Source organism: Flavobacterium endophyticum (assembly GCF_003634455.1).
Lineage (GTDB): Bacteria > Bacteroidota > Bacteroidia > Flavobacteriales > Flavobacteriaceae > Flavobacterium > Flavobacterium endophyticum.
Genome location: NZ_RBLC01000006.1, coordinates 1 through 88218, shown reverse-complemented (window position 1 = coordinate 88218; position 88218 = coordinate 1). Strand labels below are relative to the sequence as shown.

Genomic DNA, 88218 nt, shown 5'->3' with positions numbered 1-88218 from the left:
ACCCGCTTCCTTCGACCGACTACTGGTTCAAGGTCCTGTACCAGGAGAACGGGACGGGCAAGGAGTTCAAGGCGCACTTCTCGCTCAAGAGATAAAAGATAATTTTTGTTTAGGTTTTATTTTGATTGATAAAAGAAGCTTCTGTAATAACGGAAGCTCCTTTTTGATTTTGATGAAGAATGGATGGGCAGATTAAGAATCAGCTCTTATAAATTCTCCTTGGGCGTTAAATACCAAATCTAAGCCACTGGAAAGCTCTATATCGTAGCCGGTTACTTCAATTTCGATAGTGTTTATAGTCTGCCCTGCATAATTTGCAGTAACATACGAAGTGATAGATGCTGGAATAATGGCGGCAGGAACAGCTTGAGTATTTCCGTCAACATCTGTCCAATTTCCATTCGCGTTGAAGTCAATTTCGAAACCATTGGAAAGATAAACGTCATAGATGGAGCCATCATCATCGGCAACAGAATTTTGTTTTACCAAAGTATACGTTGCTTCAGGAAAATGCGTCGTTATAAAGTTTCGAGCATTTTCAGGAAGAGCACTAGATTCAATAACATTCGAGTTGTTATTTTCATTATCATCGCTGGAACAAGAAGCTAGTATCAGCATGAATGATGCAAAAAATCCGGCTAGCAATACATTTTTAATAGTTTTCATATCTCTAATAATTTAAATGAATTAATTGTCTATTCTTAAAAATTTTCCATTGGAATCAAATTCTAATTCTATTCCGTTACTAAGATCGACTTCATAGCCCCAATGACCTTTGTCAATTTTAGTGATTGAAACCTCCTTATAATTTGACTTTACATAAGAAGCTATTTTTGCTGGAATAGTAGTAGTTGGAATTGGAGTATGGTTTCCGTCAATTTCTTCCCAGTTGCCTTTGCTGTCAAATTCAACTTCGGTATTATTCGAAAATCGGACCTTATAGTCTGTTGAAAATGTCTCTTTGTCTTTTACGATAGAGGCAGGATTTTCATTTGCGAAATGTTCCTTTAGAAAGGCTTGTGCTTTTGCAGGAAGTTCGGCTGTTGTGATTGTAGTTTTTTGTGCATGAGCCGAAAAACTGAATAGTAGACCTGCAATTAGGCTTAAACTCATTTGTGTTTTCATAACTAGTTGTTTTAAATTCTATACAAGATTACATGCAGAATTTGGAAACAATTAGGAATAAATGCCCAATAGGTTATTTTTTTGGAAAAATTATTTTAAACTGGTGATTTCCATTAAAAGTATATGCGATGGAAATAGAGTAGGTATTGGTAATCGATTTTACGATTGCCAAGCCCAAACCAGTAGATTCATTGGTATTTGTAAGCCTGTAAAATCGGTTGAAAATGATTTCAGGATTTAAGGAAGAAGCCGTGCCAGAGTTCGAGATTATGAAATCATGTTCGTTTATTATAAATTCGACTGAACCGCCTTGATAGTTATGGATTAAAGCATTTTTAAGGAGATTGCTTGCCAATGCCGTAGCCAGTCCTTTGTTCATGTTGAATTGAAGCGACGCGGTTTCTTCAATAGTAATAGTAACTTTTTTGAAATCGGCTAAATCTGAAAAATCATCTGCTAATTGACGAATGAGTTCGTTAAAATTGATAGGCTCTTCATCTGAAAATTGTTGGTTTTCAATCTTAGACAGCATTAATAGCGATTTGTTCAAACGTACCAATCGATTTAGTGTATCTGTGATTTTTCCTATCTCGATCATCTGTTCGTCAGGAAGTGTATTGTTTTCTGCAAACAGCTCTAATTTGTTGATGCTGATCGCTAATGGCGTCTGCAATTCGTGCGAGGCATTTTCGATAAATTGTTTTTGGCTGGAATAGATCATTTCGTTTCGTTGCAGCATTTCTTCTACTTCTTTCGCCAAAGTCTTAAACTCGTCAATTGGAGAACTTACGGATTTTACACGAGCGCCCGTTCCTAATTTAAAGTTTTTCAGATTAGCCAAAATAGCGTGAAACGATTTCCAGATTCGCTTCAAGAGAAAATGATTTACGACCAAAATGCTTATGACCAGCATGACGTATAGGCCCAAAAGTGCTAAAAGCAAGTCTTCTAAAAGTTCGTCTTCTTCAACGATAGAAGCTTTGATGATGAGCTCGTGCGGCTTTCCATTTTTGTCGTTGAATACTGTTTTCAGGGTTCGGATGGGCTCATCGTCATCGTCATATTCCATAAATTCTGCCGCTGTGAAGAATTCGTCTTTATAAGAGTAATTTCCTCTTGGAAGCGGCTTTATCGTGAATTTATTAATTCCAAATTCAGGGGTGTTGAGCAGTTTTTCATCAGCAAAAGCCTGTCTGATGATAATGATCTTTGAGTTTTTGAGATCGTCGTCAATATTGTCATAGACTTCATCCAAAATCAGTACATAAAACAAGCCCGCCCAAATTGGGATTACGGCAAGAAGCGTAATGGCCAGATAGCGTAGCGTGTAATTTTGTAGTTTCATCAGCTCATTTTATAACCAATGCCGTAAACTGCCTGAATGTCGATTTCGGCATCGGCATCTTTCAATTTTTTGCGAAGGTTTTTTATTTGCGAATATACGAAATCTAGATTGTCGGCTTGGTCGGTATGGTCACCCCAAACGTATTCAGCCAAGGCCGTTTTGTTAATCAGCCGATTCGGATTGATGACAAAATAATACAGCAGGTCAAACTCTTTTCGGTTCAAGACCAGATTTTCATCGTTGACAGAAACGCTTCGTTGTTCTGGAGATAGTGTCAGATTTCTCCAAATAATAAGATTGTCACCATTGTGGCTTTTCCTGCGGATAGCGGATTTAATTCGGGCATGCAATTCTGCGAGATGAAATGGTTTGCTCAAATAATCGTCGGCACCCAAATCCAAACCTTTTACTTTGTCATCTACTGCATCTTTTGCAGAAATGATAATCACGGCTTCCTGTTTCCGCTGTTTTTTTATTTCGGCTAACAAATCCAGACCGCTACCGTTGGGAAGCATGATATCGATCAAGACACAATCATAATCATAAGAACCGAGTTTGTCCAAGCCGGAAATAAAATCGTGTGCTGTTTCAACGATGTATTTTTCCTTTTCGAGCGATTGTTGGATCACTTCCCTAAGTCCGGCTTCGTCTTCAATGATTAAGATTTTCATGCTTTTGAAATTTTTGGATTTGCAGCCAAAATAAAATCAGATTTTGGAAACAATTGGGAATACTAGTGAATAGCTTGGTTTTTTGAATTATACTTTGCTCTTTTTTACGCGTCGCAAATCCAGCATATTTAGCGGATTTATTCCCAACCCAGAAACATCTTTTCTAGTAAAACGAGCAACTTTATCGTAGAATAACAGAATCACAGGGGATTCTTTCATGATCAAGGCATCCATTTTTTGATAAGTAGCAAAGCGCTTTGCATTGTCCGTTTCTAAAAAAGCCTGCTCGTATAATCGGTCAAATTCATCATTTTTAAAATGAGTATAATTAGGACCGTTTGGTGCAAAATTTTTACTATAAAATAAGGAAAGATAATTTTCGGCATCAGGATAATCGGCAATCCAGCTGGCTCTGAAAAAAGAAACTTTCCCTGTGGAAATAGCTTGTCTCAATGTGGCAGGCGGGTTCACGTCTATAGCAACATCTAGCCCGATTTTTTTCCATTCGCGCTGTAAATATTCTGAAATGTCCAGATAAGTAGCATTTGTACTCAATGCAATTTTTGGATTGAGATCCCCAGTTGTTTTTTTATAATCAGCTACCAAAGCTTTTGCTTTTTGGATGTCATAATCATATCCGATTTTTGTAGCATCAAAACTTGGCAATCCGGCCGGAATCATTCCATTGATGGCGGGAGTTCCCATGCCATTTCTTAAATAAGTTACTAATTTCTGTCTGTCAAAACCATAATTCATGGCTTGTCGAATTCTCTTGTCAAGCACGGCCTTTTCCTTTGAGTCCATGCGAAAGCCTAAATATTCGGTATTCAGATAAGGCCCGGTAATCATGTTCACGTCTTTCTTGTATTTTTCCTGAAGCTGTCCGCTTTGCGTCAGGATTTCATCTTTATAAGAAGGATGAAGGCCTGAAACAAAATCAATCTTTCCTTGTGCAAATTGAAGGAAACCGCTTTGTTTGTCTGGTAAAAAGGTAACAGCTACGGCTTCTAAATAAGGCAACTGATTTCCCTTTTCATCTTTTTCAAAATACAAAGGATTTTTTCTCAGAACTAACTTTACGTTTTCTTCCCAAAGCTTGAATTGAAAAGGACCAGTTCCTATCGGGTTTGTCCTAAAATCATAACCAGACATGGCAAAGGCTTCTTTCGGAACCACAGAAGCATATTTCATAGAAAGCAATCCTAAAAAGGCAGGAAATGGTTTCTTTAAATTGATTTCAAAAACAGAATCATTTTTCGCTTTAAAATTTTCAACATTCTGCATGATCCATCCGCCAGGAGAAGCTACTTTTTCATCTAAAAGACGATGGAAACTGTATTCAAAATCATTTGCATTTATAGTTCGAGTGGAATCTTTTCTGTTGACAAATACTTTGTTTTTGTGAAAAAAGACATCCTTTCTCAGCGTAAACGTATAGGTTTTTCCGTCTTCAGAAATCGCCCAAGATTTGGCTAGGTCTGGTTTTATGTTCAAGCTATCATCCAATTGAACAAGCCCGTTGTAGAGCTGATTGCACATCCAGATATTCTCTTGTGATTTTGCAAAAGCCGGATCAAGGGAACTTACATTGGCATCTTGATTGAATCGAAAAACTTCATGGTCGCGATTTTCTTTCGCATCTTTTCCACAGGAAAATAAAGTTAACGATATCCAAAATATTGATATATAGTAAATTATTGATTTCATTTTGAAAAATATTGTATGTAAATTTGCAGGCTATTTGCAAAATGTAAATATAGCTAAAGATACCAATTTCCCAATTTCTCGGAGGATTTATAATGATAGAGAACAGAAAAAAAGTTGCCTTTTATACCTTGGGATGTAAGCTGAATTTTTCAGAAACATCTACAATTGCCCGTAATTTTCAAGACGAAGGTTTTGATCGTGTCGAATTTGAAGAAGTGGCTGATATTTACGTTATCAATACGTGTTCCGTAACTGAAAACGCAGACAAGCAGTTCAAGCAAGTCGTAAAAAAGGCAATGAAACTAAATGATAAGGCGTTCGTAGCGGCCGTTGGTTGTTATGCACAATTGAAGCCAGAAGAACTCGCGGCGGTTGACGGTGTGGATTTGGTTTTAGGAGCAACAGAGAAATTCAAGATTACCGATTATATAAACGATCTGTCGAAAAATGATTTCGGCGAAGTGCATTCTTGCGAGATTTCAGAAGCTGACTTTTATGTAGGCAGTTATTCTATCGGCGATAGGACGAGGGCCTTTTTGAAAGTACAAGACGGATGTGATTATAAATGTACCTATTGTACGATTCCTTTGGCAAGAGGAATTTCAAGAAGCGATACTTTGGAAAACGTATTGAAAAATGCCAAAGAAATTTCACAGCAAAATATCAAAGAAATTGTCTTGACCGGAGTGAATATTGGCGATTACGGAAAAGGAGAGTTCGGCAATAAAAGACACGAACATACTTTTTACGAATTGGTTCAGGAGTTAGACAAAGTTGAAGGTATTGAACGCTTAAGGATTTCTTCAATCGAGCCGAATCTGCTTCGCAATGAAACGATAGAATTCGTTTCAAAATCAAGAACTTTCGTGCCACATTTCCATATTCCGTTGCAATCAGGAAGCAACGATATCTTGAAAAAAATGAAACGCCGTTACTTAAGAGAAGTGTATATGGAGCGTGTGAATAAAATCCGCGAAGTCATGCCGCATGCATGTATCGGTGTTGACGTGATTGTGGGATTTCCAGGTGAAACGGATGAGCATTTCTTAGAAACGTACCACTTCTTAAACAATTTGGATATTTCCTACTTGCATGTTTTTACGTATTCTGAAAGAGATAATACTGAAGCGGCTCAAATGCCAAATCCTGTTCCGGCTAATGTTCGTGCGAAAAGAAGCAAGATGTTGCGCGGACTTTCTGTAAAGAAAAGGAGAGCTTTTTATGAAAGCCAGCTAGGAACGAACAGAACTGTTTTGTTTGAAGGAGAAAACAAAGAAGGCTACATTCACGGTTTTACAGAAAATTATGTAAAAGTAAAAACGCCTTGGAATCCAGAATTGGTCAATACATTGCACGAAATCAATCTGACAAAAATTGACGAAGATGGTTCAGTGCGTATGGAATTCTTGAATGTCGAAGCTTAATTAAGCGCTAATATTTATAGTGAAACTTAATCTTGGTCACTCTAAAAACTGACTGTCCGTATTTTTCGATAAATTCAAAAGAGTTTCTGCCAGTCTGTTCAAAGCTTACGATGAGGGCGGCAGAGATTTCAAAATACATCTTTTCGCCTTCCATCATCATTCTGTCGCCGGTTTTTCTATAGCCAGAACGAATGAGCGTGAATTCCGATAAATTCCATGTTGTAGAATGGTTGTCAAAACTTTCCGTAAGGCTATAAAGTCCTTCCGTAATTTCTGTCTTGCAGCCGTAATATTTTTCGATATTTTCGAAGAAGCTGAGGATTTTGAGATTATTTTCTTCCGTCATTGGATAAAAATAATAAAAAATAATATTTCAAACATCAGAATAAAAATTTAACCTTCTGACTTTCGACTTTAAGACCTTCGACTTAAATTCGGATTCCAGGTGGAAGCAATTCCCTGTAAATAGGATTCTTTTTGAAAAATGCCGCAATTTTCGGGTGAATAGGAACTACTTTTAGCTTTCGCTCCTCTGCAATGGCCATAATATCCTTTAAAAAGTCATTTATGAATTCGTCATTTTCAAAATGGTCGGGCAGGTTGATTTTGGTGAGGAAAATTTTTTTCTCCTGAAAGGAGTATTCAACCGCAACTAATTTTCCTTCAAACTGTGTTTCAAATTGTCTTGAAAAAGTATTGTCTTTAATTTCCATAACTTAAATAATGTTTCAACGATGTAGCAATCGATAGTTGTAAAAGGCGTGATTTCTCTTTGATTTCGAAAACATTCCTGTCCTTAATTTATCGATTATTTAAAATAATGAGAAGAGTGGTTTAGAATAAAAACCATAATTTTATACAAATTTCGTAATAAAAACCTTTTGTTGCTGTTATGATAGCGTTAAAACAATTATGATGGAAAAAATTCCAGTGTATTTTATGCCAGGAATGGCGGCAAGCTCGACAATCTTTGAACGAATTCATCTTCCCGAAGACCAGTTTGAAATCTTCCTTTTAGAATGGGTACTTCCTTTAGATGGTGAAAGCCTGAAGCAATATGCTGAGCGTATTTCAAAAGAAATAAAACATGAGAATCCTGTGCTGGTCGGAGTTTCATTTGGAGGTGTCTTGGTGCAAGAAATGGCCAAATTTGTAAATCCCAGAAAGATTATAATTATTTCAAGTGTCAAAAGCAATGCTGAATTTCCAAGAAGAATGAAGATGGCAAAGTCTATCAAAGCCTATAAGCTGTTTCCGACCGGACTAATGCAAAATGTAGAGACGTTTGCCAAGTTTTCATTCGGAAATGACAAGATGAACAAAAGGCTGAAACTTTATGAAAAATTTCTGTCGATGCGAGACAAGAAATACCTAGATTGGGCTTTAGAGCAAATTATTCTGTGGGATAGGACAGAGCCGGATAGTAAAGTGGTTCATATCCATGGAGATGCAGACGAAGTTTTTCCTCCAAAATACATCAAGAATTTTATTCCCGTGAAAGACGGAACGCACATCATGATTATTAATAAATTCAGATGGCTGAATGAACATCTGCCAAAAATTATCCTGGATAATTAAAAATTGGTAAAATGTTTGTAGGTTTACAAAATACACTCAAAGAAAAAAGAACATGAACTTGATGAAAAAGACAGGCTTGATAGCCTCAGTTGTTTTGGTAAGCGGAATTTTAATTCATGCCGTTTCCAATGAAAAAATAGGAGAGAAGGCTCCTGTAGCGAAAGGATATTTTTTTCCAACAGAAATTGATTTTGCTGGTGAAAAAACACCTTTGCATATTGCCGACGTGAAAGAGCGTTTGGATAGAGAATTGCTGGTCAATGCCAATCTGGATGCTTCTACCTTGCTGATCATAAAAAGAGCCAATCGTTCTTTTCCGATAATTGAACCGATTTTAAAGAAAAACGGCGTTCCAGATGATTTTAAATATTTGGCTGTTGCCGAAAGTGCCTTGATGAATGCGACTTCTTCTGCTGGTGCAAAAGGATTTTGGCAATTCATGCCCGATACGGCAAAAGAAAGAGGCATGGAGGTGAATGATGGTGTCGATGAAAGATACCACTTAGAAAAATCAACGGAGGCGGCCTGCAAATACTTGCTAGATGCATATAGAAAATTCGGAAGCTGGACGCTAGCCGCTGCTTCGTATAATGGTGGTTTTGGCGGCGTAAACAAGCAGATTACGATTCAAGGAGTCACAAATTATTACGATTTGCTGCTAACAGATGAAACAGCGCGTTATGTTTTTAGAATTTTAGCCTTGAAACAGATCATGAAAAATCCAGTCGAATATGGATTTAATGTAGCGCCAGCCGAATTGTATCCTAACATTCCAACTAGAAAGCTAGAAATCGATAGTTCGATAACAGATTTGGCTGCTTTTGCAAAAGCACAAGGCATTAATTACAAGATTTTGAAAATCCACAATCCATGGCTTCGCGATAGAAAATTAACGAATCCGGCCAAGAAGAAATACATAATAGAAATTCCGACTGAAGGATATTAATCAAAAAGCGTTGCACCTGCAGCGCTTTTTTTAGTTTGTGGCAAGTCGTTCTTTTGATATGTTCTTATTGATTAAGATGGTGCTAAGCCCGTCTCGAAATGCATTATAATTTTGGGTATACGCCTTCATGTAGGCAACACTTGGACTTGAATTTCCTCCGCCTCTCTTGATATCTACGATTTTTAAATGCTCGTCTAGATAAAAACAAGTAGGAAATCCCAACGTATGCTTGATGGAAGAAATGGCAGGCGCATCGTTTTTATAAGTCTCATGTGCAAAACACACGGTAATATGGCTGTTGAATTTTTTAGCCACTTTTTTGACATTGTGTTTTTTGTCCCAGAACAAAACAACAAACTTTACGTCGTTGCTATATTTTTGTGCCAACTTGTTCAATGCAGGAATTTCTCCTTTGCTAGGAACGCACCACGAAGCATACGTAAGAAGGAAAATAGGTTTTTTGGACGATTCTAGATTTAGCTTGCCGCCTTGTATTTTTTTAAAAGAATAATTGTCAAATTTTGTTCCGACAAGCTGTCCTTTTACTAAGGAATCGAATAAGAACTTTCCTCTTTTGAAATCTTTATTTTTATAGGCCAGATTGCTTTCAGAGCTGTATTTCTTGAAGTTTATTTTGATTGCATCAGAAAAAAACATGTCATGCTCTTGGCTGAAAAGGAAGAGGGGGAATAGTAAAAGTGCTATTTTAACTAAATAAATCTTTCATGTATTAGTTAATTTGTTAAGTAAATTTACTGTAATTTATTAAAATAATACGATAAACTTATGTTTTAATCTATAAACTTGCCGAATTCACCGATAAACGAATAAAAAAGCCGTCTTAGAAACTTCCAAGACGGCTTTAAATATTTTGTACTCAGAAAGCTTATATTTTTTTCATCTGCTCTTTCATCATTTTTATCTGATCTTTCAGCATGTTCTGTTTGTCAAGCCTTTTGGCTTCGTTTAATAAATTCGTAGCTTCAATTTTTCGTCTTCTCGACATCGCAACTCCCGCAAGATTTAATTTAGCAACAGCCAAATCCATATCCATAGACAATCCTAATTCTATCGCTTTTTTGAAATACTTCTCAGCTTGCATCAAATTAGTTTGAGAAAGCATCAGTCCGTGAAGATAGTTGTAGTAACCTTGTTGTTTTCTGACCAAAGCGGTTTCTGGGTTCTTGATATAAGCTAACCATTTTTGTGCTCCAGCAAAATCTTGCTTCCTTAATTTTAAAAACGCCAAAAGGATGAATTCGTTTTTGAAATAAAGCAGAATGAAGACTAGCGATAAAAGGATAAGAAAAATTCCATTTCCTATATTATTTTCTGTAAATTGCCAAATGCCAGTAGCAATTATTAATCCGGCTAAGATGAGTTTGATATTTCTGTGAAACATAATTTTTACATATTTGAGTCGCAAAGGTAATAAAATCAATTAAAAATATTTTTATAAAACCACTTGCCAGAAAAAAAAGTCTTCGTATATTTGCACTCGGTTTTGGAACAGCATTGATTTCGAACCTATAAAAAGATATTTAATTAAGATTTTTAAAGATACAAAGCAATGAGCAAAAGAACGTTTCAACCATCGAAGAGAAAAAGAAGAAATAAGCACGGTTTTATGGACAGAATGGCTTCTGCCAATGGAAGAAAAGTGCTTGCTCGTAGAAGAGCTAAAGGAAGACATAAACTTACTGTTTCTTCTGAACCAAGACACAAAAAATAATGTTTTAGATAAACATCAATAAAGGCGTTACTTAATGTTAGTATCGCCTTTTTTTATACCTTGTCGCTAAATTAAATAGGCTCAGGGTCATAGATACGAGGTTTGAGGTTGCCTTTTATCTTGAATTCAAAACCCTGCATCCAGAATTAACTACAACAACACACAACAAAATGCCGAAAGACAATTCAATTAAATCAGTTTTAATCATCGGTTCAGGTCCAATTGTTATCGGACAAGCCTGCGAATTTGATTATGCTGGCTCGCAATCTGCACGATCCATCAGAGAAGAAGGAATTGAAGTTATCCTGATCAATTCCAATCCAGCCACAATCATGACCGACCCGTCAATGGCCGACCACATCTATTTGAAGCCACTGACGACAAAGTCGATTATCGAAATCCTTAAAGAACATCCTCAGATTGATGCCGTCTTGCCGACAATGGGCGGACAGACAGCTTTAAACTTATGTCTTGAAGCGGATGAAAAAGGAATCTGGGCTGATTTTGGTGTACGATTGATCGGAGTAGATATCAATGCCATTAATATTACAGAAGACAGAGAGCAGTTCAAGCAGCTTTTGGAAAGAATCGAAATACCGACAGCGCCTGCAAAAACAGCTACATCTTTCTTGCAAGGAAAAGAAATCGCACAAGAATTTGGGTTTCCATTGGTAATTCGTCCATCGTTTACATTGGGCGGAACTGGAGCGGCTTTTGTGCATACGAAGGAAGAATTCGACGAAAAACTGACTTACGGATTAGAAATGTCTCCAATTCATGAAGTTTTGATTGATAAAGCTTTGTTGGGTTGGAAAGAATACGAATTAGAATTGTTGAGAGATAAAAACGATAATGTCGTGATTATCTGCTCTATTGAAAATATGGATCCGATGGGAATCCACACAGGAGATTCTATTACGGTAGCTCCAGCAATGACTTTATCTGACGCGACTTTCCAAAAAATGCGCGATATGGCCATCAAAATGATGCGAAGCATCGGAAACTTTGCTGGCGGCTGTAACGTACAGTTTGCAGTTTCTCCAGATGAAAAAGAAGATATCGTAGCGATTGAGATCAATCCGCGTGTATCTCGTTCTTCAGCTTTGGCTTCAAAAGCAACAGGCTATCCGATTGCGAAAATCGCTTCGAAATTAGCTTTAGGTTATAACTTGGATGAATTGCAGAACCAAATTACAAAATCAACTTCAGCATTATTCGAGCCGACTTTGGACTACGTTATTGTAAAAATTCCACGTTGGAACTTCGATAAATTTGAAGGCGCAGACAGAACGCTAGGACTTCAGATGAAATCTGTTGGAGAAGTGATGGGAATCGGACGTTCGTTCCAAGAAGCGCTTCACAAAGCGACACAATCTCTTGAGATTAAAAGAAACGGTCTTGGTGCTGACGGAAAAGGTTATACCAATTACGAGCAAATCATCGAGAAATTGACGTATGCAAGTTGGGACCGAGTTTTCGTGATTTATGATGCGATTCAGATGGGAATTCCATTGAGCAGGATTCACGAAATCACTAAGATTGACATGTGGTTCCTGAAACAATATGAAGAATTGTATACGCTCGAAAAAGAAATCTCCAACTTCAAAATAGATACGCTTCCAAAAGAATTATTGCTAGAAGCGAAGCAGAAAGGTTTTGCAGACAGGCAGATTGCTCACATGATGGGATGTTTGGAAAGCCAAGTGCATAAATTGCGCGAAGACATGAATATTAATCGCGTTTATAAATTGGTAGATACTTGTGCGGCAGAATTTACGGCTAAAACACCGTATTACTATTCTACTTTCGAGGCAGAAATTGAAACTGCCGACGGAAAAAAATACGTCCACAACGAAAGTATTGTAACCGATAAAAAGAAAATCGTTGTCCTAGGTTCAGGTCCAAATCGAATCGGGCAAGGAATCGAATTCGATTATTCTTGTGTGCATGGCGTATTGGCAGCGAAAGAATGCGGTTATGAAACTATTATGATCAACTGTAATCCGGAAACGGTTTCTACAGATTTTGATACGGCTGATAAATTATACTTCGAACCTGTTTTCTGGGAGCATATTTACGACATCATCCAACATGAAAAACCAGAAGGAGTCATTGTACAATTAGGAGGACAGACGGCTTTAAAATTAGCTGAAAAACTTTCTAAATACGGAATCAAAATCATCGGAACCAGTTTTGATGCTTTGGATTTGGCGGAAGACAGAGGACGTTTTTCTGAACTTTTGACAGAACTAAAAATTCCTTTCCCACAGTTCGGTATTGCAGAAACAGCTGACGAAGCTGCGGCTTTAGCAGACAAATTAGATTTTCCTTTGCTGGTTCGTCCATCGTATGTTCTTGGCGGACAAGGGATGAAAATCGTAATCAATAAAAAAGAACTAGAAGAGCACGTAATTGATTTATTGCGAAGCATTCCAGGAAACAAATTGCTGCTGGATCATTATTTAGATGGCGCAATCGAAGCGGAAGCCGATGCTATCTGCGACGGCGAAAATGTGTACATCATCGGAATTATGGAGCATATTGAGCCATGTGGTGTGCACTCTGGAGATTCTAACGCGACATTGCCTCCTTTTAATCTTGGTGAATTTGTAATGCAGCAGATTAAAGACCATACCAAGAAAATTGCTTTGGCACTGAGAACGGTAGGATTGATTAACATCCAGTTTGCAATCAAAGACGATATGGTGTATATCATTGAGGCCAATCCTAGAGCTTCGAGAACTGTTCCGTTTATCGCGAAAGCGTATGGCGAGCCGTATGTGAATTATGCAACCAAAGTAATGCTCGGACATAACAAAGTGACTGACTTTAATTTTAATCCGCAGCTAAAAGGGTTTGCCATCAAGCAGCCGGTATTCTCTTTCAGCAAATTCGCAGGCGTAAACAAAGCTTTAGGTCCGGAAATGAAATCTACAGGAGAAAGCATTTTGTTTATTGATGATTTGAAAGACGATCAATTCTACGAATTGTACTCCAGAAGAAAAATGTACTTAAGTAAATAATAAAAAATCCCGATTTACAATCGGGATTTTTTTTGCTATTCTGGCAAACGATCTCTGTCGCTCTTTTTTCGATTCAGTCGATACGTAAATGTGGCATATACTCTAGGGCCGACGCTTCTAAAATTATAATCCAAAGTATAGTCATTCCCTCTTACAAGCCCTTTTGAAATTCGGGAATCAAAAATATTATCCGCCTTTAATGTAATAGTCGCTCTTTCGTTCCAAATGTCTTTCCCCATTCCCAAATCAAACCAATATTGCGATTTGGAATTGTATTGGCCGCTGCTGGTAGCTCCTAAATAATTTAAATTAGTTTGAAAGTTCCATGTTGAAAATTTTATCCGCGTACTTTGTTTTGATGTAAAATTTTTGTCAGAAACATTAAATATTCCTTTTTGCTCAAAGGTATAGTAGTTCATCTCGCCATTAAGAGTTAGCCATTTTAACGGAGAATATGAAATACTAATTTCTGCACCAATTCGACTTTCTGTTCCAGAATTTATCGCTTGTTCTACTAAAAAGCCATCAGTATTTGTGATGCGAATGTCTTCAAAAATGTTTCTTGAAAATTGATGGTACAAACTCGGATTGATAATGAATTTTCTCCATTTTATTAAAGTCCCGAGTTCATAAGAATTGGTATATACCGGATCTAAATCAGGATTTCCAATTCGGATATTTCTTCTGTCTGCAATACCTCCAAACGGATTGAGCTGCCAAAACTCAGGACGGCTGATGCGTCGGCTGTAGCTTAATTGTACGTTGAAAATGTCGTTAAATTCATAAGTAAAATGAGCCGTTGGAAAGAAATCGGTATACTTTTTATCGATGTTGAATTGATTGATTCTGTCATTGCTTCCGGTGTTTGAATCTTCAATTCGGAGGCCTAACAAATAGTTGAGCTTTTTTATGCTGCTTCCGTATTGAACATAAGCACCGATGATTCTTTCATCATAATGCAATAAGTTGTTCAGGCTGTCAATGGCCACGTTATTGTCGTAAGCTTGATAATCGCTGTTAATTCTTCGAATTTCGCCTTTTATTCCGAATTCAATTTTAGATTTTTCATTAAACGGCAGGCTGTAATCCGATTGAAACAAAAAATCTTTACTGCTTTCAATATTTCTACTTTTTAAGGCTCTGAAGGGTAACGAAACTGGAAAGATTTCTTGCTCAACGATGGATTCGTTTTCATCATCATTCCAAAAGTCATATTGCAGGTTGATTGTGAATTTTTGACCTTCTTTAGCAAATGTTTTGATGTAATTCAATTCAATCTGATTGGCAGTTTGAGGTTCTTTATAAGCTTCCTTGGCATTGGAAATGCGTTCAGGATTTCGGTTTTCATCTAAATAGTTGAAAGCATAATCAACCGTGCTTCTGCTGGTATTGTTTCTGTAAAAATAACTCAACGTAATCATGTTTTTGTCATTAAAATAATAATCACCGCCAAAATACGTGGTAAATGTTCTATTTGTTCTGTCCCTATCAACGGTTCCATTTAAATACGAATCGATAACATTATCATCGTAAATGGTTCTTGAGCTAGATTCCTTACCGAGGAAATTGATATATCGGTACCTTAAATCAGAAAAAATATTGATTTTTTTATTTTTATAATTCACGTTATAGCCCAAAGCATAGTTATCTGGAATTCCGGCGGTAGCTTGAACGGAGCTGCCAAATCCTTTGCTTTTATTTTTCTTTAAAATGATATTAATAATGCCAGCAGTTCCTTCTGAATCGTATTTAGAAGATGGATTGGTAATCACTTCTACCTTTTCTATATTCTCTGCCGGAATTTGCTCGAGCCCATTATTGGCAGTTAAAACAGAAGGTTTTCCGTTTATCAGGATTCGAACGCCTGTGTTGCCTCGCAAACTAACCGCACCATTGTAATTGACGCTTACTGACGGTACATTGTTTAAAATATCGATTGCATTTCCACCTTTTGAAACTAGGTCGCTGCCTACATTAAAGACCTTTTTGTCTAATTTATGCTCTATTGTTGTCTTTTCTGTTTGGATCTCAATAGTTTCGAGTTGGGTTGGCATCTCTTCTAGCAAAAACGGTGGTAAAACCTGATTGTTTTGCAAGTCGAAATTTTCAAGGGTACTGCTTTCTAAACCAATAAACTCCGCTTTGATGTTGTATTTCCCAGGAGTTATTTTTAAGCTATAAGTTCCTTTGCCATCAGTTATCGTTTCTACAATTACTTTGCCGTCCGAACTATTTATTAAAGTGATGGTTGCAAATTCTATTGCAGTAGCCGTCTTTTTTTCGATTACTTTTCCGCTGACAGTTATTGACTTCTGAATTTCCTGTGAATAAATAGTCGCAAAGGAAAGGAGGATTGTTATAAATACTATTTTTTTCATCATGCTTTTGTTTAAGATTACAAGGCAAAGATTAAATGTTTTGTAATGCAGAATAAAGGCATAAGATAGAAACAGGTTTTTTATAGGCAAACAGCCTATTTTAGGTCCTAAAATGGTCTTTAGGTTTAAAAAAAGAGTATTCAGGAGTTAAAATTGCGTTTTTGTCGACAGTGATTGAATTTAAAAAGTTCTTGATTATCTTTAATTTTTTTTAGCTATGGATTATCTTAAGAAAATATCAGAATATGTCCGGAATAATAGGTTAGCACAGCATCTAGTATTCTGGATGGTTATAGTAATAACCTACATTCCTGCCGGTTTGCTGGATGAAAATAATGATCCGCTATGGGTAATTTTGTTATTCAATTTTTGCGTCCATATTCCGCAAATGCTGGCGTCTTATTTTCTTGCCTATTACCTGCTTCCTAAGTTTATATTGAAAAAAAGGTATTTTTTGTCACTAATTTTATTTTTCCTGACCTGTTATATCTTTTCTGCCCTTGCCAGGATTTTGACGATTCATGGAGGTGAAGAATTGGTTAGGACGCCGCCTTTTGAACAAGAGTCGGTGTATGAAATTTTGACGGATCTCCATTCGCTGGTAGTTAAATATTTCCCTTCGGTGTATACGGTTTCTTTTCAGTTTTTATTTGTAAAATATTTTTTCAATAACGAACAGAAGAAAAGCGAAGCAACACAATTAGAACAAAAAAAAGTAGAATCTGAGTTAAAGATGCTGAAAGCACAATTAAATCCGCACTTTCTGTTCAATACCTTAAACAATATTTATTCGCTCTCATTAGATAATTCGCCTAAGACAGCCAGCGCTATCGGGAAACTGTCTGATATTCTGGACCACGTCTTGTATAAATGCAATAACCAATTCGTTTCCTTGTCAAGCGAAATAGAACTGATGAAGAATTATATCGAATTGGAAAAATTGAGATACGACAATCGATTAGAAATTACCTTTGATACCGATCTTGAAAATGATATGCAAATTCCGCCATTACTGCTTTTGTCATTAGTAGAAAATGCCTTCAAGCACGGTGCAGGAGAAGATAGCGGTTCTCCAAAAATCTGGATTTCCATCATTCAGACAAAAGAAGCTTTTACGTTTAAAATTTCAAATACAGTTTCAAGCGATTATGTAAGCAAGGATGAAGATAGGATAGGGTTGACTAACATAAAGAAGCAGTTGGGCCTGATATATTCGGATAATTATTCATTGGATATAAAACAAGCTGTAAATTCGTTTTCAGTAGTTTTACAAATCAATCAAAACAACAGCTTATGAAAATTAAATGCCTGGTAGTTGATGATGAACCGCTAGCGATTCGATTAATAGAAAAGCATATTGCCAAAATAGACAACTTAGAAGTTGTGGCAACTTGCAATACAGCATTAAAAGCATTTGAGATATTGAATTTGCAAAAAATCGATTTGATGTTTATTGATATAAAAATGCCAAATATTACGGGTATAGAATTTTTAAAAAATCTAAAAAACCCGCCCAAAACAATACTGACTACTGCTTACCGAGATTATGCAATTGAAGGCTATGATTTAGGTGTTGTTGATTACCTGCTAAAGCCGATTACTTTTGAACGTTTCTTAAAAGCTGTTGACAAATTTTTAAGTGAAACTGCCAAAAGCGAAGTAAAAAGTAAAGAATCTGTTCCGGATGATTTTATTTTGGTTAAATCAGGAATCAAAAATTATAAAATCAATATGAACGATATCGTCTATATCGAAAGCCTTAAAGATTATATAAAAATTAATACGGTAGGCGATAAAAATATCACTTCAAAATATAAAATAGGAGATATCCAACAAGAATTAAATGAGGATAATTTTTTGCGAATTCACCGATCCTTTATTATAAATACTGCTAAGATTACAGCTTTTACAATGAACGAAATCGAAGTTAGCAGTATTGAAATTCCAATTGGAGCTAGTTATAAAGAAGATGTTTTATTGTATTTAAAGACATTGAAGAATTCAAAATAAATATATAATTTGCTAAAATAAAAAAGCCCCAAGTTGGGACTTTTTTATTCGTTGTATTTTTTAGTTCTGCCTGCTTGCAGCTTGATTGTCACGCGTATTTTTCTGAACAGCAATACCTCCAAATAAGGCCAATAAATAGCCAAAGGCATAAAAGCCTTTTTCGCTTGGCAAAATAGTAGCATTCCACAATCCTACGACTAGCAAGACGATTGATAATATCGTGGCAAACCAGCAGATTCCATAATAAATATCAGTTACGGGAAGGCCTTCCATTCTATCTCTAACACTTTTCTGTAATGATACTACTGCAAATATTCCGAACATCAGCACTGTGAAATAGTAGCCTTTTTCATTAAGTTCCATCTCGGCTCTCCATAATCCGATAAAATAACCGATCATTCCCGCAGCAAGCGCAATCCAAGATGCTGCAACAAAGGCAGGTGAAGTTTTTTGACTCATAGTTTTCAGTTTAAGTTTGTTTTCAGAATTTGCTTATGTCCAAATATAACAAAGTTTTTTATTTTGGGCATTTTCTTACGACAGAATCATTTTTAGAAAACTAGATAAAGAGAAATACAAAAGATGGCTTGCTGTATAAATTTAAATAATTAACTTAATATCATTAGATTATAAAAATAAATAGATAAATTTGTGATGATATGCCGGTTAATTTACGAATTGAAGTTTTTTATTTTTACGGATAAAAACATACGATTATTGAGTGGACTATCGTGATTTATGGTTCAAAATTGCTGAAACTTTGCCTATGAAAAAAACTACTCTTTTTATCTTTCTGCTCTTCCTTTCTCTAAATGCTTTTTCGCAAAAAGATATTTTTAATGTCGCTAGAACAGGTACGGTAGATGAAGTAAAAGCATTAATGAAAGCTAATCCTGGGTGTATTAATGAGCTTTCTCCAGAAGGCTATTCTCCGTTAATATTAGCCTGCTATAGAGGAAATACAGAAGTTGCCCAATTCTTAATGCAGCAGGTAAAAGACATAAACACGGCGAGCGGCATGGGAACGGCATTGATGGCCGCCACCGTAAAAGGCAATGTTGAAATAGTAAAAAAACTATTGGAAAATAAAGCCAACCCTAATATTCCCGATTCTAATGGTACTACGGCCTTGATTTATGCCGCAATATTTAAAAAGTATGAAATTGCTGATTTTCTTATAAAAGCTAAGGCTGATCCTGCGGTCAAAGACAATAGAGGCAATTCGGCGATTGATTATGCCGTACTTGCAAATGATGATAAATTAATACAAATCTTAAAAACCAATTGATATGAAAAAAATTACGCTTACTTTTTTTGCTATAGTCCTGATGAGCTTCGGCTTGTCTGCACAGACGTATAGTACGGGAACTGTAACCTTCATGACGGGATTTACTGCAAAGATTGATGTCACCAGCACTCTGGTTACTTTGAATCTTGTTGGACCATCTACAGACTGGCTTAGTGTGTCTTTTAATGCTACATCTATGGATGATAATGGTAGCGATGTCGTAATTTTTGACGGGACAAACATGACTGACAGGACCTTTAACGGAACGGGAGTAACTCCTCCTCTAGATTCTAATCAAAATTGGACAGTAACTTCTAATACAATTAACGCAGGTGTAAGGACAGTGGTTGCGACACGAGCTCGTGATACAGGCGATTCAAACGATTATACTTTTACCGCCGCCGCTCAGCCTCTTAATTTAGTTTGGGCGCATAGACCGGGAAGCTTGGCCATCGGTTATCATGGATCGGGTAATTGCGGTGCTACTGTGGCTGCTTTTTCACTTGGGACAGAGGATTTTGCAGTTGAATCGTTTAAGATTTATCCAAATCCAGCAAAAAGCTTTGCGACACTAGAGTTACCTCAATCTATTGCTGCAGGAGAAGTTAAGATTTATGACAATTTGGGCAGGGTCGTGAAAGCGATGTCGGTTTCTGATTCCCATACAGAAATCAATACTTCTGATTGGACTACAGGCGCCTATATGGTAGTTTTAAGAACTGAATATGGAAATGCCACGAAAACATTAGTGGTTGAATAACTTCAAAAGAGCAATTCTCTAAAAAAAAAATCCCGAATAACTTTCGGGATTTTTTGTAGTATAAAAACAAGCTTTATTTTTTGACAAACTTCTGAGAGAACTTTTCGCCATTGCTGTTTTGCAATACCATCATGTAATTTCCTGCAGACAGTGATTGGATGTCAATCTGGTTTTCTTGTATTTTTACATCTGAAACCATTCTGCCTTGGTAATCATAGATTTTTACGCTGGCAATTTCAGGCTGCATGTCAGTAAGCTGGATTCGGATGTAATCGGAAGCTGGGTTAGGATAAAGTATAAACTGATTGCTATTTGTTTCAGAGATTCCTAAAGTCGAGCCTTCTACAACAAGCAGTTTTGAATTTATAGCTGGATTTAGGATTTCTTCTACCAAGCCAGAAGGCCATTTTATTACCAGTCTCGTAATTTCTGTTGCAGTTCCGATTCCGAAATGTGTATTTAATGAGTTGGCAAATTCAAAGCCTTCGCCGCTTCTCACGTCTCTGATCTGTCTGCCCCAAGTTCCATATATCTCTACTCTTGCACCGATACCATTTCTGGTGCTTTGGATACCTTGAAGGTTCAGTATAATCCAATTGTTGTCGTTTCCGTTATTGTAATAGACCGTGTTTTCGACCTGAACATCTAAGAAGCCGTCATTGTTCAAATCTCCGATAGGTCCATTTTGAGGTGCTCCGCCTGATTTTGTAAAAGTCCAATCTCCATTATTGATCATGATAATACCGCCTGGTCCAAAGACATCAATGAATCCATCATTGTTAAAATCACGAGCAATATATTCTCTTCCAGTATTAGTATAGGATTCAAATCCTGAACCTGCACTTACATTCGTAAAGGTGCCATCACCATTATTACGCATCAATTTTTGAGTCGTTCCTCCGGCATTTGAACCAATTAAAGCGTCCATGTCGCCATCATTGTCAAAATCACCAAAAGCACTTGACCAAGATTGATCAGGGTCAGCCATTCCTGCTGCTACAGATACGTTGGTAAAAGTGCCATTTCCGTTATTTCGGTGTAATTCGTCAATATTAGCACCTGTATTACCGCCACGGCATTTTGCGATAAAAAGATCTTGGTCGCCATCATTATCATAATCGACAAAAATTGAACCGTAATTTCCGCCACTTGGGAAATCGCCCATACCCCCTTGATGGAAGACAAGGTTTCCGTTTCCGTCATTAAGGTAATATACATTAGGATTTACGTCATGGCATACAAAAGCATCAAGATGTCCATCATTATTGAGGTCTACAAAGTTGGAACGCTGGCTGAAAATAGATTGGGGTCCCGAGATAGGCGTATAACCCGTGCCTGTGCTGTTGGCTTTCATAAAAGTCACGCCGCTGCCAGATCCAAACAATAGATCGGTATAGCCGTTTTTGTCATAGTCGGCCGCAGTGACGCTCCATGACGGCATATAAGTGGCTTGCGGTGTAGTTATCGTAGCTGGAGTAAATCCGCCACCGCTAGCATTTTGATATAAAATGTTGAGGCTAGTATTGCTTATGCCTACAATGTCATCCAAATAATCACCGTTCATGTCCACTACGCAATTTTTGTAGGAACCGCCCAGCGCTATAGTCTGCGGCGTAAATCCGACAATTTGCCCAGGTACTTCAGGCTGTTCTGGAGTATATGGTCCTTCGGCAAGAACAAAATTGAAGCCTGTGCTTCGCCATTTGTTGTCGAAAACTATAAAATAGGTAGTACCAGCAACAGCGTTGAAAGTAAATGCTGATAAAAATCCGTTTCCTAAGTTTCCGCTGTCATCATCACCGCCTGCGCAAGTTAATGCACCGCAAGCACCTCTATAGATATGGAAACGGGTGTCTCCTCCAATGTTGGCTATAAGGTCAGTTGTTACGGTCACCGAAGTGTTTATTGAAGGGGAGTATTTATACCATTCGCTGTTTGCTGCCGTACCGCTTCCGGCACAAATGCCATACGTATTAGCATTTCCGTTAATTGCATCAATGGTATGCGTGCCTGCTGTAATTTCCAAGGCAGTTTGGCAATTGTCTTGTGCCTTGGCCAAAAAAGCCGTCAGGCATAGCATAATTAGGGGTAGTCTTTTTTTCATATTGTTGTTTGTTTATTAGTTACATCTCATATCTAAGGTAGTTATCCATTCGTCTATCATTTCGACAGCTTCTTCATGAACGATCGATCTTCCCAGTAGCGGCATTCTTGTAGATTCATTTACAGACGTGATTCTAAAATGCATCACGGATCTTTCAGGACTGCCTGGTGCTACAATGTGGGAGAGTCCGCTTCCTACAATGTCAACCGGTGTCATGCACACGCCTAGATTTGTAAGATCGGTTGTCTCGCTGAAAGCAAAACGCATCGGCCTGTAAGAACAATGGCTGTCCTGTTGATGACAGTGGGCGCAGTTTATATCGATATAAGACCGCACTCTTTTTTCCAAGGGTTGTGACTCGTCGTTCCATCGTACTGTCGATACTATATTTCTTGGGAAGTTATTGTCTAAGTAGCCAACTTCTGCCCATTTTTCTAATTGATTTTTGCTTCCAGAAGCGTAGTTTATAGCAAAATTTAAGTTTTGAGGTTTTAAGCCAATCGGGATAGGCTTGTCGTTTGATTTGTGGCAGGTCAAGCATTCGCCTCCTGAAGAAGATGGAATACGGTAGTTCGTGTTTTTAAGTGTTCCTTCCTCCAGCCATGTAATGTCTGTGAAACTACCATTAGGATCAAGGGTAGCTTCGGTTTGATCTGCATTCCATACATAATTGGCAAAAATCCATCCTTCTTCTTTGCGTATCATGATTCGAGTTTCTATAATCCGTGTTGTATTGCCAGGCTGGATATTGTCGTAATAAAATGTTTTTATAAGCGCAGTGCCTACAGGAAAAATTAAGGTTTTTCCATCGCCGTCATATACCGCTTTTTTATTTTTTGGCATCCAAACAAATCTTTTTTTATGGGCATAATCTGTGAAAAGCTGACTTGCAGGTTCGTAAGGAAGTACGTCAAGAGACGGAACTTGATTTTTCATTGTGCCATCGAAAAATTTATAATCGGATAGCTTGGCGTACGGAACGGATGCCAAATCAACCACGACTGGCGAAGTAGGTTCTACTGGGATATAATCATTATCGGATCCACATGAAAAAATGATAAAGAAAAGAATAAATAACAGTGATTTCTTTAAAAAATAGTTTTGTTTCATAGATGTGTTTCAAAAAATTAGGAATAAAGATAATAAATATAAAATAAAATTATGAAGAAAATATTGTTATAGTAAAAAAGTTATAGCGCTGATAATAAATTGTTTAATTGTGTTTTGTGTAATGCCTGATAACGCTAAGGTTGGGAGAATTTTCTGTAAAAAAAAATCCCGAATGAAACCATTCGGGATTTTTCTTATTGTGAGAGATTACTACTTCTTGATGAATTTCTGAGCGTATTTTTCTCCTTTTGTATCATGCAGGATGATTACATAGGTTCCTGCAGGAAGTGATTGAACATTAATTTTGCTGTTTAAGACTTTTGCGTCAGAAATCATTCTTCCTGTCAAATCATAGATTTTTGCTCCATCTATTTCAGCTTGCAATTCATTGAGCTGAATGTTTAGGAAGTCAGCTGTAGGGTTTGGATACAATGTGAATTGTTTTGTGTTATTTTCTGCAACTCCAAGTGTTGCTCCTTCTCTTACATGTAATGTCTGGCCTGTTGAAGGGTTTAAGACTGTATCCACAATTCCAGATGGCCATCTGATAATTACTTTTTCTATTGAAGATGCTTGGCCGATGCCAAAATGTACATTCAGAGAGCTCATGTTTTGGAAACCAGTTCCGCTTTGTACGTCTCGGATTTGTTTGCCCCATGGACCGTAAAGTTCCACTCTTGCCCCGATTCCGTTTCTGTTGCTTTGTACGCCTTCAAAACTGATTTTTATCCACTTATTGCTGTTCCCGTTACTGAACAATACATTAGTTCCATTTTGGATATCCAAGAAGCCATCGTTGTTTAAATCTCCAACGGGTCTGTCAACTGGAGATAATAGGTATTGATTTGGATTTGGCGTAAAATGGAAATTACCATCGCCAAACATAATATTGTTTCCTGAGCCCAAAACATCTAAAAATCCATCATTATCAAAATCATGAGCTACATATTCTCTTCCAGTGCTAAAAATAAGATCAAATCCTGAACCTACGGTAACGCTGGTAAACGTGCCATCGCCATTGTTTCTCATTACATTTGTATTACCGTCAGAGGTTGCATTTACGCCTAAGATGATATCCATCCATCCATCATTGTTGAAATCTCCAACCGCTGACGACCAGCTTTGCTCTGGCGCTGCCAAATTTGCTGTTGCGGCTACATTGGTAAATGTTCCGTTGCCATTGTTTCTATACATTTCATCGATGTTTCCGCCGACACCAGAGCCTCCTTGCCCGCATTTTGACATATGCATGTCGATATCGCCATCGTTATCATAATCAAACCAGTTTGAGGCATAATTTCCTCCAGTCGGGAAAATTCCCAGACCGCCTTGAGTTTGGTTTCCAATATTGCCCAAGCCATCGTTAAAATAATATCGATTTGGAGAGTTATCATCACATACAAAAGCATCTAGCTTGCCATCGTTATTGATGTCTACAAAATTGGTACGCTGTGTCAAGTAGTTTTCAGGTTTTCTAAAGGTACTGTAAGCCGAACCGTCTGAATTGGCTTTTAAAAACACGACTCCGCTGCCTGAGCCATAGATCAGGTCATTGTATCCGTTGTTGTCATAATCGCCTGCTGCGATGCTCCAGGTTGGTTGAACTGATGTATTTGCTATAGTGAATGTCGTAGTCGTAAATGTACCACCAACTTGTTGATAGCTAATGGCTAATTGTGTATTGTTGATTGCTGAAACAATGTCGTCTAAGTAGTCGCCATTCATATCTACGATACAATTGTTATGTTGTCCAGCTATTCCCGCAACCGGACGCGATGTGAATGACAATCGGTCTACACCTGGAGAGGCTGTTTGCGTAAAAGAGAAATCAAAGCCATTGCTACTGTATTTGTTATCAAACGCAATGATGTAGGTTGTGCCTGCAGTAGCCGCAAAGCTAAGTTGTGAAGCTTGGCTGCCATCATAATCATCGTTAGAACCTATACATACTAAATTGGTGCAAGATCCGCTATATACAATTACCCTGGTGTCGGTATTAGGATTCTGAGGCAAAAGCGTAGATACGGTCACATTGATGTTTTGTGTGGCAGTATATTTATACCATTTGCCTTTTGTGCCGGGACCATTATTAAGTCCGCACAAGTTGCTCGGTGCGGTTCCGTTTTCAGCAGCATACGAAGGAGCTGTGTTGATGGAGTTAAGCGTAATATTTAATGCAGTATCGCAATTGCTTTGGGCCATTGCGATTGAAAAGCAAAAAAATAGGCTAAAGAAAAATAAAGTTTTTTTCATAATGACTATAGTTTTTAGTTGGTTGTTGTTAAGCTGTTTTATTGGATTTAGTTGCAAGTTTGCGTTAATGAGCTAATCCATTGCTCTACTAGCGCTATTCCTTCATCGTGAGTAATCGTTCTTCCTAATAGCGGCATTCTTTCGCTCTCGTCATTAGTTCGCAATCGATAATGCAGTATCGATTTGCTGAAATTGGACGGCAAGACAATTTTTTGCAACGTAGGGCTTACGATCTCATCGGCGTCAATACAAATACCTAGGTTGGTTGGATTTGAAGTTTCACTGAAAGCAAAACGTATGGCGCGATAATCACAGCGTCCTTGGTCTTGATGGCAATGCGCACAGTTAGCATCCAAGTAGGAACGCATTCTTAAATCTAAAGATTGTGAGGTGTCGTTGTAATTAACTGTTGTGGCAATAGTAGAAGGATAGCTTTCCAGATAGCCTTGTTCTAGCAATTTCTGCAATTGGTTCTTGTTTCCTTCTCTATATGCATAATTGATATTTAAATTCTGAGGTTTGACACCGATCGGAGTCGCAATCTCATTTATCTTGTGACAGGCGAGACATTCTGATTCTGACGGAATTCTATACTCGGCTGTAATTACCTCGTCGTTTGGTTTCTTGAAGGTAATTGTTTTGGTGCTGCCGTTTATAAAGTCATCGTTTACGATCAGGTTCGCTTCTGTCTGTTCGTCATTCCACACATATTCGTAAAATTTCCATCCATCAGCTTTACGAATCATCAATCGGGTTTCGATCATCTTTGTCGTGTTTCCTGGCTGTATCGTAGAATAATAGAATGTTTTTATTAGAACAGTTCCTACCGGAAAGTTTAAAATCTTTCCGTCGGCAGTATAAGTCGCTTTTACATTTTCAGGCATCCATATGAATCGCTTCTTTTTGGCGTAATCGGTAAAAAGCTGACTTGCTGGCTCGTAAGGAATTACATTTAAAGAGGGTATGTGTTCTTTCATATCGCCTTCAAAAAATTTGTAATCAGATAATTTGGCGTAAGGAACTGCTGCCAAATCAACTGTAACTGGAGAAACGGGTTCTGGTACGGGAACATAGTCGTTGTCTGACCCGCATGATAAAATGGTAAAGAAAAGTAGTAATAGTAATGATTTCTTTAAAAAATAGTTGTGTTTCATAAGATTTACCATCAAAAAATTAGGAATAAATATGGCAAATATATAATAAAACTAAAAAGAAAATGATTTTATAACAAAAAAGTTAGAGGGCTATTACTAAATTGTTTAGTTGTGTTTATAAATGGATTCGGATGTCCATGTTTTTGATGTCCTGCAAGGCTTCAGTTGAGGTATGGTCAAATAAATGTTCTTGTTCTTTATGCTCTTTTTTCGCCTTGATTCGTCTCATAGCATCGCAAAAACGACGTACTTCCTCGACAGTAGTCAATGTTAATCTTGGAACGGAAACATTTTTGCCCGAATCGTCTTTGGCAACCATCGTAAAGTAGGAGGAATTGCAATGTTTTACTTTTTGAGTTTGTATATTTTCGGCTGTGACGCGAATGCCAATTACCATGGAACTGTTGCCGACGTAATTTACAGATGCTTTTAGCGTAACCAATTCTCCAATCTCGATCGGATTTAGGAAATCGACCGTATCAACCGAAGCCGTGACACAATAGGAACCCGAAAATTTAGAAGCACAGGCAAAGGCGATCTGGTCCATCAAAGACAGAATGTAGCCTCCGTGGATTTTGCCGCTAAAATTGGAATGCGACGGCAGCATCAGTTCAGAAATTGTGATTCGGGAAGATTTTGGTGTTTTATACGTTTTGTCCATACAGTTTTGGGTTGGGTTCTTTATTAGTTTTCAGAATCGTCTGTCTCGGCTCTTTTCAGGATATTCTCTGGCAATGATTTTTTAGCTTTGGCACCCATTTTTTTCAGCCTTTCTACACTGTTTATCAGATTGCCTTTTCCGTCAAAAAGTTTGTTCATGGCACCTTGATATTCTACTTTGGCTTCATCCATCTTTTTGCCTATTTTGACAAGATCGGTTACAAAACCTTCAAATTTATCATAGAGGGCTCCGGCTTGCCTTGCAATCTCAAAAGCATTTTCCTGCTGTTTTTGATTGGCCCACATGCTGTCAATGGTTCGGAGCGTGGCCAAAAGGGTAGAAGGAGTGACGATCACAATGTTCTTTTCAAAGGCCTTGTTGTAAAGTGTAGTGTCCTCGTTTAGCGCAATGGCAAAGGCAGGCTCCATAGGGATGAAAAGCAATACGAAATCAGGACTCTCGATTTGATAAAGGTCGTGATAGTTCTTGGCGCCAAGCTGCTCGACATGCCTTCTGATTGAATTCAAATGCTCTTTTAAGAAGGCTGTTTTTAAGACTTCATCTTCTTCGTTGATGTATTTTTCATACGAGACTAAAGATACTTTAGAATCCACTACCATTTTTTTGCCGTCGGGTAAATTGATGACCACGTCTGGGAAAACCCTTGTGCCGTCTTCGGTCACAAAACTCTGCTGCACTTCGTATTCACGGCCTTTTTCCAAGCCAGATTTTTCAAGCACTCTTTCCAAGATCAATTCGCCCCAGTTTCCTTGCATCTTGCTGTCACCTTTCAACGCTTTGGTCAGGTTGAGCGTTTCTCGACTCATCTGCTCGTTCATTTCGCGAAGCCCTAGAATCTGCTGTCTTAGTGCGGCATGATAGTCAATACTTTCTTTGTGCGTATCTTCTACCTTTTTCTCAAAAAGCTGGATTTTGTCTTGTAATGGAGAAAGTATGTTTTTCATATTCTCTCTGTTCTGCTCGGTAAATTTGGTGGATTTCTCTTCTAATATCTTATTGGCAAGGTTTTCAAATTCTTTGGTGAATTTTTCTTGCAGCTGTTCTACTTCTTGCTTTTGTTCTTTGTTGCGTTCCCAAAGATTTTCGAAATCAACTTCTTTTTTTGAAAGCTGTATGGCTAAAGATTCTTTTTCTGTTCTGAGGCCTTCTCTTTCCAAGGCAATCTGCTGCAATTGATTCTCTGAGCTAATGCGGTCCTGCTGTTGCTGTAATTTTAATTGTTCTATCTGAGAAAGCAGTCCGTTGATTCGTTCTTCAAGGCCTGCTTTTTCTGATTTTGCGTTGGCAGAAAAAAGCAACTTTCCAATAAAAATTCCTATGGCTAAGGCAATTATAAAAGCGATAATGGTGATGATAGTGTCGTTCATTTTAATGTTTTTGTAGAAAGTAAAAGTAAGAATAAATTATAGGTTTTTATTACCGTTATTTTTCAATGAATATTTCTATGAATGTTAAAATTTGGTATTTTAGACCGTGTTTTCGTAAGAGAATTTTTATTTTAATCTTAAAAGTCATACTTTAGTGAATGTATAACAATGCAAATAATTTTAATACTAGAATTATTATCCTCTGGTTTATAGCTATTTGCATGAAAATAATTTTCATGAAAAAAACTACTTTATTTTCGGCTTTGCAACAAAGCCTTGGAGGAGCTAGATCCTTATTTTTCGGAACTTTTTTATTGGCCTCGGCTGCAGCTCAGGCACAATCGTATTGTACGCCTGGAACTGGAGATTGTTCTGAAGGTGATGAAATTGTGAATGTTACTTTTGCAGGAATTAATAATAATTCTGGTTGTGGAACAGCAGGCTATAGCGATTTTACGGGCGGCACGGCTGCTAGTGTTATTGTAGGACAGTCTTACGACCTCTCTGTAACAATTCCTGCCCATTTTGGAACACAGCAAGTAGGAGTTTGGTTCGACTACAATGATGATGGTGCTTTTGATGCCTCAGAATTTACAAACTTAGGAACTTCGCCAGCAGCGGGCTCTGTGGTAACAGCTTCTATCGCAATTCCAGTTACGGCTACGGTAGGAAATATTCGAATGAGGGTTAAAGCCCAATATTCTCAAGCAATTGTTGCAACAAGTTCTTGTGCAGCACCTTATATTGGTTATGGAGAATACGAAGATTATTCAGTAGATGTCATTGCCGCAACAGCATGTACGGGTACTCCAGCAGTGGGAACGGCAACATCTACGCAAGCTTCCGTTTGTAATCAGACTTCTTTTGTCTTGGGCGCTTCTGGCGTGACTCCGGCAGCAGGGTTCTCTTACCAATGGCAGTCTTCTCCGACCGGAACAGACCAATGGACTAATTTAGGAGCCTCACAAGTTTCTTTGAATTATAGCATGACAGGCCAGTCGCAAGCTACTTTTTACAGAGTTATCATAACTTGTTCAGGAAGTGGTCAAAGCGCTACTTCTGCAGCAGTTTCTGTTGGGCAAAATGCGGTAGATACTTGCTATTGTTTAAATGCAATTAATTTCAATTGTGGTGATGGTGACGTAATTACGAATGTTACTATTGGCACATTGAACAATACTACAACTTGTGGAAATGCAACTACAGGATACACCAATTATAGTGGCTCTGTTGCGCCTCCTGTATTTAATGTAGGGGCAACCATCCCAGTTTCTGTTTCTGTAGGGCCATCTGGCGACGGTTGGTTAGATGAATCGGTTGGCGTTTGGGTCGATTATAATAAGAACGGAGCTTTTGAGTCGACAGAGTATACTTATATAGGTACTGGCTTAAATCAAGCAGTTACTGGTAGTATAACAATTCCAGCAACAGCTTTGACGGGTACTACAAGAATGCGTGTTGTTGTTGCGGCATCATTGGCAACTTCTTTTGGACACCAATTTGCTTGCGGACCAGTAGTAGCTAACAACAACTTTGGTGAAATGGAAGATTATGTAGTCACTATTGATCCTCCATTAGCGACACCAGGATTTGAAAATGCTTCAGTGTCTGTCTATCCTAACCCAACGAACGGTCTTGTGAACATACAGTTTGCAGAGATGACAGCTGTTGATGCAATCAATGTGTTTTCTATTTCAGGACAATTGGTGTACTCAAAACAATTTAGCGGTTCGTCTGATGCATATACGATTGACCTTGCAAAGGCTGCAACGGGAGTTTATATCATGAAGCTAGAAAGCCAAAACGGTACAATGATTAAACGATTAGTCAAAAACTAACAGAGACTTTTTAAAAATAGAAACCGCCTTAGGGCGGTTTTTTTGTAGTATGAACTTTATACAATTTATTATTTTAGGAATGTTCTTTAATTTATAGATGTATTTCGAGGGTTATTTTGGCATTTAATCGATTTTTTAATGTTTTTTTAAGAAATATTCTTACTATTGTAGGTTCCCCCTAAGTTCTTACACAATGAAACCACCAAAATTAACTTTAGACAAAGTTACAGATTCTACTATTAAATATGAATTTGTAGCTAATGTAGCCTCGCGCCTTTTAAAGATCCTTTTCAGGTCCGACAGAAGCATAAGGCTAATTTATTCCAACTATTCCAATAAGCATTTTTTTGGAGACAAATTTGTAATCTTAGATTATAGATTCCGAAATGCATTATGGTATAAGATAGGAGATTCGATAACCGAAAAAAGACATTTTCTGCTTGAAAAGCCCGAAGCTTCAAAGAAAATTCTTCTTACCGTACATGGACTTTTTAGAAAGAAAACGTACCTATTGGATTTTTCAGAAGCAGAATATGTTGACAGCAGCACCTTCTGTATAGAAGTAAAAAAATCTGACTTTCAGGATATAAACAATCCGATTATGGGTTAGAATAGCCCGAGAAGGCGCTGTCTATTCAAACTTATTGAGTATTTTTATAGGAAATAACCAATATCCTATGAAAAAGCAAGACTATAAAAACCATATACGTTTCTATACACCGCACCATTTTGTGTTTTATCCCCTGTTGCTAATCCTGCTCGGGGTAAGTGTCTATTTTATTTTTGGCAGAGAAAAAGAAAGCTTACTCTGGATCTTTATCAGCATTCTCCTGCTTCTCTTTTTTGGACTGGCTTTCATGCTTCGCCAACATTATGCCTTGCTGTTGCAGGACAGAATCATACGACTCGAATTGCAATACCGCTATTTTGCCATCACAAACGAAAGGCTAGAACTGCTGGAAGGCAGGCTGTCCGATAGCCAATTGTTTGCCTTACGGTTTGCGCCAGACGAAGAGCTACCTGCCTTAGTAAAAAAAGCGCTGGATGAAAATCTTTCTGGAAACCAAATCAAAAAAAGCATCCAAAACTGGAAGCCCGACCATCACAGGGTTTAAACTTTAACAAACAATTCACGGTTTGTTTTTATAAAATGAAAATCGCTATGCGTAAATTTATACATAGCCATTTTTAAACGAACCATTATGAATTTCACTACGCATTGGATTATCGATCCTGACCACTCGAATATAGATTTTAAAATCAGGCACTTGCTGATTTCGCATATTTCAGGCACCTTCAAGATTTTTAACGGAAAAATGACGACGAAAAATGATGATTTCGAGACCGCGCAGATTTCCCTTTCGATAGATGTCTACAGCTTTGATACCAACAATATCGAAAGAGACGAGCACATCAAGTCGAATGCTTTTTTGGATGCTGATCAATTTCCAGAAATTCATTTTACTTCTTCAGAACTCAAAAAAATTGAAGGCGACCACTATAAATTAAGTGGCAATATAACCGTCAAATCAGTGACCAGAGAAATTGTCTTAGATGCCGTTTTTGGCGGACAGGCAAAAGATGGCTTTGGAAAAATGAAAGCAGGTTTTGAAATAAGCGGAAAACTCAACCGTAGTGATTTCGGAATTGTAGCCGAAGACGTAACCGAAACCGGCCATCTCATCATAGGCGAAGAAATAAAAATCCACGCCAATATTGAATTTGACAAAGAAGAAGACTAGAACAAGCAGGGTTTTTAAGCCCTGCTATTTCATGTTTCCCCGATCCTTTTTATTTTCAGGATGCGAGGTAGGATAACGATTCGGGTCGAGATCTGAATTTTTATCCCTATTCTCAGGTTTCTTCTTGTTTTTTAGCGGCGCTCCGCTAGTTTCAGTAGGAGTTACATTACTCTCTACAGAACGCGCGCGTTTCACGACATGCACATTACCCGCAGTATCTTTTTCGATTTCCGTCTTAAGCTTTCCTTTTGACGGATCATATTCGTCGGCAAGGTTTTCGCCGCTGAATCCCTCGTTGATTTTGCCCTTTGCTTTTTCCTGTTCTCCGTTCCATTTTTTATTTCCTAAGTCTTTTGCTGCTGCCATGATGGTTGTTTTTAAATTGCCTAATTAATTTACAGCTATATAAAAACAAAAGCTACATCTTTAACATTGCTTTAATTTGCCGGATTTCCAAATGTTAGTGGTAAATTTGCCGAAAATTCAGCCATGTCCGCCCATAAGCATTTTTTGATTCACAAACCTTACGGCTATCTTAGCCAGTTTGTGTATGAACTCAAGCGAAAAAAGAAGCTTTTGGGAGAACTCCATGATTTTCCAGAAGGCACGATGGCTATCGGAAGGCTTGATGAAGATTCCGAAGGTTTGCTGCTTCTAACGACAGACGGACAGATGAGCGAATTGGTCCGAAGCAAAAAAGTAACCAAAGAATATTATGCCCAAGTAGACGGGCTAATAACCGAAGACGCCATTGAAAAGCTAAAAAATGGTGTCGAGATTGGCTTTGACGGAATAAAATACATAACCAATCCCTGCCAGGCTTTTAAGATTGACGACCCGGGGTTTGCGCCTCGTTCTAAGAAAATACGAGACGAAAGGCACGGACCTACTAGCTGGGTATCCATCACCTTAAACGAAGGCAAGTTCCGCCAAGTCCGAAAAATGACCTCGGCCGTAGGGTTTCCGACATTGCGGCTTGTGCGAGTGCGGGTTGGGAATGTCTATCTCGGCGATATGCAATCGGGAGAAGTAAAAGAAGTCAGCGAGTTTTCGCTCTAACAACAGTTAAATTTAAGAAAGATGCTAAATATTGTTCTTGTAGAACCAGAAATACCTAACAACACCGGAAATATTGGCCGCCTTTGTGTCGGTACCGAAAGCCGCCTTCATCTGATCCATCCTTTTGGATTCCAGATTACAGATAAAAACCTGAAGCGTTCCGGCCTTGACTACTGGGTGCATTTGGATTGGAAAGAATACCAGTCGGTTGAAGAATGGATAGCGCAAGTACCGGATACTTCAAGAGTATTCTTATTCAGTTCTCATAGCACGAAATCGTATCTTTCTGAAACTTTTCAAGAGGGCGACTGGCTGGTTTTTGGCAAAGAATCGGTTGGGCTAAGCCAAGAGGTCTTGGATAAGTTTGAGAACCATTTGACCATTCCGATTTCACCTTTGGTAAGGAGCTACAATCTTGCCAATTCGGTAGCCTTTGCCATAGGCGAAGCAAAAAGGCAGCTTTCCATCTAAAAAAATAGTATATTTGAGAATAGCTTTTCTCAAACATCTATGATTGATAAATCCCACCTTCGCAGTTCTATTTTCAGGCATCTCGACGGCCTGGCAGTTGCTCCGGTAGCCATTGCCTTAAGAAATAAAGGAGTCCTTGAACATATAGTAAAAAACGGTGAAGCCGACTTGGCCGATCTGTCAGCCCGATTTAAGGCAAACGAAGGCTATCTGAATGTGGGACTTCGCGTGCTCTGTTCGCAGGGCTTTTTAGACTACCATATTGATACGGCAACGGATACCATCAAATTTACTACCAACGAGAAGACTGCAATAGCATTTTCACTATTTCATTTGTATCAAGATGTTGTCGATTTGTTGCAATTCTCGACGCAATTTCATCCTAGGATTTTTGAAGAAGCTCCGTTTGAACGCCTGGATGCTATCTTCGAAAAATTCAAGATCAATTACGGAATCGAATTCTCTGATGATGCTTTGACGAATGAAATCCAGAAACAGATACTAAAGCATATCGAAGGCTACCTGATAGGACCTACCATCGTACGGCTGGCCATGAACGGCATGTTCCACAAATACTTTATGGAAACGTCTTTCCGACCGGAAGAATTCCATAAGACACCCGATAAATTCAAGAAGATATTAGACTTTTTTGTACATCTGGGCTGGTTTCTGGAAAAGAACGGCAACTACCAGTTTACAGAAACAGGCTTGTTTTTTGCCAAAAGAGCAAGCGCCTACGGCGTTACGGTTTCGTATCTGCCGACCTTTGCCAAGATTGAAGAATTGATTTTCGGCGATCCGAATGTGTTGCGTATGGTGGCTGACGGCGAGAACGAAATTCATGTCGACAGAGAGATGAATGTTTGGGGAAGCGGCGGCGCGCATGATACTTATTTTAAGGTGGTGGACGAAATCATCGTGCACTTGTTCAACCGTCCGATCGAAGAACAGCCGAAAGGAATTCTAGACATGGGCTGTGGCAACGGCGCCTTCTTGCAGCATATTTTTGAAGTCATAGACCGGCAAACCCTTAGAGGGAAAATGCTTGACGAATATCCGCTGTTTTTGGTAGGCGCCGATTATAACCAAGCAGCTCTAAAAGTGACACGGGCAAACTTGATCAAGGCAGATATCTGGGCAAAAGTAATCTGGGGTGATATCGGAAGGCCGGATTTATTATCTAATGACCTGATGGAAAACTACAATATCGACCTGAAAGACCTCTTGAATGTCAGGACGTTTCTCGATCATAACCGTATCTGGGAAGAACCAAAGCAGATTTCTGCCGATAGGGTAAGCAGTTCTACGGGCGCTTTTGCTTATAGAGGAAAAAGAATTTCGAATAATCTTGTAGAAGACAATCTGTTGGAGCATTTAAAAAAGTGGTCGCCTTATGTCAAGAAATTTGGACTTTTGTTGATAGAACTGCATACCATAAATCCATCGTTGGCTGCCAAGAATATAGGAAAGACAGCGGCGACGGCCTACGATGCCACGCATGGTTTTTCTGACCAGTATATCGTCGAAATTGATGTCTTTAATAAGATTGCGGGAGAGGCACAGTTGTTTCCCGATAAGGCTATCTTTAGAAGATTTCCGGATGCCGACATCGCTACCGTAAGCATCAACCTGCTTAAAGGTGAGTAGGAGAGATTATCTGAAATTGTTCATGTATCGGGCATACGAATCCACTATAATGCCCGCAGTTTTCTCAATAGAAGGCTTTACATCTTGGAAACCGTCTTTTGGTTTTCCGTCAGCCGTCAGATAATCTGTAATGGCTGATTTTAAGAGCGTCTTCTTTGCATAAATTTCAGTGACCTGAAACGTAAGCGAATAGCGGTTTCCTTCCTTAAAAATCTTGATACGGTATTTTACTTTATGGAAGAAAGTCTCGCCCAAATTTCGATAGAAAAAAGCATTGTCCCTAAGCGCATCGATTGTCATCGAATTTTCTGTGACTTCAGAAATGTCGGCTTCGCCTTGGCTGAATTCTTGTCCCCAGAGCTGCGTGCCTTCGATGAATTTTTCGTTGGTCATTTGCGGCAGGCTGCCGACAATCGGATTGGGCTCAAAACCTTTTGGCGTCAAGGTTATCTTGCTTTGCGCATTGGAGAGAAAAACCGTGAAAACGAAGAGAATGGATAGACAAGTTTTCATTAGTACTGCTTTTAGTGTCTATCAAAGATAGCAGATGCGGGCCTTATTTTATAAGTTTTTAAGAATAAATTTAGCCTTGTCGGCATCAAAAAAGATATTTTCGTCTTCAAATAAAGAATTCAATATTCCATTGTGGATGAGGTTCGGGGGAGTGTCCTGCACGGTTTGCTTCGAATTCATTACGATCATTTCGTCGCTTAATTGCAGTGCCAGATCCAAGTCGTGTGTCGAGAACAAGATGCACTTTTTTGTTTCAGAGGCTAGCTTTTTTAGCAGTTTCAAAAGCGAAACTTTATGAAGCAAATCCAAATGCGTCGTCGGTTCGTCTAAGATAATCAAGGGCGTGTTCTGCGCCAAGGCTCTTGCCACCAATACCTTTTGCAACTGTCCGTCGCTGATCTCGTAATGTTTTTTCTGTGCCAGATGCGTGATTTGCGTCAGGCTCATGGCTTCCTGTATCTTTTCGAGATCTTCTGCCGTAAGCTTTCCGATCCAATTCGTATACGGCTGCCTTCCCAAAGCGACCAATTCAAAAACCGTCAGGTTGCTGGGCGGCAAGCTTTCGGTCAATACGATGCTCAATTGCTGCGCCAGTTGAATCGGGCTATAGCTTTCGATGCTTTTTCCGTTCAAGACTACGTTTCCAGAAAGTGTTTTTTGTATTCCTGTCAGCGTGCGCAAGAGGGTAGACTTTCCGATTCCGTTCGCGCCGATCAAAGCTGTCAGCGTTCCCGATTTCAAATCCAGATAGATGTCAGAAGCGATGCCATTTTTCCCTTTCTTGGAAGAATAGCCGATGCTTAGTGCTGTAGCCGATAGTATCGTTTGTCCTGTTTCCATCATATCATGAATTTTCGTTTGCGTACCAGAAGCCAGACGACAATCGGGGCTCCGATAATAGAGGTGATGGCATTTATCGGCAGCGTAAAATCATTGCCCGGCATCTGCGAAACGGTGTCGCAGATCAGTAAGATGGTAGCACCGAGAAGCAGGGTGCCCCAAAAGAGGATATAGTGGCTGCTGGTCTGAAAGATCATTTTAGCAATGTGCGGCACGGCCAATCCTATAAACGCAATCGGTCCGGCAAAAGCGGTGATGCTGCCTGCCAATAAGCTGGTGGCTAGGATGATGGCGAGTCGTGTCTTCTTGAAATTGATTCCCAAGCTTTTCGCATAGCGCTCGCCCAAGAGCAGGGCATTTAGAGGCTTGATGCACAAGGCGCTCAACAGCAGTCCGATACAGCAACAAATCGAAAGCACAAGGATATTCGACCAAGGCTGGTTGCCCAAGCTTCCTAAAGACCAGAAGGTAAACTTCTGCAGTTCTTCTGCAGTACTGAAATAGGAGAGCACGCCTATGATGGCATTGGTAAAGCTTCCGAACATCAAGCCCACGATCAAGATGGCCATAGTATTGCGAAGCTTTTGCGAAACGACCAAGACGGCGGCCAAGACAATAAGGCTGCCAATACACGAAGCAAGTACGATTCCGTAGGGAGAAAGAAAAAAACTGCTTAAAAAAGGAGGCAATAAGCCCGCGCCCAAAATCACAAAAGCAACACCCATGCTGGCTCCCGAGCTCAATCCCAATACATCAGGACCGGCTAGTGGATTGCGAAATAGGGTCTGCATCAACAGTCCGCTGATGGACAGTCCCATGCCGACAAGAATGGCGGTAAGGGCTTTCGGCAGGCGGTAATTCCAAATGATAATTTCCCAAGAGTTTTTGCTGGCCTGGCCTCCCGAAAGGGAACTGGCAATGTCTTCAATCGGAATATGCACCGAACCCAGGCTGATGTTCAGCAGAAAACACACTGCAAGAGAAAGGAGCAGTGCCGTGAAAAGAATCCTATTTCGACTGTTTTGGTGCAATGGCTTGTTATTTCAGTTTTTCAAAAAAGTACAGCTCGTAATCGGGCAGGATTTCGGGATGCAATATCTTGATAAGGTCTTTCAATATCAGGTCCGGACGGTTGGGCGCCAATTCATAATACAATAGTCCGCCCGTCTTTCCCTTTTTACTGCTGAAGGAATAAACGTTTTTATCTTTAAAAGCTTTGAAATAAGCGTAATTCGGATTGCTGTCGGTCATTTCCTTAAAGGTAGTGAACTGCGCTGGCCCGACCCAGAAATCTACGTTTTCGGCCTTTTCCAGAACCGTTTCGAACGATAGCGACAAGCTGCCAGTTCCTTCGGTATCGGCCCAAAGATAGTCGGCATTGGCATCTTTCAAGAACAAGGACGCCCAGCTGTTGCCGCGCGGCATGTACCATTGCCCTTTGTAGATAGCGCCGCTAAGCACCGTAGGCCTAGTCGTTGCTTTTTTGGCCAGTTCAGAAGCTTCTTTATAGGCCGTCTCGACCTCAGAAAATAGCTGTTCGGCCTTTTCGTCCAAGCCATACAAGGCTCCAAAGAATTTGATCCATTCGGCTTTTCCCAAAGGTGATTCTTCGGTCCAGTCGCCGTTAAACAAAATCTTGAGGCCGCTTTTTTCAAGATTGTCATAGGCTTTGGTATCGCTGCTACTGCTGTATCCGACGATGGCATCGGGAGCGAGATCAATCAGCACTTCCGTATTGAGCAATTGGTTTTCGCCTACTTCCTTTACTTTTCCGGCATCGATCAGCTTTCGAGTTTTTTCGGAAGAAATATACTCAGTATTCGGAAAGCCGAGCAGCGTATTTTCTACGCCCAGCATTTCTAGCGAAGGAATGTGCGTCGTTGAGGTAACGACTATGTTTTTTATAGGCACTTGTACGGCGATATAATTTTTTAGGCTGTCGGGTATAGCAACGCCCTTTTTGTGCAATACATAAGTGAAGGTCTTGTTGGCATCGGGCCACGGATTAGAGACTTTTACGGTAGAATATCCTTCATATTTATACAGCTCGAAGCCTTTGGCATAACGGATAGCATTCGTGATTTTTGCTGCAGCTATAGTCGTATTTTCTTCATTTTTTTTGCATCCAATAGCAAAAACTAAAAACAGAAATAGAGTGTATCTTGAAAGAATTGGTTTCATAAAAAAGTTTTTGTGAAGACCGCAAAGATAAAAGTTATTGTCTTGAACCGACATCAGTTTTTATGATTTTTGGATTGCGATGATTTTAGGGCAGCTGAAAACTGCAGTTTTTAGCCTTGTTTTTATGGGGCTGAAAACCATGTACGACAGCATGAATAATGTTCAATGCAACATGAAAACTATTTACGACAACATAAAGTGAGTGTAATGCAACCTAAAAACTATGTACGACATCTTGAATCATATTCAATGCAAGATGAAAACTGTTCATGATAACATGAAGTTAGTTTGATGCAAGCTAAAAACTATGTACGACAGCATGAATCATGTTCACGGCAACATGAAAACTGTTTATGACAACATAAAGTGAGTTTACATAAACATAAAAACTAGGCACGACACTAGGAAGTAACGACACATCAACCTGAAAACTGCTGACGACAGCATGGCTTTCTGGATTAGATCTTAATCAATTTTTGGGTGTAATTCTCTTGGTTGTCAAACGTTAGTTTTAAAAGATAAACACCGCTTGAAATCAGGCTGGAATGATTGTCTAGCTTGGCTTTAGAATCGGTAGAAATCAAAAGTTTTCCAGAAATATCGTAGAGCGAATAGTTGGAAACAACCGCGTTTGTTTCGATCTGAAAGCTGGAGCTGAAAGGATTCGGATAAATTTTAGGGTTCGGGTTTTTAAAGTCTTGGTTGCTTAAAAGATAGGCAGCGTTAAAAAAATCTGTAGTTAGGACAATAGTATCGTAATTGTCTAAAGCCGCTTTTAGCAATGTGTTATCGCAATCGCATCTTAATTTATAATGGTTGAGATCCCCATAGATATCATACGATCGCACATTAAAGTTTTGAAAAATCTGGTTCAACCCAGAATCATTGGTAGTAGCGATGTTCATGACCGTTCCGGTAGACGTTCCTGCTGCTGCGTTTCGTAACATGACCGACAAGTTGTTTATAAAATAGGCAGGGCTTGCCAGCGTAGCTTTTGTGACTACCGAAGAATAGGCTTCTAGATCGGCCTTGAGCGCATTGAGATTGCAGTCGGCACATTGGATCTGCACCGTTTTGGTGTCGTATTCGTAATAAGGATTTCCAAGTTTCAGTGTATAGACTGTTACGGCATGTGACTGTAAAATAGCGTTCAAGCCAGAATCGTTTGAAGTACGGGCACCCCAATAAGACGAAGGAGTTCCGATATCAGGATTTACCAATAGCATTTCAATTCCTGTGTTTTGCGCAAAGGATAGCATCGGAACCAGCAAAAAAAGTAGTATTCTCTTCATAATTGAGATTTTTATGATGTAAGTAAATATATAAATATTTAGGAAATCAGGAGAAAATATAGAACTTATAGTATATTTGCACTCGAATTAAGGTTGTGATTGGTGTTTTATAATCACATTAAAAGGGAATTTGGTTCAAGACCAAAGCTGTTCCCGCAACTGTAAGCTATCCAGCTTGCTGTTATCTACAAACCACTGTCCGCTCGGCGGATGGGAAGGTAAACAGCAAGACGCAAGCCAGGAGACCTGCCTTTTTTCTTAACAATTATCAAGCCTTCGGGAAAAAGGTTTCGAAATTATGACTTTTAAAAAACTATACCTGTTTTTGCTTTTCAGCATCTGCCAATCTGCATTGGCACAGCACGACAGCATCCATCATTTAGAGGTTGTGGAGATTTCGGATCTGCAGCTTAAAAATTATTCGGATTCCCAGTCGGTGCTAAAACTGTCCGATTCCATCATCAACAAAAACCAAGCTTCGCTTACCTCGCTGCTGAATTACAATACCGTAATTTATTTCAAGGAAAATGGCTTGGGGATGGTGTCTTCGCCTTCGTTTAGGGGAACGACCGCCCAGCAGACTGCTGTGATCTGGAACGGAATCAACATCAATTCGCAGCTCAACGGACAGACTGATTTTAATACGATTACCACAAGGGATTTCAACAGCATATCCGTAAGGGCAGGCGGCGGAAGTTCTATTTATGGAAGCAGTGCCATCGGAGGCAGTATCCACCTGAACAATACCGTGAAGTTTGAGGATCATTTTTCAAACTCGCTCCGTCTCAACTATGGCAGTTTCAATACGTTTGGAGGCAATTACAAGCTCGATGCGTCTGACGGAAAATTCAGCGCGCAGGTCAGCATTTCCAGAAACAGCTCCGACAACGACTATGATTATGTGGATTCTGATGACAAAAACCTGAATGGCCAATATTACAATACCAGCATGAATGCGGCAATTGGGTATAAGATCAACGATAACAATTTCTTGAAATTATACAGCTATGTGTTTGACGGGGAAAGGCATTTTTCGCTAATCTTTCCTTCGGAAATCAAGACCAAATACCAAGACCTGAATACTAGAAATCTGCTGGAATGGGACAGCTTTTTTGGCCGATTTGTTTCCAAAGTAAAAGTCGGCGCCCTGAGCGAAAAATATAAATACTTCGACAATATCGATTCGGAGTCTTACACCTTTGGCGAGGTAAAAACCTATATCGGGAAGTACGACCTTGCCTTTCAAGCTACTGATGCGATTCAGCTGAATGCGATTTTGGATTATACGCAGAACAAAGGAAAGGGTTCTGACATCAAAAACGAACAGCGAAACATTGGTTCGGCCAGCTTGTTGTTGAAGCACAACCTGACGAAAAAGTTGTTGTATGAAGCAAGCGTTAGGAAAGAATTTACGAATAATTACAAAAGTCCGCTCCTGTTTTCTTTAGGGATGAGCTGGAAAGCGGCTGATTTTTATACCTTGAAACTTAACGGTTCTAAAAACTTTAGGGTGCCGACATTCAATGACTTGTACTGGCAACCGGGAGGAAACGAAAACCTGAAACCCGAATCGTCGTACCAAGCCGAATTGGGCAATGAGTTCCGTTTCAATACTTTTAAGATCACCCTGACAGGGTATTATATCGATATCAAGGACATGCTCCGCTGGATTCCGAACGGTTCGAACTGGTCACCGCAAAATACTAACAAAGTAAGGACGTATGGAGGGGAAGCAATCGTAAGCTGGAGCAAAAACTTCGGAAACCATCATGTGATGCTGAACGGGACCTACGGCTATACGGTTTCGGAAGACATGGAAAAAAAGAAGCAGTTGATTTATGTGCCGTACCACAAAGCTACTTCATCGCTAAGCTATTCTTGGAAGAAGCTGTCGGCAGACTATCAGCTGTTGTATAACGGCGAAGTCTTTACGAGATCCGACAACAATTCAAGATATAACATCGACGCTTATTTGGTAAGCAATGCTTCTCTCCATTATGACTTTGGCAAAAAGAATTCTTGCATTCTAGGCTTCCAAGTACTGAATCTCCTGGATGAAAAGTATGCCAGCGTCGAAAGCCGGTATTTGCCGGGACGCAATTTTAATATGTATCTAACCTTAAATTTTTAAATATGAAAAAGTTCAATAGAATTTTTGTAATGCTGTTCGCAAGCTCGCTTTTCTTGGCTTCCTGTAGCAGTGATGATAATTCGTCAAATGAGTCGCTCGGCGATTATGATAATGGAGTTTTTGTATTGAACGAAGGAAATTCTACCATTACCACAAGCTCTGTCACTTTTATCAGCAATTCGGGTGCCGTAGAGCAGGACGTTTTTAGAAATGTCAACCCAGAAGCCGCAGAAATGGGCACCTTGCTCCAGTCTATGTTTTTTGATGATACAAGAGCTTTTATCATTTCGGGTTTAGCCAATAAGATTACAGTAGTAGACCGTTATACGTTTAAGTTTATCGCAACTATCAGCACTGATTTTAGGAGTCCAAGATATGGCGTAGTGGTGGATGGCAAAGCTTATGTGACCAATTACGATAATTATGAAGTAGGTTCCGATGATTTCCTTACCGTAATTGATCTTTCAAACTATACGACAAGCCGAGTGGCAATGAACAATTGGTCGGAAAAAATCATAGAAGAAAACGGCAAGATTTACATTATGAACGGCTACTTCGGCAGCGGTACCTCTGTAACTGTTTTTAATCCAGCTACAAATAGTATCGAAACAACGATTCCATTAGGATTTAGCCCTAACGCATTTGAAGAAGAAAACGGAACCTTATATGTTTTAGGTTCTGAAAAGCTGGCAAAAATCAACCTCTCTACCAATACTGTGGTAGGCACGCCGATTACGGTAGCAGCAGCGACTTCGGCTGGAGCAAGAAACCTCAATATCGAAGACAATAAAATTTACTATACGGTCGATACGGCTGTTTTTGCGATGGCGGCCAATGCAACAGCAGCGCCTACGGTTCCGTTGCTTACGTATGAATCGCAATCACTATACGGCAGGATGTATGGTTTTGCAGTAAACGATGGCAAAATTTACATTGCTGATGGCGGAGATTTTTCTTCAGACAGCCAAATTTACATCTATTCAACAACAGGTACTTTATTAAATCCGGTTGCAGTAGGAGTAGGACCAAACGGTTTTTATTTTAACTAACAATTCAATTTATTTAATCCAATCTCATGAAACAACTTTACGGCTTTCTTGTAGTAAGCTTATTATCTCTTTCCAGCCTGCCTGTTGTAGGCCAAACCTTTAATGACGGCGTATTTATTCTTAATGAAGGAGGCGCAGGCTCTAATAACGCTTCGGTTTCTTTTCTTTCAAATACAGGAAACCTGCAGAACAATATTTATGCAACCGTAAATCCTACTTCTGGAGCTCTGGGCGATACTGCGCAAAGCATCAACGTTAATGGCGACTACGCTTATATCGTGGTAAATATTTCCAACACCATCAAAATCGTCAATAAAGAAACGTTCCAATATGTGGCCACTATCAGCACAGGACTTAACAATCCTAGATATATTGCTTTTAGCAACGGAAAAGGATACGTGACCAATTGGGGAAGCGGAGGAAGCGCGACCGATGATTATGTGGCCGTAATCAACCTTTCTAACAATACGATTGAAGCCAATATTGCTTTGCCTGAAGGCGTGGAGAGAATCTTAGAAATCAACGGAAAGCTGTATGTGGCGCACCAGGGAGGTTACGGTTATGGCAATACCGTTTCTGTAATCAATCCGACTACCAATACATTAGAGCAAACGATCCAAGTCGGAGACGTGCCTAATTCGATGGTAGAAAAAGACGGCATCTTATATGTTCTTTGCGGCGGAAAGCCTAGCTGGGCCGGAACTGAAACTTACGGTGCTTTAGTCAAGATCAATACGACAACAAATACGGTGATAGGGCAGATGGATTTTCCGCAAGAACATCCTTCAAACTTGAAAATAGACGGTACTGATATGTATTATGGCATCGATGCCGATGTTTTTAAGGCAACGACAACGTCAAACATAGTGCCTACAACGCCTTTCTTTACACTGCCTCCACAGAACCTATACGGCATCTACGGCATGGAAATCATCAACAACAAGATCTATGTAGGCGATGCAGTCAATTATGTGGCAGACGGTAAAGTATATGTACATTCTACAACAGATGGCGCCTTGCTAAACACCTATACGGTCGGCAAATTACCGAACGCTTTCCTTAAAGCTGTGGATAGCAATTTGGGAACTGGAGAGCGCACCAAATTCGATATTGCGCTTTATCCGAATCCAGCTACAGATCAATTTTACATCAACACCGACCAGCCTGCTACGATAAAAATGCATGACATGTCTGGAAGATTGGTTAAAAATCAAGCGTATGCCGTTTCTGGAGTTGCTATTTCAGAATTAAATCCAGGAATGTATGTCGTAGAAATTACGATCGATAACGTAAGAAGCGTCCAAAAAATAATAAAAAGATAGATGAAACGATTCCTGTCTTTCGCTTTCCTGATATCGCTGGCAGCCAATGGCCAATCGTATGCTCCTGCGGCAGGCATCGCCGGATCAACCGCCATGGAGCCGAGCAGTCCGCTTTTTGTGGCCTGGGCAACAGGCGCTACGGTAGAAAGAGGCTATGTGAATAAGGCAAACCCGAGTCTTGTTGTAGCTGGAAGCAACAGAGCTTCTGTAGGCGTTCCAGAAAATGCGATAGGGCCTGCAACGGGAAGCATCGTAAGCTTGGGAGACGAAGGCAGTGCCATCTTGACATTTGAACTGCCGATCATTAACGGACCAGGATTTGACTTTGCTGTTTTTGAAAACAGCGGCCCCGCATTCTTGGAACTCGGTTTTGTAGAAGTAAGTTCCGACGGGATTCATTTTTTCAGGTTTCCAGCCCATAGCGAAACGCAGACAACCACGCAGATCGGCAGCTTTGGAACCCCTTCGGCACCTTATCTCAACAACCTTGCTGGGAAATACGGAAGCAAAGGCGTGCCTTTTGATTTGAGCGATATTCCGAACAGCCCGTTGTTGGACAAGAACACTATTACCCACGTAAAGATTATTGATGTCGTAGGGTCTATCGATCCTTTGTATGCGACCTACGATAGCTTTGGTAATGCCGTGAACGATTCTTTTCCGACGCCTTTTAATTCGGGAGGATTTGATCTCGATGGGGTAGGCGTTATCAACCAAGCGACTTTGGGAATAGAAAATCCTTCATGGAAAGAACTTCGCTTGTATCCGAATCCGGCTTCTGAAAAATTCTATATTGGCAATCTGCAAGAAGCAGTTTTGATAACGATCTATGATATTTCAGGAAGGATGGTGTTTCAAAAAAACATACAAACTCAGGAAGGCATACCTGTTTCGGAATTGAACAAAGGCGTTTACGTTGTTGAAATAATGTATGGAACCAAAAAAAGTAACGAACGATTGGTTGTTCACTAATCGATTATAATTGCATACTAAAAAGGCTTCCAAACGGAAGCCTTTTTTATTTGTTATAAATGATGAATTTAGAATTTAAAGAAGTCTGTGATTCCATCTGGAACTTTGTCGATATACATTTCAGTACCGAAGCGCTGCATCGACTTCCTGTCTTTAAAGTGTTCGTAGATTTTATCCGGATGCTGCATGGTTCTTCTGCCAACGCCTGTAATTTGAGCAATAGCTGTGCTCAAAAGAGGTTCTGTTGCATCGCCAAGCACTCCTAAGTTTCCAAGATTTTCAACGAATGGAGTTGTTGGAGTCAGTCCGTTTTGGTAATCGCCGAATCCTGTCGAATTTACAATCTTAAAGCAGATCGGCTGCATGGCATATTTATGGCGATTAGTACGTCCTTGTTTTCCAAAGGATGGCGAATCATATAAGGTAACCGAACCGACATTTTTTCCAGTCGTTACATCTCCGATTTGCACAACCTCAATGTGCGGTTTCAGTCCGTTGATAACCAATTCGCTCGCCGAAGCCGTGCTTTTAGAAGTCAGCACATATACTTTAGTAAGATTCAAGCTGTTGATCGGGCTATTTCCGATACTGTTTGAGAATCGGTTGATCAGCTGTTCTGGGTCGTTATCGGCAAAGTAATCTTCGATCTTGGCATTCCATTGCTGTTTTGCAAAAACCTGTCCGTTAAATTGTCCCGTAATCATGCTGGCAAGATAGGCCGCAGATTTGACAGCGCCTCCAGAATTATAACGTAGGTCTAAAACCAAATCGGTTACGCCTTCCGTCCTGAACTGCCCGAATGCAGCATTCAGGTTCGTGTCGTATTCCCCATAAAAACCATTATATAATAGGTAGCCTATTTTATGCGTGTCATAGGTAAGAACTTTATTGATCAAGATCGGATTTTCTGCAATAGTAGTCTTCGTCAAGGCTACCGAACGCGAATTTGGCGTGATGTTTCCGCCGTCATAATCCGCCAGATTTAAAGTGTAGGTCTGATCGGCAAGCAAATCTCTATAATTAGAAACGGTCAGCGGAGTTCCGTTCACAGCGTAGAAGATATCACCACGGCGAATGTCTTTAGAAGCCGCATCCGAGTTGGGAATGATATAACGTACCCAGCCGAAGACTTCGTTAGAGCCTTCCGATTTTCTTAATAATTGGTAATCGACTCCGTCGTTGGATGTATTTCCGGTCAAGACGCCTTCTAAAACGGTATAATCGCTAAAAATGACGCTGAATCGGTCTGTAGTTGGATAATTATTCAACAAGCCGTAGAACAAATCTTCTGGCGATTCGTGATTATAAAGAAAAGCATTCAATTCGCCTTGATTGGCAAATCGGCTATCCGACAAATCAGGTACATCCGCTTGCCAGTAATAATATAAATTTAATCCTTTCCAGATAAAATCGTTAATTTTTAATTCGGTTGGAACTTCGATGTCGTCAAGGTCATCTTGACAGGCAAAAAAGGTAGAAATCCCAATGAATAAAAGGATTGCAAGGCTGAATTTCTTTTTCATAAATACGGTATCTTATAGAGGTCGTAATTTTTATTAACGTAAATTTAGAGGTTTTAGTCTTATTTTCAATTTTTATTGTAACAAAAAATAAAGTGCTTCGTCTTGATTATATAACCGACCAATTAAAACGTCACAATGAACCAAGTTGAGTTTGTAAATCTTATAGCTCCTTTTAAGGATAAAGTCTTTAGGCTGGCAAAGCGATTGCTCGTTAGCACAGAAGAAGCTGAAGATGCGACACAAGAAGTTTTGGTCAAGCTTTGGGATAAGAAACAGGGATTGGACAAATACAACAGCGTTGAAGCCTTTGCCATGACAATTACAAAAAATTATTGCTTAGACCAATTGAAATCAAAAAGAGCCGGAAACCTGCAGATCGTGCATAATAATTTTACAGACCGGCAGCCCTTGATGCAGCAACAGCTTGAAGATTCAGACAGCTTAACCTGGGTCGAAAAGATTATCAACGAGTTGCCCGAACAGCAAAGGATGATCGTTCAGTTTCGGGATATTGAACAATATGAATTTGAAGAAATTGCCAAAATGATGGATATGAATGAAACCGCAGTGCGAGTTGCGCTTTCAAGAGCAAGGAAGACGATTAGAGAATTTATGACAAAAACACACAGTTATGGAATTGGATAGAAAAGAAAACAGAATAGAATTATTATTAGAAAAATACTTTGAGGGAGAAACCTCTATTGCCGAGGAAAATGAATTAAAACTTTATTTTTCGTCTGCAGATGTTGCGCAGCATCTAGAACAGTATAAGGCAATGTTTGGCTATTTCTCTTCAGCGAAAGAGCAAAAGTTTGAGCAAAAGATTCCACTAAAATCTAAGACACAAAAAGTGGCGTGGCTTTCTATTGCAGCATCTGTTGTGATTTTGCTGGGAATGTTTACATTCTACAATCGAAGCATCAATCAAAGTGAAGATTTAGGTACCTATAATGATCCTGAAAAGGCATTTGAGGAAACCCAAAAAGCACTGAACCTGTTGTCAAAGAACGTGAATGTAGGCGTTGAAAGCATGCAATACGTTAAAGAGTACCAAGATTCAAAAGATTTAATATTTAAAAATTAGAAAAAATGACAAAATTTATAGTTACCCTAGCTTTAGCCTTAGTTCCAGCCTTATTTTTTGGACAATCAGCATTTGATAAATTCGACGGTCAAGATGACATTACATCTGTAGTCGTGAATAAAAAAGCATTCGAGATGCTTGGAGAAATCAAGACCGATGTGAAAGAAAAAGAAGTGGCAAAATACATGAAGATGGCTGACAAGATTGATAATTTCAAAATGTTCTCGACTTCAAGCATCAAAAAAGCGGCAGAAATGAAAACAGCTTTTGATGCCTACAGAAAAAAAGAATCTCTGGAAGAATTAGTACGAGTGAATGACAAAGGAAAGAATGTGCAGATTTATATGAAATCAGGCAATTCATCCTCTAAAGTAAAAGAATTGCTTATGTTTATAGAAGGCGGCGATAGGAAAGGTGATGAAACTGTCTTAATTTCGCTGACTGGAGATATCGACTTGAGCAACTTAGACGCTCTGTCTAAATAAAAAGTGCATACAAAATAAGTAAATACAACTAAAATGAAGAAGTTTTTAATAACAGTAGTCCTAGCATTAATGCCGTCCGTGTTTTTTGCGCAGTCAGCTTTCGATAAGTATGATGGGCTCGATGAAGTGACAGCAGTTATCGTAAACAAAAAAATGTTTGAAATGATGGGAAGTGTCAAGTCCAACGACAAAGAGGCGCAGCAATACATGAGCCTTGTCAAAAAGCTTGATAATTTGAGGGTCTTCGTGACATCGAGCCCGAAAATAACTTCTGATATGAAACTGACTTCAAGCAAGTATCTTAAATCTGCTGCGCTGGAAGAGCTCATGAGAGTAAACGACGGTGGCAAAAACATCAGGATTTATGTCAAATCAGGCGGAAGCGCGACCAAAGTTAAGGAACTGCTGATGTTTATAGAAGGCGGAGGCAAAGATGAAACTGTCTTGATGTCTTTAAAAGGAGATTTCGACCTTAATGATGTTTCGGCATTGACAGACAATCTTCCTGGCGGAGATGCCCTAAAAAAAGGATTAAAAGGTTCTAAAGGACCAAAAGGATCGAAAGGTCCAAAATAATCAGACTATGAAAAGATTTTCACTACTTGCAGTTTTGTGCCTAATGTTGGCAAGCTGCAATTCAGAGCCGACATTGCAACAATATTTTGTAGAGAATACCGAATCGAAAGACTTTATTGCTCTTGATCTTACAACAGATATACTAAAGTTGAATAAAGCAAAAGTAACTTCTGAAGAAAATGCGGCGCTTGAGACTTTGAAAAAGATGAACATTTTGGCTTTCAAGGCGGATGAAAAGAATCCGGCTAAATTTGAGACTGAACGTACCAAAATCAAAGGCATCTTGAAAAACGAAAAGTATCAGGAACTGATTAAAGTCAATTCTGGGAAAGAAGGCGGTGCTGTTTATTTTGTCGGCAAAGACGATGCGATTGACGAGTTTGTGCTTTTTGCAAATAAAAATGACGCCGGCTTTGCGGTAGTGAGGGTTCTTGGAGATAACATGACACCGACGTCTATCATGACAATGCTTTCCGTATTAAAGAAAGCGGATCTGGATATCGAGCAGCTAAAGCCATTACAAAAGATGGTACCCAATTAAATTAGGTTAGTAGTTAGTTAATGAAAAAAGCGATCAAAATCTGGTCGCTTTTTTATTTTTACGAAACTCTTGCTTGAAATATTTAAAGGGAACTATGAGCATGCCAAAACATTCTCCTTCTTCTTTGCCGATATGTTTGTGGTGCATTTTGTGCGCCCTTCTCACGGCTCTTGCATAGCTGTTGTTGGCATTCCTGAACAGCTTGAACCTTTGGTGGATAAAAATATCATGTACCAAGAAATAAGCACACCCATACGCAAAAATGCCCAATCCGATAGCCAATCCGATTTCTAGGATGTTATTTTGCCAAAGCAGAAAAAAGATGATGCTGATTACCGCATAGATGATAAAAAAAGCATCATTCCGTTCAAACCAAGAATCATGATCTTTTTTGTGATGGTCGGCATGGAGATTCCAAAGAAAGCCGTGCATAATGTATTTATGGCTGAACCATGCCATGAATTCCATGAAGCAGAAAGTAAGGATGAAAACGAATACATGAATCCACATAACTAAATCTTTTATATGATATTCAACTTATAACTGAAATAGCATTTGGCGAAAAGGCCAATTTTTTCATAATCTGGAACACGAATCCGCGCATTTTTTATCTCAGCCGACGGTGTTTTCTTTAGCTTCTGCAATAGCTTTTTGTAATAGACGTAGGCTGTATATACTCCGAGTTTTGCTTCTAAAGGCAATTTTGTGATTCCTTCATAGCCGGATTTGAAATCATTTTCGATATCAGCGATAATTTGGTTTTTTGAAGCTTCGTCAAGCCTGTTGAGGTTTGTATTCGGGAAATAGGTACGGCTCAGATTCTCAAAATCAGCTTTCAGATCTCTCAGGAAATTAACTTTTTGAAATGCAGAACCTAATTTCATAGCGCTCTGTTTTAGTTCTTCGTATTTGGCCGTGTCACCTTTTACAAAAACCTTCAGGCACATCAATCCCACGACATCAGCAGAACCGTAAATGTATTCCTCGTATTCTTGAACGGTTTTGTATTCTGTCTTTACCAGATCCAATTTCATGCTTTCCAAAAAAGCTTTAATTAAGTCTAGGGGGATATCGTATTTTTTTACGGTATGCTGAAAGGAATTCAGCACCGGATTCAGGCTGATACCGTCTGCTAAGGCTCGAAAAAGATCTTTTTCGAATAAATCAAACAGCGTATTCTTGTCGTACTCATGGAAGCTGTCTACGATTTCATCGGCAAAACGCACGAAACCATAAATATTGTAGATGTCCTGACGGATTGTAGGCGAAAGCATCTTTACGGCCGTAGCAAAAGAAGTACTGTAGGACTTGGTTACGTTCCTGCTGCATTCAAAAGAAATGATGTCAAAAATAGCTTTCATGAGTGGTAGTGGTTTGCAATTTTATACTGTATTCTTATCAATCAATTCAGAAACTAATTTCCCCGAAATCAATGCAGGAGGAACTCCTGGGCCTGGAACGGTAAGCTGTCCGGTAAAATATAGGTTCTTTACTTTTCGGCTTTTTAGTTTTGGGCGTAAAAATGCGGTCTGAAAAAGCGTATTCGCCAATCCGTAAGCATTTCCTTTATACGAATTATATTCCTTTATAAAATCATTGACACAAAAGGATTCCTTAAATATAACACTATTTCTAACATTTTGCTCCGTCAATTTTTCAAAACGGCTCATGATTTTCTCGAAATAAGTTGCTCTCAATTCTTCGGTATCTTCAATTCCTGGGGCTAACGGAATCAAAAATATTCCTGCTTCTTTTCCTACAGGCGCTGCTTCCGCATCGGTTTTTGACGGAAAGCTGGCGTAAAACAACGGCTCGTCAGGCCATTTCGGATTATCATATATTGCCTCGGCATGCCTGTCAAAATCTACATCGAAAAACAGCGTATGGTGTTCAACATTTTCTATTTTCTTATCAAAACCTACATAAAACAGGAGCGAAGAAGGAGCAAAAGTCTTTTTGGCCCAATAGTCTTCTGTATAGGCTCGGTCTTTTTCATCTAGCAACGTTTCAGTATGATGGTAATCAGCGCCGCTTAAGATGATATCTGCTGCTATTTTCTCTCCATTGATGATCAGTCCTTGGGCTTTTCCTTTTTCAACAATAATCTTTTCAATCGTACAGCTCGTATTTATTTCGACATCGAGTTCTTCAGCCAACTTTTTCATGGCCAAGATCACCGAATACATTCCGTTTTTCGGATGCCAAGTCCCCAAGCCGAAATCAGCAAAATTCATAAAGCTGTAGAAAGAAGGCGTATCCGACGGCTTGGCTCCTAAAAACAATACCGGAAATTCCAGTATCTGGATCAGCTTTTTGTTTTTGAACCGCTTCCGAATATCTTTCGAGATGTTTCCAAAGAACTGTCCTATTTTTTTTGCCGTTTCGGGCGTAATCAATTCTAAAGGCGAAACTCCTGGGCGATACACGAGATCTTTTATGGCAATATCATAATTGCTTTTGGCTTCTGCCATAAAGCTTCTCAATTGTTTTGCGCTTCCTTTTTCAATCGTTTCAAACGTGGAAGCTATTTCGTCGAGATTGTCTGCTATGGTCACAAAATCCTTGATTCCGAAATAAACGCGATACGCCGGTGACAGCTTTGTAAGCTCATAATAATCGGATGGTTTTTTACCGAAATCAGCAAAGAACCGCTCAAAAACATCAGGCATCCAATACCACGTAGGGCCTATATCAAATGTGAAGCCTTCTCTTTTTAATTGCCTTGCTCGCCCGCCGATAGTCGCATTCTTTTCATAAATGGTAACCGTATGGCCTTGTTTTGCCAAATAGCAAGAAGCTGCTAAGGCAGAAAAACCAGAACCGATAATTTTGATATCTTTATGCATATTGTTTAACAAATATATAAAATTGATAAACAAAATTGTGGCTTTAAGAAATAATTATAGTTTGTTTAAGACTTCCTGCATGCTAAAATATACGGATATTTGGGAAGTGAGGTTTTGCGCAGGAATATGCTTGGCCAGTTTTCCTAAAATCCATAGTTCGGATTTTTTATCGGTTAAAATTTCTTCCTGTATTGTTTTTATATAGCTGGCCGTTTCTTCAACTTCGGGAAAGACCGTCCAATAGCTAACAAAAACGGTAGTGTCAAAAAGATTGGTCAGGTCTTTTAAATTTTCGATTGGAATTGACTGTCCGAGGTAAATGGTCTTGTATCCATGGAAAAGGATTTCATAATTGAGATAGATCAGTCCAAGCTCATGGATTTCGTTTTGTGGAAGATACAGTATAAAGACCTTGTCTTTTTTGGCGGGTTCTAAAATCTGAAGCTGCTCGATACTGCTCAACAGTTTCTGCCGAATAAGGTAGGATATAAAATGCTCATGTGAAGGCGTAATCGTTCCGGTTTGCCAAAGAATTCCAATCTCATTCATCAACGGAATGAAGATTTCGGTGAAGACTTCGCGGAATGATTTTTCGGAAAGAAGCTCGTTATACGTCGTAAAAAATAAAGTCTGGTCAAAATTCATCATTGCCATTTTGAAGGCATTGATCGCATGGTTTTTTGCGCTTTTGTCGGAAACAATTTCTTGTACCAGCTGTGGAATTTTTTCAGGCGGGAATTTAGATATTTTAGAAATCTTATACCCGTGGCTATGCAATAACGTAATATTGAGCAGCTTCTGAAGGTTTTCAACATCATACAAACGAATGTTTGTGGTAGTCCTCATAGGTTCTAGAATGTTATATCTTTTCTCCCAAATCCTTATGGTGTGGGCTTTGATGCCCGATAAATTCTCCAAGTCCTTGATGCTGAAAACACTTTTAATGCTGTTCATTGTTTTTGATGGTTTGTTAAACAAAAATAATAAAAAAACACAACCTACAGAGTAGATTGCGTTTTTATAATCTTCGGCAAAGTAGTTTATCTGTTGCTGTTAACAGCATTCGTAATGTTTGGATTCGCGTCAATTTCTTCTTGCGGAATCTTAAGCTCGAATCTCTTGCGTCGGCAGTCACATGCGACCCCACAGCCATTCTTATGATTTCTTATTAAAACTTTTATTGGATGATATGGAGATATGTAAGATTATTAAAACTTCGCTGTTCATAAAATCTCCAAGCTTGAAATTATTTCAAATATAAAGAGTGCTTTTGTGATTAGGAGCATAAAGGAAAGTTCGGTAATCAGCTGCTTGTAAATAAAGAGAAAGAGCTTCAATATAGAAATTGCTGATATTGAAATCAGATTTATCCATATAAATATTTATATGTTTCTATATGTTTATGTACTTTTGTCCTGTTCTTTTTATCACAAGACTTATACTTGTGATTGCATAAATTAGTATATGATGGACAACAAAAAAATAGAGAAGATATCAAAAGCCTTGAGCGATACAAGCCGAATTGCTATTTTACAGCAAGTAAAGAAAAAGCATGAAGGCCTTTATTGCGCTGAGGTTAACGATTTGTTGGATCTTACGCAGCCTTCTGTTTCCCATCACCTAAAACAATTGGTCGAAGCGGACCTTCTTATCCCTGAAAAAGAAGGACGAAACCTCAAATATTCGCTGAACCAAAAAGTACTTGACGATTATATCGCATGTCTTAGTAGTCTTAAAGGGTAGGATTATCCTAAAATTAATGATTTTTTTACTTTATATTAATAGAAACATTTAAATATTTGAATTAATGAATAAATCGATTTATATAATGGCTCTGGGAGCCTTCGGGATAATTACTACTGAATTTGGCGTGATTGGAATCTTGCCTACGCTGGCGAAAGAATTTCAAGTTTCTATTGATACTGCCGGCTGGCTTTTGAGTGCTTTTGCATTGACAGTAGCGGTAGCAGGTCCTTTTACGACAATGCTAACAGCGAAGATAAACCGCAAAACAATTATGTGTGCTGTTTTGGCGATATTCGTAATTTCTAACTTGCTCTCAGCCATTTCTCCTAATTTTACGATGCTGATGATTGCCCGCATCGTGCCTGCTTTCTTACACCCGGTTTTTTGGGCAGTATCCATGTCTGCCGCTGCAAAACAAGCAGGACCTAAAGATGCACCAAAAGCAATTTCGGTAGTTATGGCGGGTCTTAGTGTAGCGACTGTGTTAGGTGTGCCGATAACGACTTATATGGCTGATTTGTTTGATTGGAGAGCTTCCTTTATTTTAGCTGGAATCATTAATCTCGTTGCTTTTGCTGCCTTGGCGCTTTTTGTGCCATCCATGCCAGCAGAAGAGAAGCCATCTGCAGAAAACCAAGTAAAAGTATTAGACAAGCCACAAGTTTGGTTCAAGCTTTTCACGTCGCTGATTATAGTAGCAGGAATGTTTGCAACGTATGGTTACTTGGCAGAATACATGAACAAGATTTCGCATATGAACGGTACTGAAATCAGCATCATGCTCTTGGTTTTTGGAGTTACAGGTATAGTAGGGAATTGGCTTATGGGAATCGCGCTTAGCAAAAATGTAGCGCTGACAAACCGATTGTTTTTACTTTCTTTGATAGCTATCCATTTACTAGCCTACCAGTTTGGCGGCGCTTTTGTTCCAATGGTTATTATTATTTCTGTGTGGGGTTTTATACACACTGGCGGCTTTTTGTCGGCTAATATCCATATTATAGACGGCGTTCCTCAACAAGCACTCGAAAGCGTAAACAGTTTGATGCCTTCTTTCTTTAATGCGGGTATTACATTAGGAACTTTACTAGGTGGTTTTATTATTGCACGATATGGCATCCATGAAGTGATCTGGCTAAGCGTGCCGTTGCTTTTATTGGCATTCGGATTTACTTTTATAACGCTAGATAAGAAACAAAAAACAATTGAAGCAGAAGAAACAGAAGAACTAAAACCAGAGACTGTTCAAGCAGTTTCTTGTGAATAATGTTCTAAACTAGATATAAAAAAGGCCTCAAACGAGGCCTTTTTTGTTATTGCACTATTGCTTTTCAAAAGTAGATTCGGTACCATCGGCGGCTATGACTCCGTCGAATAAAATGAATTTATTCCCAGATAAAAGCATATATAGCTTTTCTTCGTTATTGAATTTAATGCTGTAGTTGGCCTTGCGGTTATTTAAAGGTACATCCTTTTCAGGCGTAACGGTAAAACTGCCACTGAGTACTTTTTTGCCATCGCTGTATTTTTCGAAATTCTGTCCGTCAAACTTGAAAGAGTTCCCATTGCCGGGCTTAAAATTAGGATCTAATCCTGGAACTTGTATTCCTGCTACATGCCTGAGTTCCCATGTTCCGTCTAATTCAGGTGCTGTTGCTTTTTTTTCGCAGCTTATGATCGTAAAAAGTACCATCATGCTTAAAGTTAATCTAAAAATGTTTTTCATAGAATTTTTATAAATGTTAGCAATCCACCAAATTAAGTAAAATAGTGTCAGCTTTTACACAGAGAATGGGGAGTTAGATTACTGTTGATCGGAAATCTTTTCAGGCTTTTTCTTGCCGAAGAAATCAAACGAATCCAGCCTCAAGATATACGATAACTTAAAATTCCCCGAGTATAAGCCTACATTCGAATTTTTGTTATCTGAGAAAGCAGAAAATATGGCATTACTGACGTAGGATAATCCGATAGACCAGTCTTCTTTATTATATCCTACAGCTATACGCGGAAATAGCGTTGGATAGGCTTCTATTTTCCGCTTGCCGAAAGTATTTAGTCTTTCGGATCCTACATTGATTCCAACGGTAGTAGAAGCACTGGCAAACCATTTATTGTTGATTGCCCATAAATAGGCGTAGCCGCCGCTTACACCAAACTGGAAATTCCGTAATGAATTTTTTTCTTTGTGGACGAAGGAACTGTCCGACTCAATTTTTGTAAAATAAACGCCGCCGCCAATCAGAAAGCTTCCAGCCGATTTCAATTGTTTTTCACTTTGGTTAAAAGCGGCTTTATAAGAGAATTTTTTGTTATTGAAAACATATTGTCCATACGCACCATATTGCTGGATTTTCAGGTCAGGGTAGAGCTCGATGTTGTTGCCATCATCATCTGCAGTATAAAATCCTCGGTATTTTTGAATAAAGACATCAATGATAAACTTTTTTCCGTAGTTATGAATTTGAAGATCAAATGCCTTGGTTTTTCCTTTATCTTTCTCTCTCATAAAATTGAAACCTTGGCCGTAGCTTACATTGACAATGGTGTTGTTCAAGGAAAACCCTAATCCGATATTGGGCGGATTATTCGGCATGAATCTTTTAGATTCTTCGGTACCCGTCTGCTGTTCCATAGAAAGGAAATTCTTTGCGAGATAAGTCCTTACCGAAAATTTATGCTCGTAAGGCTTGATATAAGTACTGTCGCGCTGTCCGCTACATGAGCAAGGCATCATAAAAACCAAGAAAAGAAGAAAATGCAGCTTCATGTAGTAGTAAACGGAGATTTGTTGTCTTGATTATTTATTGTGAGAAAAAATCTTCATAAATGTAAGAAATGCTACTTTGTTGGAGTAGAATGTAGCGTACTATTTTAGTCTTAAATGAAAAGTAGGAGCCATCCAATTAGCAACATAAAAAAAGGACAAACCAGAAGAATTCTGATTTGTCCTAGATGTGACCACGGTGGGATTTGAACCCACACGCCCTTACGAGCACCACCCCCTCAAGATGGCAAGTCTACCGTTTCTCCACGTGGCCTAAAACAAAAAAAGCCAAACACTGCTGTTCGACTTTTTGTGACCCGACTGGGGCTCGAACCCAGGACCCCATCATTAAAAGTGATGTGCTCTACCGACTGAGCTATCGAGTCATTACATTCAAGAAATCTAAAGTCATTTTGTGACCCGACTGGGGCTCGAACCCAGGACCCCATCATTAAAAGTGATGTGCTCTACCGACTGAGCTATCGAGTCATTTAATTTCTTGAATGCGGGTGCAAATATAAGGCCTTATTATTTATTTTTCAAAGCAAATTTGTTTTAAATTTGTCTTTTTTTAATAATCTTTCATAATGCCTTAATTTATAAGGATTTATTTCGATGACGAAAATTATTTTATTGGGTTATATGGGTTCTGGAAAGTCAACAATTGCCAATTTGCTGTCTGAAAAAACTCAAATCAGTGTTTACGATTTAGACAAAATCATCGAAGAAAGGGTTGGAATGTCTGTAAAAAATATATTCGACCAGAAAGGAGAAATCTATTTTCGGAAGCTGGAGCACCAAATATTTAAAGAATTAATCTCTTCTGATGAACAGATGATATTGAGCTTAGGCGGCGGAACTCCCTGTTATGCCAATAACCACGAAATGCTTAATGGAAGCAATATAATTTCTTTTTACCTAAAAGCTTCGATTGAGACGCTTTTTAGCAGGTTGCTTTCCATTAAAGATAATCGTCCGCTTATAGCAGAGCAGCAAAAAGAAGAAATGAAAGAGTATATTGCTAAGCATCTTTTTGACCGCAGCTATTACTACAATCAAGCGACGCATGTCGTGGTTGTCGATAATAAATCTCCTGAAGAAGTTGTTTCAGCTATTTCTAAGATTTTAGCTTAAGTAAGCATAATCTTCTGTATCTTCAAAAACAACTTGAACGTGCTCTTGTAAGGAAGTAGATAACGAAATTCCCTTGAAATCGGCTTTCACGGGATATTTTTTATGGTTTCGGTCTACAAGTACGGCGGTTTTGAATTTTTTCAAAGGAACGTCCAAAAAATGCTTTACGCCATAGGCCAATGTAGTTCCAGAGTTAAGCACATCGTCAACAAGAACAAGCCCTTTGTTTTCGTACTGCTTTTTTTCTAGAGAAGTGGTGATTTCGTTATGAGGATTTTGTTTGTCGATATAGACTTCGCATAGCGATACTTTTAGATCGGCTATTTGGTTGACTTTCTGAGCAATCTTTTCGGCAAAAATGTAGCCGTTTTTAGCAATTCCGGCAATAACAATTTCTTCTTCATCCACAAAAGTTTCGTATATCTGATAAGCGATTCTTAGGATTTTGTGTTCTATTTCTTGATTGTTAAGAATTATATTTTTGCTCATTTTGATTTATTTTTTCCAAAGATAAAAAACGGTTTGTTTCTTTAGGCGATTGAAGGTAGATTTATATATCATCTAAAGGTTAAATGCTATTCTGTTTCGTCTTCTTCGAAATCCAAGCTAAAGTCTTCCAGATCCCTGCGGTCTTTTTTAGTAGGCCTTCCTTCGCCATGTTTTCTATAATGTTCTTTAGATAGCTTTAAAAGCTCTAGATGCTGGAATGATTCGATTGGGGTTTCATCTTTTCTATACATATCAACCAGCTTGGCGCCAACGCGGTTTTGGGGAATATCGAGCACGGTTATCGTGTGTGTGATCTGGTCTTTCCTGAAGGTAATCTTGTCTGTCGGAAATACTTCTTTGGAAGGTTTGGCGACCTGTCCGTTTACTGTAATGTGGTTCTTTTTGCAAGCCTCAGTTACCATATTGCGCGTCTTGTAATATCGAATGCACCATAAGTATTTATCTACTCTCATACTAAAACTTAAAATCTAAGTTAATTTATTTACAAAAATAAATCAAAATTGTATCTTGCGCCTCTAAATTCAATAATAATGACCAGAATTAAGCTTTTTTTTATAGCTATAGTTTCAAGTACTGTACTTTTCTCTTGTAAAAAGGATGATGATTCCGCAAGCGTTGTCCCGCCTAGAGACAGAGCTACACAATATGCATCAGACATTGCGGATATAGAGAGTTACCTGAAAACGCATTATCTGACAGTTACTACAGATGCTAATAACAATCCAATTCCAGCCATTACCGCAATTCCAGAAGGAGGATCACAGGTTTCTATTTGGAATCAGACGGAGTATCCGTTGCAATTTAAAATGGTGAAAAACGATTTAAGAACTTACAGCACTGCCGATCCTATAGTAGGAAAGCTTATTGAAGATCCGGTTGAATATAAATTGTATTATATAAAAATAAGAGAAGGTGTTGGCCAGCCTGCACGATTGCTGGATTCTACATTGGTTACTTATAAAGGACATCTTTTAGATGGTACTCAGTTTGATTACAGACCGAATCCGATTTGGCTTTCTCAAGAACGAGTGGTTTCTGGATGGAGAAACTTGATGACAGAATTTAAGACAGGAAATGCAATCGATGATCCTTCAAATCCTGGAGGTACTTTGTTGACAGATTATGGAGTAGGGCTTCTATTTATTCCTTCTGGGCTAGGTTATTATAACAGCCCCCCATCGGGTTCTTCTGTTCAGGCATATTCCCCTCTAGTATTTAATTTAAATCTGCATTCTGTAAAATATACGGATGCTGATGGCGACGGAATTTTGTCTTATCTAGAAGATTTGAACGGCAATGGTAATTATTACGATGATGATACAGATGGTGATGGTATACCTGACTTTTTAGATGTTGATGATGATGGCGACGGTACAAGGACAAGGACAGAAATAAAAGATAGTTTTGGTAATTTGTATCCGTTTGATCTGATACCAAATTGTGCGGGAACGACAGGAGGTTTAAAAAGATATTTAGATCCTAGCTGCGAATAAGATAAAAGTTAAATAAAAAAAATCCCGCTCATTGAGAGGGATTTTTTTTATTATCGTGAAGCAATTATTTTCTTTTAATTACTCTTTCAGCTGCTTCAACAATCGCTTGATTGTTAAGCTTGTATTTCTGCATCAGTTGGTCCGGTGTTCCCGATTCGCCAAAGCTGTCATTCACTGCGACAAATTCTTGTGGTGCTGGATTGTTTAACGACAAAACTCTCGCTACGCTTTCGCCTAATCCGCCAAGCATGTTATGCTCTTCAGCAGTCACGATACATTTTGTCTTAGCGATTGATTTTAAGATAGCTTCTTCATCAAGAGGTTTGATCGTGTGGATGTTGATTACTTCTGCCGAAATTCCTTTCGCTTCTAATGCTTCAGCAGCAACCAATGCCTCCCAGACGAGGTGTCCGGTAGCCACAATTGTTACATCAGTTCCTTCGTTAAGCAATACTGCCTTTCCGATTTCGAAAGTTCCATTTTCAGGAGTGAAATTTGGAACAGATGGACGGCCGAAACGTAGGTAGACTGGTCCGTGGTGTTCTGCAATTGCAATAGTAGCGGCTTTAGTCTGGTTGAAATCACAAGTATTGATTACAGTCATGCCGGGCAGCATTTTCATCAGTCCGATATCTTCAAGGATTTGGTGTGTTGCACCGTCTTCCCCTAAAGTCAAGCCTGCGTGTGAAGCACAGATTTTTACATTTTTATCTGAATAAGCAACAGATTGACGGATTTGGTCATAAACTCTTCCTGTAGAAAAGTTAGCGAATGTTCCGGTAAAAGGAATTTTCCCGCCAATTGTCATTCCTGCCGCGATTCCAATCATGTTCGCTTCAGCAATACCTACTTGAAAGAAACGCTCTGGATGATTCTTTTTGAAATCGTCCATTTTCAAAGAACCGATCAAGTCGGCACAAAGCGCCACAACATTTTCGTTTTTTTGACCCAATTCGGTCAATCCCGCTCCAAAACCAGAACGAGTATCTTTATTTCCTGTATTTGTATATTTTTTCATTTTTGTCTTTTTGATATACGCAATAGCTGTGGCAATAAGCATAATGCTCGTCGCTTAAGCTTACTGCTTTTTAATAGTCGCTTTCGCCTTCACAATAATTTTGAGCCAAGGCAGTTGCCAGCTGTTCGTCATTTGGAGCTTTTCCGTGCCAAGCGTGGCTGTACATCATATAATCTACACCATTACCCATTTCGGTGTGAAGCAATACGCAAACTGGTTTTCCTTTTCCTGTTCTTGATTTTGCATCTGTCATTCCGGCAATTATTGCCTCGATATCATTTCCTTTTTCGATTTCTAGAACATCCCATCCAAAAGCTTCAAATTTCGCTCTGATGCTTCCCATGTTCAAGACCTCGTCGGTTGGTCCGTCAATTTGTTTTCCGTTTAAGTCAATTGTAGCAATGTAGTTGTCAACTTTATAAGCAGAAGCATACATCATAGCTTCCCAGTTTTGACCTTCTTGCAATTCGCCATCACCATGAAGACTGTAAACCAAATGTGAATCTTTATTTAGTTTTTTCGTCAACGCCGCTCCAATCGCAACAGACATTCCTTGTCCTAAAGACCCAGAAGCCATGCGGATTCCTGGCAGCCCTTCATGCGTAGTAGGGTGGCCTTGAAGGCGAGAGTTAATCTGGCGGAAAGTAGCCAATTCAGCTACAGGAAAATAACCGCTTCTAGCTAAAACGCTGTAGAAAACGGGTGAAATGTGGCCATTTGACAAAAAGAAAATGTCTTCGCCTTTCCCGTCCATGTCGAAACCTGGCTTGCGCTCCATTAAATTTTGATAAAGTGCTACGAGAAATTCAGTACATCCTAGCGAACCGCCCGGATGTCCAGAGTTTACAGCATGAACCATTCGAAGAATATCTCTTCGCACTTGAATAGTTAAGTTGTTTAATTGTTGTGTGTTAGGTTTCATTCTTATGTGATAAATTTAAACTGGCGCAAAGATAATCAGATATTTGGATTTTTTAAGGTTTGAATTTTCAGATTTTCAGAAAGTTGTCAAGAGTTTATGGGAGCGAAAAGTACAGAAATATTATTTTCTAAATTTTTCGGCTCAGGTAATCTTTGGCCTCGGCAATCAACAGGTCTATATTATGTGTATAGCGGTCAAGCGACCTGCTTTTTAGGAATAATTTCAAAGCCTTTCCGTATTCGCCTTTGTCCTGATGGTAGATGCCAAGATTCCGAAAATAATAAGAATTGTAAGGGTCAAGCTCAAAAGAGAGATTGAGGTCGTGAAGCCCTTCTTCGATACGCCCCAATTTGATTTTAGAAAGTCCCCTATTGTTATAGGAATAGGCAAACGATTTGTCGATTTCAAGCGCCTTATCAAAGAAAGCAATCGCTTCTTCGTATTTTTCTAAAATATTTAAAGTATAGCCTTTATTGTTTAACGAATAGCTGTTCATAGGATTCAGCTTTAATGATTTGGCATAGAATTTCATTGCCTTTTCATGATTTTCATAGTGCGAATAAATAAGGCCAAGATTGGAATAGTCTTCGGAGTTCATCGTAAAGCGCTTCTTGAATTCCGAAAAATAAACTTTTGCTTTAAAATAGTCTTTTAACAGGAGATGACAATAAATAGCCCAACGATAGGTGTCCTGGTCTTGTAGCCCAGTGGAAAGAAGCGAATCAAAAAGAAAAGCTGCTTCTTTGTATTGTTTTTGGTTGTATAAAGCTATAGCCTCAAAATATTGTTTAGGAAATCTTTTGTGGCGAAAAAGGCGCACGAGCGAAGTGCCGTCGTTGTGACCGATTCTTCCGTCATGGAGAACTATGGAGCGACTGCTGGGAATAATATTTTTTAAAAAATCAAAAATTGAAAGCAGCAAGAAGACCAAGAAAAGAAAAGACATGAAATCGGTAAGCTTGAGGGCAAAAGCCATATAACAGGAAACTATGCCAATAGAAAGAGAAGCAAGCGGGCCTGTTAAAGTATAGATGATTTTTTTGTTGATGGAGATGTTGCTGGCATGCGGAACACAAAGGCCGCCTTTCCATTTAAAAAGATTGTATTTGATCCAGATTTCCAGCTTGCCGACAGCGAATCTAAAACTCTGTTCAGTATCGCCATACGAACCGAGGAATATCGTAGCACGTTCGCGCGTCATCAAAATGGCGGGAATTGCGTGGCCTAGCTCATGAAAGACCGTGAGCAAAGGCCTTGTTATTAGAAGTATAGCAAGCAATTCAGCCATCAATTGTGTTTTCATTGTCTATCAGGATTTGGCAGGGGAAATGCTTTTGGGGGTATCACATTCGGGTCTAAAAATAGCAATAAATTTTTTCTCAAGACAAATGCTCTTTTGGAACTTAAAAAACTGAAAGTAAACATTTTTTTGTGAAAACAGAATGGCTCTAGGATATGATGTTAAATTAAATCATAAATCTAAAATGATAAATTGTAAATAAATTATCTTTGCCTCCCGAAAGTTTGGGATAAAGAGAAAAGAATGAAATTTGAACTATTACAAAATGATCCGAATTCAAAGGCAAGAGCCGGAAAAATAACTACGGACCACGGTGTTATCGAAACGCCTATTTTTATGCCAGTCGGTACGGTTGCTTCCGTGAAAGGCGTACACCAGAGAGAACTGAAAAACGATATCAATCCTGATATTATTTTAGGAAATACCTATCACCTCTATTTGAGGCCTCAAACGCAGATTCTTGAAAAAGCGGGAGGACTCCATAAATTCATGAACTGGGACCGTAATATATTGACCGATTCAGGAGGCTATCAAGTGTATTCGCTTTCTTCTAACAGAAAAATAAAAGAAGAAGGCGTAAAGTTCAAATCTCATATCGACGGTTCGTATCATGTTTTTACGCCAGAGAATGTCATGGAAATCCAAAGGACAATCGGAGCAGACATTATCATGGCTTTTGACGAATGTACACCATATCCATGCGACTATCGTTACGCTCAGCGCTCTATGCACATGACCCACAGATGGCTTGACAGATGCATCAATCATCTAGACAAGCTTCCTTATAAGTATGGGTATGAGCAGACATTTTTTCCAATCGTACAAGGAAGTACCTATAAGGATTTACGTCAGCAGTCGGCAGAATATATCGCAAATGCCGGAGCGCAAGGAAATGCAATAGGAGGGCTTTCGGTAGGAGAGCCAGCCGAAGAAATGTATGCGATGACCGAAGTCGTTACAGAAATTTTGCCAAAAGACAAACCGAGATATTTGATGGGAGTGGGTACTCCTATTAATATCCTAGAAAATATTGCGCTCGGGATCGATATGTTCGATTGCGTGATGCCGACCAGAAATGCTAGAAATGGAATGTTGTTTACAGCACATGGCACGATCAATATAAAAAACAAAAAGTGGGAAGACGATTTCTCTCCGCTTGATGAAATGGGACATACTTTTGTCGATACTGAATATACAAAAGCTTATCTGCGCCACCTTTTTGCCGCAAACGAATATCTTGGAAAGCAGATTGCGACTATCCATAACCTAGGTTTTTACATGTGGTTGGTTCGTGAAGCAAGAAAGCATATCTTAGCAGGAGATTTCCGAGTTTGGAAAGAAATGATGGTGAAGCAGATGGATCAAAGGCTGTAATTGACAGCCAAACTAAACTAACTATCTACAAGAAGAATGAAGATAATTGACAAATATATCCTGAAAAGATATTTAGCCACATTTTTTGTGATGCTGTTTCTGTTTATTCCGATTGGGATTGTTATCGACGTATCTGAAAAGATTAATAAGATCCTTCAGAACAAAGTGCCATTTGTTGAAGTTGCCTTTTATTATCTGAATTTCACGATTTATTTTGCCAATCTTCTTTTTCCGATTTTCTTGTTCCTATCGGTTATTTGGTTTACTTCAAAACTAGCTAACAATACGGAAATTATTGCTATATTAAGTTCCGGAATTTCATTTAGCCGATTCTTACGTCCTTATATTATTGGTGCTACGATTATCTCGGTCTTGGCCTTACTAATGGGATTTTTTATCGTGCCCAAGGCAAGCCAAGGGTTTAATGATTTTAGGTATACTTATTTAAAAGGCAACAATAAAACGAGAGAAACATCGAATGTATACAGAGAAATCAGTCCAGGCGAGTTTATTTATGTCAGCAATTTCAACATTAATTCAAAAACCGCTTTCGATTTCTCACTGAAGAAATTCAAAGACAACAAGCTTGATTTTATTATCAATGCAAGCCGTATACGCTATAATGAAAAAGATAGCACGTATACCATGTACAACTACACCAAAAGGACTCTCGGTATATTAGATGATAGGCTGGAAACTGTCACAAAAAAAGACACGGTTTTTAAATTTGATCTTGAAGATCTGACTCCTGTTATCTATATCGCGGAAACGCTGACCGTAGGCGAATTGAACGATTTTATTGATAAAGAAAGAGAAAGAGGTTCTTCCAATATAAACACCTATCTCGTGGTATTGTATAAAAAATACAGCCTTCCCGTGTCCGCATTTATCCTGACAGTTATCGCGGTAGCCGTATCTTCTATGAAAAGAAGAGGCGGAATGGGAATGAACCTTGCTATCGGAATTGGACTCGCCTTTACCTTTATCTTTTTTGATAAGATTTTCGGAACGTTAGCTGAAAAATCAAGCATACCGCCTTTTATAGCCGTTTGGCTTCCTAACTTTGTTTTTGGAATTTTAGCTATATACCTGCTTCGGAATGCAAAAAGATAACAACCTAAAAAGCTATCTAAATCTACATCTGATTGTTTTTATCTGGGGATTCACGGCAATTCTTGGCGAACTGATTACGGTAAAAGAAGAATCCGTTGTCTGGTACAGAATGCTGATGGCCGGAATCTTTATGCTCCTATACGTTCTTATCACCAAAAAGCCTTGGCGCATTCCTTGCAAATCATTCTTCCATTTGATTGGCGTTGGCTTGCTGATTGCTCTACATTGGATTTTCTTCTTTAAAGCAATAAATGTCTCCAATGTTTCTATTACGCTGGCAGTATTTTCAACTGGCGCATTTTTCGCTTCGATATTAGAACCGATCTTCTTCAATAGAAAAATGCTTTGGTATGAAGTTTTCTTCGGATTGATAATCATCGGCGGACTTTTGATGATCATGCAGGTCGAGACCCGATACATTTTAGGAATGGTGTATGCGCTGATTTCAGTTTTTTTAGGCGTCATGTTTACGCTTTTTAACGGAAAATTAATTCGCGAATATGACCCGTCTGTAATTACCCTTTACGAATTTTTTGCAGGCGTCTTTTTTGTATCCCTCTATCTGTTATATGGAAGGAAGTTTACGCCAGAATTTTTTACGGTTTCACTAAATGACTGGATTTTGCTGCTGATACTTTCTTCAGTATGTACGGCTTATGCTTTTACAGCATCCGTAAACGTAATGAAAAAGCTTACTCCCTATACTGTCATGCTTACGACCAACATGGAACCGGTCTACGGAATCATGCTTGCCTATTTTATTTTAGGAGACAAAGAAAAGATGAGCCCTGCTTTTTATATCGGTGCCCTCATTATCTTGGCAACCGTAATATTGAACGGTATCCTAAAGAATTATAAATCAAAAAAATCACTGCAAGTTGATTAATAGCAGGCTTCTTTGAAGTTTGTTTTTTTAAGACCATAAGGCTTTAAATCTTTTCTAAATAAGCTTTCGTTCTTAAATGAAAATTCTATCTTTGCAGTTCGAACCAAACTAAAAATGCACAAGTCCTATGGAATATTTAGATTTTGAGCTCCCTATAAAAGAACTTGAAGACCAGTTAGACAAATGCCAAGTAATTGGTCAAGAATCAGACATTGACGTATCGAATACTTGCAAGCAGATTGAGAAAAAACTAGAAGAAACCAAGAAAAATATATATAAAAACCTAACTGCTTGGCAGCGTGTACAGTTGTCAAGACATCCGAGTCGTCCGTATACAATGGATCATGTGAATGCATTGTGTGGAGATAGTTTCTTAGAACTTTTTGGAGACAGAAATTTCAAAGACGACAAGGCGATGATTGGTGGTTTAGGAAAAATTGGTGGACAGTCGTTCATGATTGTCGGACAGCAAAAAGGATACAATACCAAAACACGCCAGTACCGTAATTTTGGTATGGCAAACCCAGAAGGCTACCGTAAAGCGTTGCGTTTGATGAAAATGGCAGAGAAATTCGGAATTCCTGTAGTGACTTTGGTGGATACTCCGGGAGCTTATCCAGGTTTGGAAGCCGAAGAAAGAGGACAAGGAGAAGCCATTGCAAGAAACATCCTTGAAATGATCCGTTTGAAAGTTCCAATCATCACTGTAATTGTTGGAGAAGGAGCTTCAGGTGGCGCGTTAGGAATAGGTGTTGGTGATAAAGTATATATGTTAGAAAATACATGGTACTCTGTTATTTCTCCAGAATCCTGTTCTTCCATCTTATGGAGAAGCTGGGAATACAAAGAACAAGCAGCTGAAGCATTAAAACTGACTTCATTTGACATGAAAAAACAAAAGCTGATCGACGATATCATTCCTGAACCGCTAGGCGGCGCTCACTATGATAGAGATACCACGTTCAAATCAGTAGAAAAATACATATTGAAAGGATATAACGAATTAAAAGACTTATCAACAGCTGAATTAGTATCCCAAAGAATGGATAAATACAGCAAAATGGGCGAATTTAAAGAGTAAACCTTACGAAAAGAAGAACTAAATCCGAAGCCCCGTGGTTTCGGATTTTTTTTTGGTTATCAACACAATTTTAATACTTATAAACATACGGTAACTAACAAGTCAAAGGCATTTTTTTTTAATTTTTAGTTACATTCGCATTATGGAAAATCTCAGAAATATAAACCCGATTAAAGTAGACAAAACTACTATAATCAATCTCGAAAAAGGAAAGCTCCCGCCGCAAGCGCTCGACTTGGAGGAAGCTGTCTTGGGCGCGATGATGATTGATAAAAAAGGGGTGGATGAGGTGATCGATATTCTCCAGCCAGATGCTTTTTACAAAGAAGCCCACAAGTATATTTTTGAAGCTATTGTACAGCTTTTCAACGATTCACAGCCGATTGACTTATTAACAGTCTCAGCACAACTTAAAAAGAGTGCAAAACTGGATTTGTCTGGTGGTGATTTCTACTTGATTCAGCTTACGCAAAAAATTTCGTCTTCAGCACATATCGAGTTTCACTCGAGGATCATTCTCCAAAAGTTTATCCAACGAAGCTTGATCAAGATTTCTTCTGAAATTATCGAAGAGTCTTACGATGAAACGACCGATGTTTTTGATTTGCTTGATAAAGCCGAATCTAAATTATACGAAGTAACGCAAGGAAACATCAAAAGAAGTTCCGAAACGGCACAAAGCTTGGTGATTCAAGCAAAGAAAAGAATCGAAGAAATTGCGAATAAGGAAGGTCTGAGCGGTGTTGCTACCGGCTTTGAAAAACTAGACAAAGTAACTTCTGGATGGCAGCCTAGTGATTTGATCATTATAGCAGCACGTCCGGGTATGGGTAAGACCGCTTTCGTATTGTCGATGGCAAGAAATATTGCGATTGATTTCGGACATGCTGTCGCTTTGTTCTCTCTAGAGATGTCTTCTGTACAGCTAATTACCCGTCTGATTTCTTCCGAAACCGGACTTTCTTCCGAAAAACTTCGTACCGGAAAATTAGAAAAACACGAATGGGAACAGTTGAGTATCAAGGTAAAAAACCTTGAAAAAGCACCCTTGTATATTGATGATACGCCGTCGCTTTCGATATTCGATTTAAGAGCTAAGGCACGTCGTTTAGCCTCGCAATACGGAATCAAGCTTATCATTGTCGATTACCTTCAGCTGATGACAGCAGGCGGTAACGGAAAGGGTGGAGGAAACCGTGAACAAGAGATTTCTACCATTTCTCGAAACCTGAAAGCATTAGCAAAGGAGCTTAATGTTCCTGTGATTGCACTGTCACAGCTTTCGCGTGCGGTAGAGACGCGTGGTTCGAGCAAAAGACCGTTACTTTCGGATCTTAGGGAGTCGGGAGCGATTGAGCAGGATGCGGATATCGTTTCGTTTATCTACCGTCCGGAATACTATAAAATTGACGAATGGGACGATGATGAACACTCGCCAACAGAAGGGCAAGCCGAATTTATCATCGCGAAACATAGAAATGGTAGTTTGGAAAACGTAAGGCTGAAATTCATCGGAAATCTCGGTAAGTTCGATAACCTTGACGAATACGGAACCAGCTTTGATGATCTGCCTTCCAAAATGAACATGCAAGACAATCCATTCTTGACAAAAAATCTGCCATCGGCTAACGATGCTTTCGGTAGCAATATGAACAGCGTGGATGATGACAGCGATGTTCCATTCTAAATAAAATCAGAATCCGCTCATTTGGGCGGATTTTTTTATAATTTACTTTCTCAAAAACCGTTATCTTTGAAATAAAAAGTTTAGAATGCCTTTTAGAAAACTATTCCATACACTTCTATTGCTCTTGATTTCCATGCCTTCATGGGCTTCTTTTATTTTGCTTCCGATGGACGAATCGTCGCAGCAGAATCATTTAAAAGCCTACGGAATTACCTATTGGTCATTAGACAAGCACTATAAAGTGAGCTGGCTGTTGAATTACAGAGGAGGTTCCTTTCTTTTGCCCGATGCACCGGAAATACGAAAAGAATGCCAGATTCGCGGCGTTAGTTTTGAACTGCTTTCGGATGGACAGGCAAACCAGATTTTAGATGAAATTAGCAGTCCTTCCCAAAATATGGAAACGGTAGTTTTAGAAAAAGCCCCGAAGATTGCCGTATATACGCCAAAAGGCAAACAGCCTTGGGACGATGCCGTTACCTTGGTCTTGACCTATGCCGAGATTCCTTTTACGGCGATTTATGATGAAGAGGTTTTGTCAGATGGCTTGCTGTTATACGACTGGCTTCACTTGCACCACGAAGATTTTACCGGACAATACGGTAAGTTTTTTGGTGCTTATAGAAATGCGCCTTGGTATATTGAGCAGAAAAAAGAAGCTGAAGAGCTCGCTAAAAAATTAGGCTACAGTAAAGTATCCGAAGAAAAATTAGCCGTGGCAAAAAAGATCCGCGATTTTGTGATTGGCGGTGGATTCATGTTTGCCATGTGTTCTGCAACCGACAGTTTTGACATCGCCTTAGCGGCAGAAGGTGTCGATATTTGCGAACCGATGTTTGACGGTGACGAAAGCGAAGGAAACTACCAATCTAAAATCGACTACAATAATAGCTTTGCGTTTAAGGATTACATTCTGGAAAGAAACCCTATTGTTTATGAGTTTTCGGATATCGACATGACGCAGAAAAGAAACATCATGCCCGAGAAGGATTATTTCACCTTAATGGATTATTCTGCAAAATGGGACCCGATTCCGAGTATGCTCTGCCAAAACCATACGCAATTAATCAAAGGATTCATGGGACAGACGACTTCTTTTGACAGCGACAGGATTAAGTCTAGCGTTTTGGTCATGGGCGAAAACAAAGTGAATAATGAAGCAAGATACATCCATGGTACAAAAGGGAAAGGAATGTTTACTTATTTTGGCGGACACGATCCAGAAGATTATCAACATAGGGTAGGCGATGCTCCTACCGTTTTAGACCTTCATCCTAATTCCCCAGGCTATAGGCTCATACTTAACAATGTACTCTTTCCTGCGGCTAGGAAGAAAAAGCTAAAAACCTAGTCGGCCAAGGGAATGAATTATCAAAAAATAATAGAGGAGGTTTTCGAAGAAGCCAAATCCTTTCCGCAAATTGGATATGTCCCTGATACGATTCCAGAGCTGGCAAAAATAGATCCAAATAAATTCGGCATACACCTTACGACTATAAAAGGACAGGATTATGGCATTGGCGACAGCAACGAAAAGTTTTCAATCCAAAGTGTTTCTAAAGCCCTGACCGTAGCATTGGCTTTTTCTTTTTTAGGAGAAGAAACCTGGAAACGGGTAGGCGTGGAACCTTCCGGTACTGCTTTTAATTCTTTAGTTCAGCTTGAATTTGAAAAGGGAATTCCGAGAAATCCTTTTATTAATGCTGGAGCATTGGTCATTGCTGATATGTTGGTGACCCATCTTGAAAATCCGAAAGAAGACCTTTTGGCTTTTATCAGGACGATTTCTGGCACGCAATCCATTGACTTTAATCTAAAAGTCGCACAATCCGAAAAAGATACCGGATTTCGAAATGCGGCATTAGCCAATTTCCTGAAATCTTTTGGGAATATTGAAAACGACGTAGAAACCGTCTTAGATTTCTATTTCCACCAATGCGCTATCGAAATGACTTGTAAAGAACTGGCCCATTCGTTCTATTTCTTTGCAAACGAAGGCAAGACGATAGACGGAAAACAAGTCTTGTCAAAAAGCCATGTCAAACGTTTAAATGCGCTGATGCAAACTTGCGGCTTTTATGACGAATCAGGAGAGTTTACCTATAAGGTTGGCCTTCCGGGAAAAAGTGGCGTCGGCGGCGGTATTGCTGCCTTATTCCCGAAACACTTTACGATTGTTACTTGGAGCCCGCGTCTTAACGAGAAAGGAAATTCAGAATTAGGCATGAATGCTCTGGAGTTGTTTACAACCAAAACAGGAATGTCTATATTTTAATAAAAAATCCCAAGCTGCTGCTTGGGATTTGTACTTTTAAAAAGGAAGCTAACGGTTTAGCTTTTTATAAACTTGATGCTTTTTTGCGTCGTGCCATTTTCTATCTTTAAGACATACGTGCCCAAAGCCAAATCTTTAACATCAATAGCAATTGTGTCCGTGTTGGTAGGTTCTATAGACTTTATTCTTTTTCCTGTCAGATCAAATACGGTAAAATACATCGCTTCTGCAGCATCCAATCCAGAAATATAAAGCTGGTCTTGTGAAGGGTTTGGATACACAGTAAATCCTTTTCCAGAATGCTCTTCAATACTTAACGTTTTATCTCTCTTTGCGATATACGTAAGGCTTTTGCCATTCGGATTGGCCAAGGTAATATTTCCTAAAGTAAAAGTAGGATTCGACGTCTTGCCGCTAAAATAAACCACATTCTGATCTGCCGAAATATCTAAAATCTTGATGTCTCTTGAATTCTCAGCTTCTGTTAATTTATAAAAGTCGCTCGCAGTACCATTAGTGTCAAATTTTACAGAAAATAAGTTCGTATTATAATTGTCGTTCTGGATAAAGAAGTTGTTGCCAAAGTTAATATACGATGTAAAAATGCCCGTTACATGAATGTTATTGCTGTTGTCAATAAACATACGGCTAAAAAAGTTAGTTCCTATACCCGTGCTAGGCTGCGCATCTGTCGCTATTTTTGCTGCTTTCGCCCAAAGAACATTGCCTGCCGTAGCATATTTTACAAGATATGAGCCATAATTTCCAGGGAAATTTAAAGTGGTGCCGCCAAAGTTTACCGTAGATCGATATACCTGTCCGATAAGATAGACATTATTATTGCTGTCGGTAGCAAGATCCGTCACGATGCTATGCGCGCTAGAATTTGTCGCAGCCGTAGACGCCCAAGACACATTGCCCGTACTGTCGTATTTGGCAATAAATAGATTCGCATTATTCGTGGTAACCGACTTTGTCAGATTGATAGATCCGAAAGAAGTAGCGCGGCAAAAAAACATTCCTGCAACATATACATTTCCAAGATTGTCGACAGCCAAGCCTCTAGGCTGCGTTCCAATTCTATGCGGTTCTTCAATGGTCGCGCTGCCATTATACGTTGACGATTTGAGCCAAATCGCATTTCCGTTCAAATCAAGCTTGGCGACAAAAGTCTTGTCCATATAGGTGACTACAGCGGTATATCCAACACTCGGCGCCGTAATATTATCTAACGTAAAAGTATTTCCTGTATAAGTCCCGGCAACATACAAGTAGTTGTCCTTATATTTTAGGAGTGCACTCCCGTTATAATTTATCTGTTTGCTCCAAATAACATTACCGTTCAAGTCCAATTTGGCTATAAAGCTCTTGGTTTCATTATTGGGAGTTTGATACGTATTGGTACCGATAGTCATGTCGCCATTAAAATGTCCGGTAATATAAAAATGAGCATTGTTGTCATAAGCGATAGAAGTAATCGCTTCGAATTTTGAACCAGAAAAATGCTTGAGAACCTGAACGTTTCCTTCTGAATCATGCTTGGTAATATACGTATCCTGATAGCCTATTGTCGGATTGCCCAAAATATCGCTGGAATTGTTAATCACCGTTTCTCCAATAGTCAACGTAGCACCACTAAAAGTGCCGATGTGGTAACTGTTTTTCTGATTGTCTATAAAAGAACTTGTAATTGCAGCATTGCTAATGTCTTCAAAAGTCTTAGCCCAGACCCATCCTGTATCTTGTGCATGGATAATAGTACTGAAAAATAGAATCAATAAGGTAATTTTCTTCATTATTATTTAATTTTTAGGGAGTTCTTAGGGAATAAATATAAGAATTAATTAAATAATTGAAGAAAAATAAAAACTGCTTAAAGCAACAAAGATGTTGCATTTAAGCAGTTTTATGTATTTTTTAAACTAAACTATGCCGTCTTCATTTTCTTTGTCGAGATATTGTTGTACGATTTCGATAGCATTGGTAACAACATCGCTCAAGGCAGTGATAAAAGTACCTTCATCTGCGCTGTTTATAGCATGCTTGATAGCTTCGGTTTCTTTCGGAATAATCTCATACGTAATGTCTCTTCCGGATTCTTCGATGCCTTCTAAGATCAAGTTGATGATTTCTTCTTCGGTTCTTCCTCTCAGGTGTTTTTCTTGACGGATGATGATATGATCGAACATTCTTCCGGCAATCATACCACATTCTTTAATATCTTCGTCACGTCGGTCGCCAACGCCTGCAATGATTCCTATTTTTCTAGTAGCCTCAATATTGTTGAGCAAGTCTTCAATTGCCATATATCCTGACGGATTATGCGCAAAGTCAATCATCACCTTGAATTTTTTAAATTCAAAAATGTTCATCCTCCCCGGAGTCTGTGCCACGCTAGGAATAAATGTCTGCAGCGAAAGGCTGATATCTTCCGTTTTGAATCCCCATAAATAAGAAGCCAACGTGGCGGCCAAGACATTCGCAACCATAAATTTGGCTTTTCCGCCCAAGGTCAACGGAATGTGCGCGGCTTTTTCAACGCGTATTTTCCAGTCGCCTTTTTTTATCGTAATGTATCCGTTTTCATAAACGGCTACAATCTTTCCTTCTTTTCCTAATTTCTTGACGAGCGGATTTTCTTCGTCCATACTGAAAAAAGCAACGTTGCATTCCAGCTCCGAAGCAATTTTTACGCACTCGTCGTCATCGGCATTCAAGATTGCCCAGCCATCTTTTTTCACGCTGCGGACAACTACTTTTTTCACGCGAGCTAAATCAGAAAGCGTATCGATGTCGTTCAATCCCAAATGATCAGAAGAAATATTCGTGATGATTCCAATATCACAGCGGCTAAAACCTAAACCGGAACGGAGAATTCCGCCACGCGCCGTTTCAAGCACGGCAAATTCTACAGTAGGATCTTTTAAGATGTATTCGGTACTTATCGGTCCCGTCGTATCTCCTTTTTCGAGCATGTGGTTTTGGATGTAGATTCCGTCCGAAGTCGTAAATCCTACTTTATATCCGTTGTTTTTTACGATATGCGCCAGAAGACGCGTTGTCGTTGTCTTTCCATTCGTTCCCGTAACAGCAATAATCGGAATGCGGCTTGGTTTTCCTGGAGGATATAACATATCGATTACAGGAGAAGCCACATTTCTTGGCAATCCTTCGGATGGAGCTAAGTGCATCCTAAAACCGGGAGCGGCATTCACTTCTAAGATGACGCCACCGTTTTCATTCAGCGGCTGTGTCAGGTTCTCTGCCATGATATCGATACCGCAAATATCCAGTCCGATGACTCTTGAAATTCGTTCGGCCAAGAAAATATTTTCAGGATGCATCATATCTGTAACGTCTACAGAAGTTCCTCCTGTGCTTAAGTTGGCAGTCGATTTTAGATATACGATTTCTCCTTTTCTCGGAACGGTTTCTAGCGTATAATTCATCTTTGCCAGCAAATCTGTAGTATCGCGGTCAACGGTAATCTCTGTTAATACGTTTTCATGGCCATAGCCTCTTCTTGGGTCGAGATTTTCAGTATCAATCAGTTGCTGTATCGTGCTTGTTCCGTTTCCTTTTACGTGTGCAGGAACTCTCTGCGCGGCAGCAACAATCTTGTTGTCGATAACCAATACGCGGAAGTCGAAACCCGTCACAAATTTTTCTACGATAACACGACGGCTGTATTTTTGTGCATAAATCAGTCCTTCTTTGGCATCTTGAAGATTCATCACGTTAATTGAAGCTCCTTTGCCATGATTTCCGTCTAGCGGTTTGATGACAATCGGGAAGCCTATTTTTTTGATCGTTTCTTCTAAACCTTCTTCATCTACGCAAATGTCGCCTTTGGCTACAGGAATCGAAGCATTGTCCAGCATACGCTTGGTTTCTTCTTTATTGCAGGCAATATCTACCGCAATGCTGCTGGTTTTGCAGGTAATCGTGGCTTGAAAACGCATCTGGTTGATTCCATAACCAAGTTGTACTAATGAATTAGTTCCTAAACGAATCCACGGTATATCTCTTGCAACGGCTTCTTCCACAATACTTCCGGTACTAGGCCCTAAACGGACGCGTTCTCTAATTTCCCGCATTTTTTGGATGTCGGTTTCCAGATCATATTCTGTTCCTGCAATCAGCGCTTCGGCAATAGCCACGGCAGACTCGGCTGCAAACAGCCCTACATTTTCTTCGGTATAGCTAAAAACGACATTATAGACTCCGGGAGTTTTTGTCTCGCGGGTTCTTCCGAATCCCGTTTCCATCCCTGCCAGTGTTTGGATTTCTAAAGCAATATGCTCAATAACATGGCCCATCCATGTACCCCTTTCGATGCGCATAAAAAAACCTCCGGGAACTCCTTCGGAACAGCGATGTTCGTACATAGTAGGAAACATGGCTTCAATTCTTTCTTTAAAACCGTCGATCTTGTTGGTCGGATATTGTTCCATTTCCTCAAGATCCAAACGCATCTGGATTAGTTTTTTTCTTTGAACGCTCCAAATGTTAGGTCCTCGCAAGGCTTGTATCTTTAGTATTTTCATAAATGATGGGTTAGTTTTATTGTAAATTATTAATTTACAGCCGTTTATATTTAGTTGTCGAAATCTGTATACTGCAAGCTATATATTTTTTAGAAATTTAGTTAAAAAAATTATAATACGACTGTACTAAAATATTTTTTTTAAAATATCAATCAAATTTTTTTTAATTCTTTAGAACAAGACTAGCGTAAAAACGGAATTGTAAAAAGTTAGAATAAAACTCCCCAGATTAATTGTGTTTTTTAAGTTTTTGGTTATTTTTACCGAATTCACATACCATTTGAAATGAATATAAAAGGAAAATTAATGATTATTGGTGGTGCTGTAGATAAAGGAAGTTTTACAGAAGCCAGTTTTGATGCCAATGTGGCCAACAATTTGAATTTCTTCGAGACGGGGATATTAAAAAGGTTGCTGATTGAATCAAAACACAAAGAAAAATCAAGAATTGAAGTCGTAACCACAGCGTCAAAAATACCAAGAGAAGTAGGTCCAGAATATGTAAAGGCATTGCAATACCTGAATGCCACCAACGTTGATGTACTCCACATCGAAAAAAGAGAGCAGGCTACAGAACCTGAAGTCTTGCAGCGATTACGGGAAGCCGATGTCGTGATGTTTACCGGAGGCGACCAGCTACGACTAACATCAATTTTAGGAGGCACAGAATTTCATGATATCTTATTAGATAAATATAGAAACGAAGAATTTTTATATGCAGGAACTTCTGCAGGAGCGGCTGCAGCTTCAACCAATATGATCTACCAAGGAAGCAGCTCTGAAGCTTTGCTAAAAGGTGAAGTGAAGATTACAAGCGGACTCGGACTGATAGACGACGTGATTATCGATACGCATTTTGTGCAGAGAGGAAGAATCGGACGATTGTTCCAGGCGGTTGTAGGTAATCCTAAAGTATTAGGAATTGGTTTAGGAGAAGATACCGGCCTGCTTATTATAGATAACAAGATGGAAGCCATAGGCTCTGGATTGGTAATCTTAGTAGACGGACGCCAGATTAAAGATACCAATCTGACGCAGATTGAATTAGGACAGCCCGTTTCTATCAACAATCTGATTGTTCACGTGATGAGCAAATACGATACGTATGATTTGAAAACCAACAAAATGCACATCCAATCTTCGCAATACGTTTAAAGACATGAAAATTATAATTCACGGCGGTTTTTTTTCGGAGTCATCTACAAGTCAGGAAACTAAGGTTGCCAAGCAAAATGCATTGTTGCGCATTGCGAAAGACGCGCATGCTTTTTTAAAAACACATTCTGCTTTAGAAACCGCCGTGTATGCCGTCTCGCTTTTAGAAGACGACGAGCTGTTTAATGCAGGTATCGGCTCTCAGATACAAAGCGACGGAAAGATACGTATGAGTGCTTCTTTGATGGACGGCTTTGCACACAAGATGAGTGGCGTCATTAATATCGAAGAAGTAAAAAACCCGATTCAAGTTGCCAAGATTCTACTGGATTACGACGATAAGGTTTTAGGCGGAAGCGGCGCTACCAATTTTGCACGAAAGCATGGTTTTGAGGCATTTTCTACCGAAATTCCGCAACGACGTGCAGAATACGAAGCCAAATTGCAATCGTTAGGCACCGGAACCGTAGGCTGTGTAGCATTAGACAGCGATGGAAAAATTGCCGTAGCGACATCAACAGGAGGAAAGGGGTTTGAAATTCCAGGAAGAATATCAGATTCTGCTACTGTTGCCGGAAACTATGCTAATGAATTCTGCGGGGTGAGCCTTACAGGCGTAGGCGAAGATATTGTTAGCGGCGCCGTTGCGGCTAAGATCGTAACCCGCGTGACCGATGGCTTTTCTTTAAAAGAAGCGTTTGAAAAAACATTCAACGAGCTAAAACCTTTTGATGGTTTTGCAGGAGCTATTGCTATTGATAAAGACGGAAACATTTTTCATCAAGATTCGCACCCAAGCATGGTGTTTGCCAGCTTTGATGGTGTGAATGAGGAAGTTTTTAATTAGACACACATAAGAATAATGGTAAGTATTGAAATCAAAAGAGTTGATTTAAACAGTATTAATTTACTGCAAGAAATTGGCAGACAAACCTTTTTAGAAACGTTTTCAGAGACAAATACCTCCGAAAACATGAATAAATATCTAGAAGATGGTTTTTCTTTAGATAAGTTGACTGCAGAACTTAATAGTAAAAATTCAGAATTTTATTTCGCAGAACTTAACAACGAGATAATAGGTTATTTAAAAATAAATTTCGGAGAATCTCAAACAGAACTAAAAGACGATAAGGCTCTTGAAATTGAGCGTATTTATGTTTTAAAAGATTTTCATGGAAAAAAGGTCGGCCAGTTGCTTTATGACAAAGCAATAGAGGTTGCTTCGCAAACTAATGCTGACTATGTTTGGTTAGGAGTATGGGAAGAAAACCCAAGAGCAATAAGTTTTTATAAGAAAAATGGTTTTGTTGAATTTGATAAACACATTTTTAAGTTAGGAGATGATGAACAGACGGATATAATGATGAAATTAGAATTAAAAAATAATAACTAGCAAGATCCTGTAATTGATTTACTGTAAACTTCTCCTAGTTGCCTATATTTAAACGAAAACGTAAGTTTATATTAGATTTTGGCTACGATATAATTTCGCCTTTATACTTGCTCACTATGCTATAAAATGGGTAGATACCTTTTTATTTTTCTCTAAACTACCAAAATTTTAATCAAGCACTCTATTTCTATAAGAATGCTGTATGACATCTGTCAAATTTTATATAGAAAAAATGTTTCTCTTTATAACATCTAGAAAATTATTCTAACATTTCACACATACTAACAGAAAATAGTTATTGTAGTATAACATTGAGTAAATTCTTCTAGCATTTCACAGATACTGACAGAAAAAAGTTATTGTAGTACAGCATTGAGTAGAATCTTTTAGCATTTCATAGATGCTGACAGAATCTACCCAATGCAGTACAGTATTCTTCAGATGCTGACAGATAAATATTTTTCCAAACAGCATAAAGCGAATTCCATATAGCAATTTACAAATGCAGGTAGTAATAAATAGTTTCAAACTGCATAAGACAGATTCCGTATAGCAATTTGTAGATGTAGACTGAAAAAGAGGTTTTTCTGTTAGCATAGGATAAATTCTGTCAGCATAAAGTTGTTGCAATACAGAACCGATTAGATTCCTTCGTAAGTTTTGGGTTTTTATCTCAATGTCTTGCTACTGCTAGCATGACGTTTGTTGCCGAGAAAATAAAAAGCATATTTTATCCCAGTAAAAGAATACATCAGAAACACAATTTGTTTATATTTATCCGAGACTTTAACAAAAAAGCATCCCATAATAGGATGCTTTTTTGATTGATGCGTACGTTAATGTTCGCTTTTTGATTGATGATTGTTGTTGCAATCTTCCCTATGATAGCAACGCCTGTCTTGAAATTTTTCGGGAACAAAAGCTTTTAGGCTCGCAAAAGTCAGTATTGCGATGGCTAAAGTGAGTAAAATTTTTGTTTTTCTTCTCATGCTGTGTTTTGATTAAAGTTATTCTGTTTCTTTTCTGTGGTTGCGGCATCTTCTGTTTTCGAAGTTTTTCTTGAAAGAATCGTATTCTTCGTCATTCATGTTTCTAATCTTATCGGCGAAAGCAAAACGATGGCCGCCAAATCTTTGGTCTCCGAAGGCGCGTCTGTCAAAACGTCTTCGGCTTAAAAGCATTAGTATTCCTCCGATAATTAAAAATGTGATTACTAATTGAAAGGCGAAAAATGCCAAAGCGCCTATCAGGATTCCAATTGCGATTGATCTTAAAATTGATTTCATCTTTTTAATTTTGATTGTTATTTAGTAAGGAAGACGCTGCTGATGGATTTTTACTTTAAATACATTAAAAAAAAACCATCACCTAAAAACTGATGGCTTGTGTTGGCGAGATATTATCTTTTGAACCGTTCTTTCCATTCGTTCCTAAAGTTGATTCGTTCTTCTCTCGACATGTTCATGAATTTTTCTCTAAATCTCGGATGGGCAAAAGGCCCTCGATGATTCCTTGGTCTGCATTTAAAACCGCCAAAAAGTATTCGTGACAAGAGTAAAAGTCCGAGCGCTTGCCAATAGGTGAGGGCAGAAACGGCCGCAATATCCGGAAGGATGGCATTCCATAAAAACATCACTACGGCACCCAAAGCAAATAATGCGGCAATTATGAATAAAAAGAAAGGTTTTCTTCTTCGGTATCTTCTGTCTGATCGTTCCATTTTTATAGTTTTAATAATTTATTTCTTGATATAAATAGTTGAGTTTCTTTCTGAGGTATTTGACGGCATAGCCTTTTCGGCTAATGATGGTCTTGATGTTTTCGTTGGTTTGGTCGGCAATTTCCTGCAATGTGAGGTCTTCAATTTCATTGAGTATAAAAACTTGTTTTTGGTTTTCGGGCAGCTCGTCTAACGCTTTGAGCAGCTCAGACCAAAAGAGTTCTTTAAAAAGGGCGAGGTCTGGATTTTCGGAATCGTCTAAAAGCAGGATTTCTTTAAACGAAAATTCGCCTTCGTCGTTCTCATAAGAATAATTCTCCAGCGCTTCGGGCTTCTTTTTTCGATATAAATCTGTGATTTTGTTTTTGGCAACCTGAAATAACCAGCCGCTCATGCTTTCGATATCGTCGATGTTTGAAAAATTGCTAAGCTGATACCATACTTCCTGCAGCACGTCTTCGGCATCTTCCGAACTGTTTACCTTTCCGCGAACGAAAGAAGTCAGTCCTTTTCCGAACTTGCTGACGGTGCTAGAAATCGTATTTTTAGGTTTTTCCTCCATAGTTAGGCTGGTCTCCGCTTTCATGATAAGGAAGACGAACGGGAGATAAAATTACTTTAAAATATCCTGCGTTTTTTTAAATCGAAATATTTTGGCGATTTCTTAGGTTTCTTTTTCAACGGGATTGTTTGGAATTCCGTAAATTTGAATACACAAATGAAGCACGATGGCTGTAATTCCGAAAAAAATATTGGCAAGGCAAAACGAGATTACTGCCGATTTCTTAAAAGAAATCGACAAGCATCTGCTGGATATTCTGGAAGGAAGGGCTACAGAAATGTTTGAAATTCGAGATCTTGCCGCGCAATTGTTTATCCATCCCACACATCTTAGCAATACCATAAAGCTGGTTACCGGAAAAGCACCTTGCTTTTTCTTTGAAGAAAAGATCATGGTTATTGCCAAATCGATGCTTGAAGAAAACAAACTTTCGATTGGGCAGATTGCCACGCTACTTACGTTTGATCCTTCTAATTTTACAAAATTCTTTAAACGCTTTGCCGGACTTACTCCTAAACAATACCGAGAACAGGTGTTGGAAGAAAAGTTTTTTTTAAAAACGGAAGCTGTCACCATTTAATCTGAAACAGTCACCATATTTTTAAAGTGCCTTCGCGCTAACTTTGTACCATCAAAACAATTAAAATTTAGAAAAATGGACAAAACAAATAAGATAGCAGTTATAACAGGTGCCAATAGAGGACTGGGAAGAAACATGGCTTTGGAACTCGCGAAATCAGGAAATGATATCGTGGTGGTGTATAGAAACAATAAAGATGAAGCAGAAGCTGTCGTAAAAGAGATAGAAGCTATCGGGACTAAAGCGGTTTCGCTGCAGTTGGATGTAGCCAATACAAAATCGTTTGCTGATTTTTACGAACGGCTTTCGGCAGCATTAGCCGCCAACTGGAACCGTACTACTTTTGACTTTCTAGTGAATAATGCCGGAATTGATGCCCACTCTTTGTTTGCTGATACTACAGAAGAAGATTTTGACAACCTGATGAATGTGCATTTTAAAGGCGTTTATTTCCTTACGCAAAAAGGATTGCCTTTTATTGCCGACAACGGCAGGATTGTAAACGTTTCAACAGGATTGACACGATTTGCTACGCCGGGCTATGCAGCGTATGCTTCAATGAAAGGCGCTATTGAGGTCTTTACGAAATACCTTGCGAAAGAATTAGGCAATAGAAAGATTACCGCCAATATGGTAGCGCCCGGAATTATCGAAACCGATTTTACAAAAAGGGCCTTTGAATCGCATCCAGGCTTGAACGAATACATGTCGTCAATAACTTCTTTAGGAAGGGTAGGGCAGCCAACTGATATTGGCGGCATAGTTGCCTTTCTTTGTTCTGAAAAAGCGGGATGGATTACGGCGCAACGAATTGAAGCTTCTGGCGGAATGTTCTTGTAATATATAATTCAACAAAAAAAGCCTGACGATTATCGTCAGGCTTTTTTTGTTTTAGTCTAGTGGCATTTCTGTAGAAATGGCTATGCGGTTCCAGGCATTGATGGTCGTGATCATCATGATGATGGCTGCGAGGTATTCTTCGTCAAACAATCTTTTGGCGTTGTCGTAAGTTTCTTTTGACACGTGATTTTGAATCAACGTAACCTCTTCTGTCAGGGCAAGAATAGCTTGTTCTTCTTCGGTATAAAGTTTTGTTTCTCTCCAAGAGTTCAGCAGATAGATTCTTTGTTCTGTTTCGCCTAGTTTGCGGGCATCTCTCGTGTGCATGTTGATACAGTAGGCACAACCGTTGATTTGAGAAGCGCGGATTTTGATAAGTTCTTTATGGGTTGGAGTTAAAGAAGTAGAAGCAATGAATTTTTCTAATGCCATCATGGCTTTATACGCTTCTGGAGTTGTTTTCAGGATGTTTACTCTGGTTTCCATTATGATGTGTTTTAAAGTTCATGACAAAGTTCTGCAACCTCAGTCGTAAAAAACTTAAACTACTTTAAGAAATGAAATCAGGCTTTTCCCGCTCTAATCTTGCTCATGAATTCGGGCGTAAAGTCAAGGTAGGTGGCAAGCATATATTGTGGCACGCGCTGTACAAATTCTGGGAAATTCTTGTTGAAATGATGGTAGCTTTCTTCGGCCGTCATAGTAAAAAGATATTTGATACGCATCTGTGCAGCGCCTAATGATTTCTGGAATGTTAGTCTGAAATACTTTTCGAGCTTAGGAAGTTGAGAAAGCAATTCGTCTAATGAATTTTTGTCTATCGAAATAACCTCTGAGTTTTCTACGGCCTGTATAAAATAGTTGGAAGGAGTTTGGCCCAGAAAACCCAGATAGTCGGCAATCCACCAGTTTTCGATTCCGAATTGGAGCGTCTGTTCATTTCCTTTGGTATTAAGGGTATAGATACGCAGGCAGCCTTTCAGGATATAATATTGCTTGTGGACGGTTTGTCCTTCTTCGACTAGATGTTTTTTCTTTTTTACTGTTTCATATTCGAAATAGGAAGAGACGATTGCTGCTTCCGAATCATCCAGATTAATAGTCTTCCTGATATGTGTAATTAGCCGATCCATAAAACAAATATAATACATAACAAAAAAACCACCTCTTTCGAGATGGTTTCTTTATGGTAAGTAAGACAAATAGATTTATAAAACGTTTATTTTACTTTATTAAGTATTGCTTTGAAAGCTTCTGGGTGGTTCATCGCTAAATCGGCAAGAACTTTTCTGTTCAATTCGATTCCGTTAGCTTTTACTTTCCCCATGAATTGAGAATAAGACATTCCTTCCAATCTAGCTCCAGCGTTGATACGTTGAATCCATAATGCACGGAAATTTCTTTTGTTCTGCTTTCTATCGCGGTAAGCATAAACCATGGCTTTCTCCACCGCGTTTTTAGCAACTGTCCAAACGTTTTTACGTCTACCAAAGAAACCTTTGGCTTGCTTCATTATCTTTTTTCTTCTTGCTCTTTTAGCAACTGAATTTACTGATCTTGGCATAATTTTAATGTGTTTTTGTAGCAGGCGTCCTGAATTTAATCAAAGGAACTTAAAGCCATACTCCAAGGTTATTTAAATGTTTTTTAACCTAAAGATTATCGATAGTCTAATGAGGTAAAGTCTAAAGTAAAAAGTCAGGGACTTTCGACTTTAAGACTTTCTAACTTTTAACTATTAGATAATTCTTAATTGTTGTTTGATGCTTTTCTCATCAGTCTTGTGAACAAGAGTTGAGTGAGTTAAAGCCAATTTACGCTTTTTAGACTTTTTAGTCAAGATATGACTTTTAAAAGCGTGCTTTCTTTTAATCTTTCCAGAACCAGTAACTTTAAAACGTTTCTTGGCGCTAGATTTGGTTTTCATTTTAGGCATCTTTTCCTAGTGTATTTAATTTGTCTTACTTACTATTTTTTGTCTAAAGTTTAAAAGTTGTAAAGTTTGAAGGCTAATGACTTTTGACTTTATGACTTTCCACTTTTCGACTTATTTCTTCTTCTTCGGAGCAATGAACATAATCATTCTCTTTCCTTCTAACACAGGCAAAGCTTCTACTTTCCCGTATTCTTCTAAATCCTGAGCCAAACGCAATAAAAGAATTTGTCCTTGATCTTTATAGATAATCGAACGGCCTTTGAAGAAAACAAAAGCTTTCAGCTTAGAACCTTCTTTTAGGAACTTCTCTGCATTCTTTCTTTTGAATTCATAATCGTGCTCATCCGTCTGCGGACCAAAACGAATCTCTTTTACTGTAATTTGAGTAGATTTTGCTTTCAACTCCTTTTCACGCTTTTTCTGCATGTAAAGGAATTTTTTATAATCCATGATTTTACAAACTGGAGGTTCGGCATTTGGAGAAATCTCGACCAAGTCAAGTTCCTGCTCTTCTGCCATCCTTAAAGCTTCTGATGTCTTGTAGACTTTCGGCTCAACGTTATCTCCAACAAGGCGCACTTCTGGAACACGAATCAAATTGTTAATCCTGTGTGCGTCTTTTTTTTCTACTCGAGGCTGGTAACCTCTGTTGTTTCTTATTGCTATGGCTCTAAAATTTTAAGTTAAACTGTAAATGTTTTTAATGTCTTTTTTATTTCTTCATTGACAATAGAAGCGAATTCTTCAATTGTAACGCTGATATTTCCTTTTCCTTCTTGACCGTGACGGCGTACAGAAATGGTTCCGTTTTTCTCCTCTTCCTCGCCGACAATCAGCATAAACGGGTACTTTTGAACTTCAGCTTCTCTGATTTTTTTACCAATCGTTTCGTTTCTGTTGTCAATTAGGGCGCGAATTTCGTGATTTTCTAGCAAATCTAAAACTTTTTTGGCATAATTTTCATATTTCTCGCTCAAAGACAATATAATAGCCTGTTCTGGCATCAACCAAATTGGGAAATTTCCTGCCGTATGTTCTAATAAGATAGCTATAAATCGTTCCATCGATCCAAAAGGCGCTCTGTGAATCATTACCGGACGGTGCAATTCATTGTCTGAACCCTTGTAAGTCAGGTCGAAACGTTCTGGCAAGTTGTAATCTACTTGGATAGTTCCTAATTGCCACTGTCTTCCCAAGGCATCTTTTACCATAAAGTCAAGCTTCGGTCCGTAGAAAGCAGCTTCGCCATATTCAACAACCGTATTCAGGCCTTTGTCTTTTGCAGCATTGATAATCGCATTTTCTGCTTTTTCCCAGTTTTCGTCAGAACCGATATATTTCTCTCTGTTCTCTTGATCTCTTAAAGAAATCTGAGCCGTAAAGTTTTCAAATCCTAAAGAACCGAATACATATAATACAAGGTCGATTACTTTTTTGAATTCTTCGTCCAATTGTTCTGGAGTACAGAAGATATGCGCATCATCCTGAGTAAATCCACGAACACGAGTCAAGCCATGAAGCTCTCCTGATTGTTCATATCTATATACGGTACCAAATTCAGCATAACGCTTTGGCAGATCTTTATATGACCAAGGTCTTACGTTGAAAATCTCACAGTGGTGAGGGCAGTTCATTGGTTTCAATAAAAATTCTTCACCTTCAGCTGGCGTATGAATTGGCTGGAAACTATCTGCACCATATTTTTCGTAATGTCCAGAAGTCACATACAATTCTTTTTGCCCGATATGTGGCGTTACTACTTGTTCGTAGCCTGCTTTCTTTTGTGCTTTTTTTAAGAATTGCTCTAGTCGGTCTCTCAAAGCAGCGCCTTTCGGCAACCATAACGGAAGACCTTGTCCCACTTTTTGTGAGAAAGCGAACAATTCAAGTTCTTTTCCTAGTTTTCTATGGTCGCGTCTTTTGGCTTCTTCTAGCAACTCAAGATAATCAGTCAAGTCTTTTTGCTTAGGGAAAGAGATTCCGTAAACACGAGTCAGCTGCTTGTTCTTTTCATCACCTCTCCAGTAAGCACCAGCAACGCTCATGATTTTCATGGCCTTGATGATTCCTGTGTTCGGAATGTGTCCACCGCGGCATAAATCAAAAAAGTTAGCATGGTCACAAAACGTAATGGTTCCATCTTCAAGATTAGAGATCAATTCTGTTTTGTATTCGTTATCCTTATATATATCCAAAGCTTCCGCTTTAGAAACTGGACGCATTTTAAACTCATATTTTCCTCTTGAAATCTCTAAAATGCGATCTTCAATTCTTTTGAAGTCGGCTTCAGTGATTTTCTGATCGCCAAAATCTACATCATAATAGAATCCATTATCAATCGCTGGCCCTAAAGTCAGTTTGATTCCAGGAAACAATTCTTCTAAAGCTTGTGCCATGACGTGAGAAGTGGAGTGCCAAAAAGCTTTTTTGCCATCTTTGTCATTCCATGTATATAATATGAGTGACCCGTCGGTCGTCAGTTCGGTTGCGGTTTCCACAGTAGTTCCATTGAAAGAAGCAGAAATAACATTTCTTGCCAATCCTTCACTAATGCTTTTTGCGACATCCATCGGAGTTGTGCCTTGCGCAAACTCTTTAACTGACCCATCGGGTAACGTAATCTTTATCATCGTATAAAATTTATGACCGCAAATATAGAAGTTTCTCAAAACACATACAATATATATGTATACTATAAATTCATAATACCTTTATATATATAAGCATAAAGCTTTTTCTGCTACTAAAATCACTTAGCATTTCATAATCTGGTTGTTTTTAAGGGATAGTAAGAGGGCGTGTTATGATGTAATAGCAGGATTTGTAAAGCTTGTATTTGTTGCAAGGTCTGTCAATCTTAAAAAGGTTGAAAAATTTTTTTGAATCAAGAATCTGCTTTCCAGTAAGTTAAGTTTTAATTTAAGAAAACATCAAAAAAAAGTTATCAAAAAGCTTGCGAAAGCAGAAAAAGGTGCTACTTTTGCACCCGCATTGAAAGCGAAGTTCATAAGTAAATACTGACAGAAAGTAAGTTTAAAAAGAAAATAAAATTTCTAAAGATAAATTTGCAGAAAAGAAAAAAAGATTTTACTTTTGCACCCGCAATTACAGCGAAGTTCTTTTGAAATATTGATGATGGGAATTGAGAAAATAAATTTAAAAAATATTTTCAAAAAAGCTTGTCAGAAATAAAAAAGGATTTTACCTTTGCGCCCCGCAACAGTGAGGATTCATTGAAATATTGAGTAAGGATTTTAAAAGTAAAAAAGAAATTAAATTTCTGAAAAAAACTTTTCAAAAGACTTGCGAGATAATAAAATAATCGTACTTTTGCACCCGCTTCGAGAGAGGCGAAAGAATAGAAGAACACGTTCATAGACATATTGGATTGACAGCAGTTTCGGCAGCGA

The 88218-nt window shown here is 38.8% G+C and carries 88 protein-coding genes, 3 tRNA genes, 1 pseudogene and 1 riboswitch; of the genes and pseudogenes, 43 read left to right on the top strand and 49 right to left on the bottom strand.

Going from position 1 to position 88218, the window contains the following annotated elements; genetic code table 11:
• Window positions 1-196 (top strand): hypothetical protein (locus tag CLV94_RS17110; RefSeq protein WP_211331204.1); only part of this gene is annotated, 196 nt, incomplete at its 5' end.
• On the opposite strand, the gene CLV94_RS16250 is transcribed toward CLV94_RS17110, so the two are convergent.
• From CLV94_RS16250 to CLV94_RS16230, 5 genes are all read right to left on the bottom strand, one after another.
• A complete protein-coding gene (locus CLV94_RS16250) occupies window positions 193-666 on the bottom strand; it encodes a PepSY-like domain-containing protein (protein ID WP_121377566.1) in 474 nt (157 codons plus the stop codon). The genes CLV94_RS17110 and CLV94_RS16250 overlap by 4 nt on opposite strands.
• A 21-nt stretch (window positions 667-687) precedes the next feature.
• Complete coding sequence (locus CLV94_RS16245) at window positions 688-1125, bottom strand: PepSY-like domain-containing protein (RefSeq protein ID WP_121377565.1); 438 nt, start codon at window positions 1123-1125, stop codon at window positions 688-690.
• Between the two features lie 73 nt (window positions 1126-1198).
• Window positions 1199-2470, bottom strand: a complete 1272-nt coding sequence (locus CLV94_RS16240) for a sensor histidine kinase (RefSeq protein WP_121377564.1) — start codon at window positions 2468-2470, stop codon at window positions 1199-1201.
• Complete coding sequence (locus tag CLV94_RS16235; RefSeq protein ID WP_121377563.1) at window positions 2470-3141, bottom strand: response regulator transcription factor; 672 nt, start codon at window positions 3139-3141, stop codon at window positions 2470-2472. Before CLV94_RS16235 ends, CLV94_RS16240 begins: the two co-directional genes overlap by 1 nt.
• 87 nt (window positions 3142-3228) lie before the next feature.
• A complete protein-coding gene (locus CLV94_RS16230) occupies window positions 3229-4848 on the bottom strand; it encodes an ABC transporter substrate-binding protein (RefSeq protein WP_121377562.1) in 1620 nt (539 codons plus the stop codon).
• A gap of 95 nt (window positions 4849-4943) precedes the next feature.
• Here CLV94_RS16230 and mtaB point away from each other — a divergent pair, with 95 nt between their 5' ends.
• Complete coding sequence (mtaB, locus tag CLV94_RS16225; RefSeq protein WP_121377573.1) at window positions 4944-6272, top strand: tRNA (N(6)-L-threonylcarbamoyladenosine(37)-C(2))-methylthiotransferase MtaB; 1329 nt, start codon at window positions 4944-4946, stop codon at window positions 6270-6272.
• Window positions 6273-6279: 7 nt separating this feature from the next.
• On the opposite strand, the gene CLV94_RS16220 is transcribed toward mtaB, so the two are convergent.
• Window positions 6280-6618, bottom strand: coding sequence for a hypothetical protein (locus CLV94_RS16220; RefSeq protein ID WP_121377561.1), 339 nt, complete (start codon window positions 6616-6618; stop codon window positions 6280-6282).
• Between the two features lie 82 nt (window positions 6619-6700).
• On the bottom strand, window positions 6701-6985 hold the full coding sequence (locus CLV94_RS16215; RefSeq protein ID WP_121377560.1) for a GNAT family N-acetyltransferase: 285 nt from the start codon (window positions 6983-6985) through the stop codon (window positions 6701-6703).
• A gap of 202 nt (window positions 6986-7187) precedes the next feature.
• Here CLV94_RS16215 and CLV94_RS16210 point away from each other — a divergent pair, with 202 nt between their 5' ends.
• A complete protein-coding gene (locus CLV94_RS16210) occupies window positions 7188-7850 on the top strand; it encodes an alpha/beta hydrolase family protein (protein WP_121377559.1) in 663 nt (220 codons plus the stop codon).
• A 52-nt stretch (window positions 7851-7902) separates the two neighbouring features.
• Window positions 7903-8796: a lytic transglycosylase domain-containing protein gene (locus tag CLV94_RS16205; protein ID WP_121377558.1), complete on the top strand. Its 894-nt coding sequence runs from the start codon at window positions 7903-7905 to the stop codon at window positions 8794-8796.
• Window positions 8797-8826: 30 nt separating this feature from the next.
• Here the strand turns inward: CLV94_RS16205 and CLV94_RS16200 are convergent, their stop codons facing one another.
• Window positions 8827-9453, bottom strand: coding sequence for a TlpA family protein disulfide reductase (locus CLV94_RS16200; protein WP_121377557.1), 627 nt, complete (start codon window positions 9451-9453; stop codon window positions 8827-8829).
• A 229-nt stretch (window positions 9454-9682) separates the two neighbouring features.
• Window positions 9683-10198, bottom strand: a complete 516-nt coding sequence (locus tag CLV94_RS16195) for a DUF2892 domain-containing protein (protein ID WP_121377556.1) — start codon at window positions 10196-10198, stop codon at window positions 9683-9685.
• Window positions 10199-10366: 168 nt separating this feature from the next.
• Between CLV94_RS16195 and rpmH the strand changes: the two genes are divergently transcribed.
• Window positions 10367-10528: a 50S ribosomal protein L34 gene (rpmH, locus tag CLV94_RS16190; protein WP_008464848.1), complete on the top strand. Its 162-nt coding sequence runs from the start codon at window positions 10367-10369 to the stop codon at window positions 10526-10528.
• 170 nt (window positions 10529-10698) lie between these two features.
• Window positions 10699-13551 (top strand): carbamoyl-phosphate synthase large subunit, encoded by a 2853-nt coding sequence (carB, locus tag CLV94_RS16185; protein ID WP_121377555.1) that lies wholly within the window; start codon window positions 10699-10701, stop codon window positions 13549-13551.
• A 35-nt stretch (window positions 13552-13586) separates the two neighbouring features.
• On the opposite strand, the gene CLV94_RS16180 is transcribed toward carB, so the two are convergent.
• Window positions 13587-15929 carry a TonB-dependent receptor domain-containing protein gene (locus tag CLV94_RS16180; protein WP_121377572.1) on the bottom strand — a complete coding sequence of 781 codons (2343 nt, stop codon included), beginning with the start codon at window positions 15927-15929 and terminating at the stop codon, window positions 13587-13589.
• A 454-nt stretch (window positions 15930-16383) separates the two neighbouring features.
• Here CLV94_RS16180 and CLV94_RS16175 point away from each other — a divergent pair, with 454 nt between their 5' ends.
• Entirely contained in the window at window positions 16384-17226 is an 843-nt protein-coding gene (locus CLV94_RS16175) for a sensor histidine kinase (RefSeq protein ID WP_245982634.1), read from the top strand.
• The gene (locus tag CLV94_RS16170; RefSeq protein ID WP_121377554.1) at window positions 17223-17939 is read left to right on the top strand and encodes a LytR/AlgR family response regulator transcription factor; all 717 of its coding nucleotides are present in this window, start codon (window positions 17223-17225) and stop codon (window positions 17937-17939) included. Before CLV94_RS16175 ends, CLV94_RS16170 begins: the two co-directional genes overlap by 4 nt.
• A 60-nt stretch (window positions 17940-17999) precedes the next feature.
• Here the strand turns inward: CLV94_RS16170 and yiaA are convergent, their stop codons facing one another.
• Window positions 18000-18398: an inner membrane protein YiaA gene (yiaA, locus tag CLV94_RS16165; RefSeq protein ID WP_121377553.1), complete on the bottom strand. Its 399-nt coding sequence runs from the start codon at window positions 18396-18398 to the stop codon at window positions 18000-18002.
• 307 nt (window positions 18399-18705) lie between these two features.
• Between yiaA and CLV94_RS16160 the strand changes: the two genes are divergently transcribed.
• On the top strand, window positions 18706-19227 hold the full coding sequence (locus CLV94_RS16160) for an ankyrin repeat domain-containing protein (RefSeq protein ID WP_121377570.1): 522 nt from the start codon (window positions 18706-18708) through the stop codon (window positions 19225-19227).
• Window position 19228: 1 nt separating this feature from the next.
• Window positions 19229-19987 (top strand): T9SS type A sorting domain-containing protein, encoded by a 759-nt coding sequence (locus CLV94_RS16155; protein ID WP_121377552.1) that lies wholly within the window; start codon window positions 19229-19231, stop codon window positions 19985-19987.
• Between the two features lie 73 nt (window positions 19988-20060).
• On the opposite strand, the gene CLV94_RS16150 is transcribed toward CLV94_RS16155, so the two are convergent.
• The 6 genes from CLV94_RS16150 to rmuC form a co-directional block, all read right to left on the bottom strand.
• Complete coding sequence (locus tag CLV94_RS16150) at window positions 20061-22091, bottom strand: FG-GAP-like repeat-containing protein (RefSeq protein ID WP_121377551.1); 2031 nt, start codon at window positions 22089-22091, stop codon at window positions 20061-20063.
• Window positions 22092-22106: 15 nt separating this feature from the next.
• A complete protein-coding gene (locus CLV94_RS16145) occupies window positions 22107-23201 on the bottom strand; it encodes a hypothetical protein (RefSeq protein WP_121377550.1) in 1095 nt (364 codons plus the stop codon).
• Window positions 23202-23411: 210 nt separating this feature from the next.
• Window positions 23412-25454: an FG-GAP-like repeat-containing protein gene (locus tag CLV94_RS16140; protein ID WP_121377549.1), complete on the bottom strand. Its 2043-nt coding sequence runs from the start codon at window positions 25452-25454 to the stop codon at window positions 23412-23414.
• Between the two features lie 47 nt (window positions 25455-25501).
• Window positions 25502-26608, bottom strand: a complete 1107-nt coding sequence (locus CLV94_RS16135) for a hypothetical protein (RefSeq protein ID WP_121377569.1) — start codon at window positions 26606-26608, stop codon at window positions 25502-25504.
• Window positions 26609-26723: 115 nt separating this feature from the next.
• A complete protein-coding gene (locus CLV94_RS16130) occupies window positions 26724-27269 on the bottom strand; it encodes an acyl-CoA thioesterase (protein ID WP_121377548.1) in 546 nt (181 codons plus the stop codon).
• A gap of 23 nt (window positions 27270-27292) precedes the next feature.
• Window positions 27293-28657 carry a DNA recombination protein RmuC gene (rmuC, locus tag CLV94_RS16125; RefSeq protein WP_121377547.1) on the bottom strand — a complete coding sequence of 455 codons (1365 nt, stop codon included), beginning with the start codon at window positions 28655-28657 and terminating at the stop codon, window positions 27293-27295.
• A gap of 236 nt (window positions 28658-28893) precedes the next feature.
• Here rmuC and CLV94_RS16120 point away from each other — a divergent pair, with 236 nt between their 5' ends.
• From CLV94_RS16120 to CLV94_RS16105, 4 genes are all read left to right on the top strand, one after another.
• Complete coding sequence (locus CLV94_RS16120; protein WP_170148818.1) at window positions 28894-30495, top strand: T9SS type A sorting domain-containing protein; 1602 nt, start codon at window positions 28894-28896, stop codon at window positions 30493-30495.
• A gap of 193 nt (window positions 30496-30688) precedes the next feature.
• Window positions 30689-31105: a hypothetical protein gene (locus CLV94_RS16115; protein WP_121377545.1), complete on the top strand. Its 417-nt coding sequence runs from the start codon at window positions 30689-30691 to the stop codon at window positions 31103-31105.
• A 67-nt stretch (window positions 31106-31172) separates the two neighbouring features.
• Window positions 31173-31610, top strand: a complete 438-nt coding sequence (locus CLV94_RS16110) for a DUF6526 family protein (RefSeq protein WP_121377544.1) — start codon at window positions 31173-31175, stop codon at window positions 31608-31610.
• Between the two features lie 87 nt (window positions 31611-31697).
• On the top strand, window positions 31698-32237 hold the full coding sequence (locus CLV94_RS16105; protein WP_121377543.1) for a YceI family protein: 540 nt from the start codon (window positions 31698-31700) through the stop codon (window positions 32235-32237).
• A 24-nt stretch (window positions 32238-32261) separates the two neighbouring features.
• Here the strand turns inward: CLV94_RS16105 and CLV94_RS16100 are convergent, their stop codons facing one another.
• Window positions 32262-32603 (bottom strand): hypothetical protein, encoded by a 342-nt coding sequence (locus tag CLV94_RS16100; RefSeq protein WP_121377542.1) that lies wholly within the window; start codon window positions 32601-32603, stop codon window positions 32262-32264.
• Window positions 32604-32726: 123 nt separating this feature from the next.
• Between CLV94_RS16100 and CLV94_RS16095 the strand changes: the two genes are divergently transcribed.
• From CLV94_RS16095 to CLV94_RS16085, 3 genes are read left to right on the top strand one after another with little or no spacing between them, the layout of a single operon-like run.
• Window positions 32727-33296, top strand: coding sequence for a pseudouridine synthase (locus CLV94_RS16095; protein WP_121377541.1), 570 nt, complete (start codon window positions 32727-32729; stop codon window positions 33294-33296).
• A gap of 21 nt (window positions 33297-33317) precedes the next feature.
• On the top strand, window positions 33318-33767 hold the full coding sequence (locus CLV94_RS16090) for a tRNA (cytidine(34)-2'-O)-methyltransferase (RefSeq protein WP_121377540.1): 450 nt from the start codon (window positions 33318-33320) through the stop codon (window positions 33765-33767).
• Window positions 33768-33806: 39 nt separating this feature from the next.
• Complete coding sequence (locus tag CLV94_RS16085) at window positions 33807-35414, top strand: class I SAM-dependent methyltransferase (protein ID WP_121377539.1); 1608 nt, start codon at window positions 33807-33809, stop codon at window positions 35412-35414.
• A gap of 6 nt (window positions 35415-35420) precedes the next feature.
• Here CLV94_RS16085 and CLV94_RS16080 read toward each other — a convergent pair whose 3' ends face one another.
• The 5 genes from CLV94_RS16080 to CLV94_RS16060 all read right to left on the bottom strand — a co-directional run bounded on the left by CLV94_RS16080 (window position 35421) and on the right by CLV94_RS16060 (window position 40240).
• Window positions 35421-35927 (bottom strand): hypothetical protein, encoded by a 507-nt coding sequence (locus CLV94_RS16080; protein WP_147406647.1) that lies wholly within the window; start codon window positions 35925-35927, stop codon window positions 35421-35423.
• Between the two features lie 48 nt (window positions 35928-35975).
• Window positions 35976-36767, bottom strand: coding sequence for an ABC transporter ATP-binding protein (locus tag CLV94_RS16075; RefSeq protein ID WP_121377537.1), 792 nt, complete (start codon window positions 36765-36767; stop codon window positions 35976-35978).
• A complete protein-coding gene (locus CLV94_RS16070; RefSeq protein ID WP_121377536.1) occupies window positions 36767-37798 on the bottom strand; it encodes a FecCD family ABC transporter permease in 1032 nt (343 codons plus the stop codon). The genes CLV94_RS16075 and CLV94_RS16070 overlap by 1 nt, the downstream gene beginning before the upstream one ends.
• Before the next feature lie 7 nt (window positions 37799-37805).
• Complete coding sequence (locus CLV94_RS16065) at window positions 37806-38948, bottom strand: ABC transporter substrate-binding protein (protein ID WP_121377535.1); 1143 nt, start codon at window positions 38946-38948, stop codon at window positions 37806-37808.
• A gap of 458 nt (window positions 38949-39406) precedes the next feature.
• Window positions 39407-40240, bottom strand: coding sequence for a T9SS type A sorting domain-containing protein (locus CLV94_RS16060; protein WP_121377534.1), 834 nt, complete (start codon window positions 40238-40240; stop codon window positions 39407-39409).
• Between the two features lie 73 nt (window positions 40241-40313).
• A riboswitch (cobalamin riboswitch) is annotated at window positions 40314-40508 on the top strand.
• A 30-nt stretch (window positions 40509-40538) separates the two neighbouring features.
• On the opposite strand from CLV94_RS16060, the gene CLV94_RS16055 reads away from it, so the two are divergent.
• From CLV94_RS16055 to CLV94_RS16040, 4 genes are read left to right on the top strand one after another with little or no spacing between them, the layout of a single operon-like run.
• The gene (locus CLV94_RS16055; RefSeq protein WP_121377533.1) at window positions 40539-42371 is read left to right on the top strand and encodes a TonB-dependent receptor plug domain-containing protein; all 1833 of its coding nucleotides are present in this window, start codon (window positions 40539-40541) and stop codon (window positions 42369-42371) included.
• Window positions 42372-42373: 2 nt separating this feature from the next.
• The gene (locus CLV94_RS16050) at window positions 42374-43420 is read left to right on the top strand and encodes a DUF5074 domain-containing protein (protein ID WP_121377532.1); all 1047 of its coding nucleotides are present in this window, start codon (window positions 42374-42376) and stop codon (window positions 43418-43420) included.
• Between the two features lie 26 nt (window positions 43421-43446).
• Window positions 43447-44742: a T9SS type A sorting domain-containing protein gene (locus CLV94_RS16045; RefSeq protein ID WP_121377531.1), complete on the top strand. Its 1296-nt coding sequence runs from the start codon at window positions 43447-43449 to the stop codon at window positions 44740-44742.
• Window positions 44743-45714, top strand: a complete 972-nt coding sequence (locus tag CLV94_RS16040; protein WP_121377530.1) for a T9SS type A sorting domain-containing protein — start codon at window positions 44743-44745, stop codon at window positions 45712-45714.
• 68 nt (window positions 45715-45782) lie between these two features.
• Here CLV94_RS16040 and CLV94_RS16035 read toward each other — a convergent pair whose 3' ends face one another.
• Entirely contained in the window at window positions 45783-47237 is a 1455-nt protein-coding gene (locus CLV94_RS16035; RefSeq protein ID WP_121377529.1) for a S41 family peptidase, read from the bottom strand.
• A 135-nt stretch (window positions 47238-47372) separates the two neighbouring features.
• On the opposite strand from CLV94_RS16035, the gene CLV94_RS16030 reads away from it, so the two are divergent.
• From CLV94_RS16030 to CLV94_RS16010, 5 genes are read left to right on the top strand one after another with little or no spacing between them, the layout of a single operon-like run.
• Entirely contained in the window at window positions 47373-47882 is a 510-nt protein-coding gene (locus tag CLV94_RS16030; protein ID WP_121377528.1) for an RNA polymerase sigma factor, read from the top strand.
• Complete coding sequence (locus CLV94_RS16025; protein WP_121377527.1) at window positions 47869-48321, top strand: hypothetical protein; 453 nt, start codon at window positions 47869-47871, stop codon at window positions 48319-48321. The genes CLV94_RS16030 and CLV94_RS16025 overlap by 14 nt, the downstream gene beginning before the upstream one ends.
• A 5-nt stretch (window positions 48322-48326) precedes the next feature.
• Window positions 48327-48806, top strand: coding sequence for a DUF4252 domain-containing protein (locus CLV94_RS16020; protein WP_121377526.1), 480 nt, complete (start codon window positions 48327-48329; stop codon window positions 48804-48806).
• Window positions 48807-48839: 33 nt separating this feature from the next.
• Window positions 48840-49382, top strand: coding sequence for a DUF4252 domain-containing protein (locus tag CLV94_RS16015; RefSeq protein WP_121377525.1), 543 nt, complete (start codon window positions 48840-48842; stop codon window positions 49380-49382).
• A gap of 7 nt (window positions 49383-49389) precedes the next feature.
• The gene (locus tag CLV94_RS16010; protein ID WP_121377524.1) at window positions 49390-49923 is read left to right on the top strand and encodes a DUF4252 domain-containing protein; all 534 of its coding nucleotides are present in this window, start codon (window positions 49390-49392) and stop codon (window positions 49921-49923) included.
• A 33-nt stretch (window positions 49924-49956) separates the two neighbouring features.
• Here the strand turns inward: CLV94_RS16010 and CLV94_RS16005 are convergent, their stop codons facing one another.
• The 4 genes from CLV94_RS16005 to CLV94_RS15990 are packed head-to-tail and all read right to left on the bottom strand — an operon-like array spanning window position 49957 to window position 53723.
• Window positions 49957-50433, bottom strand: coding sequence for a sterol desaturase family protein (locus CLV94_RS16005; RefSeq protein ID WP_121377523.1), 477 nt, complete (start codon window positions 50431-50433; stop codon window positions 49957-49959).
• An 11-nt stretch (window positions 50434-50444) separates the two neighbouring features.
• The gene (locus tag CLV94_RS16000) at window positions 50445-51284 is read right to left on the bottom strand and encodes a phytoene/squalene synthase family protein (protein WP_121377522.1); all 840 of its coding nucleotides are present in this window, start codon (window positions 51282-51284) and stop codon (window positions 50445-50447) included.
• 21 nt (window positions 51285-51305) lie between these two features.
• Entirely contained in the window at window positions 51306-52769 is a 1464-nt protein-coding gene (locus tag CLV94_RS15995) for a phytoene desaturase family protein (protein WP_121377521.1), read from the bottom strand.
• Between the two features lie 54 nt (window positions 52770-52823).
• On the bottom strand, window positions 52824-53723 hold the full coding sequence (locus CLV94_RS15990; RefSeq protein WP_121377520.1) for a MerR family transcriptional regulator: 900 nt from the start codon (window positions 53721-53723) through the stop codon (window positions 52824-52826).
• A 202-nt stretch (window positions 53724-53925) separates the two neighbouring features.
• On the opposite strand from CLV94_RS15990, the pseudogene CLV94_RS17210 reads away from it, so the two are divergent.
• From CLV94_RS17210 to CLV94_RS15975, 3 genes and pseudogenes are all read left to right on the top strand, one after another.
• Window positions 53926-54086: pseudogene (locus CLV94_RS17210) on the top strand (AsnC family transcriptional regulator); the annotation flags it as partial.
• A gap of 147 nt (window positions 54087-54233) precedes the next feature.
• Window positions 54234-54512: an ArsR/SmtB family transcription factor gene (locus tag CLV94_RS15980; RefSeq protein ID WP_245982631.1), complete on the top strand. Its 279-nt coding sequence runs from the start codon at window positions 54234-54236 to the stop codon at window positions 54510-54512.
• Window positions 54513-54576: 64 nt separating this feature from the next.
• Window positions 54577-55782, top strand: a complete 1206-nt coding sequence (locus CLV94_RS15975) for an MFS transporter (protein WP_121377518.1) — start codon at window positions 54577-54579, stop codon at window positions 55780-55782.
• A 54-nt stretch (window positions 55783-55836) separates the two neighbouring features.
• Here the strand turns inward: CLV94_RS15975 and CLV94_RS15970 are convergent, their stop codons facing one another.
• The 5 genes from CLV94_RS15970 to CLV94_RS15950 form a co-directional block, all read right to left on the bottom strand.
• Window positions 55837-56241, bottom strand: coding sequence for a hypothetical protein (locus tag CLV94_RS15970; protein ID WP_121377517.1), 405 nt, complete (start codon window positions 56239-56241; stop codon window positions 55837-55839).
• Window positions 56242-56319: 78 nt separating this feature from the next.
• Window positions 56320-57285, bottom strand: a complete 966-nt coding sequence (locus CLV94_RS15965; RefSeq protein ID WP_121377516.1) for a DUF4421 family protein — start codon at window positions 57283-57285, stop codon at window positions 56320-56322.
• Between the two features lie 188 nt (window positions 57286-57473).
• A tRNA-Leu gene (locus tag CLV94_RS15960) sits at window positions 57474-57556 on the bottom strand.
• Window positions 57557-57595: 39 nt separating this feature from the next.
• Window positions 57596-57668, bottom strand: a tRNA-Lys gene (locus CLV94_RS15955).
• A 30-nt stretch (window positions 57669-57698) separates the two neighbouring features.
• Window positions 57699-57771, bottom strand: a tRNA-Lys gene (locus CLV94_RS15950).
• A 126-nt stretch (window positions 57772-57897) separates the two neighbouring features.
• Between CLV94_RS15950 and CLV94_RS15945 the strand changes: the two genes are divergently transcribed.
• Entirely contained in the window at window positions 57898-58416 is a 519-nt protein-coding gene (locus CLV94_RS15945; RefSeq protein ID WP_121377515.1) for a shikimate kinase, read from the top strand.
• Here the strand turns inward: CLV94_RS15945 and CLV94_RS15940 are convergent.
• Both CLV94_RS15940 and CLV94_RS15935 read right to left on the bottom strand, forming a co-directional pair.
• On the bottom strand, window positions 58408-58905 hold the full coding sequence (locus CLV94_RS15940) for a phosphoribosyltransferase family protein (RefSeq protein ID WP_121377514.1): 498 nt from the start codon (window positions 58903-58905) through the stop codon (window positions 58408-58410). The genes CLV94_RS15945 and CLV94_RS15940 overlap by 9 nt on opposite strands.
• 86 nt (window positions 58906-58991) lie before the next feature.
• Complete coding sequence (locus CLV94_RS15935) at window positions 58992-59378, bottom strand: RNA-binding S4 domain-containing protein (RefSeq protein WP_121377513.1); 387 nt, start codon at window positions 59376-59378, stop codon at window positions 58992-58994.
• A gap of 78 nt (window positions 59379-59456) precedes the next feature.
• Between CLV94_RS15935 and CLV94_RS15930 the strand changes: the two genes are divergently transcribed.
• Window positions 59457-60419, top strand: coding sequence for an FKBP-type peptidyl-prolyl cis-trans isomerase (locus CLV94_RS15930; RefSeq protein ID WP_121377512.1), 963 nt, complete (start codon window positions 59457-59459; stop codon window positions 60417-60419).
• A 64-nt stretch (window positions 60420-60483) separates the two neighbouring features.
• Here CLV94_RS15930 and CLV94_RS15925 read toward each other — a convergent pair whose 3' ends face one another.
• The 3 genes from CLV94_RS15925 to CLV94_RS15915 form a co-directional block, all read right to left on the bottom strand.
• On the bottom strand, window positions 60484-61437 hold the full coding sequence (locus tag CLV94_RS15925; RefSeq protein WP_121377568.1) for a transketolase family protein: 954 nt from the start codon (window positions 61435-61437) through the stop codon (window positions 60484-60486).
• 70 nt (window positions 61438-61507) lie between these two features.
• A complete protein-coding gene (locus CLV94_RS15920) occupies window positions 61508-62359 on the bottom strand; it encodes a transketolase (protein WP_121377511.1) in 852 nt (283 codons plus the stop codon).
• A 127-nt stretch (window positions 62360-62486) separates the two neighbouring features.
• The gene (locus CLV94_RS15915) at window positions 62487-63662 is read right to left on the bottom strand and encodes a tetratricopeptide repeat protein (protein ID WP_121377510.1); all 1176 of its coding nucleotides are present in this window, start codon (window positions 63660-63662) and stop codon (window positions 62487-62489) included.
• Between the two features lie 240 nt (window positions 63663-63902).
• Between CLV94_RS15915 and tgt the strand changes: the two genes are divergently transcribed.
• The 7 genes from tgt (at window position 63903) to CLV94_RS15880 (ending at window position 72075) form a co-directional block, all read left to right on the top strand.
• Complete coding sequence (gene tgt / locus CLV94_RS15910; RefSeq protein ID WP_121377509.1) at window positions 63903-65033, top strand: tRNA guanosine(34) transglycosylase Tgt; 1131 nt, start codon at window positions 63903-63905, stop codon at window positions 65031-65033.
• A gap of 36 nt (window positions 65034-65069) precedes the next feature.
• The gene (locus CLV94_RS15905) at window positions 65070-66146 is read left to right on the top strand and encodes an LptF/LptG family permease (RefSeq protein WP_121377508.1); all 1077 of its coding nucleotides are present in this window, start codon (window positions 65070-65072) and stop codon (window positions 66144-66146) included.
• Window positions 66133-67032 carry a DMT family transporter gene (locus CLV94_RS15900; RefSeq protein WP_121377507.1) on the top strand — a complete coding sequence of 300 codons (900 nt, stop codon included), beginning with the start codon at window positions 66133-66135 and terminating at the stop codon, window positions 67030-67032. The genes CLV94_RS15905 and CLV94_RS15900 overlap by 14 nt, the downstream gene beginning before the upstream one ends.
• Before the next feature lie 127 nt (window positions 67033-67159).
• A complete protein-coding gene (locus CLV94_RS15895) occupies window positions 67160-68113 on the top strand; it encodes an acetyl-CoA carboxylase carboxyltransferase subunit alpha (protein ID WP_121377506.1) in 954 nt (317 codons plus the stop codon).
• A 142-nt stretch (window positions 68114-68255) separates the two neighbouring features.
• Window positions 68256-69800: a replicative DNA helicase gene (dnaB, locus tag CLV94_RS15890; protein ID WP_121377505.1), complete on the top strand. Its 1545-nt coding sequence runs from the start codon at window positions 68256-68258 to the stop codon at window positions 69798-69800.
• Between the two features lie 85 nt (window positions 69801-69885).
• Window positions 69886-71151: an asparagine synthetase B gene (locus CLV94_RS15885; protein WP_121377504.1), complete on the top strand. Its 1266-nt coding sequence runs from the start codon at window positions 69886-69888 to the stop codon at window positions 71149-71151.
• A 12-nt stretch (window positions 71152-71163) separates the two neighbouring features.
• Window positions 71164-72075, top strand: coding sequence for a glutaminase (locus CLV94_RS15880; RefSeq protein ID WP_121377503.1), 912 nt, complete (start codon window positions 71164-71166; stop codon window positions 72073-72075).
• A 56-nt stretch (window positions 72076-72131) separates the two neighbouring features.
• On the opposite strand, the gene CLV94_RS15875 is transcribed toward CLV94_RS15880, so the two are convergent.
• Entirely contained in the window at window positions 72132-73871 is a 1740-nt protein-coding gene (locus CLV94_RS15875) for a T9SS type A sorting domain-containing protein (RefSeq protein ID WP_121377502.1), read from the bottom strand.
• A 126-nt stretch (window positions 73872-73997) separates the two neighbouring features.
• The gene (gene cphA / locus CLV94_RS15870) at window positions 73998-76622 is read right to left on the bottom strand and encodes a cyanophycin synthetase (RefSeq protein WP_121377501.1); all 2625 of its coding nucleotides are present in this window, start codon (window positions 76620-76622) and stop codon (window positions 73998-74000) included.
• Between the two features lie 285 nt (window positions 76623-76907).
• Between cphA and CLV94_RS15865 the strand changes: the two genes are divergently transcribed.
• The 3 genes from CLV94_RS15865 to CLV94_RS15855 are packed head-to-tail and all read left to right on the top strand — an operon-like array spanning window position 76908 to window position 79170.
• Entirely contained in the window at window positions 76908-77777 is an 870-nt protein-coding gene (locus CLV94_RS15865; RefSeq protein WP_121377500.1) for a cyanophycinase, read from the top strand.
• A gap of 4 nt (window positions 77778-77781) precedes the next feature.
• Entirely contained in the window at window positions 77782-78624 is an 843-nt protein-coding gene (locus CLV94_RS15860) for an isoaspartyl peptidase/L-asparaginase (RefSeq protein ID WP_121377499.1), read from the top strand.
• Between the two features lie 15 nt (window positions 78625-78639).
• The gene (locus tag CLV94_RS15855) at window positions 78640-79170 is read left to right on the top strand and encodes a GNAT family N-acetyltransferase (protein WP_121377498.1); all 531 of its coding nucleotides are present in this window, start codon (window positions 78640-78642) and stop codon (window positions 79168-79170) included.
• 1007 nt (window positions 79171-80177) lie between these two features.
• Here the strand turns inward: CLV94_RS15855 and CLV94_RS15850 are convergent.
• The 3 genes from CLV94_RS15850 to CLV94_RS15840 form a co-directional block, all read right to left on the bottom strand.
• The gene (locus tag CLV94_RS15850) at window positions 80178-80456 is read right to left on the bottom strand and encodes a hypothetical protein (protein WP_121377497.1); all 279 of its coding nucleotides are present in this window, start codon (window positions 80454-80456) and stop codon (window positions 80178-80180) included.
• A gap of 113 nt (window positions 80457-80569) precedes the next feature.
• A complete protein-coding gene (locus CLV94_RS15845) occupies window positions 80570-80890 on the bottom strand; it encodes a hypothetical protein (RefSeq protein WP_121377496.1) in 321 nt (106 codons plus the stop codon).
• A 10-nt stretch (window positions 80891-80900) separates the two neighbouring features.
• Complete coding sequence (locus tag CLV94_RS15840) at window positions 80901-81476, bottom strand: RNA polymerase sigma factor (protein WP_245982627.1); 576 nt, start codon at window positions 81474-81476, stop codon at window positions 80901-80903.
• A gap of 142 nt (window positions 81477-81618) precedes the next feature.
• Between CLV94_RS15840 and CLV94_RS15835 the strand changes: the two genes are divergently transcribed.
• The gene (locus tag CLV94_RS15835; RefSeq protein ID WP_121377495.1) at window positions 81619-82032 is read left to right on the top strand and encodes a helix-turn-helix domain-containing protein; all 414 of its coding nucleotides are present in this window, start codon (window positions 81619-81621) and stop codon (window positions 82030-82032) included.
• Between the two features lie 75 nt (window positions 82033-82107).
• On the top strand, window positions 82108-82872 hold the full coding sequence (locus CLV94_RS15830; protein WP_121377494.1) for an SDR family NAD(P)-dependent oxidoreductase: 765 nt from the start codon (window positions 82108-82110) through the stop codon (window positions 82870-82872).
• 51 nt (window positions 82873-82923) lie between these two features.
• Here CLV94_RS15830 and CLV94_RS15825 read toward each other — a convergent pair whose 3' ends face one another.
• From CLV94_RS15825 to thrS, 6 genes are all read right to left on the bottom strand, one after another.
• Window positions 82924-83358: a carboxymuconolactone decarboxylase family protein gene (locus CLV94_RS15825; RefSeq protein ID WP_121377493.1), complete on the bottom strand. Its 435-nt coding sequence runs from the start codon at window positions 83356-83358 to the stop codon at window positions 82924-82926.
• Window positions 83359-83435: 77 nt separating this feature from the next.
• Window positions 83436-84005 (bottom strand): Crp/Fnr family transcriptional regulator, encoded by a 570-nt coding sequence (locus tag CLV94_RS15820; RefSeq protein ID WP_121377492.1) that lies wholly within the window; start codon window positions 84003-84005, stop codon window positions 83436-83438.
• 86 nt (window positions 84006-84091) lie between these two features.
• Window positions 84092-84436, bottom strand: coding sequence for a 50S ribosomal protein L20 (rplT, locus tag CLV94_RS15815; RefSeq protein WP_121377491.1), 345 nt, complete (start codon window positions 84434-84436; stop codon window positions 84092-84094).
• 174 nt (window positions 84437-84610) lie between these two features.
• A complete protein-coding gene (rpmI, locus tag CLV94_RS15810; RefSeq protein WP_091398482.1) occupies window positions 84611-84808 on the bottom strand; it encodes a 50S ribosomal protein L35 in 198 nt (65 codons plus the stop codon).
• 111 nt (window positions 84809-84919) lie between these two features.
• Complete coding sequence (infC, locus tag CLV94_RS15805) at window positions 84920-85474, bottom strand: translation initiation factor IF-3 (protein WP_379730629.1); 555 nt, start codon at window positions 85472-85474, stop codon at window positions 84920-84922.
• Between the two features lie 17 nt (window positions 85475-85491).
• Entirely contained in the window at window positions 85492-87438 is a 1947-nt protein-coding gene (gene thrS / locus CLV94_RS15800; protein WP_121377489.1) for a threonine--tRNA ligase, read from the bottom strand.
• Between the last annotated feature and the right edge of the window lie 780 nt (window positions 87439-88218).

What these genes read in the sequence shown, in the direction of transcription:
- CLV94_RS15820 (WP_121377492.1), bottom strand. Translation starts at nt 84,005, where the DNA reads ATGGATCGGCTAATTACACATATCAGGAAGACTATTAATCTGGATGAT.
- CLV94_RS16075 (WP_121377537.1), bottom strand. Translation starts at nt 36,767, where the DNA reads ATGGAAACAGGACAAACGATACTATCGGCTACAGCACTAAGCATCGGC.
- CLV94_RS16020 (WP_121377526.1), top strand. Translation starts at nt 48,327, where the DNA reads ATGACAAAATTTATAGTTACCCTAGCTTTAGCCTTAGTTCCAGCCTTA.
- CLV94_RS15940 (WP_121377514.1), bottom strand. Translation starts at nt 58,905, where the DNA reads ATGAGCAAAAATATAATTCTTAACAATCAAGAAATAGAACACAAAATC.
- CLV94_RS16050 (WP_121377532.1), top strand. Translation starts at nt 42,374, where the DNA reads ATGAAAAAGTTCAATAGAATTTTTGTAATGCTGTTCGCAAGCTCGCTT.
- CLV94_RS16220 (WP_121377561.1), bottom strand. Translation starts at nt 6,618, where the DNA reads ATGACGGAAGAAAATAATCTCAAAATCCTCAGCTTCTTCGAAAATATC.
- CLV94_RS16170 (WP_121377554.1), top strand. Translation starts at nt 17,223, where the DNA reads ATGAAAATTAAATGCCTGGTAGTTGATGATGAACCGCTAGCGATTCGA.
- CLV94_RS15935 (WP_121377513.1), bottom strand. Translation starts at nt 59,378, where the DNA reads ATGAGAGTAGATAAATACTTATGGTGCATTCGATATTACAAGACGCGC.
- CLV94_RS16000 (WP_121377522.1), bottom strand. Translation starts at nt 51,284, where the DNA reads ATGAAAGCTATTTTTGACATCATTTCTTTTGAATGCAGCAGGAACGTA.
- CLV94_RS15875 (WP_121377502.1), bottom strand. Translation starts at nt 73,871, where the DNA reads ATGAAGAAAATTACCTTATTGATTCTATTTTTCAGTACTATTATCCAT.
- CLV94_RS16085 (WP_121377539.1), top strand. Translation starts at nt 33,807, where the DNA reads ATGATTGATAAATCCCACCTTCGCAGTTCTATTTTCAGGCATCTCGAC.
- CLV94_RS16035 (WP_121377529.1), bottom strand. Translation starts at nt 47,237, where the DNA reads ATGAAAAAGAAATTCAGCCTTGCAATCCTTTTATTCATTGGGATTTCT.
- CLV94_RS16145 (WP_121377550.1), bottom strand. Translation starts at nt 23,201, where the DNA reads ATGAAACAAAACTATTTTTTAAAGAAATCACTGTTATTTATTCTTTTC.
- CLV94_RS16205 (WP_121377558.1), top strand. Translation starts at nt 7,903, where the DNA reads ATGAACTTGATGAAAAAGACAGGCTTGATAGCCTCAGTTGTTTTGGTA.
- CLV94_RS16055 (WP_121377533.1), top strand. Translation starts at nt 40,539, where the DNA reads ATGACTTTTAAAAAACTATACCTGTTTTTGCTTTTCAGCATCTGCCAA.
- CLV94_RS16250 (WP_121377566.1), bottom strand. Translation starts at nt 666, where the DNA reads ATGAAAACTATTAAAAATGTATTGCTAGCCGGATTTTTTGCATCATTC.
- CLV94_RS15970 (WP_121377517.1), bottom strand. Translation starts at nt 56,241, where the DNA reads ATGAAAAACATTTTTAGATTAACTTTAAGCATGATGGTACTTTTTACG.
- CLV94_RS15865 (WP_121377500.1), top strand. Translation starts at nt 76,908, where the DNA reads ATGAATATAAAAGGAAAATTAATGATTATTGGTGGTGCTGTAGATAAA.
- CLV94_RS15880 (WP_121377503.1), top strand. Translation starts at nt 71,164, where the DNA reads ATGAATTATCAAAAAATAATAGAGGAGGTTTTCGAAGAAGCCAAATCC.
- CLV94_RS16095 (WP_121377541.1), top strand. Translation starts at nt 32,727, where the DNA reads ATGTCCGCCCATAAGCATTTTTTGATTCACAAACCTTACGGCTATCTT.
- carB (WP_121377555.1), top strand. Translation starts at nt 10,699, where the DNA reads ATGCCGAAAGACAATTCAATTAAATCAGTTTTAATCATCGGTTCAGGT.
- CLV94_RS15995 (WP_121377521.1), bottom strand. Translation starts at nt 52,769, where the DNA reads ATGCATAAAGATATCAAAATTATCGGTTCTGGTTTTTCTGCCTTAGCA.
- CLV94_RS16140 (WP_121377549.1), bottom strand. Translation starts at nt 25,454, where the DNA reads ATGAAAAAAACTTTATTTTTCTTTAGCCTATTTTTTTGCTTTTCAATC.
- CLV94_RS16065 (WP_121377535.1), bottom strand. Translation starts at nt 38,948, where the DNA reads ATGAAACCAATTCTTTCAAGATACACTCTATTTCTGTTTTTAGTTTTT.
- CLV94_RS16015 (WP_121377525.1), top strand. Translation starts at nt 48,840, where the DNA reads ATGAAGAAGTTTTTAATAACAGTAGTCCTAGCATTAATGCCGTCCGTG.
- CLV94_RS15840 (WP_245982627.1), bottom strand. Translation starts at nt 81,476, where the DNA reads ATGAAAGCGGAGACCAGCCTAACTATGGAGGAAAAACCTAAAAATACG.
- yiaA (WP_121377553.1), bottom strand. Translation starts at nt 18,398, where the DNA reads ATGAGTCAAAAAACTTCACCTGCCTTTGTTGCAGCATCTTGGATTGCG.
- CLV94_RS15925 (WP_121377568.1), bottom strand. Translation starts at nt 61,437, where the DNA reads ATGAAAAAATATACAAATACAGGAAATAAAGATACTCGTTCTGGTTTT.
- CLV94_RS16160 (WP_121377570.1), top strand. Translation starts at nt 18,706, where the DNA reads ATGAAAAAAACTACTCTTTTTATCTTTCTGCTCTTCCTTTCTCTAAAT.
- CLV94_RS16195 (WP_121377556.1), bottom strand. Translation starts at nt 10,198, where the DNA reads ATGTTTCACAGAAATATCAAACTCATCTTAGCCGGATTAATAATTGCT.
- CLV94_RS15975 (WP_121377518.1), top strand. Translation starts at nt 54,577, where the DNA reads ATGAATAAATCGATTTATATAATGGCTCTGGGAGCCTTCGGGATAATT.
- rpmH (WP_008464848.1), top strand. Translation starts at nt 10,367, where the DNA reads ATGAGCAAAAGAACGTTTCAACCATCGAAGAGAAAAAGAAGAAATAAG.
- CLV94_RS16130 (WP_121377548.1), bottom strand. Translation starts at nt 27,269, where the DNA reads ATGGACAAAACGTATAAAACACCAAAATCTTCCCGAATCACAATTTCT.
- CLV94_RS15830 (WP_121377494.1), top strand. Translation starts at nt 82,108, where the DNA reads ATGGACAAAACAAATAAGATAGCAGTTATAACAGGTGCCAATAGAGGA.
- CLV94_RS15900 (WP_121377507.1), top strand. Translation starts at nt 66,133, where the DNA reads ATGCAAAAAGATAACAACCTAAAAAGCTATCTAAATCTACATCTGATT.
- CLV94_RS16100 (WP_121377542.1), bottom strand. Translation starts at nt 32,603, where the DNA reads ATGGCAGCAGCAAAAGACTTAGGAAATAAAAAATGGAACGGAGAACAG.
- CLV94_RS15850 (WP_121377497.1), bottom strand. Translation starts at nt 80,456, where the DNA reads ATGAAATCAATTTTAAGATCAATCGCAATTGGAATCCTGATAGGCGCT.
- cphA (WP_121377501.1), bottom strand. Translation starts at nt 76,622, where the DNA reads ATGAAAATACTAAAGATACAAGCCTTGCGAGGACCTAACATTTGGAGC.
- CLV94_RS16215 (WP_121377560.1), bottom strand. Translation starts at nt 6,985, where the DNA reads ATGGAAATTAAAGACAATACTTTTTCAAGACAATTTGAAACACAGTTT.
- CLV94_RS15990 (WP_121377520.1), bottom strand. Translation starts at nt 53,723, where the DNA reads ATGAACAGCATTAAAAGTGTTTTCAGCATCAAGGACTTGGAGAATTTA.
- thrS (WP_121377489.1), bottom strand. Translation starts at nt 87,438, where the DNA reads ATGATAAAGATTACGTTACCCGATGGGTCAGTTAAAGAGTTTGCGCAA.
- CLV94_RS16135 (WP_121377569.1), bottom strand. Translation starts at nt 26,608, where the DNA reads ATGAAACACAACTATTTTTTAAAGAAATCATTACTATTACTACTTTTC.
- CLV94_RS16045 (WP_121377531.1), top strand. Translation starts at nt 43,447, where the DNA reads ATGAAACAACTTTACGGCTTTCTTGTAGTAAGCTTATTATCTCTTTCC.
- CLV94_RS16105 (WP_121377543.1), top strand. Translation starts at nt 31,698, where the DNA reads ATGAATTTCACTACGCATTGGATTATCGATCCTGACCACTCGAATATA.
- rplT (WP_121377491.1), bottom strand. Translation starts at nt 84,436, where the DNA reads ATGCCAAGATCAGTAAATTCAGTTGCTAAAAGAGCAAGAAGAAAAAAG.
- CLV94_RS15845 (WP_121377496.1), bottom strand. Translation starts at nt 80,890, where the DNA reads ATGGAACGATCAGACAGAAGATACCGAAGAAGAAAACCTTTCTTTTTA.
- CLV94_RS16010 (WP_121377524.1), top strand. Translation starts at nt 49,390, where the DNA reads ATGAAAAGATTTTCACTACTTGCAGTTTTGTGCCTAATGTTGGCAAGC.
- CLV94_RS15835 (WP_121377495.1), top strand. Translation starts at nt 81,619, where the DNA reads ATGGCTGTAATTCCGAAAAAAATATTGGCAAGGCAAAACGAGATTACT.
- CLV94_RS15920 (WP_121377511.1), bottom strand. Translation starts at nt 62,359, where the DNA reads ATGAAACCTAACACACAACAATTAAACAACTTAACTATTCAAGTGCGA.
- CLV94_RS15915 (WP_121377510.1), bottom strand. Translation starts at nt 63,662, where the DNA reads ATGAAAACACAATTGATGGCTGAATTGCTTGCTATACTTCTAATAACA.
- CLV94_RS16005 (WP_121377523.1), bottom strand. Translation starts at nt 50,433, where the DNA reads ATGTGGATTCATGTATTCGTTTTCATCCTTACTTTCTGCTTCATGGAA.
- CLV94_RS16245 (WP_121377565.1), bottom strand. Translation starts at nt 1,125, where the DNA reads ATGAAAACACAAATGAGTTTAAGCCTAATTGCAGGTCTACTATTCAGT.
- CLV94_RS15945 (WP_121377515.1), top strand. Translation starts at nt 57,898, where the DNA reads ATGACGAAAATTATTTTATTGGGTTATATGGGTTCTGGAAAGTCAACA.
- CLV94_RS15905 (WP_121377508.1), top strand. Translation starts at nt 65,070, where the DNA reads ATGAAGATAATTGACAAATATATCCTGAAAAGATATTTAGCCACATTT.
- CLV94_RS16240 (WP_121377564.1), bottom strand. Translation starts at nt 2,470, where the DNA reads ATGAAACTACAAAATTACACGCTACGCTATCTGGCCATTACGCTTCTT.
- CLV94_RS16120 (WP_170148818.1), top strand. Translation starts at nt 28,894, where the DNA reads ATGAAAAAAACTACTTTATTTTCGGCTTTGCAACAAAGCCTTGGAGGA.
- CLV94_RS15825 (WP_121377493.1), bottom strand. Translation starts at nt 83,358, where the DNA reads ATGGAAACCAGAGTAAACATCCTGAAAACAACTCCAGAAGCGTATAAA.
- CLV94_RS16025 (WP_121377527.1), top strand. Translation starts at nt 47,869, where the DNA reads ATGGAATTGGATAGAAAAGAAAACAGAATAGAATTATTATTAGAAAAA.
- CLV94_RS15930 (WP_121377512.1), top strand. Translation starts at nt 59,457, where the DNA reads ATGACCAGAATTAAGCTTTTTTTTATAGCTATAGTTTCAAGTACTGTA.
- CLV94_RS16115 (WP_121377545.1), top strand. Translation starts at nt 30,689, where the DNA reads ATGAAACCACCAAAATTAACTTTAGACAAAGTTACAGATTCTACTATT.
- CLV94_RS15855 (WP_121377498.1), top strand. Translation starts at nt 78,640, where the DNA reads ATGGTAAGTATTGAAATCAAAAGAGTTGATTTAAACAGTATTAATTTA.
- rmuC (WP_121377547.1), bottom strand. Translation starts at nt 28,657, where the DNA reads ATGAACGACACTATCATCACCATTATCGCTTTTATAATTGCCTTAGCC.
- CLV94_RS15885 (WP_121377504.1), top strand. Translation starts at nt 69,886, where the DNA reads ATGCCTTTTAGAAAACTATTCCATACACTTCTATTGCTCTTGATTTCC.
- tgt (WP_121377509.1), top strand. Translation starts at nt 63,903, where the DNA reads ATGAAATTTGAACTATTACAAAATGATCCGAATTCAAAGGCAAGAGCC.
- CLV94_RS16180 (WP_121377572.1), bottom strand. Translation starts at nt 15,929, where the DNA reads ATGAAAAAAATAGTATTTATAACAATCCTCCTTTCCTTTGCGACTATT.
- CLV94_RS16235 (WP_121377563.1), bottom strand. Translation starts at nt 3,141, where the DNA reads ATGAAAATCTTAATCATTGAAGACGAAGCCGGACTTAGGGAAGTGATC.
- CLV94_RS16110 (WP_121377544.1), top strand. Translation starts at nt 31,173, where the DNA reads ATGAAAAAGCAAGACTATAAAAACCATATACGTTTCTATACACCGCAC.
- CLV94_RS16150 (WP_121377551.1), bottom strand. Translation starts at nt 22,091, where the DNA reads ATGAAAAAAAGACTACCCCTAATTATGCTATGCCTGACGGCTTTTTTG.
- CLV94_RS16210 (WP_121377559.1), top strand. Translation starts at nt 7,188, where the DNA reads ATGGAAAAAATTCCAGTGTATTTTATGCCAGGAATGGCGGCAAGCTCG.
- CLV94_RS15965 (WP_121377516.1), bottom strand. Translation starts at nt 57,285, where the DNA reads ATGAAGCTGCATTTTCTTCTTTTCTTGGTTTTTATGATGCCTTGCTCA.
- CLV94_RS15980 (WP_245982631.1), top strand. Translation starts at nt 54,234, where the DNA reads ATGATGGACAACAAAAAAATAGAGAAGATATCAAAAGCCTTGAGCGAT.
- CLV94_RS16230 (WP_121377562.1), bottom strand. Translation starts at nt 4,848, where the DNA reads ATGAAATCAATAATTTACTATATATCAATATTTTGGATATCGTTAACT.
- CLV94_RS16060 (WP_121377534.1), bottom strand. Translation starts at nt 40,240, where the DNA reads ATGAAGAGAATACTACTTTTTTTGCTGGTTCCGATGCTATCCTTTGCG.
- CLV94_RS16040 (WP_121377530.1), top strand. Translation starts at nt 44,743, where the DNA reads ATGAAACGATTCCTGTCTTTCGCTTTCCTGATATCGCTGGCAGCCAAT.
- CLV94_RS16030 (WP_121377528.1), top strand. Translation starts at nt 47,373, where the DNA reads ATGAACCAAGTTGAGTTTGTAAATCTTATAGCTCCTTTTAAGGATAAA.
- CLV94_RS16080 (WP_147406647.1), bottom strand. Translation starts at nt 35,927, where the DNA reads ATGAAAACTTGTCTATCCATTCTCTTCGTTTTCACGGTTTTTCTCTCC.
- rpmI (WP_091398482.1), bottom strand. Translation starts at nt 84,808, where the DNA reads ATGCCTAAAATGAAAACCAAATCTAGCGCCAAGAAACGTTTTAAAGTT.
- CLV94_RS15895 (WP_121377506.1), top strand. Translation starts at nt 67,160, where the DNA reads ATGGAATATTTAGATTTTGAGCTCCCTATAAAAGAACTTGAAGACCAG.
- CLV94_RS16200 (WP_121377557.1), bottom strand. Translation starts at nt 9,453, where the DNA reads ATGTTTTTTTCTGATGCAATCAAAATAAACTTCAAGAAATACAGCTCT.
- CLV94_RS16155 (WP_121377552.1), top strand. Translation starts at nt 19,229, where the DNA reads ATGAAAAAAATTACGCTTACTTTTTTTGCTATAGTCCTGATGAGCTTC.
- CLV94_RS15860 (WP_121377499.1), top strand. Translation starts at nt 77,782, where the DNA reads ATGAAAATTATAATTCACGGCGGTTTTTTTTCGGAGTCATCTACAAGT.
- dnaB (WP_121377505.1), top strand. Translation starts at nt 68,256, where the DNA reads ATGGAAAATCTCAGAAATATAAACCCGATTAAAGTAGACAAAACTACT.
- CLV94_RS16090 (WP_121377540.1), top strand. Translation starts at nt 33,318, where the DNA reads ATGCTAAATATTGTTCTTGTAGAACCAGAAATACCTAACAACACCGGA.